87 protein-coding genes and 1 pseudogene are annotated in these 88547 nt (G+C 33.6%); 55 read left to right on the top strand and 33 right to left on the bottom strand.

Going from position 1 to position 88547, the window contains the following annotated elements; translation table 11 throughout:
- Positions 1–242: 242 nt before the first annotated feature.
- Entirely contained in the window at positions 243–1241 is a 999-nt protein-coding gene (locus tag FLACOL7796_RS14000) for a GntR family transcriptional regulator (RefSeq protein WP_173971384.1), read from the bottom strand.
- Between the two features lie 102 nt (positions 1242–1343).
- Between FLACOL7796_RS14000 and FLACOL7796_RS13995 the strand changes: the two genes are divergently transcribed.
- The 5 genes from FLACOL7796_RS13995 to FLACOL7796_RS13975 all read left to right on the top strand — a co-directional run bounded on the left by FLACOL7796_RS13995 (position 1344) and on the right by FLACOL7796_RS13975 (position 7486).
- Complete coding sequence (locus tag FLACOL7796_RS13995; RefSeq protein WP_173971383.1) at positions 1344–2399, top strand: aldose epimerase family protein; 1056 nt, start codon at positions 1344–1346, stop codon at positions 2397–2399.
- Between the two features lie 59 nt (positions 2400–2458).
- Positions 2459–3619, top strand: coding sequence for a galactokinase (galK, locus tag FLACOL7796_RS13990; protein WP_173971382.1), 1161 nt, complete (start codon positions 2459–2461; stop codon positions 3617–3619).
- 16 nt (positions 3620–3635) lie between these two features.
- The gene (locus tag FLACOL7796_RS13985) at positions 3636–4691 is read left to right on the top strand and encodes a UDP-glucose--hexose-1-phosphate uridylyltransferase (RefSeq protein ID WP_173971381.1); all 1056 of its coding nucleotides are present in this window, start codon (positions 3636–3638) and stop codon (positions 4689–4691) included.
- 222 nt (positions 4692–4913) lie between these two features.
- Entirely contained in the window at positions 4914–6599 is a 1686-nt protein-coding gene (locus FLACOL7796_RS13980) for a sodium/sugar symporter (protein ID WP_173971380.1), read from the top strand.
- A gap of 104 nt (positions 6600–6703) precedes the next feature.
- Positions 6704–7486 (top strand): SDR family oxidoreductase, encoded by a 783-nt coding sequence (locus FLACOL7796_RS13975; RefSeq protein WP_173971379.1) that lies wholly within the window; start codon positions 6704–6706, stop codon positions 7484–7486.
- Between the two features lie 132 nt (positions 7487–7618).
- On the opposite strand, the gene FLACOL7796_RS13970 is transcribed toward FLACOL7796_RS13975, so the two are convergent.
- On the bottom strand, positions 7619–8485 hold the full coding sequence (locus FLACOL7796_RS13970; protein WP_173971378.1) for an AraC family transcriptional regulator: 867 nt from the start codon (positions 8483–8485) through the stop codon (positions 7619–7621).
- Between the two features lie 109 nt (positions 8486–8594).
- On the opposite strand from FLACOL7796_RS13970, the gene fucP reads away from it, so the two are divergent.
- The 5 genes from fucP (at position 8595) to FLACOL7796_RS13945 (ending at position 14271) form a co-directional block, all read left to right on the top strand.
- Positions 8595–9878 (top strand): L-fucose:H+ symporter permease, encoded by a 1284-nt coding sequence (fucP, locus tag FLACOL7796_RS13965; RefSeq protein WP_173971377.1) that lies wholly within the window; start codon positions 8595–8597, stop codon positions 9876–9878.
- Between the two features lie 7 nt (positions 9879–9885).
- Positions 9886–11541: a UxaA family hydrolase gene (locus FLACOL7796_RS13960; protein WP_173971376.1), complete on the top strand. Its 1656-nt coding sequence runs from the start codon at positions 9886–9888 to the stop codon at positions 11539–11541.
- A 37-nt stretch (positions 11542–11578) separates the two neighbouring features.
- Positions 11579–12343, top strand: coding sequence for an SDR family NAD(P)-dependent oxidoreductase (locus FLACOL7796_RS13955; RefSeq protein ID WP_173971375.1), 765 nt, complete (start codon positions 11579–11581; stop codon positions 12341–12343).
- Between the two features lie 51 nt (positions 12344–12394).
- Complete coding sequence (locus FLACOL7796_RS13950; protein ID WP_173971374.1) at positions 12395–13243, top strand: fumarylacetoacetate hydrolase family protein; 849 nt, start codon at positions 12395–12397, stop codon at positions 13241–13243.
- 194 nt (positions 13244–13437) lie between these two features.
- On the top strand, positions 13438–14271 hold the full coding sequence (locus FLACOL7796_RS13945; protein ID WP_173971373.1) for an amidohydrolase family protein: 834 nt from the start codon (positions 13438–13440) through the stop codon (positions 14269–14271).
- Between the two features lie 456 nt (positions 14272–14727).
- Here the strand turns inward: FLACOL7796_RS13945 and FLACOL7796_RS13940 are convergent, their stop codons facing one another.
- A complete protein-coding gene (locus tag FLACOL7796_RS13940; RefSeq protein WP_173971372.1) occupies positions 14728–15978 on the bottom strand; it encodes an NAD(P)/FAD-dependent oxidoreductase in 1251 nt (416 codons plus the stop codon).
- A gap of 101 nt (positions 15979–16079) precedes the next feature.
- Here FLACOL7796_RS13940 and FLACOL7796_RS13935 point away from each other — a divergent pair, with 101 nt between their 5' ends.
- The 37 genes from FLACOL7796_RS13935 (at position 16080) to dusB (ending at position 51979) form a co-directional block, all read left to right on the top strand.
- Entirely contained in the window at positions 16080–17600 is a 1521-nt protein-coding gene (locus FLACOL7796_RS13935) for an HAL/PAL/TAL family ammonia-lyase (RefSeq protein ID WP_173971371.1), read from the top strand.
- A gap of 38 nt (positions 17601–17638) precedes the next feature.
- Positions 17639–18886: a WG repeat-containing protein gene (locus FLACOL7796_RS13930; protein WP_173971370.1), complete on the top strand. Its 1248-nt coding sequence runs from the start codon at positions 17639–17641 to the stop codon at positions 18884–18886.
- 89 nt (positions 18887–18975) lie between these two features.
- A complete protein-coding gene (fabG, locus tag FLACOL7796_RS13925; protein WP_173971369.1) occupies positions 18976–19707 on the top strand; it encodes a 3-oxoacyl-ACP reductase FabG in 732 nt (243 codons plus the stop codon).
- Positions 19708–19879: 172 nt separating this feature from the next.
- On the top strand, positions 19880–21115 hold the full coding sequence (locus tag FLACOL7796_RS13920; protein ID WP_173971368.1) for a beta-ketoacyl-[acyl-carrier-protein] synthase family protein: 1236 nt from the start codon (positions 19880–19882) through the stop codon (positions 21113–21115).
- Entirely contained in the window at positions 21108–21362 is a 255-nt protein-coding gene (locus FLACOL7796_RS13915; protein ID WP_173971367.1) for an acyl carrier protein, read from the top strand. The genes FLACOL7796_RS13920 and FLACOL7796_RS13915 overlap by 8 nt, the downstream gene beginning before the upstream one ends.
- On the top strand, positions 21362–22240 hold the full coding sequence (locus FLACOL7796_RS13910) for an LpxL/LpxP family acyltransferase (protein ID WP_173971366.1): 879 nt from the start codon (positions 21362–21364) through the stop codon (positions 22238–22240). Before FLACOL7796_RS13915 ends, FLACOL7796_RS13910 begins: the two co-directional genes overlap by 1 nt.
- A gap of 219 nt (positions 22241–22459) precedes the next feature.
- On the top strand, positions 22460–24100 hold the full coding sequence (locus FLACOL7796_RS13905; RefSeq protein ID WP_173971365.1) for a phytoene desaturase family protein: 1641 nt from the start codon (positions 22460–22462) through the stop codon (positions 24098–24100).
- A 44-nt stretch (positions 24101–24144) separates the two neighbouring features.
- Positions 24145–25047, top strand: a complete 903-nt coding sequence (locus FLACOL7796_RS13900; RefSeq protein WP_173971364.1) for an NADPH-dependent FMN reductase family protein — start codon at positions 24145–24147, stop codon at positions 25045–25047.
- 16 nt (positions 25048–25063) lie between these two features.
- Positions 25064–26197 carry a beta-ketoacyl-ACP synthase III gene (locus FLACOL7796_RS13895; RefSeq protein ID WP_173971363.1) on the top strand — a complete coding sequence of 378 codons (1134 nt, stop codon included), beginning with the start codon at positions 25064–25066 and terminating at the stop codon, positions 26195–26197.
- Positions 26197–26628 carry a hypothetical protein gene (locus FLACOL7796_RS13890; protein WP_173971362.1) on the top strand — a complete coding sequence of 144 codons (432 nt, stop codon included), beginning with the start codon at positions 26197–26199 and terminating at the stop codon, positions 26626–26628. Before FLACOL7796_RS13895 ends, FLACOL7796_RS13890 begins: the two co-directional genes overlap by 1 nt.
- Before the next feature lie 8 nt (positions 26629–26636).
- Complete coding sequence (locus FLACOL7796_RS13885; RefSeq protein ID WP_173971386.1) at positions 26637–27098, top strand: ABC transporter permease; 462 nt, start codon at positions 26637–26639, stop codon at positions 27096–27098.
- A 49-nt stretch (positions 27099–27147) separates the two neighbouring features.
- On the top strand, positions 27148–27426 hold the full coding sequence (locus tag FLACOL7796_RS13880; RefSeq protein ID WP_232067379.1) for a hypothetical protein: 279 nt from the start codon (positions 27148–27150) through the stop codon (positions 27424–27426).
- 12 nt (positions 27427–27438) lie between these two features.
- Positions 27439–27843, top strand: coding sequence for a hypothetical protein (locus FLACOL7796_RS13875; protein ID WP_173971360.1), 405 nt, complete (start codon positions 27439–27441; stop codon positions 27841–27843).
- On the top strand, positions 27843–28841 hold the full coding sequence (locus FLACOL7796_RS13870) for a BtrH N-terminal domain-containing protein (protein WP_173971359.1): 999 nt from the start codon (positions 27843–27845) through the stop codon (positions 28839–28841). The genes FLACOL7796_RS13875 and FLACOL7796_RS13870 overlap by 1 nt, the downstream gene beginning before the upstream one ends.
- A gap of 4 nt (positions 28842–28845) precedes the next feature.
- Positions 28846–29598, top strand: a complete 753-nt coding sequence (locus tag FLACOL7796_RS13865) for an ABC transporter ATP-binding protein (protein ID WP_173971358.1) — start codon at positions 28846–28848, stop codon at positions 29596–29598.
- Positions 29588–30877 carry an ABC transporter permease gene (locus FLACOL7796_RS13860; RefSeq protein WP_173971357.1) on the top strand — a complete coding sequence of 430 codons (1290 nt, stop codon included), beginning with the start codon at positions 29588–29590 and terminating at the stop codon, positions 30875–30877. Before FLACOL7796_RS13865 ends, FLACOL7796_RS13860 begins: the two co-directional genes overlap by 11 nt.
- Positions 30852–31301, top strand: coding sequence for an acyl-CoA thioesterase (locus tag FLACOL7796_RS13855; protein ID WP_173971356.1), 450 nt, complete (start codon positions 30852–30854; stop codon positions 31299–31301). Before FLACOL7796_RS13860 ends, FLACOL7796_RS13855 begins: the two co-directional genes overlap by 26 nt.
- Before the next feature lie 116 nt (positions 31302–31417).
- Entirely contained in the window at positions 31418–32557 is a 1140-nt protein-coding gene (locus FLACOL7796_RS13850) for a beta-ketoacyl-[acyl-carrier-protein] synthase family protein (protein WP_173971355.1), read from the top strand.
- Positions 32554–33090 carry a hypothetical protein gene (locus FLACOL7796_RS24685; protein ID WP_199885847.1) on the top strand — a complete coding sequence of 179 codons (537 nt, stop codon included), beginning with the start codon at positions 32554–32556 and terminating at the stop codon, positions 33088–33090. The genes FLACOL7796_RS13850 and FLACOL7796_RS24685 overlap by 4 nt, the downstream gene beginning before the upstream one ends.
- Positions 33081–33707, top strand: coding sequence for a hypothetical protein (locus FLACOL7796_RS13845; protein WP_173971354.1), 627 nt, complete (start codon positions 33081–33083; stop codon positions 33705–33707). Before FLACOL7796_RS24685 ends, FLACOL7796_RS13845 begins: the two co-directional genes overlap by 10 nt.
- 79 nt (positions 33708–33786) lie before the next feature.
- Positions 33787–34404 carry a 3-oxoacyl-ACP synthase gene (locus FLACOL7796_RS13840; protein WP_173971353.1) on the top strand — a complete coding sequence of 206 codons (618 nt, stop codon included), beginning with the start codon at positions 33787–33789 and terminating at the stop codon, positions 34402–34404.
- 2 nt (positions 34405–34406) lie between these two features.
- On the top strand, positions 34407–34664 hold the full coding sequence (locus FLACOL7796_RS13835) for a phosphopantetheine-binding protein (RefSeq protein ID WP_017496902.1): 258 nt from the start codon (positions 34407–34409) through the stop codon (positions 34662–34664).
- Positions 34665–34793: 129 nt separating this feature from the next.
- The gene (locus tag FLACOL7796_RS13830) at positions 34794–35990 is read left to right on the top strand and encodes a beta-ketoacyl-[acyl-carrier-protein] synthase family protein (RefSeq protein WP_173971352.1); all 1197 of its coding nucleotides are present in this window, start codon (positions 34794–34796) and stop codon (positions 35988–35990) included.
- Between the two features lies 1 nt (position 35991).
- On the top strand, positions 35992–37053 hold the full coding sequence (locus FLACOL7796_RS13825) for a beta-ketoacyl synthase N-terminal-like domain-containing protein (protein WP_173971351.1): 1062 nt from the start codon (positions 35992–35994) through the stop codon (positions 37051–37053).
- Positions 37050–37832 carry a polysaccharide deacetylase family protein gene (locus FLACOL7796_RS13820; protein ID WP_173971350.1) on the top strand — a complete coding sequence of 261 codons (783 nt, stop codon included), beginning with the start codon at positions 37050–37052 and terminating at the stop codon, positions 37830–37832. The genes FLACOL7796_RS13825 and FLACOL7796_RS13820 overlap by 4 nt, the downstream gene beginning before the upstream one ends.
- Positions 37833–37946: 114 nt before the next feature.
- Positions 37947–38573, top strand: coding sequence for an outer membrane lipoprotein carrier protein LolA (locus tag FLACOL7796_RS13815; protein ID WP_173971349.1), 627 nt, complete (start codon positions 37947–37949; stop codon positions 38571–38573).
- Complete coding sequence (locus FLACOL7796_RS13810; protein ID WP_173971348.1) at positions 38539–39174, top strand: hypothetical protein; 636 nt, start codon at positions 38539–38541, stop codon at positions 39172–39174. Before FLACOL7796_RS13815 ends, FLACOL7796_RS13810 begins: the two co-directional genes overlap by 35 nt.
- A 36-nt stretch (positions 39175–39210) precedes the next feature.
- Positions 39211–39816, top strand: coding sequence for a porin family protein (locus FLACOL7796_RS13805; RefSeq protein ID WP_173971347.1), 606 nt, complete (start codon positions 39211–39213; stop codon positions 39814–39816).
- On the top strand, positions 39816–40430 hold the full coding sequence (locus FLACOL7796_RS13800; RefSeq protein WP_173971346.1) for an outer membrane beta-barrel protein: 615 nt from the start codon (positions 39816–39818) through the stop codon (positions 40428–40430). The genes FLACOL7796_RS13805 and FLACOL7796_RS13800 overlap by 1 nt, the downstream gene beginning before the upstream one ends.
- A 12-nt stretch (positions 40431–40442) precedes the next feature.
- Positions 40443–40814 carry a 3-hydroxyacyl-ACP dehydratase gene (locus tag FLACOL7796_RS13795; RefSeq protein ID WP_173971345.1) on the top strand — a complete coding sequence of 124 codons (372 nt, stop codon included), beginning with the start codon at positions 40443–40445 and terminating at the stop codon, positions 40812–40814.
- A 2-nt stretch (positions 40815–40816) separates the two neighbouring features.
- Positions 40817–41302: a hypothetical protein gene (locus FLACOL7796_RS13790; protein ID WP_173971344.1), complete on the top strand. Its 486-nt coding sequence runs from the start codon at positions 40817–40819 to the stop codon at positions 41300–41302.
- A gap of 18 nt (positions 41303–41320) precedes the next feature.
- The gene (locus FLACOL7796_RS13785; protein ID WP_173971343.1) at positions 41321–42508 is read left to right on the top strand and encodes a DUF2062 domain-containing protein; all 1188 of its coding nucleotides are present in this window, start codon (positions 41321–41323) and stop codon (positions 42506–42508) included.
- Between the two features lie 163 nt (positions 42509–42671).
- Positions 42672–46352, top strand: a complete 3681-nt coding sequence (locus FLACOL7796_RS13780; RefSeq protein WP_173971342.1) for a 1-acyl-sn-glycerol-3-phosphate acyltransferase — start codon at positions 42672–42674, stop codon at positions 46350–46352.
- 1 nt (position 46353) lies between these two features.
- On the top strand, positions 46354–47871 hold the full coding sequence (locus tag FLACOL7796_RS13775) for a phytoene desaturase family protein (protein ID WP_173971341.1): 1518 nt from the start codon (positions 46354–46356) through the stop codon (positions 47869–47871).
- A 9-nt stretch (positions 47872–47880) separates the two neighbouring features.
- Positions 47881–49551, top strand: a complete 1671-nt coding sequence (locus FLACOL7796_RS13770; RefSeq protein WP_173971340.1) for a C45 family autoproteolytic acyltransferase/hydolase — start codon at positions 47881–47883, stop codon at positions 49549–49551.
- On the top strand, positions 49548–50834 hold the full coding sequence (locus tag FLACOL7796_RS13765; protein ID WP_173971339.1) for a phenylacetate--CoA ligase family protein: 1287 nt from the start codon (positions 49548–49550) through the stop codon (positions 50832–50834). The genes FLACOL7796_RS13770 and FLACOL7796_RS13765 overlap by 4 nt, the downstream gene beginning before the upstream one ends.
- Before the next feature lie 152 nt (positions 50835–50986).
- Positions 50987–51979 carry a tRNA dihydrouridine synthase DusB gene (gene dusB, locus FLACOL7796_RS13760; RefSeq protein ID WP_173971338.1) on the top strand — a complete coding sequence of 331 codons (993 nt, stop codon included), beginning with the start codon at positions 50987–50989 and terminating at the stop codon, positions 51977–51979.
- Between the two features lie 93 nt (positions 51980–52072).
- On the opposite strand, the gene FLACOL7796_RS13755 is transcribed toward dusB, so the two are convergent.
- From FLACOL7796_RS13755 to rbfA, 3 genes are all read right to left on the bottom strand, one after another.
- Positions 52073–53500, bottom strand: a complete 1428-nt coding sequence (locus FLACOL7796_RS13755) for an MATE family efflux transporter (RefSeq protein WP_173971337.1) — start codon at positions 53498–53500, stop codon at positions 52073–52075.
- A gap of 170 nt (positions 53501–53670) precedes the next feature.
- Positions 53671–54870: an ABC transporter permease gene (locus tag FLACOL7796_RS13750; protein WP_173971336.1), complete on the bottom strand. Its 1200-nt coding sequence runs from the start codon at positions 54868–54870 to the stop codon at positions 53671–53673.
- 1 nt (position 54871) lies between these two features.
- Positions 54872–55264 carry a 30S ribosome-binding factor RbfA gene (gene rbfA / locus FLACOL7796_RS13745; protein WP_173968114.1) on the bottom strand — a complete coding sequence of 131 codons (393 nt, stop codon included), beginning with the start codon at positions 55262–55264 and terminating at the stop codon, positions 54872–54874.
- A 239-nt stretch (positions 55265–55503) separates the two neighbouring features.
- On the opposite strand from rbfA, the gene FLACOL7796_RS13740 reads away from it, so the two are divergent.
- A complete protein-coding gene (locus tag FLACOL7796_RS13740) occupies positions 55504–55923 on the top strand; it encodes a CBS domain-containing protein (RefSeq protein ID WP_173971335.1) in 420 nt (139 codons plus the stop codon).
- A 49-nt stretch (positions 55924–55972) separates the two neighbouring features.
- Here FLACOL7796_RS13740 and FLACOL7796_RS13735 read toward each other — a convergent pair whose 3' ends face one another.
- The 19 genes from FLACOL7796_RS13735 to FLACOL7796_RS13645 form a co-directional block, all read right to left on the bottom strand.
- Positions 55973–57253 (bottom strand): murein hydrolase activator EnvC family protein, encoded by a 1281-nt coding sequence (locus tag FLACOL7796_RS13735; protein ID WP_173971334.1) that lies wholly within the window; start codon positions 57251–57253, stop codon positions 55973–55975.
- A gap of 23 nt (positions 57254–57276) precedes the next feature.
- Positions 57277–58059 (bottom strand): DUF4292 domain-containing protein, encoded by a 783-nt coding sequence (locus tag FLACOL7796_RS13730; RefSeq protein WP_173971333.1) that lies wholly within the window; start codon positions 58057–58059, stop codon positions 57277–57279.
- A gap of 14 nt (positions 58060–58073) precedes the next feature.
- Entirely contained in the window at positions 58074–59426 is a 1353-nt protein-coding gene (locus FLACOL7796_RS13725) for a tetratricopeptide repeat protein (RefSeq protein ID WP_173971332.1), read from the bottom strand.
- Between the two features lie 49 nt (positions 59427–59475).
- Positions 59476–60492 (bottom strand): sugar phosphate nucleotidyltransferase, encoded by a 1017-nt coding sequence (locus FLACOL7796_RS13720; protein ID WP_173971331.1) that lies wholly within the window; start codon positions 60490–60492, stop codon positions 59476–59478.
- A gap of 215 nt (positions 60493–60707) precedes the next feature.
- The gene (gene dut / locus FLACOL7796_RS13715; protein ID WP_173971330.1) at positions 60708–61142 is read right to left on the bottom strand and encodes a dUTP diphosphatase; all 435 of its coding nucleotides are present in this window, start codon (positions 61140–61142) and stop codon (positions 60708–60710) included.
- 43 nt (positions 61143–61185) lie between these two features.
- A complete protein-coding gene (locus FLACOL7796_RS13710; protein WP_173971329.1) occupies positions 61186–62646 on the bottom strand; it encodes a lipopolysaccharide biosynthesis protein in 1461 nt (486 codons plus the stop codon).
- A 93-nt stretch (positions 62647–62739) separates the two neighbouring features.
- On the bottom strand, positions 62740–63186 hold the full coding sequence (locus FLACOL7796_RS13705; RefSeq protein ID WP_173971328.1) for a GNAT family N-acetyltransferase: 447 nt from the start codon (positions 63184–63186) through the stop codon (positions 62740–62742).
- A gap of 674 nt (positions 63187–63860) precedes the next feature.
- Complete coding sequence (gene atpG, locus FLACOL7796_RS13700; RefSeq protein WP_078006589.1) at positions 63861–64721, bottom strand: ATP synthase F1 subunit gamma; 861 nt, start codon at positions 64719–64721, stop codon at positions 63861–63863.
- A 90-nt stretch (positions 64722–64811) separates the two neighbouring features.
- Entirely contained in the window at positions 64812–66389 is a 1578-nt protein-coding gene (gene atpA / locus FLACOL7796_RS13695; RefSeq protein WP_053472983.1) for a F0F1 ATP synthase subunit alpha, read from the bottom strand.
- 38 nt (positions 66390–66427) lie between these two features.
- A complete protein-coding gene (gene atpH / locus FLACOL7796_RS13690; RefSeq protein WP_173971327.1) occupies positions 66428–66961 on the bottom strand; it encodes an ATP synthase F1 subunit delta in 534 nt (177 codons plus the stop codon).
- A 4-nt stretch (positions 66962–66965) separates the two neighbouring features.
- Complete coding sequence (locus tag FLACOL7796_RS13685) at positions 66966–67466, bottom strand: F0F1 ATP synthase subunit B (protein WP_173971326.1); 501 nt, start codon at positions 67464–67466, stop codon at positions 66966–66968.
- An 89-nt stretch (positions 67467–67555) separates the two neighbouring features.
- Positions 67556–67753, bottom strand: a complete 198-nt coding sequence (atpE, locus tag FLACOL7796_RS13680; RefSeq protein ID WP_008465835.1) for an ATP synthase F0 subunit C — start codon at positions 67751–67753, stop codon at positions 67556–67558.
- Positions 67754–67785: 32 nt separating this feature from the next.
- Positions 67786–68961: a F0F1 ATP synthase subunit A gene (gene atpB, locus FLACOL7796_RS13675; protein WP_173971325.1), complete on the bottom strand. Its 1176-nt coding sequence runs from the start codon at positions 68959–68961 to the stop codon at positions 67786–67788.
- Positions 68962–69079: 118 nt separating this feature from the next.
- The gene (locus FLACOL7796_RS13670) at positions 69080–69493 is read right to left on the bottom strand and encodes a hypothetical protein (RefSeq protein WP_232067378.1); all 414 of its coding nucleotides are present in this window, start codon (positions 69491–69493) and stop codon (positions 69080–69082) included.
- 37 nt (positions 69494–69530) lie between these two features.
- On the bottom strand, positions 69531–69758 hold the full coding sequence (locus FLACOL7796_RS13665) for an AtpZ/AtpI family protein (RefSeq protein ID WP_173971323.1): 228 nt from the start codon (positions 69756–69758) through the stop codon (positions 69531–69533).
- Positions 69733–70137 (bottom strand): bactofilin family protein, encoded by a 405-nt coding sequence (locus tag FLACOL7796_RS13660; protein WP_173971322.1) that lies wholly within the window; start codon positions 70135–70137, stop codon positions 69733–69735. The genes FLACOL7796_RS13665 and FLACOL7796_RS13660 overlap by 26 nt, the downstream gene beginning before the upstream one ends.
- A 10-nt stretch (positions 70138–70147) precedes the next feature.
- Positions 70148–72757 carry a type IX secretion system periplasmic lipoprotein PorW/SprE gene (gene porW, locus FLACOL7796_RS13655; protein WP_173971321.1) on the bottom strand — a complete coding sequence of 870 codons (2610 nt, stop codon included), beginning with the start codon at positions 72755–72757 and terminating at the stop codon, positions 70148–70150.
- Between the two features lie 88 nt (positions 72758–72845).
- A complete protein-coding gene (locus FLACOL7796_RS13650; RefSeq protein WP_173971320.1) occupies positions 72846–73541 on the bottom strand; it encodes an ABC transporter ATP-binding protein in 696 nt (231 codons plus the stop codon).
- Positions 73542–73655: 114 nt separating this feature from the next.
- Positions 73656–75116 carry a DUF5687 family protein gene (locus tag FLACOL7796_RS13645; protein WP_173971319.1) on the bottom strand — a complete coding sequence of 487 codons (1461 nt, stop codon included), beginning with the start codon at positions 75114–75116 and terminating at the stop codon, positions 73656–73658.
- Positions 75117–75244: 128 nt separating this feature from the next.
- Here FLACOL7796_RS13645 and FLACOL7796_RS13640 point away from each other — a divergent pair, with 128 nt between their 5' ends.
- The 3 genes from FLACOL7796_RS13640 (at position 75245) to FLACOL7796_RS13630 (ending at position 77522) form a co-directional block, all read left to right on the top strand.
- A complete protein-coding gene (locus FLACOL7796_RS13640; RefSeq protein WP_173971318.1) occupies positions 75245–76297 on the top strand; it encodes a ferredoxin--NADP reductase in 1053 nt (350 codons plus the stop codon).
- A gap of 374 nt (positions 76298–76671) precedes the next feature.
- Entirely contained in the window at positions 76672–76980 is a 309-nt protein-coding gene (locus FLACOL7796_RS13635; RefSeq protein WP_173971317.1) for a hypothetical protein, read from the top strand.
- Positions 76981–77132: 152 nt separating this feature from the next.
- Positions 77133–77522, top strand: a complete 390-nt coding sequence (locus FLACOL7796_RS13630; protein ID WP_232067377.1) for a hypothetical protein — start codon at positions 77133–77135, stop codon at positions 77520–77522.
- Between the two features lie 89 nt (positions 77523–77611).
- Here the strand turns inward: FLACOL7796_RS13630 and FLACOL7796_RS13625 are convergent, their stop codons facing one another.
- Together FLACOL7796_RS13625 and FLACOL7796_RS13620 are read right to left on the bottom strand one after the other, a co-directional pair.
- Positions 77612–78619: a glycosyltransferase family 9 protein gene (locus FLACOL7796_RS13625; protein ID WP_173971315.1), complete on the bottom strand. Its 1008-nt coding sequence runs from the start codon at positions 78617–78619 to the stop codon at positions 77612–77614.
- Between the two features lie 235 nt (positions 78620–78854).
- Positions 78855–79460, bottom strand: coding sequence for a DUF4254 domain-containing protein (locus FLACOL7796_RS13620; protein WP_121327958.1), 606 nt, complete (start codon positions 79458–79460; stop codon positions 78855–78857).
- Positions 79461–79571: 111 nt separating this feature from the next.
- Here FLACOL7796_RS13620 and upp point away from each other — a divergent pair, with 111 nt between their 5' ends.
- Entirely contained in the window at positions 79572–80225 is a 654-nt protein-coding gene (upp, locus tag FLACOL7796_RS13615; protein ID WP_173971314.1) for a uracil phosphoribosyltransferase, read from the top strand.
- Here the strand turns inward: upp and FLACOL7796_RS13610 are convergent.
- On the bottom strand, positions 80220–81149 hold the full coding sequence (locus FLACOL7796_RS13610) for a DUF6427 family protein (RefSeq protein WP_173971313.1): 930 nt from the start codon (positions 81147–81149) through the stop codon (positions 80220–80222). The genes upp and FLACOL7796_RS13610 overlap by 6 nt on opposite strands.
- Before the next feature lie 141 nt (positions 81150–81290).
- Here FLACOL7796_RS13610 and FLACOL7796_RS13605 point away from each other — a divergent pair, with 141 nt between their 5' ends.
- Positions 81291–81521 carry a DUF6341 family protein gene (locus FLACOL7796_RS13605; protein WP_041519835.1) on the top strand — a complete coding sequence of 77 codons (231 nt, stop codon included), beginning with the start codon at positions 81291–81293 and terminating at the stop codon, positions 81519–81521.
- On the opposite strand, the gene purD is transcribed toward FLACOL7796_RS13605, so the two are convergent.
- A complete protein-coding gene (gene purD, locus FLACOL7796_RS13600) occupies positions 81513–82787 on the bottom strand; it encodes a phosphoribosylamine--glycine ligase (RefSeq protein ID WP_173971312.1) in 1275 nt (424 codons plus the stop codon). The genes FLACOL7796_RS13605 and purD overlap by 9 nt on opposite strands.
- Before the next feature lie 132 nt (positions 82788–82919).
- On the opposite strand from purD, the gene FLACOL7796_RS13595 reads away from it, so the two are divergent.
- Positions 82920–84230: a phenylacetate--CoA ligase family protein gene (locus FLACOL7796_RS13595; protein ID WP_173971385.1), complete on the top strand. Its 1311-nt coding sequence runs from the start codon at positions 82920–82922 to the stop codon at positions 84228–84230.
- 41 nt (positions 84231–84271) lie between these two features.
- Positions 84272–84799, top strand: coding sequence for an ORF6N domain-containing protein (locus tag FLACOL7796_RS13590; protein ID WP_173971311.1), 528 nt, complete (start codon positions 84272–84274; stop codon positions 84797–84799).
- Between the two features lie 335 nt (positions 84800–85134).
- On the opposite strand, the gene FLACOL7796_RS13585 is transcribed toward FLACOL7796_RS13590, so the two are convergent.
- From FLACOL7796_RS13585 to FLACOL7796_RS13570, 4 genes and pseudogenes are all read right to left on the bottom strand, one after another.
- Positions 85135–85902 (bottom strand): glycosyltransferase family 2 protein, encoded by a 768-nt coding sequence (locus FLACOL7796_RS13585; protein WP_173971310.1) that lies wholly within the window; start codon positions 85900–85902, stop codon positions 85135–85137.
- Positions 85903–85935: 33 nt separating this feature from the next.
- Positions 85936–86919 carry a UDP-glucuronic acid decarboxylase family protein gene (locus FLACOL7796_RS13580; protein ID WP_041519840.1) on the bottom strand — a complete coding sequence of 328 codons (984 nt, stop codon included), beginning with the start codon at positions 86917–86919 and terminating at the stop codon, positions 85936–85938.
- Between the two features lies 1 nt (position 86920).
- On the bottom strand, positions 86921–88045 hold the full coding sequence (locus tag FLACOL7796_RS13575; protein ID WP_173971309.1) for a glycosyltransferase: 1125 nt from the start codon (positions 88043–88045) through the stop codon (positions 86921–86923).
- Positions 88038–88547: pseudogene (locus FLACOL7796_RS13570) on the bottom strand (hypothetical protein); the annotation flags it as partial. The pseudogene FLACOL7796_RS13570 and the gene FLACOL7796_RS13575, both read right to left, overlap by 8 nt.

Raw genomic sequence — 88547 nt, 5'->3', positions numbered from 1 at the left:
CGTTTTAAACGCTGTGAGAAATAAAATAATCCATCGGGTTTTTGCAGTAATAAAAAACCAAATCCCTTATAAAAAAGATTTGGTTTTATCATAGAAATCAGGATGACAAACTGGATGTTAAATCGTTTTATGAAAACGAGTATCCTAGCCCCGATAGAAGTGGAAATCCTTTTTCTGGCTTCTTTAGCCAGGAAAAGATTGGAACGGATAGCGGGATTAGCTCCTAAAAAAACAAAAAGCTTTTATAAAGAATTACGCATTATAAGCGAGGATTTATTTTCTATTTGTTCTTTCTTTCCTTTTAATACTATGTCTGCCAAAATTTTTCCCATCGTTTCAAAATGGGTTGAGATTGTGGTGATTCCGTTGGCGACAATCTTTTTTAGAGGTGTTTCATTATAGGATATGATTCCGAGATCGATTCCTAATTTCAGGTTCTGATCTCTTGCTTTCTCGATTACGCGTACTAAATCACGATCATTAGGAATAATGTACAAATCGCCCAAAGTGATTTCGCGGTCGGTAAATTCTGTAATGATTTCGTACTCAAAATTATGTTCGGTACAAAAAGCTTCAAACCCAATTTTCATTCCAAGTGGTTCTCTGAAACCCGGGAAAATCAGAATTAGCTTTTCATATTTACTCAGCCTCGATTTTCCTTTAAGCAATCCTTCGAAGATATCTTTTTCGTGATTTTGATAAATAGCGGGATACAATTTTAGATCCGGATTGGTCTGATCCAGTATGATAACTTCGCCTACTGGTAGGGTTTTTATCAATTTAGCTACATCGTTTAAGTCGGTGGGCATAATGATGTATTTTGTATAATTTCCGTTGCTGTCATTTATAAGCTTCTGAAAAACGGGACCATTAAAATGATGAAAGAAAATATCGACCTGAGCATTTTTTCCGATATGCTGCAAAAACGAATTATAGATGTCTTCTTTAAAACTATTTAATTCATCAAATAATAAGAAAATCTTTTGTTTTATGGTCGTTTCAACGCTTTTAACGTAATATCCCTTGCCGGGAATAGCATAAATAATTCCTCTTTTTTTGAGTTCATCGTATCCTAATAAAACCGTATCACGCGATAACGAAAAAGCCAGACACACTTTATTTACAGAGGGTAATCGGTCGCCTTTTACCAGTTTTTCTTCTTCGATTGCTTTTTCTATTGACAGAATTATCTGCTTATATTTTGGCAAACCAATGTTATTTTGAATCGAAATAATATTCATAAAAAAGGAATTTTGGGTGCAATATACAAAAAACTGGTAGGTACTGGTATGCAAACGTAAATAATGTTTCTATTTTTGGATTTCACTTTTGGCAAAAATAATATGGAAATAAAACATATATCGCATTTTCAAAACGGATCTATATCTAAATCATTTGGTTTAATGCCCGATAAGGAAGAAATTCTTTCTTTTGAATTATCAAATAAAAACGGAATGAAAGTTCAGGTCATTAATTATGGCGCTACGGTAACTTCATTACAAATTCCGGTTTCGAATGGTAATCTTGTTGATGTTGTTTTGGGTTTTGACAATTTAGAATCGTATCTGGCTTCGTATAATTTACCGGGTGCTCCTTATTTTGGGACAACTGTTGGTCGTTATGCAGGAAGAATTAGTAAAGGTTCTTTTCAATTAAACGACAAAACGTACCAGTTAAACATTAACAATAACGGAAATACGCTGCATGGCGGAATTGTAGGTTTTGGACAAAAAGTATGGAATGTGACCAACATTACTTCAGGAGATAATCCGTCGATTACTTTGAGTCTTTTAAGTGAGAATTTAGACGAAAGTTTTCCGGGAGAATTACACGTTGACTTAACGTATACTTTGACCGAAGACAATGAACTGAAACTGGAATACAAAGCAACAACTACAGAAGATACTGTTATAAACTTAACGCACCATAGTTATTTTAATCTTGATGGTCATGACGGAGATGTTCTGGATCAGAGTATGTTTATTGATGCTGAAAAAATATTAGAGACAGATTCAGATAATATTCCGAGTGGAAATTTTACAGCTCTTTCTAATCATGATTTTGATTTTAGAACTGCCAAAAAATGTCCTGCAGTTATTGACAATTCGTTTGTTGTTGAAAAAACAAATAATGCTGTAGCAAAATTATACAGTGCCAAAAATAATTTGCAAATGAGCGTTTACACAGATCAGCCAAGTGTACATATTTATGTGGGCGGTAAATGTTCTGATACCTTAAAAGGAAAAGAAAATATAAGTTATCATCCGTCAAGCGGAATTTGTTTTGAAACGCAAAATTTTCCGGATGCACCCAATCAGGAACATTTTCCAAATTCGGTTTTAAGAAAAGGAGATACATACAACCAAAAAACGGTTTATAAATTCGAAAATATAAACTAATATTTATTTACAGAAAAGTTCAAAGAATTACCAGATAATACCATTTCAATTACATCATAATGAATGACATTTTAGTACAGAACACCACTGCTTTTTTTGAGAAATCTTTTGGATCAGCTCCTCAAAAAGTAGTACTTTCTCCAGGAAGAATCAACATCATTGGGGAACATATTGATTATAATGACGGTTATGTTTTGCCAGCCGCAATCGACAAAGTTATTTGTTTTGCTTTTGCGAAAAACAATACCAAAAAATCCCGAATAGTTGCCATCGACTTAAACGAAGATTTTGAAGCTGATCTGACTCAGGAAATCACATTAAGCGATGTGGTCTGGACCAATTATATCCGTGGCGTTATCAAACAATTGCAGGATAATGGTTTTGTTTTTGAAGGTTTTAACTGTGTTTTCAGCAGTAATATTCCGGTAGGTTCCGGTTTATCTTCTTCGGCAGCTTTAGAGTGCGGAATGATTTTCGGAATAAAGGAACTTTTCGATCTGAAAATTGAAAAAGTAGATATCTCTTTATTAGGACAAAAAGCAGAACACTGGGTAGGTATTAATTGTGGTATCATGGATCAGTTTTCGAGCGTTCATGGTCTTGAAAATAAAGTAATTAAATTAGATTGTAATACGCTTGACTTTGAATATCACAATGCTGATTTTAAAGATTATTCTTTAGTGTTATTTGATAGTAATGTAAAACATTCGCTTTTTACATCTGAATACAATACCCGAAGAATTGAGTGCGAACAAGGATTGGCTATTATTAAAGAAAATTTTCCTGAAGTAAAGAGTTTCAGAGATTGTACAGAAGAACAACTTTTGAGCATTCAGGACAAAATAAATCCAACTGTTTTTAAAAGAGTACATTTTGTGGTAAAAGAAATTAACCGCGTAATAAAGGCTTGCGAGGCTTTAGACAACGGAAATATAAAACTTTTAGGACAATTACTTTTTGAAACGCACGATGGTTTATCGCAAGAATATGAAGTAAGTTGTGCCGAATTGGATATGCTTGTAGCTACCGCAAAAGCTGACGATGCAATTATTGGATCGAGACTTATGGGCGGAGGATTTGGTGGATGTACCATCAATTTGATTAAAAAAGGACATGAAAATGAGGTAAAAAGTAAGTTTTCAAATCTTTATTTAGATACATTTGGGATTGAATTAAAATTCTACGATGTAAAAATCTCAAACGGAACAACACTACTTTAATACCACAAGAATTACAATGAAAAATTTTGACATTAACGAAGATCCTCACAGACGTTTTAATCCCTTAATTAATGAATGGGTTTTAGTATCACCTCATCGTGCAAAACGCCCGTGGCAAGGACAAAACGAAACAATTGCAACAGAAGCATTACCTAAATACGACCCAACTTGTTATTTGTGTCCGGGAAATGTTCGTGCAAACGGATTAAACAACCCAAATTACGAAAGCAGTTTTGTATTCGAAAATGATTTTGCTGCCATGAAGCAGGACGAAATTATTTTTGAAGAAGATATTAAACACACTTTCTTTAAAGCAAAACCAGAACAGGGAATTTCAAGAGTAGTTTGTTTTTCTCCAAGACATGATCTTACGTTACCGGAAATGGAAATTGACGGCATCGAAAATATCATCAGAACCTGGCAAAAAGAATACACTGATTTAGGAAACATAAAATACATCAACCACGTTCAGATTTTCGAAAATAAAGGAGGCGTTATGGGTTGTAGTAACCCACACCCACACGGGCAAATCTGGGCACAATCGTCATTGCCAACTCAGGTCGAAAAAACACAAAACAGCCTGAAATCATATTTCGATAAAAACAACAGAACACTTCTTGAAGATTATCTTCAAGCCGAATTAAAAACCGGAGAACGTATCGTAATCGAAAATGATCACTTTGTAGCATTGGTTCCGTTTTGGGCAATCTGGCCTTACGAAACAATGATCATCAGCAAAAGAGCACTTAATAAAATTACTGATTTTACTGCTGAAGAAGTGAATGCATTTGCAACGATTTTAAAGCAATTAACTATTAAGTATGACAATTTATTTAGTACTTCATTCCCATATTCATCAGGAATTCACCAGGCACCAACAGATGGCCTAGAGCATCCGGAATGGCATTTTCACATGCATTTTTATCCGCCATTATTGCGTTCGGCAACGGTTAAAAAATTCATGGTGGGTTATGAAATGTTAGGCGAATCGCAACGTGATATTACACCTGAAAAAAGTGCGGAGATTTTAAGACAACAAGCTGATGTGCATTATAAATCGACTAGTAAATAACCTGTAAAAGTCGTTTATAAGAAAGCCAATTTTAAATTTAACACAATAATTTATTTATAAATGTAAAAAACACATTTGTAAATGGTGTATTTATAATTATTTATTTTACTTTTGGCTTCATTCTTATTTTCATAAAAAAATAACAGAATAAAAACACATATCACATTTTAAACCAAATTAAACAAACAATCACCTATACTAATTTTTAAAATACTACTAACAATGAACCAGAACCTCGCTTTCGCAGATTATGCGGTTTTTATTATTTACTTTATCGTAGTTTCTGCCTACGGTTACACTGTTTACCGCAAACGTAAACAAGACGAACAAGATGCTAAGGCTTACTTTTTGGCCGAAGGAAACTTAACCTGGTGGGCTATTGGAGCATCTTTAATTGCCTCAAATATTTCAGCTGAACAATTCATCGGAATGAGTGGTGAAGGTTTCTTTTTAGGAATCGCTGTTGCTGCTTACGAATGGCTTGCTGCTATCGCACTTATTATTGTAGCAGTTTGGTTTATTCCTGTATATCTTAAAAATAAGATTTACACGATGCCTCAATTCTTAAAAACACGTTACAACGAATCTACGGCATTGATTATGGCGGTTTTCTGGTTGTTTTTATATGTATTTGTAAATTTAACTTCTATCCTTTATTTAGGAGCAGTTGCTATTAATGGTTTAGCCGGTGGAGAATATCTGCACGTGATCATGATAGGTTTAGCGGTATTTGCTTTATTCATCTCTTTAGGAGGTATGAAAGTGGTAGCTTATACAGATGTTATTCAGGTTGCTGTATTAATTATTGGTGGTTTAGTAACTTCGTATATCGCCCTGACAACTGTTGGACAATATTTTGGAGTAGGTGAAAATGCAATTGCCGGTTTTAAAGTTTTGATGAAAGAAGCTCCTGAGCATTTCAAAATGATTATTCCAAAACCAACTGCAAATTCTTCTCAAATTGAAATTGATAAATATTTAACTTTCCCAGGTTTGATGTCTTACCTTGCTGGTATCTGGATCATCAACTTAAACTACTGGGGATGTAACCAATACATTACTCAAAGAGCTCTTGGTGCTGATTTGCAAACTGCCCGTACAGGTATTTTATTTGCAGGTATGCTAAAATTATTAATGCCATTAATCGTAATGTTACCTGGTATTGCTGCCTACGTTTTATACACAAACGGACATTTACCTCAATTAGTTGGAGGAAAAGACGGAGCATATTCTGCTGTATTGACTTTCTTACCAACAGGATTAAAAGGACTTTCGGTAGCGGCTTTAACTGCTGCAATCGTAGCTTCGTTAGCCGGAAAAGTAAACAGTATCTCGACTATTTATACTTTAGATATTCATAAAAAATACATCCAGAAAGATGCTGGCGAAAAACAACAGGTAAACATTGGTAGAATTGCCGTTTTTGCTGCAATGCTTTTAGCTGTTTTATTTACATGGAATGATATCTTAGGAATTGGCGGAGTTGGTGGATTTACCTACATCCAAAAATACACAGGATTTATTAGCCCTGGAGTTTTTGCCATGTTCTTCTTAGGTATGTTCTGGAAAAGAACTACTGGAACTGCAGCAATTGTAGGTGTAATTTTAGGATTTGTTTTATCTGTATTATTCAACGAATATGCACCGGCTTTATTCGGAAACGAAACTTTACTGTACACAGCTTATAATAACGGAAAAGGCGCTTTTGAAATTCCTTTCCATATCTGTATGGGATTATCATTCTTCTTTACAATGTTAGTAATGATTGCCATCAGTTTTGCAGGACCAAAAGTAAATCCAAAAGCATTCGAAATCGATGCTGAAATGTTTAAAGTAAAACCACAAACTACAGTTTTAATCGTAATTACATTATTAGTAATTGTAGCTTTATACGTTAAGTTCTGGTAATTTAGAACGTTTTAATTCTCTCTATTTTTATAGCTGTTGTCATAAAGGCAACAGCTATAAAATTATAAACTAGTTTGTATTTTTCATCTTTAATAAAAAATAACATGCAACTATCACTTACCAACAAAATTATTATAGTAACAGGCGGTGCAAAAGGAATTGGACTTGGCATTTGTAATGTATTAGCTGCCGAAGGTGCCATCCCTTTTATTGTAGGCCGTAATGAAGAGGATAACAATAAAGCTGTAAACGATATCAAAGCTTCCGGAAAAGAAGCATTTCAGGTCGTTGCCGATTTAACAAAACCCGAAGACTGCAAAAAAGCGATTGAAGCTATCATTCAAAAATGTGGCAGAATCGACGGACTGGTAAACAATGCCGGAGTAAATGACGGGGTGGGTCTCGAAAAAGGAAATTATGAAGACTTTGTAGCTTCTTTGCATAAAAACTTAATTCATTATTATCTAATGGCGCAGCATGCGTTGCCTTATTTAATTCAATCAAAAGGAGCAATTGTAAATATTGGTTCAAAAACCGCCGAAACCGGACAAGGAGGAACTTCTGCTTATGCTGCATCAAACGGAGGAAGAAATGCCTTAACCAGAGAATGGGCTGTTGAATTATTAAAATACAGCATTCGCGTAAATGCGGTTGTAGTAGCAGAATGCTTTACGCCTCTTTATGAAACCTGGATCAATACTTTCGAAAATAAAGAAGAAAAACTGGCATCAATTACACAAAATATTCCTTTTGAAAACAGAATGACTACTGTAGATGAAATTGCCAATATGGTCGTTTTTCTTTTATCTGAAAGATCAAGTCATACGACAGGACAAATTATTTATGTTGATGGAGGTTATACCCATTTAGACCGTTCGATTTCTTAAAGAAAAAGGCATTATCATTAAAAAAATAAAACACGAATTTCACTAATTGACACTAATTAATTTAACGAACTAATCTGGTTTACTATTAGTGAAAATTGGTGAAATTCGTGTTTAAAATTAAGCGACAACTCATTAAACTGCAGCACTCTTTTTAAATTCACTAGGAGTCATTCCCATAAATTTTTTAAAAAGCTTATTAAAGTTCGAAGCTGTTTTATAACCGGATTCATAAGCAATCTCAGACATACTCAAATCAGTTTCTAATAAAAACTTGCAAGCTTTAGAAACCCGGATTTCGTTCAAATATTCTACAAAACTTTTCTTTGTTTTTAGTTTGAACATTCTGCAAAAAGAAGTTGGAGTCATATTGGCGATTGCGGCAATTTCAATCAATAAAATGTCTTTTTTGAAATTTTCATTTACATATTGAAAAACTTCCGAAAGCCTGTCTTTTTTAGAATCCTGATGTCCTGAAGAATAGGTTTCATTATTAATATAAACACGATCCTGACTTTCTGAAAGCAGAGATAAAATTTCAAACAAACCAATAATTACTTCAAAATCTTTTTTCAGCAACAGCTTTTCTAATTTTTTAGCGATTTGTTTATTGGTTTTTCCAATAATCGAAATTCCTTTTCCAGCCTGAAAAAACAACTCATTAATTTTTTGAGTTTCTTTTAATTCGTAAAAAGCAGGACCAAAAATATCTTTGCTAAAATAGACCACAATAGCATTTGCTTTTAAAGTCGAAATGCCCTGATAATACATTTCATCATTCAGCCACACGTGCGGCAAATCTGAACCCAAAAAAACCATATCGCCGGGTTCAAAAGGCATCACTGAATTACCAATTATTCGCTTTCCAAAACTCTCCTTCACATAAACCAATTCCAGTTCAGGATGAGAATGAAATGGCGATTGAAAAAACGATTCTTCACGATTTAAAACCGAAACCGTAGAGTTTGTGTAAGATGTTATTTTAGTTTGCTCTAATTTCATGTTCACAAAGATAATTAAAGATTAAACAAGGATAATATCGGATTATTAACTAAGCTGTAAAAATTATAATTTTAAATTTTATTAAACACAAAAATAATCCCAAAAAATTATGAAAGAAGCCGTTTTTCCCGAGTATGACTCTGGCGTAAAGGTCAAAACTTCAAAAAAATGGTTGTTGCCCTATATTTTAGTGACAAGTTTGTTTTTCTTTTGGGGATTTGTGCATAATCTGGACCCTATTTTAATTCCGCATTTGCGCAAAGCATTTAATCTAACCGACTTCGAATCTTCGCTTGTAGATTCGTCAGTTTTCATCGCTTATTTTGCCATGGCATTGCCCGCGGGATATATCATGAGAAAATACGGTTATAAATCAGGAATTCTTGTTGGCTTACTTTTTTTTGGAATAGGATCTGTTTTATTTGTTCCCGCAGCAAATTCACTCGAATACAGTTATTTTCTGGGTGCATTATTTATCATTGCGTGTGGACTTACTTTTTTAGAAACCGCAGCAAATCCGTATGTGACCATTTTAGGCCCGCCGGAAACCGCCACGCAACGACTTAATTTCGCACAATCCTTTAATGGACTTGCCGCTTATATTGCACCTGCCTATATTGGTCCGCTAATTTTATCCAACAAAACCTTATCTGCCGAAGAAGCCAATGCCATGTCAGAGGCTCAAATGCATGCTTATTTAGTAGCCGAAGCGGCAAGTGTAAAAATGCCTTATTTAACCTTGGGATTAATCATTTTAGTGATCACCGTAATTTTCTATTTTACCCCAATGCCGGATGTAAAAGAAAAAGTTGATACTCAGGTTAGCAGCTTTAAAGAAGCTTTTAAATCTGTAAAACTAAAATGGGGAATTTTGGCGCAATTTTTCTATGTAGGAGCTCAGGTTTGTGTGGGTAGTTTTTTTATAAAAATGGCCACAACATCGGCCGATTTATCTGAATCATCGGCAGCTAAATATTTAGGTCTTTTTGGATTATTTTTCATGATTGGCCGTTTTGCAGGAACTTATTTCATGAAATTCGTCGAACCCAAAAAACTATTATTACTGTATTCTTTCATCAATATTGTATTATGTCTCGTAGCCATTTTAGGCAACGGAATGTTAGTCGTTTATACCTTAATTGCCATCGCATTTTTTATGAGCATCATGTTCCCTACAATTTTCTCTATGGGTATAGACGGACTTGCTCATAACACCAAAATAGGATCATCATTAATTGTGATGTCTATTGTAGGCGGCGCCATTCTGCCTCCTATTTTAGGCGCAATCTCAGATCATACCGGAAGCATCCAAAACGGATATATCGTTCCTTTAATTTCATTTTTAATAATCGCCCTTTTCGCATACAAAGGGCAACAACAAACCAGACAATAAAATCATCATGTCCGAGAATAAAACAAAAAAGCAAGTTGTAAAACTGCATCCAGACGATAATGTTTTGGTTGCATTATCTGACTTGCAAAAAGGAGAAAGCATAACTTTTGAAGCCGAAACATTCATTCTAAAAGACCTCATCAAAGCAAAACATAAATTCTATACCCAGGATATGATCAAAGGGCAGGAAGTAATTATGTATGGGGTTCTGGTAGGAAAAGTACAAACCGACATCAGCAAAGGAAGTTTAATGACAACCGAAAATTTAAAACATGCTGCTGATCCTTATGCATACAGAAATGCTTCTTACGAATGGCAGGCTCCTGATATTTATAAATACAAGAACAAAACTTTTAAAGGTTATAAACGAAATGACGGTCGCGTTGGTACGGCCAATTACTGGCTTTTTGTACCAACTGTTTTTTGTGAAAACAGAAATTTAGATGTCATTAAAGAAGCGCTTCACAATCAGTTAGGTTATGCCGTAAGCGATAAATACAATCAGTTTACACACGAATTATTGCAAGGTTACCTTAACGGAGAAGATATCGAAAGCATCAATATTGAACTGAATCCAACGCCAAAAAACAATCGCATTTTTGAGAATGTCGACGGAATAAAATTTTTAAACCATCAGGGAGGTTGTGGCGGAACACGTCAGGATTCAGCGACTTTAAGCGCTTTACTGGCTTCGTATGCCAACCATCCCAATGTAGGCGGAATAACTTTATTGAGTTTAGGATGTCAGCATTTGCAAGTGCAGGATTTTGTCAATGATGTAAAAAAGCAAAATCCTGAATTCGATAAACCTTTATTAATTTTTGAACAGCAGCAAACCGAAAGCGAAGAAGCTTTAATTACAAACGCCATCAAAAAAACATTCGAAGGTTTAATCGAAATCAATCAATACGAAAGAACCGATGCGCCTTTAAGTGAATTATGCATTGGTGTAAAATGCGGAGGAAGCGATGGTTTCAGCGGCGTTTCGGCCAATCCGGCTGTTGGTTATACTTCTGATCTCGTTGTCGCTTTGGGCGGAAAAATTCTTTTAGCCGAATTTCCGGAATTATGTGGTGCCGAACAAAATTTGATTGATCGTTGCATTACCAAAGAAACTGCCGAAAAATTTATTGATTTAATGGAATCTTACGATGCACTGGCTCACAAAGTGGGTTCTGGCTTTCATATGAATCCTTCTCCCGGAAATATAAAAGATGGCTTAATTACAGATGCTATAAAAAGTGCCGGAGCAGCCAAAAAAGGAGGAACTTCTCCCGTTGTCGACGTTTTAGATTATACCGAATTGGTCACTAAACCAGGATTAAGTCTGGTATGCACACCCGGAAATGATGTAGAAGCTACAACCGGAAAAGCAGCTTCTGGCGCTACTTTAATTTTATTTACAACCGGATTAGGAACTCCAACCGGAAACCCAGTTTGTCCGGTAATAAAAGTAGCGACAAACTCTGTTTTAGCTACAAAAATGAAAGATATTATCGATATTGATTGTGGCCCTATAATTAGTGGCGAAAAATCGATCGAAGAAATGGGCGAAGAAATTCTGGACTATTGTATCAAAGCCGCAAGTGGAGAAATTATTCCGAAAGCGGTACAACTGAATCAGGATGATTTTATTCCGTGGAAACGTGGTGTATCTTTATAAAATCCAATCAAAAAAAATAATTTTTAATTCAAGTAAAATGTTTTCATTAAAAAATAAAAAAGCAATTATAACAGGAGGCGGAAGCGGAATTGGAAGGGCGATCTCTGTTTTATTTGCCAAACAAGGAGCCGAAGTTCATGTTTTAGAACTGACTCTTGAAAGTGCCCAAAATACTGTTGAAGAAATAGAATCAAACGGAGGAATTGTTTTTGCCCATGCCTGCGATGTTGCCAATCATCAGGAAGTAAAAACTACTTTTGAAAAAATAGGAGCCATTCATATTTTAGTCAACAATGCAGGAATTGCACATGTAGGCAAAGTAGACACAACCTCTGAAACTGATTTTGACCGCATCATGAATGTTAATGTAAAAGGCGTTTACAATTGTTTACACGCTTCAATTCCAGCATTAAAAAATGCTGGCGGAGGTGTTATTTTAAACCTTGCTTCTATTGCCTGCTGGGTCGGAATTCCGGACAGATTCGCATATTCTACAGCAAAAGGTGCGGTTATGGCCATGACTTTATCTGTTGCAAAAGATTACTTAAAAGAAAACATCAGATGTAATTCGATATCTCCGGCAAGAGTACATACGCCATTTGTTGATGGATTTATTTCGAAAAATTATCCGGGACAAGAAGCCGAAATATTCGAAAAATTATCCCAATCGCAACCTATTGGCCGCATGGGGAAACCAGAGGAAATAGCAACACTTGCTTTGTTTTTATGCAGCGATGAATCTTCATTTATTACCGGTTCTGATTACCCAATTGACGGAGGTTTTATCAAATTAAACAATTAAAAAAATAACTTTTAGAGTTAGAAAAATACAATACTATTAAAAAAAGAGAATATGAAACTAATACGATTTGGAGCAGCCGGTCAGGAAAAACCCGGAGTTTTAATAAATGATAAAAGAATAGATGTTTCGTCTATAGTAACCGATTATAACGAAGCTTTTTTTGAAAATGACGGACTTGCAAAATTAGAAGAAGCTTTAAAAAACAACACTTCTTTTCCGGAAGTAAGCAACGATATCCGATTGGGTTCGCCAGTGGCACGACCTTCAAAAATTATTTGTATTGGCTTAAATTATGTAGATCATTGCGAAGAAACTGGTGCTGCAATTCCAGAAGAACCCATTATTTTCTTTAAATCGACGACATCGCTATGCGGACCAAACGATAATTTAATCATTCCTAAAAACAGCGACAAAACCGATTGGGAAGTGGAGCTTGCTTTTGTAGTGGGCAAAAAAGCCAGTTATGTTGCCGAAGAAGATGCGCTAAACTATCTTGCTGGTTATTGCTTATTGAATGATTATAGCGAAAGAGCTTTTCAGATCGAGCGTGGCGGGCAATGGGCTAAAGGAAAAGGATGCGATACTTTCGCTCCTCTTGGACCAGTTTTAGCTACTGCCGATGAAATTAAAGACGTCAACAATTTATCAATGTGGCTTACTGTAAACGGCAAGAAATTCCAGAACAGTAATACTTCTAATTTGATTTTTAAAATTCCGTTTCTAATTCATTATTTAAGTCAGTTCATGACACTTTTGCCAGGCGATGTCGTAAGTACAGGAACACCTCCGGGAGTTGGACTTGGAATAAAACCAGATCCTGTTTACATCAAACCGGGAGATGTAATTGAGTTAGGAATTGAAGGATTAGGCACCAGTAAACAAGTTGCCGTAGCGTATTAAAAATTACTTGTTGGGTATAATTTAAAAAAAATAAACACATAGAAACATAGATTTTTTTAGCTAAAAGAATGCAAAAAAGAAATACATTTCTTTCACATAGCTATGCGAATTTTAAATAAGTGAACGCCTTTTTTGAGGGTTTAAAATCTTACACCCAACGGGTTTAGAATTGTATTTGCAATTAATATGTATAAATGAAAATCGACAGCCACCAACATTTTTGGAAATACGATCCCATTAAAGAGGCCTGGATTACTCCTGAAATGGCAGTAATTCAAAAGGATTTTCTGCCTCAGGATCTGAAGCCGCTTTTAAGTCAAAACAATTTCGATGGTTGTATTGCGGTTCAGGCAGATCAAAGTGAAAATGAAACTCATTTTTTGCTTGAACTGGCTCGTGAAAATGATTTTATAAAAGGTGTTGTAGGTTGGGTCGATTTTAAAGCTCCAAATATCGAGGAACGATTAGAATATTTTTCAGGTTTTAAAAAACTAAAAGGATTCAGGCATATTTTTCAGGCCGAAACAGATCCTGAATTTATGCTTCGAAATGACTTTTGTAACGGAATTGACAAATTAGCAAAGTATAATTTTACTTATGATATTTTAATTGGTGCTCAAAATTGGCCTTTTGTTACCCAGTTCCTACAAAAGTTTCCGGAGCAACGTTTTGTACTTGATCATTTGGCAAAGCCTGATTTTAAGAAAAGTGATTTTACTGAATTTGAAAAAACAATCCAAAACATTGCAAAAAAACCAAATGTATTTTGCAAGGTTTCAGGTTTGGTTACAGAGGCGCATTGGCACAACTGGAAACCGGAAGATTTTAAAACCGCTCTTGACATCGTTACTCAAAACTTCGGAAGCGATCGTTTAATGTTCGGAAGCGATTGGCCCGTTTGTTTATTGTCTGCCAATTACTCCGCAGTAATTGCCTTAGTAGAAAACTATTTTGCATCGTTTTCTACTGCAGATCAAAAGGCTCTCTGGGGAAATAACGCCGTGAGTTTTTATAATTTAGAAGTATAGTTTTTTACTTAATATTTATTTTTTGAAGAATGAAAGACTGTCTGTAAAGGATGGTCTTTTTTTATTTCTGGCAGAAATATTTCATTGGTAGAAAAAATATTTGCCATGTTAATCAAACGTTCCTACGGAACGTATAACCACAATTCTAATTTGATTCTACCAATGAAACATTCCTAACGGAATGAATTATTAAAAAAGCATTCAGATAAAAAATATTCCGTTAGGAATATCTCATCGGTAGAAAAAAAATAATATCGTTACGCGATGTGTCCTGTAGGGACACCTGATTTTATGAAAACAAAACATTTGCCACATTAATCAAACGTTCCTACGGAACGTATAACCAAATTTCATTTTTTTTCTACCAATGAAACATTTCTAACGGAATGAATTATTTTGAAAGCATTCAAATAAAAATATTCCTAACGGAATGTCTTTAATAAAAAAAAGCCCTGATTATTCAGGGCTTTGTTCTTTCTGCATATTCAATAAATACGCCATATTTGCTATAACATGATCATGTTTCTTCACAAACGGATTTTCTTCGTTCCAGACATACCCTGCCAGAACCGAGCATATTTTTTCTTTTACATCAGGATTTTCGGGTTGGTGAAAAAATAAAGTCTGAAGATTTCCAGTGTACCATTCTTTCACGTAAGTGGTAAAAACCGCAATACCTTTTTTCATATATTCTGTAAATTCAACTTCCCAGTCTACTTCGATTCCTTGCGATTCTTTTAGGTATAATTTTGCTGCCAGCATTCCTGATTCGGTTGCAAAAGCAACTCCGGACGAAAAAACAGGATCTAAAAATTCAGAACTATTTCCGGTTAAGGCAAAACCATCTCCGTACATTCTTTTCACCGCTCTTGAATAATTCTCCAGTTTTACCGGTTCAAACAAAAACTCTGTTCCTTTGAATCTTTTGATATAATAATCTGATTTCTGAATCGCATTGCGCAAGGCCTCCGCATTGTCTTTATTTTCAGATAATGAATTAATAAAGTCTGTTGGTCCCACAACTCCTAAACTTGTATTTCCGTTCGAGAAAGGAATTACCCATAACCAAACTTCGGTTTCCAGAATATCAAAAGAAATCTGAGTTCCCTCCTCGCCTTCTGTTCTGTTTATATCTTTTACGTGTGTAAAAATCGAAGAATGCGGATCTAATTGCGAAGGCGTATCAAGATCTAAAAGTCTTGGTAAAACACGTCCGTATCCGCTGGAATCGATGATAAATTTAGCGTGAATTTCTTTTAGATTTCCGTCTTTATCTTTTACAATTGTCTTAGAGTTTTTACCTTCAAAAGAAACTTCTAAAACTTCTGATTCAAATTCAAGATCAATACCTTTTCTAATTACTTCCTGCGCCATTGTATTGTCGAAATCAGCTCTTGGTACCTGCCAGGTCCAATCCCAGCCTTCTCCAAATTTTTTACTAAAATCAAAAACGCATATTTCTTCCCCTCTTATAAAACGGGCTCCTAATTTTTTCTCGAAATTCATTGCATCGAGGCATTCAAAAAGCTCAGCTTCAGCAAAATGATCCATTACTCTTGGTATCAGACTTTCGCCAACCACCAGTCTTGGAAACTTTGTTTTTTCAACTACTTTTATCTTAACATTGTTTTTATGAAGATAAGATGCTGACACACATCCAGAAGGTCCCGCACCAATCACTAAAACATCAACAAACTCCTTTATCATATTAAAAATATTATCAATTATTAACCTACATTTGCCATCATCAAAATAACTACATTTATTTTGATAAATAAAATTAAATTAGCACAATCAAAACCAGTTTAATGAATACAATTAATGAATATTTAAGTTTAGCAGAATTCGAATCCATCATTTTTGGAAATAACAAAGTTTCGATAAGTGATGCTGTTTTAAACCGAGTAAACGAAAGCTTCAATTTCCTGAAGGAATTTTCAGGAAACAAAGTAATATATGGTGTAAATACTGGTTTTGGGCCAATGGCGCAATACCGCATTAAAGAGTCTGACCAAATTCAGTTACAATACAATTTAATTAGAAGTCACTCATCAGGAACAGGAAAACCTTTGAGTCCGGTTTGTGCAAAAGCTGCAATTTTAGCTCGATTAAATACTTTATCATTAGGAAACTCAGGGGTTCATCCGTCAGTAATTCACTTAATGGCAGAATTAATCAACAGAGATATTACGCCTCTTATATTTGAACACGGTGGTGTAGGTGCTAGCGGAGATTTAGTACAATTATCACACTTAGCATTAGTTTTAATAGGCGAAGGCGAAGTTTTTTATAAAGGAGACAGAAGACCAACTCAGGAGGTTTTCGAAATTGAAGGCTTAAAACCGATTCAGGTAGAAATCAGAGAAGGACTGGCTTTAATAAACGGTACATCTGTAATGACCGGAATTGGAGTTGTAAATGTACACCACGCTAATAAATTATTAGACTGGTCGCTAAAAGCTTCTTGCGCCATAAACGAATTGGTTCAGGCATACGACGATCATTTCTCTGAAGAATTGAACCAAACCAAACGTCATAAAGGACAACAGGAAGTGGCGCAAAGAATGAGACAAAATCTTTCTGACAGTACTTTGATCCGTAAAAGAGAAGACCATTTATATTCTGGAGAAAACACTGAAGAAATCTTCAAAGAAAAAGTTCAGGAATATTATTCTTTAAGATGTGTACCTCAAATTTTAGGTCCGGTTTTAGAAACCATCAATAATGTTGCTTCTATTCTTGAAGACGAATTCAACTCGGCAAACGACAATCCTATTATAGATGTAAAAAACAAACACGTTTACCACGGAGGAAACTTCCACGGCGATTATATTTCGCTTGAAATGGATAAACTAAAAATTGTTATTACTAAATTAACCATGTTGGCAGAACGTCAGTTGAATTATCTATTGAACTCAAAAATCAACGAAATTCTTCCTCCATTCGTCAACTTAGGAACATTAGGATTCAATTTCGGAATGCAGGGTGTTCAGTTTACAGCAACCTCAACAACTGCCGAAAGCCAAATGTTATCCAACCCAATGTACGTGCACAGCATACCAAACAACAATGACAATCAGGACATTGTAAGTATGGGAACAAATGCTGCGGTTATTACCTCAAAAGTAATCGAAAATTCTTTTGAAGTTTTAGCAATCGAACTCATTACAATCGTTCAGGCAATTGATTATTTGGTACAAAAAGATCAAATTTCATCTGTTACTAAAAAATGGTACGACGATATTCGAAATATAATTCCTACATTTAAAGAAGATCAGGTGATGTATCCTTTTGTTCAAAAAGTAAAAGATTATCTGATCAACAGTTAAAACTTTATTTTACAGTATTAATATTGAACCTTAAAATCATGAAAAAACCACTTATTTTTTTATTCGTATTATTTATTCAATTTGTTAATAGTCAGGAATTGGCTTTAGTTAAAAAGAACGGTAAAATTGGATATATCACTAAAGATGGAAACTTTAAAATTGAGCCTCAATATAAATCAGCCAAAAGCTTTTCTGAAGGTTTAGCAGCGGTTGAAGATAATGGTAAATGGGGATTTATTGATGCTAAAGGAACATGGGTAATTCCGGCTACTTTTAAAGACACTAAAGAATTTAACAGCGGAATTGCGGTAGTACAAAAAGATAAGGACTGGGTTTATATTAATACAAAAGGAGAAGTACAGACTCCGCCGCCTACTGAAAAATTATTTGATTTTAATGATGGTGTTGCTTTTATAAGACAAGGCAAAAAAGTGGGGTTAATCAATTCGAAAATGGCCATTGTTTTAGAGCCAAAATACGATCAGATCAAATCGTTCGAAAATGGTTATGCAAGAGTTGAGAACAATAAAAAATGGGGAATTATTAATACTTCAGGTAAAGAATTAGTAGAACCTGTTTATGACGAAATAGGAAATTATTTTAAAAACACAACCTGGGCAAGAAAAGACAAAACTTTTGGACTTGTAAGTTCCGGAAACTTTATTGTAGTGGATGGCGCTGACAAAATCTGGGATTTTGAAACTCAGGATTTAACGTATGCCAGAAAAGGTGGTAAAATTGGTTTTATTGACATCAAAGGAAACTGGACTATTCTACCTATATATGATAAAGCAAAAGCATTCTCTAAAAATTTAGCTCCGGTTTGTATTGGGTCTAAATGGGGATACATCAATCCTAAAGCTGATTTTATTATTCCGCCAACCTATAGCGATGCAGAAGTTTTCAGTACAAACGGATTGGCTCCTGTAAAAGAAAAAAACTGGGGATTTATTAATGAATCAGGAAAATTGGTAATACCAACTCAATACGGCATTACTGCAAATAGCTTCGTAATTGCTTTGTTTGTACAACAAGACAAAGGTTTTATTGATGGCATTGCAAGAGTAAAAAACGAAGGTAAATGGGGATTTTTACGACCTGACGGAACGGTATTAAGCAACCAATGGTTTGAAAATGCTGAACTTTTTTCGAAATCAAAAGAAAGAAATATTGTAAGCGAAGTGGCTGCTGAAAAACCTAAAGCAGAAACAAAACCGGCAGCAAAGTCTGAAACAAAACCAGCTACAAAAACGGCTACAAAACCAGTAGCCAAAAAGAAAAAATAAAATCTACTAACCAATAAAATACAAATAGGGTATCGCTTTTTTACTAGTGATACCCTATTTTGACCCATAAAAAAATAAATTCTACAGATATGAAATGTGTATTAGTAACTGGCGGTTCACGAGGAATTGGAAGTGCTATTTGTAAAAAATTAGCCGTAGATGCAAATTATCATATCCTGATTAATTACCACTCGAATAAAACAGCAGCTGAAGAAACACTTCAGGAAATACAAAAATTAGGAGCCACCGGAGAAATCTTAGGTTTTGATGTTTCTAATTTCGAAGAAGTACAAAAAATATTAACGCAATGGCAGGACGCCAATCCTGAAGCGATTGTAGAAGCAATTGTAAACAACGCCGGAATTACAAAAGATGGTCTTTTTATGTGGATGACTCCCGAAGACTGGAACGGCGTTATGAACACAAGCGTAAACGGATTTTTTAATGTAACACAATTTTTGATTCAAAAAATGTTACGCAATAAATATGGCCGAATCGTCAATATCGTTTCGGTTTCAGGAGTAAAAGGAACAGCCGGACAAACCAATTATTCGGCAGCAAAAGGGGCAATTGTTGCAGCTACAAAAGCATTGGCTCAGGAAGTTGCCAAACGAAATATTACTGTAAATGCTGTAGCACCAGGTTTTATAAGAACCGACATGACAAGCCAACTCGACGAAAAAGAATTATTAAAACTAATTCCGGTAAATCGTTTTGGCGAAGCCGAAGAAGTGGCAGATTTGGTAAGCTTTTTGATTTCAAAAAAAGCAAGCTACATTACAGGCGAGATTATCAATATAAACGGAGGAATTTATTCTTAAAAATATTTCTTCCGCGTTTGCGAGATTTTTTTAAACGTCAAAAATTGCTCGCAAAGACGCGAAGCTGCAAAGTTTTATTAAAAACTTAAAAAAAGAATAAGCTTTGCGGCTCTGCTCCCGATAGCTATCGGGATTGCGAAATTAAAAAAATTACAAAACACTTTGAAAGACGATGAATAAGAGAGTAGTAATTACTGGAATGGGAATTTATTCTTGTATCGGAACTTCTTTAGAAGAAGTAAAAGATTCTTTATACAACGGAAAATCTGGTATTCAGTTTGATCCTGAAAGAAAAGAATTTGGTTTTCAGTCTGCCCTTACGGGAATGGTTCCGAAAGCAGATTTAAAAAATTTATTAACCCGCAGACAGCGTATGAGCATTGGTGAAGAAACCGAGTATGCTTATATGGCCACAATCGAGGCTTTGAAAAATGCGAATATAGACGACGCTTTTTTCGATACTCGCGAAGTGGGAATTATGTACGGAAACGATAGTGTCTCAAAAGCTATTATCGAAGCAACAGATATTGTTCGAGAGAAAAAAGATACCGCATTAATAGGTTCGGGAGCCATTTTTAAATCGATGAATTCTACCGTAACGATGAATTTATCTACGATTTTTAAGCTCCGCGGCATCAATCTTACCATAAGTGCTGCTTGTGCCAGTGGTTCGCATTCTATAGGTCTGGCTTATTTTTTAATAAAAAGCGGATTTCAGGATATTATTATTACCGGAGGCGCTCAGGAAATCAACAAATATGCGATGAGCAGTTTTGATGGTTTAGGCGTTTTTTCAAATAGAGAAAATGAACCTGAAAAAGCTTCCCGTCCATTTGATGCTGATCGTGACGGATTAATCCCTAGTGGTGGTGGTGCTACTTTAATTCTCGAAAGTTATGAATCTGCGATTGCAAGAGGCGCTACCATTATTGCCGAAGTTTCAGGTTACGGATTTTCATCAAACGGAGGACACATTTCGACGCCCAATGTCGAAGGTCCGTCTATAGCCATGCAACGAGCGCTGGATGATGCCCAATTAAAAGCAACTGATATTGATTATATAAATGCTCACGCGACCTCAACACCTGTAGGAGACGGCAATGAAGCCAAAGCTATCTTTGAAGTTTTTGGCGAGAAAAATCCGTATGTAAGTTCTACAAAATCAATGACAGGACATGAATGTTGGATGGCCGGAGCCAGCGAAGTAATCTACTCGATCTTAATGATGCAGCACGATTTCATTGCACCCAACATCAATTTAGACAATCCTGACGAAGATGCTGCCAAATTAAATTTGGTCAAAACTACTATAAACAAAAAATTTGACATATTTTTGTCCAATTCCTTCGGGTTCGGAGGAACCAACTCCGCGTTGGTGGTTAAAAAGTTTAAATTGAACGATGAATAAAGAAGAGATTATAGCAAGAATAAATGGTTTTTTAGTTGAGGAGTTTGAAGTAGATAATGATGATATTGAACCAGATGTTAATTTAAAAGATACACTTGGGTTAGATAGTTTGGACTATGTTGATTTAGTCGTTTCAATCGAAGCCAACTTTGGTGTAAAACTAGTTGAAGTTGATTTCGTTGGAATTGATTCTTTCCAAAGTTTTTATGATCTTATCGAAAACAAATTAAAAGCCAAAACTGCTTAATGAGCAAATGGGATGGCAAATCAAAAGGAACTGTTTTAGGATATAAAATATTCGTTTTTTTAATACAAAAAGCGGGTGTTAAAGCTGCTTACGTTTTACTTTATTTTGTTGCTTCTTACTATTTTTTATTTCTAAAGAAAAGTAACAAAGCCATTTCTTATTATTTTAAAGAAAGGCTTGGATATTCCTGGTTTAAATCTAAAAAAATGGTATTCAGGAGTTATTACACTTTTGGACAAACCATTATTGATAAAATTTCCATTTCGGCAGGAATGCGAAACAAATTTACCTATGAATTTGACGGAATCGAAACGCTGAAAAACCTTTTGGCAGAAAAAAAAGGAGGAGTTTTAATCAGCGCGCATATTGGGAATTTTGAGATCGCCGAACATTTTCTGGGCGATATCGACATCGATTTTCAAATTAATCTGGTTACCACAGATCTAGAACATTCTGCTATTAAAAATTATCTCGAAAGCGTTACCCAAAAACCTACCGTTAAGTTTATCATTATCAGAGAAGATCTTTCTCATATTTTCGAAATTAATGCGGCACTTTCTAAAAACGAATTGGTTTGTTTTACCGGCGATCGTTATTTTGAAGGTACCAAATCATTATCTGAAAAAATTCTTGGCGAAGAAGCCAACTTTCCAGCAGGTCCATTTTTAATTGCTTCAAGATTAAAAGTTCCTGTAGTTTTTGTTTATGTAATGAAAGAACCCAACTTGCATTACCATCTTTATGCACGCGAAGCCACAGTAAAACATCGCGACGAAAAAGGATTATTGAAAGCGTATATTGAAAGCGTAGAATCTATGGTGAAAAAATATCCTTTGCAATGGTTCAACTACTTTGATTTTTGGAATCAATTGAAATAAAAATAAACCATTAAAGATAAATTTAACCGCAATCCCGATAGCTATCGGGATTGCGGTTAAAATCGAAACCAATTTTAGATTTTTATTAAATTAATATCTGCTTATCAGCTGAAATCTTTTTAGATCTGCGTGAAAAAATAATTCGTGAATTCGTGGCAAAAATAAAAATCATTTAATTAAATGTCGTTCTTTTATACTTTACAATTCTAAAAGTAAGATATGCAGGAATTTGACACAATTATTATTGGTTCAGGAGTTGGCGGATTATCCACTGCAATATGTCTTGCAAGAGCCGGACAAAAAGTTTTGGTACTCGAACAACATTATGTTCCTGGTGGCTGGAGTCATAGTTTTACTTTACAAGGTCAGCGTTTTAGTCCCGGCGTGCATTATGTAGGCCAATTAGAACAAGGACAATCGACCAACGAATTGTATCGCGGTTTAGGAATTGCCAATGACATGGTATTTTTCAGGATGAACAAAAATGCCTACGAACATTGTTTAATAGGAGACGAAAGTTTCGATCTTCCCGCCGGAGTCGAAAATCTGAAGCAAAAACTTTCTGAACATTTTCCGCACGAAGAAAAAAACATTCACGAATATCTTTCACTTATCGAAAAAGTGAGTTACGAATTGCAATTAATTCCCAAACTAAAAGGAATCTGGCAGAATATCACCGTTCCGTTTCGAACCAAACATTTCGGAAAATTTGCCCTTTTTTCTTTAAAAAAAGTAATTGGCTGGCATGTAAAAGATCCCAAACTAAAAGCCGTTCTTAATATTCAATGTGGCGATCACGGACTTCCTCCGGCTCGCGCTTGTTTTCCGGTGCATTGTTCTGTGATGAGTCATTATTTTGATGGAGGTTTTTATCCCATGGGCGGTGGCGGCGGAATCGTAAAAGCCATGACAAAGGGTGTAAAAAGACACAACGGAGAAATACGCGTAAAACAAAACGTTCGTAAAATCATTATCGAAAATAAAAAAGCAGTTGGTATCAGGCTTGAAAATGGCGAAGAAATACGAGCTAAAAATATCGTTTCAAATGCTGATCCTTCCATCACCTATTTAAATTTAATTGATAAAGAACATCTGAGTAAATCACTTCTTAAGAAACTCGACAAGACAAAATATTCGGTTACTTCTTTGATTTTATTTCTCACACTTGATGTTGATGTTACCTTATATAATATTGATTCCGGAAATTTCTGGATGATGAAAGATGAAAACGACGATGCTAATTTTGAGGATCTAATGAGTAGTAATATTGATTCCGGAGATTCATTTCCATCAGTATTTATCAGTTGTACAACCCTCAAAGATCCGGCAAGTTTTAACGGACGTTATCATAACTTCGAAATTGTCACTTACGTGAATTATGATCATCTGAAAGATTTTAATGGTTTAGACGATTATCACAACGAAGAATACAAAATATTCAAAGAAAAAATCATCGATAAGCTGATGAACAATCTCGAGAAAATAATTCCGAATGCGAAACAACATATCATTCAGGCAGAATTAGGAACTCCAAAAACAAATGAATTTTATATTAATTCGACAAAAGGGAATGTGTACGGAACCGAAAAAACATTGAATCAGGTTGGCCCATTCGCTTATAAAAACAAAACCGAAATCGAAAATCTGTTTCTTTGTGGCGCTTGTACCTTGTCTCATGGCGTTGCAGGAGCAACATATTCTGGTGTAGAAGCTGCTGCTGCTATTTTGGGCTGTAAATCTGATGATTTATTATTAGAAGATGAAAATCAAAAAATCAGAATCTATGATGCCGAAGATTCTGCCACATGGCCTGATTGGGTTCATACCAAACGAACAGATAAAATAAGGAAATTCGTTTAAAAAAAATACTTATTTTTGCGCAACCACCAAAGAAACCAACCAAAATGAAAAATGTTCTTGTTATTTATTATTCGCAATCTGGACAATTAGAAGAAATAGCACGAAACATTGCAAAGCCTTTTCTAAATTCAGAAGAAATAAATGTAACGTTTCACGAAATACAATTAGAAAAACCTTTCCCTTTTCCTTGGGATAAAGATTCTTTCTTTGATGCTTTTCCAGAATCATTCCTTCAAATACCAACAGCATTAAAACCAGTTCCGGACGAAATTCTAAATACAAAATTCGATCTGGTTCTATTTCATTATCAGGTTTGGTACTTATCGCCATCAATACCAATCAATTCCTTTTTGAAAAGCGATGATGCAAAAAGAATATTAAATAATACACCTGTTGTTACCATAAGTGGTTCTCGTAATATGTGGATCATGGCGCAGGAAAAAATCAAAACTTTACTTAAAGGAGCCAATGCACAATTGGTAGGAAATGTAGCTTTGGTCGATCGCGTTGGAAATTTAATCAGTGTAATCACGATTGTAGAATGGATGTTCTCCGGAGTTAAGAAAAAACATTGGGGAATTTTGCCTCTACCGGGAGTTTCGGATAAAGACATTCAGGAATCGGATAAATTTGGAGAAGTAATTCTTTCTGCCCTAAATCAGAATAATTTTGAAGATTTACAACCAAAATTACTTTCTGCTGGTGCAGTAAAAATCAGCCCGTATCTCGTTACTGTAGACAAAACCGCGAATAAAATTTTCGATAAATGGTCGAATCTTATTTATAAACATCAAAAAAACAGAAAACAGCTGCTTAAAGTATTTAATGTTTATTTATTCCTCGCAATATGGTTAATCTCACCAATAGTATATATATTGCACCTTATTACCTACCCTTTTAAGTTAAAAACTATAAAAAAAGAAACTCGATATTATCAAGGAGTTTAGAAGACGAAATTAGATTATGTTTGAAGTATATATTACCAAAGCCGCAAAGTATTTGCCAAATGAAGCTATTTCGAATGATGAAATGGAAGATTATTTAGGACTCATTAATGATGCCGCTTCTAAAGCAAGACGCATTATTTTGCGCAATAATAAAATCACAAGTCGTTATTACGCCATAGATAAAACAGGAAAAAGTACCCATAATAATGCTGAGTTAACAAAAAATGCTGTTGTACAATTGTTTGATGAAAACTTTACGGCACAAGATCTTGAAGTATTATCCTGCGGAACCTCAACACCTGACGTTTTCTTACCTTCGCACGCCGCGATGGTTCACGGATTATTAAAAAATAAATCGGTAGAATTAAATTCATCAACTGGTGTTTGTTGCGCCGGAATGAATTCCTTAAAATTTGGTTTTCTTTCTATAAAATCAGGAAACTCTCAAAATGCGATTTGTACCGGATCAGAAAAAGTTTCAAGCTGGCTAAATGCTCAAATGTACAATCACGAAGCAGCCAATCTAAAAAGCCTTGAAGAGCAGCCAATTATTGCTTTCAAAAAAGATTTTTTACGTTGGATGTTATCTGACGGAGCCGGAGCTTTTTTATTAGAAAATAAACCAAGAGGCCCAATTTCTCTAAAAATCGAATGGATGGAAGCTTTTTCATATGCTTATGAATTAGAAACTTGCATGTATGCCGGTGGTGATAAATTAGAAAATGGCGAAATTAAGTCATGGAGTGATTATAAGCCGGAACAATGGTTAAACGAATCGGTTTTTGCCATTAAACAAGACGTAAAATTATTGGATGAATTTATACTTTCTAAAGGAGCTGAAAGTATGAGCGATGCCATGTCTAAAAATAATATTAGTTCAGATCAGGTCGATTATTTTATTCCTCACGTTTCTTCTAACTTTTTTGTTGAAGGATTAAAAAAAGGATTAGCTGAAAGAGGAATCGGAATGGAAGATGAAAAATGGTTTATGAACCTTTCGAGAGTAGGAAATGTAGGTTCTGCCTCTATTTACCTGGCGCTGGAAGAATTGATGAATTCAGGAAATTTAAAAAAAGGAGATCGTATTCTTTTATCAGTTCCTGAAAGTGGAAGATTCTCGTTTGCATATGCTTATTTAACAGTTTGCTAATGGAGACGACATTACTTTTAGAAAAAGAAGCTGTTGAAAATTTACTGCCGCAAAAGTTTCCTTTTGTTATGGTAGATAAAATGTATTCGTTTACAGAAACCTCATTAATAGCAGGATTAGAAATTAAAAACGACAACATTTTTTTTAACAATGATACTTTTCTGGAAGCAGGTTTAATCGAACATATGGCACAATCAGTGGCTTTGCATACTGGTTATCAATTCTTCTTAAAAAACGAAACAGCTCCAACAGGATATATTGGTTCTATTAAAGAAATTGAAATTAAAAAACTGCCAAAAATTAATGATACAATTCAATCTACCGTAACCATTTTGCAGGAATTTGCAGGAATAACTTTGGTAGATGTTGTGACTTATTTAAACAATGAAGAAATTGCTAACGGACAAATGAAAACTGTTTTAGCGAAATGATAGCAGGAATGAAAACCGGAGTCGACATACAAAACTATTTACCGCACCGGGCGCCAATGCTTATGGTGGATTTAATTTTGGATATAGATTCTAATTTTGTAGAAACAACTTTCCTGATCAAAAAAGATAATATTTTTATAGATAATAACATTTTTATCGAAGCAGGTTTAATCGAAAACACCGCGCAAACCTGTTCGTCTATAGTAGGTAAAAAGTATTTTTTTGAAGAAGACGGAACAGAAAATGAAAACGTAAATGTTCTTGGTTTTATCAGTGCGATAAAAAACCTTAAAATACATTTACTGCCAAAAGTGGGTGATACAATTATTACCAAAGCAACTTTGGTTTCAAAATTTGAAGGCGATGATTATACTTTATGCACGATGCACTGCGAAAGTTTATGGGGACATAAATTACTTCTAGAATGCGAAATTAATTTATTCATTCAAAAGATAAATTCAATCATGTAATAATTTAAACATGGATTTTAAAAAGATATCCTTTCATGTTTTAATACGAATGGCAATTTTAGTATTATTGCTAGGAAGTCTTTTTCTTATTTGGAGTTTTTCATACGATCCTCATAAACATTGTGAAGAAGATATGCACCGACACGTTGATGGTGGTTTAGGATTATTTATTGTAAGTTTCCTCATTATCCTAATGTATTGTATCGGTTTATTTACTGAAATGATTTATTTATTTATCAAAAAAAGAAAAAAAATAGCTTTTGCAAATTTGGGAATTTTAGCAGTTTTAGCTTTTATAATAGCTGCTTTTATGTTCGGAATATCATAGTTTAAAGACAATATGGAAAAAGAAAAAGTACCACAAGATAAAAGCAACTTAACAAAAAACAACGTTAAAGAACTTTTGTATGCTACCGATGCGGATGGCAATTATACAACAACTCTAAGTACCGGCTGGGAACCTAAAACCATCGCACTTTCAAATTCAATAGACGAAATAAACGAACGCATTGCCGAAGCAAAAATGCAAGTCGAAATTGGCGAAGTAAGTCCGATTTGTTATTATATGGAAGTCAACAAAATGGATCTTACTATCTTATCAAGTTATGTTGGAATGTGGAAATGGCGCGTAAAAAGACATTTTAAACCTACCGTTTTTGCCAAATTAAGCGATTCGATCCTAAAAAAATATGCCGATGCTTTTGAGATTTCAATAGCAGAATTAAAAAATATTAAAACAGAGTAATGCAAACTAATTTTACACATCATCAAGCTGCCCATTGCGAGAACGGAGTAGCCTCGAATTTGCTAAAAAATAGCGGACTCAACATCAGCGAACCTATGGTTTTTGGTATTGGCTCCGGGCTTTTCTTTGTATACTTACCTTTTTTAAAAGTCAATTATGCACCCGCAATTAGTTACAGAACTTTGCCGGGACAAATTTTTAATAAACTAGCCAAGCGTTTAAATCTTAAAATAAAAAGACAAAAATTTTCTTCGACAACCAATGCAAATAAAGCGTTAGACGAAAATTTAAAAAATAATATTCCAACCGGATTACAAGTTGGAGTTTATCATTTGAGTTATTTTCCGGATGAATATCGCTTTCATTTCAACGCGCACAATTTAGTCGTTTACGGAAAAACTGAAACGGATTATTTGGTGAGCGATCCAGTTATGGAAACTGTTACAACTTTAACGCACGACGAATTAGACAAAGTACGTTTTGCCAAAGGCGCTTTTGCTCCAAGAGGACAAATGTATTATCCAATTCAGATTCCGGCAGCTGTTGATTTAAAAAGTGCCATTATAAAAGGAATTAAAAATACGTGTCGAGATATGCTGGCGCCAATGCCTATTATTGGTGTACGCGGAATTAAATTCGTATCGAAACAAATCAGAAAATGGCCTGTAAAACACGGAACCAAAAAAGCCAATCATTATCTGGCGCAAATGGTACGTATGCAGGAAGAAATAGGAACCGGTGGCGGAGGATTTCGTTTTATATATGCTGCTTTTTTACAAGAAGCTTCGGTTATTTTAGGTAATGAAGAATTGAAAGTGCTTTCTAAAGAAATGACACAAATTGGAGATTCATGGCGTGATTTTGCTGTAGAAGCTTCAAGAATTTACAAAAACCGAAGTGCCAAAGAAGATGCTTACAACGCCATTGCTGATGAACTTTTGAGCATTGCCAATCGAGAAGAAATCTTTTTCAAAAAATTAAAAAAAGCCATTAGCTAATATATTGAAACCCATTATAAAAATAGAATCCCTTTCGAAAAAGTACAAAGATGCCGACCAGTATTCTTTGAACGATGTTTCGCTGGAAATAAATGAAGGTCAGATTTTTGGATTATTAGGCCCGAATGGCGCCGGAAAAACCACTTTGATCTCTATGCTTTGCGGATTGATAAAACCAACTTCAGGACATTTTACAATTGATGATCTGAACTACACGCATCATTCATCTAAAATAAAAAAAATTATAGGAGTTGTTCCTCAGGAATATGCTTTATATCCAACTTTGACAGCCAGAGAAAATTTGCATTATTTCGGGAGTATGTACGGCTTAAAAGGTTCTTACTTAAAAGATAAAGTAATCGAAACTTTAGATCTTTTGGGATTATTAAAATTCGCAGACAAACGTATCGAAACTTTTTCGGGCGGAATGAAACGAAGAGTCAATTTAATTGCCGGAATTCTGCACAATCCAAAAGTGTTATTTTTAGATGAACCAACTGTTGGTGTCGATGTACAATCTAAAAATGCGATTATCGATTATTTAAAAGTTTTAAACCAAAACGGAACTACGATTATTTATACCTCTCATCATTTGGCTGAAGCCGAAGATTTCTGTACCCATATTGCCATTCTCGACCGAGGCAGGATTTTTGCACAAGGAACACCATCAAGTTTAATTGCTTCTACAGAAAAAGCACAAAATCTTGAAGAAGTTTTTATTTCATTAACCGGTAAAGATTTTAGAGATGGTCAATAAAATTTGGATGTCGGTTGTAAAAGAATTTCTCCTCCTCAAACGAGATTTAGGCGGATTAATTATTTTATTTATCATGCCGCTGGTTTTAGTAATCACGGTAACTTTAATACAAGACAGTACTTTTAAAACGATTAGCGACAATAAAATTCCGATTTTATTGGTCGATAACGATCAAGGTTCTGTATCTAAAACGGTTTTTGATAATCTCGAAAAAAGCAATTTGTTTAGCGTTGATACTCAAATTGACAATAAACCTATTACTGAAGAAGTGGCGAAAGAAGCCGTTTACAAAGGAAAATTTCAGTTGGCGATTATAATTCCGAAAAACCTAAGCGTTGATTTGCAAACCAAAATCGATCAGAATGTTGAGAACATCATCAGCAAAATGGGCTTAGTAGAAACGGATACCACAGCGCAAGCAGAAAAACCTAAAGTAATCAAAGAAAAAGAAGTGAAATTGTATTTTGATCCAGCGGTTCAAATGAGTTTCAAAAATGCCGTGATGAGTTCGATTGATAAGATGATTTCTCAAATCGAAACCAAATCAATTTACACCACTTTTCAAAACCAATTAGGAGAAGGAACCGCTGAATTTGAGCAAAAAAGTTTTATTACTTTCAAAGAAATAATTCCGAAAATCAATAACAAAGAAGTTCGACCAAACTCGGTACAGCACAACGTTCCGGCCTGGACACTTTTTGCCATATTTTTTATCGTTATTCCGTTGTCTATTAATATTGTAAAAGAAAAATCGCAAGGAACATTCGTTCGATTATTGACCAATCCGGTTTCTAATCTGGTGGTAATTATAGGTAAAACCATTACCTATTCGGTCATTTGTATGATTCAGTTTTATATGATGGTTGCCGTTGCTGTGTTTTTATTTCCGCATATTGGTTTACCTTCTTTAAATATCGAAGGGCATTTATTTTTAATGAGCGTCGTTGCTTTATTCTCTGGTTTTGCTGCCATAGGTTTCGGAATTTTATTAGGAACCATAGCAAGCACACAAGAACAATCAGCACCGTTTGGCGCAACAAGTGTACTGATTCTGGCCGCTGTTGGCGGTGTTTGGGTGCCTGTTTTTGCAATGCCAACCATTATGCAATATATCGCAAAATCGTCACCAATGAATTGGGGATTAGAAGCTTTCTACGATGTATTATTGCGAAACGTATCTTTCCTTGAAATCATCCCAAAAATAAGTTTGTTATTTTTGTTCTTCATTATCACAACATCCATTGCCTTATTTTATGACAAAAAGAAAAGAACAGTATAACGAAGCCACTGCCCTAACCGTCTCTCACGAAATCAGAATTCGTTTTAACGAAACTGATCCGCTTGGAATCGTTTGGCATGGCAATTACATTACCTATTTTGAAGATGGACGTGAAGCCTTTGGCCGCCAACACGGACTTACGTATTTAGACATTGGAGAAACTGAATACACAACTCCAATTGTAAAATCGAAATGCGAACACAAATTGTCTTTGCGTTACGGCGATGTGGTAACCATAGAAACAACGGTTGTAGATACACCGGCCGCCAAAATGATTTACCGTTTTAAAATTATAGATGCAAAAGGCGAAGTTGCCTGCACGGGCGAAACTGTCCAGGTATTTTTAGATAAAGAAGGAAATCTAATGCTGACAAATCCTCCTTTCTACGAAGAATGGAAACGAAAAGTGGGATTGATAAAGTAAAAATTGAAATACGAATTACACCCATTTTCACGAATTACAAATTAATAAAAATCCGTGTAAATTTGTTTAATCCGTGAAATCTGTGGGCTATTTAGAAGCCAAGAAATAAAGATAAAATGATAAGAGAAGTATATATCACCGAAACCAATTGTATCACCCCTTTAGGATTTGATGTTCAATCGAATGTCGAAGCGATCTTGCATGGCGATTCTGGAATTCAATTGCATGAAGATGCTTCTTTAATGCCAATACCATTTTATGCTTCTATTATTAATGATGAAAAAATAAACAGTGCTTTTGCAAAAATAAGCGCTCAAACAAAATATACTCGTTTAGAGAAAATGATGATTTTGGCTTTAGAGCCAATTATCAAAAAATCAGGGATTGGATTCAACTCAAAAACTGCTTTTATACTTTCGACCACAAAAGGAAATGTTACGGCTTTAAAAGAGAATTCAGAAGAGAGTTTCAACAGTGCGCATTTAGATGTTTTAGCTCAAAATGTTGCCGATTTCTTTCAATTCAAAACACAACCAATTGTAGTTTCGAATGCTTGTGTTTCTGGAATTTTAGCTGTTTCGGTGGCGAAGAGAATGATTCAGTCTGAATTGTATGATAACGTTTTTGTTATTGCAGGAGATGAAGTTTCAGAATTTGTTTTATCTGGATTTAATTCTTTTCAAGCAATGAGCGATTCACCTTGTAAACCGTATTCTAAAAACAGAACCGGTGTAAGTTTAGGCGAAGCAACCGCTGCTGCTTTAATTTCGGCGGAAGCCAAAAACGCCAAAATAAAAGTAATTGGTGACAGTTCTATAAATGATGCCAATCATATTTCGGGTCCTTCAAGAACAGGCGAAGGTTTGTTTAGAAGTATACAAAATGCTTTGAAAGAAGCCCAAATAGAAGTGGACAAAATCGATTATATTTCAGCACACGGAACTGCAACTCCGTTCAACGACGAAATGGAAGCCATTGCACTAAATCGCTTAAGTTTACAAAATGTTCCCATCAATAGTTTAAAAGGATTTTATGGTCATACTTTAGGCGCTTCGGGATTGTTGGAAACGGTAATTGGGATTGAATCCGTAAATCAAAATATACTTTTTGAATCGAAAGGTTTTGATGAAATTGGAGTTAGTGAAGCTATTAGTATTATTGAGAAAAATAAAGAAGCGAATATTGATTATTTTTTAAAAACAGCTTCTGGTTTTGGCGGTTGTAATACGGCTGTGGTTTTTGAAAAGATGAAATGAGAAATTTAAAAAACTTAGATATCGAGAAAAGTATAGCCAAAAGCAAACTGGTCTATTCTGAAAGCTGGTTTGATATATTTGACACCATAATTCTTTTTGTGTTTTTTAGCTTTGGATTTATTTGTCCTTTTTTAGTTTATTACGATCCATACCGAGATCATTCAAAAACGGGAACCGAATATTATCTTCTGTTTTTGGGGAGTCTCTTTTTTGCTTATGCAATTTATCGAAAGGCGACTGAAAAACATCTTACAAAAATTGTAAGCAAATATAATGCTGAAAAAAATAGAACAATTATTACTGAATATTGTAAGAAATTAGGGTTTGAGAGAGCTGCAAATTCAAAAGAAATAATAATTTATAACAAATCAGACAATTACGGAATTAGTAGTTTATACAAGTCAAGCAGGATATTTATTCTAGACAAAAATAACATTTATATAACAATGATTAAAAAAGGTTATAAAACAAATTTTCCTGTTCTTTTTTCACAGTTACTTTTAAAAGCGGACATTAAAAAGTTATGTCAATAACATTTATGAAATTATCAAAATTCATATTTATAACACTAATTCTTCTTTCCTCTTTTGGATGTAAAAAGAAAGAAGTGTCTGAATCTGATTTTGAAAAAGAGGTAATGAATAGTGTCTTTCTGGAAATTGTAGATTCAATTTATATGGATCGAAGAACAATGCATCCGCCTCCAATGCCAAGATTAGATTTTAAAACAAATAAAGAAGATACGATCGGTTATCATGATAAATTAAAAAGATATCAAGTTGAACAAGACAGTATTAAAAATGATAAAAACAGAATTTTAATTGGTGTTTATGATTATGTAGTAAACAATAAAATTAGAAATGAAAAATTTGATTTGACTCCTTTTAAAAATAATAAAAAGTTTGATTTTCAATATACGTCTAAATTTCCTGAAGAAATATATTGGGACATAAACGACAAAAAAAGCAAAATGCCTGTTGGAACAATTCAAATTTCTAATATTCAGTTTAATAAAACCAAAACTTCCGGCACTATATCTGCCAGTGCTTCATGCGGTGGAGGAAAATGTGGAAGAGGATTTGAAATTACAATTGAAAATAAATCTGGAGAATGGCATATTAAAAATATTGTTCATACTTGGGTTTCTTAAAAAAATCACAGATTGAGTAGTGTAATTTAAACCCAAAATAATCTGTGCCAATTTGTGGAATTAGTGTTAAATTAAAATAATGACTCAAAGTAAAACTCACATACAATCCTACATCACCATTCAAAACAACGAAATTGTTTTGAACGGAACTTCTATATTCAAAACTGAACCAACCGATTTCGGGGATTTCTCGAAACAAGCGTATCGTAATTTTGACATTCAATACCCGAAGTTTTTCAAAATGGATGCTTTGAGCAAACTGGCTTTTTTAGGATCTGAATTGCTTTTGAGTCCGATAACTTCAACTGAACAAGAGAATAATATTGCTTTGGTTTTGGCCAATAAATCATCGAGTTTAGATACCGATGTAAAATATCAGGAATCGATTTCCGACAAAGAAAACTACTTTCCGAGTCCGGCGGTTTTTGTTTACACGTTGCCAAATATTTGTTTGGGCGAAATAAGTATTCGTCATCAACTGAAAAGTGAAAATTCTTTCTTTATATTTGAGGACTTTAACACTGAATTTATGTCGAATTACTCGGATATTCTTCTGAATACGAATAAAGCAGACATGGTTCTTTGCGGTTGGGTAGAATTTTTTAATGACAGTTATAAAGCGTTTCTTTGCACGATTAGCAAAGACGAAAACGCAACATATAAAAACGAAAATATCAATACATTATATAATAAATAATCATGGAAGCATTAAAAGAAGAATTAAAAAATAAAATCATTACCACTCTTAACCTTGAAGATATCGCAATCGAAGATATTGCTGATAATGATCCTTTGTTTGGAGATGGTTTAGGTTTAGACTCAATTGATGCACTTGAATTGATCGTTATTTTAGATAAAGATTACGGAATTAAATTAGTAGATCCGAAAGAAGGAAAAACAATTTTCCAGTCGATCGAAACTATGGCAGCTTATATTAGCGCTAACAGAACGAAGTAAGACTTCTTAGACTGGCTTAGATTTTTAGACTTTTTAGACTAAAAACTGTCTAAATCCAGAAATCAAAAATCTAAGCAAGTCTAAAATCTAAGAAATCTAAGCAAGTCTAAAAATCTAAGAAGTCTAAAAATGAAAGGTGTTGCAATAACGGGAATGGGAATTATCTCTTCGATTGGAAATTCAGTCGAAGAAAATTATATTTCGTTGATCGAAAATAAAATTGGTATTTCTCGTATCACAAATATTTCGACGGTTCATGCGGATGTTATTAAAGTAGGCGAAATCAAAAAAACCAACGAAGAATTGGTTGATGAATTGAATCTTACAGAAGATAATAACTTTTCGAGAACGGCAATGATCGCAACTTTGGCAGCAAAACAAGCTGTTGAAAATGCAGGAATTACATCGATAAACGAATTTAGAACCGGACTTATTTCGGCTACAAGTGTAGGCGGAATGGACATGACCGAAAGACATTATTACGATTATTTTAAACATCCTGAACTGGTAAAATATATTGCCTGTCATGACGGTGGCGATGTTGCAGAAAAAATTGCCGAAGAACTGGGTTTAAAAGGAATGGTTACCACAATTAGTACGGCTTGTTCGTCTGCAGCAAACTCGATAATGTTGGGAGCAAGATTGATTAAAACCGGAAAACTAGATCGCGTTATTGTTGGCGGAGCCGATGGTTTGGCAAAATTTACGATTAACGGATTTAAGACTTTGATGATTTTATCAGACGATTTCAACAAACCTTTTGACAATGAACGCAAAGGATTAAACCTGGGCGAAGCAGCGGCATATTTGGTTTTAGAATCGGATGAAATTGTAGAGAAACAAAATAAAAAAGTGTTGGCAAGAGTTTCCGGTTACGGAAATGCAAACGACGCTTTTCATCAAACCGCTTCTTCAGAAAATGGTGATGGCGCTTATTTGGCGATGAAAAAAGCTTTTGAAGTCTCGGGTTTAAAACCTTCCCAAATTGATTATATCAACGTACACGGAACGGCAACTCCAAACAACGATTTATCTGAAGGAAGAGCATTGTTGAGAATTTATCAGGACGAAAAAGTGCCTGATTTTAGTTCGACAAAACCTTTTACCGGACATACTTTGGCTGCAGCTGCTGCAATTGAAGCGGTTTACAGTGTTTTGGCGATTCAGAATAATGTGGTTTATCCAAATTTGAATTTCGAAAACCCGATGGAAGAATTTGATTTACAACCTCAAACTGCTGTAAAGAACAAAAATATCGAACACGTTTTATCCAACTCTTTTGGTTTTGGAGGAAATTGTTCAACCCTTATATTTTCAAAAAGCTAAAATGAAGAAAACATATATAAATGGAGTAGGTTGTATTTCGACTCAAAAAACATTTGATACTGTTTTTTTAGAAGAAGCCGTTGTCAATCATGATCAAAATGTTTTGGCGATTGTTCCTCCGGTTTACAAAGATTATATTTCTCCAGCCGCAAGCCGCAGAATGGCAAAAGGCGTAAAAAACGGAATCGTAGCTTCGGCTCTGGCAATGAAAGATGCCAATGTCGAAAAAGTAGATGCGATCATTACCGGAACAGGTTTAGGATGCATCGAAGATTCTGAAAAATTCCTTAAAAGTATTCTCGATAATAACGAAGAATTTTTAACGCCAACTTCTTTTATTCAATCTACACATAATACTGTTGGTGCGCAAATCGCTCTTTTACAACAATGTAAAGGGTATAATTTTACGTATGTAAATGGCGCTGTTTCTTTTGAGTCGGCTTTATTAGATGCTAAAATGCAAATCGAAGAAGACGAAGCACAATCGGTTTTAATAGGCGGAGTTGATGAAAATGGAGATTATACTACTGCCCTTTTTAAGCTTTCCGGTCGTATAAAAGAAGACAACAAAGCACCTTATGATGTTTTAACTTCTACAACAAGCGGTGCGGTTTATGGTGAAGGCGCCAGTTTTTTTGTATTAGAAAATGAACGAAAAGACCATACGTACGCAGAAGTTCTGGATATCGCAATTGTAAATACACTTGCAGAAAACGAGATTGAAGCTGAAATCAAATCTTTTTTGAAATCGAATAATTTAGAAATTTCAGACATTGATGCTTTGGTTTTAGGTTTTGACGGAAATGTAGCTTTCGAAAATTATTATAGAAATCTTGCTGAAAATGCTTTCTCAGAAACTCCTGTTTTATATTACAAACATTTAAGCGGCGAATACGATACTGCTTCGGCTTTTGCTTTATGGATGGCAGCTAAAATTTTAAAAACACAGGAAATTCCGGAAATCATAAAAGTAAATTCGGTTGAAAAGCCAGTTTATAAAACCATTTTATTATACAATCAATTAAACGGAAAAAACCATAGTTTTACGTTAATCACAAAATGATAACGCACAAAAACATATCACTATTTTTTGTTTTTTTATTGCTTTTATTATTTCTTCTGAATTTTTATGTAGCAATAAACATATGGTGGTTTGTTGTTGTAATTTTAATTTGGTTAGGAATTAATGCTTTTGGTTCTTCCCGAATTTCATCTAATTATCATGTAAAAGCTTTCTGTAATAATCCGTTAGAAACAGAAAAAAAAATTGCTCTTACGTTTGATGACGGACCAAGCACTTTTACTTTGGATGTTTTAGAACTGCTGAAAAAATATGATGTAAAAGCCACTTTCTTTTGCATCGGAAAAAACATCGAAGCACATCCTGAAATCTTAAAACAAATCATTGCCGCCGGTCATTTGGTTGGGAATCATTCGTACAGTCATTCTAAGTTTTTTGATTTTTATAATGCTGAAAAGATTCAGGAAGAAATTGAAAAAACAGATGAACTTCTGGAAAAATATACTTCAAAAAAAATAAACTTCTTTCGTCCGCCTTACGGAGTTACAACTCCTTCGATCAGAAGAGCTTTAAAAAAAACCAAACATAAAGTAATTGGCTGGAATATTCGATCGCTCGACGGCGGAACAAAAAATCAGGAATTAATTTTCAACCGAATTATAAAACGCGTTTCTCCCGGCGGAATTGTACTTTTGCACGACACGGCATCACACTCCGTTTTGGTATTGGAACAGTTTTTGCAATTTTTACAGCAAAACAATTATAAAGTGATTTCGATTGAGGAACTTTTGAATCTTAAAGCTTATGAAATAGAACGCTGATTAAACGGATTCGCTAAAGCGAAAACGCTGATTAGAGCGGATTTTATGAAATTAAAAATTCGTGGAAATTGGTGTAATTCGTGGCAGTATAATAAGCATAATTCTTAAAAAAATATGAAAACTAAAATAGCTCTACTAATTCTATTTATATCAGGCAGTTTGTTTGCTCAGGAACAAAAAATGACAGATGCTGAAGTTGCTACTTTCAAACAAGATGTAAATGTAGTATCGAAAAAAATCAAAACCTTAAGTACTGATTTTGTTCAGTATAAACATTTAGATTTTTTATCGAAAGACATTGAAACTTCGGGAAAAATGGTTTTTAAGGAACCTGCGCTACTTCAATGGCAATATAAAAAACCATACAATTATAGCATTGTTTTCAAAAACGGAAAAATCCTGATTAACGACGAAGGCAAAAAAAGTGCGGTTGATATTGGCAACAGCAAAATCTTTGGCCGAATCAACAAATTAATCGTTGGCAGCGTAAGCGGAAATATGTTTGACGATAAAGAATTTACGATATCTTATTTTAAATTGAAAGGTCAAAATCTGGCGAAATTTATTCCGAAAGATGCGACGTTGAAGAAATACATCAAACAAATCGAATTGACTTTCGATAAAGAAGAAGCAACTGTGGTTCAGGTAAAACTATTAGAATCATCTGAAGATTATACCAGAATTGTACTTAAAAATAAAGTGATCAATGCAAAAATCGACGATTCAGTTTTTAATAATTAATTGCTTTCTAGCGCTAGTATTTGTTTCTTGTGGCTCGGTCACAAAAAATTATACTCCAAAAAAATTAGACAAAACGTCTTATGAAGTTCCCTATTTTTCAGATTCAAAAACAGATTATGTTTATAAAACGAATATAACGGTTTACGGAAATGAAATCAGCGGAATTTTCATCGCCAAGAAAATAAACGATACAACACACCGAATTGTTTTTACAACAGAATTCGGAAATAAATTAATGGATTTTGAAATTTCGGATACCGATTTTAAAGTCAATTCGATTGTATCAGAATTAGATCGAAAAATCCTGATTAATACGCTAAAAGAAGATTTTCGATTGTTGCTAAAAAAAGACTATCAGATTCAGGAACAATTTGAAAATGATTCAGCTGACATTTATAAATCAAAGGATGGAAAACGAGACAATTATCTTTTCATCTCAAAAAAGGATCATCGATTAGAAAAGATCGTTCATTCGTCTCAAACAAAAGAAAAATTTACGCTGACATTTAGTTCAGAAAACAATATTTTTGCCGAAAAGATTCAGATTATTCATCAGAATATTAAATTGAAAATTGAATTGAACTATTTCAAATCTGAATAAAATTTAAACTAATCATAAACTTTAAATCAAACCTAAATGAAAAAATTAACCGTAATTGCTTTTGTTTTATTTATCGGACTTACATCATCAATAGCACAAGTGAGCGTTAGTCCAGGATTTCGCGGAGGTTTAAATTTATCTACATTAACTAATATTGATGATAATAGAACTAAAACCGATTTTTATATTGGTGGATTAGTGAACATTAAATTTAATAAATATTTTTCGTTACAGCCTGAGATAACTTATTCAAGACAAGGTGATAAAGGGAGAGAATATTTTGGAAACGGATACAATTACCGCTATGTAAATTATGAATTAAATTACCTAACACTTGGTGCGGTTGCAAAATTTAATATTGGCGGTCAGGGATTTCACCTTTTGGGAGGTCCGTCTTTCGATTTTAAAATTTCTGATAATTATATCAACAGCAGTCCTGAAAGTTTTGACCTTGCCATTGTTGGAGGCGTTGGATATACACTTCGAAATGGATTAACGTTTGAAGCAAGATTAAAACAAGGTTTAGTTGATATTTATGGCTACGACGGAGTTGAGTATGACGATAATGGTTATCGCTATAATGATCTTATCCTGAATCAGGTTTTTCAGATTGGTATTAGTTACACTTTTAAAGTAAAATAATGTATAAAAAGAAATTAGCGATTGCCGTATTCCTTTTTTTTGCAATCACAAACATACAAGCTCAAGTAACTTTTAAGCCTGGTTTAAGAGCAGGTTTAAGTCTTTCGACAGTTTCTGAAATGCATGCCAACTACAGACCTGACTTTTATATTGGTGGCTTTGGAGAAATAAACTTAACGAAACGATATGCTTTACAGCCCGAAATAAATTACATCAGACAAGGATCTAATAATGTTGCCCGTAATTTTATTGATCCCGATACGCAAACAGAAAGAACGGTTCATCAGGATTTACAAATGAGTTATTTATCTGTTGCACTGCTTAACAAATTAAAATTTGCTCAGTTTCAGGTTCAGTTTGGGCCGGCTTTAGATGTTCTTTTAAGCGACAATTTAGCTTTTAGAAAAACATACAATGATCTTTCGTTTGTTACAGGTGTTGCTTATAAAATGCCTTCTGGTCTTGGTTTTGAATTTAGATTTAAAAAAGGTTTATTAGATGTTTTAGACAGCGATTACTATCATAATAATTCTAATAATCATTACTTTTTTGGCGATTATAATACTAATATCAATTTTCAAATAGGTATTTCTTACTCTTTTGAAACGAAATAAAAAATTACAAATATGGTTTTAAAAGACTTTTATAAAGTGCTTTCAGAAGAAAAAACAGGAGATGCTAAATATAATATTCGTATATTAGTTAATGCCAATCATGAGGTTTTTGAAGGACATTTTCCCGGAAACCCAATTATGCCGGGCGTTTGCATGATTCAGATTATTAAAGAACTTACAGAATCAATCACAAAAAGTTCGTTGATGATACAAACACTGACCAATGTAAAATTCATGGCCTTAATTAATCCGGAAACAAATCCTGAATTGCGTTTAGAACTTGATATAACAACCACAGAAGATGATTTGGTAAAGGTGAAAAACACCACATATTTTAACGATACCGTTGCTTTAAAATTAAGCAATATGTATAAAAAATTATAACTATGAAATTACTATTGTCAATACTTCTATGGATAAACTTTGCCGGAAACCCCGACTTAGCCTCTATCCGAAAAATTTATCCTGATGTGGCAAAATCAGAAGCAAATGCTAAAGATTTTACCGAAAAACTTTCCGGGATTTCAAACAACGATGATAAAATTTTAGTGGCTTACAAAGCGGCTTCAATTTTAGTAGATTCTAAATTTCAAAATATTGTTGGAAGCAAAATTTCTCGTTTTAAAGAAGGTGCAAAACTTCTTGAAGCGACTTTAAAAAGTGACCCGAACAATATCGAAATCAGAATGATTCGATTGAGTATTCAGGAAGATGTTCCTGGAATTACGGGTTATAAAAAGAACATCAAAGAAGATAAAAAATTCATTACCGATCATTATGCCGAGCAAAGTGGTGTTTTAAAAGAATACCTAAAAGACTTTGTTTTGCAATCTAAAAGTTTCTCTGAAAAAGAGAAACAATTTGTGAAGTAGGTAAAGAAAAAAATCCCCATGCAACCAACTTTATCTCAGCAGCAATTACTTGATTCAATCAATTTTTGTGTTATTGTGCCGACGTACAATAATCACAAAACGTTGAAAAAAGTGCTGGATTCTATTTTAGATTTCACATCAAATATTATTATCGTCAATGACGGTTCAACAGATACTACGAACGAAATTTTAAAACAATATTCGGAGCTTACTCAAATTCATCATCCTCGAAATATAGGAAAAGGAAGAGCGCTCCGAAATGGTTTTAGAAAAGCAATCGAAATGCATTTTGAATACGCCATCACAATCGATTCTGACGGACAACATTTTGCATCTGATATTCCTAATTTTATTGAAGAAATTCAAAAAGAACCCAATTCTCTTTTGATTGGAAGCCGGAATATGACACAGGAAAATGTACCGAAGAAAAGTAGTTTTGGTAATAAATTTTCGAATTTCTGGTTTAAGTTCGAAACCGGAATTGTACTCGAAGACACACAATCCGGGTTTAGATTATATCCGTTAAAGTTAATTCCGAAACAATTTTATACCAATAAATTTGAGTTCGAAATTGAAGTTATTGTGCGATCGGCATGGAAAGGAATTGTGGTTAAAAACATCCCGATCCAGATTTTGTACGATCCCGCAGAACGTGTTTCGCATTTTCGACCATTTAAAGATTTTACCCGAATTAGTATTCTAAATACGGTTTTGGTTCTCAATGCTTTGTTGTACATTAAACCGCGAGATTTTTTTAAAAGAGCAAAAAAAAAAGGTTTTAAAAAATTCTTTCTTGAAGATATTTTAGAAAGTTCCGACTCTAATTTCAAAAAATCAGCCGCAATTGCTTTGGGTATTTTTATCGGGATTTCTCCGTTTTGGGGATTTCAAACCGTTTTGCTTTTTACTTTTGCCGCTTTGTTCAGGCTCAATAAAGTCATTGCTTATCTGGCTTCGAATGTGAGTTTTCCGCCTTTCATCCCTTTTGTTATTTACGGTTCTCTAAAAATGGGAAGTTACTTTGTATCGAATGATGCGCCGCTAATTTTAGATAGTTCGGTTACGCTCGATGATATTCAAAAAAATGCGACACAATATATCGTGGGAAGTCTTATTTTAGCATCCGTTTTGGCACTGACTTTTGGTCTTATAAGTTATTTACTTTTAACCGCTTTTAGTTCTAAGAACAAAACAAATATTACGTAAAAGTTTGCCACAGATTAAAGGATTAAAATGATTTTTACATCCAGTTTGTCAGGCTGAGCGAAGTCGAAGCCCACGTCCAATTGGAGCGCCCTTCGACTTCGCTCAGGGTGACAAACTAAAACTAATCTTTTTAATCTGTGGCAAAAGAAAATAATAAATAATTATGCATCACTATTTCTACGCCATTCATTTATTTGTAAACCGACAAAAAACTTTATCGGTTGCTTTGGCTATTTTGATGCTTTTTGGTTTTGGATTCTTTGCGTCTCAAATTAAGTTTGAAGAAGACATTACCAAACTTATTCCAACAAACGATAAAGCTGATGTTACGGCAAAAGTCCTGAAACAACTTAATTTCGCGGATAAAATCACTGTTATTTTCAAACTTGATAAAAACGGTTCTGAAGAAGATTTAAAAGAAATGGCAACTGTTTTTTCTGATAGCGTTTCTAAATCCTGCAAACCTTACATAACCGGAATTCAGGGTAAAATCGACGAAGAAAACATTCAGGAAACAATAGATTTTGTTTACAATAATTTGCCTCTTTTTTTAGAGAATAAAGATTATGCTGCGATTCAGAATAAACTTCAAAAAGACAGTATTGCCGCAACCGTTCAGGGAAATTATAAATCGATTATTTCTCCATCCGGATTTGTAACCAAAGATTTTATTCTGCAAGATCCGCTTGGAATTTCATTTATCGCTTTAAAAAAATTACAGCAATTAAATATTGGCGACGATTTTACGCTCAACAATGGTTTTGTAATGACCAAGGACAAAACAAAATTATTGCTTTTTATAACTTCAAATTTGCCTTCGAGCGAAACCGAAAAGAACACGATTTTTGTAAATAAACTAAAATCGATTCAGGAAAATCTAAATCAGAAATTCAAAGGCAAAACTTCGATTAGTTATTTTGGTTCGGCTTTGATTGCAGTTGCCAATGCAGATCAAATTAAAAGCGATATTATTTTAACGACCACAATCGCGATGATCACGCTAATGCTGATCTTGATTTTGTTTTATCGCAAAATATTGATTCCGTTAATTATTTTTCTTCCAACGGTTTTTGGCGCTTTGTTCGCCGTAGCTTTTTTATATTTTGTAAAAGAACAAATTTCAGCAATTTCTCTCGGAATTGGATCGATCCTGTTAGGAATCACAATCGATTATTCGATACATATTCTCACGCATTACAAACATAACAGCGATGTAAAAACTTTGTACAAAGACATTACAATGCCTGTAATTATGAGCAGTTCTACAACGGCTGTTGCTTTTTTATGTTTGCTTTTTGTAAAATCTGATGCTTTAAATGATCTCGGAATTTTCGCTGCCGTAATTGTTATGGCAACCGGAATCTTCTCGCTTTTGATTGTTCCGCATTTGTATAAACCGAAAGAAAATAATTTTGAACATAAGAAAAATGTCATTGATAAACTGGCACATTTCTCCTTTCATAATAATAAATACCTGATTGGTTTTTGCGTTTTAATTACAATCGTTTGTTCTTTTACATATAATAATGTGGGCTTCAATAATGATTTATCGCAATTGAATTTTGTTCCAAAAGAAATTAAAGCCGCCGAAAAAGATCTGGAAGAAAGCACGAGTTTAACATCAAAAACGATTTATCTGGCTTCGTACGGAAAAAGTATGGAAGAAGTTTTGCAAAACAATAGCCTACTTTTTACCGATTTATCAAAAGAAAAACAAACGAATAAAATATTGAATTTCAGTTCTGTTGGCGGAATTATGCTTTCGCAAAAAGAACAACAACAAAAAATAGACAAATGGAATTCGTTTTGGGATGCCAATAAAAAGCAAGTTCTACAATCTGAATTGATTGCCGAAGGTTCAAAACTAGGTTTTAAACCCTCAACATATTCGACTTTTTACGATCATTTAGACTATAATTTCAAACCTATTTCGGCACAAGAATATCTAAAAGTTCAGGATCTGCAACTAAAGGAATTTGTAACCGAGAAGAATGGTTTCTTCACGATTTCGACTTTAGTAAAAGTTACGCCTGAGCAACGAGATGCTTTTGTGAAATCGGCTTCCGCCAAAAATAATCTGATTGCGATTGATCGTCAGCAAATGAATGAAACATTCTTCAGCACTTTAAAAACCGATTTTAATTCGCTGGTTAATTATTCGTTTGTGGCTGTAATTCTGATTTTGTTTTTCTTTTTCCGCAGAGTCGAATTGGTCATCGTAAGTTGTATCCCGATTGCCTTAACCGGAATTGTAACGGCAGGAATTATGGGCATTTTTGGTATTCAAATGAACATTTTTAGTTTGATTGTTTGTACGCTGATTTTTGGTCACGGTGTCGATTTTAGTATTTTCATGACGAGTGCACTTCAAAAAGAATATACTAACGGAAAAAACGAAATTGCGATTTACAGAACGTCAATAATTCTGGCAGTTATCACAACCATTTTAGGAATTGGTGCCATGATTTTTGCCCATCATCCGGCGTTGCGTTCGATCTCATCTGTTTCCTTGATTGGGGTTTTTGCCGCGTTGATTATTACGTTTATTTTCTACCCGATTCTTTTTAAATTATTCATATCCAATCGTGCGAAAAAAGGAAATGCTCCTTTCGAGTTACGAAGCTTTATACACGGTATTATTTCGTTTACCTACTACGGACTTGGCGGTATTTTGATGTCACTTTTTAGCATCACCATAATGCCGATTCTCCCAATAAACGAAAAAAAGAAAATGAAAGGATTTCGATATTTCATTTCAAGATTCATGAATTCGGTTTTATATTCGAATCCGTTTTTGCATAAAAAAGTCCTCAATAAGTTTAATGAAAACTTCGAAAAACCAGCCATCATAATTGCCAATCATTCTTCGTTTATCGATATTCTGGCAATGGGAATGTTGAGTCCTAAAATTATATTTCTTGTAAACGACTGGGTTTACAACTCTCCTATTTTTGGCGGAACGGTTAGAAAAGCAGGGTTTTATCCGGTTTCTGAAGGAATCGAAGGCGGTGTTGAACATCTGCGTCAGAAAGTAAATGAAGGATATTCATTGATGATTTTTCCGGAAGGAACCCGTTCAGAAAGTAATCAGATCAAGCGTTTTCATAAAGGTGCTTTTTATCTTGCCGAAGAATTTAATCTGGATATTGTTCCGGTTTTAATTCATGGCGCATCAGAAGCAATTCCAAAAGGCGATTTTGTCATTCATCATAGTCATCTTACCTTATCTATTTTAGAAAGAATTACGCCTGATAATCTTTCTTACGGGAAAAATTATGCCGAAAGAACAAAACTGTTAAGCGCTTATTTTAAAGAAGAATTTCATAAAGTGCGTCAACAACTAGAAGGCCCTGATTATTTCAAAAAAATGCTAATTCATAGTTACGATTACAAAGAAATTGAAATTATAAATGCTGTCAAAAACGATTTAAAAGAGAATCTCGAAACATATTATCAGCTTAACAAGCATCTTTCGGCGAAAGCCAAAATATTGCACTTAGCCAATGATTACGGACAATTAGACGTTTTATTGACTTTGCAGGAACCACAACGAAAAGTAATTTCTTTTATTTCTGATGAAGAAAAAGTCGCGGTTGCCAAAACGAATTATTTCCTCGTAAAGAGAAAAATTTCTTATCCCGATCATCTCAAATTGGCTTTAGAAAATCAATACGATGTTGTTTTAATTTCTGATGAAAGTTATGCAAGCGATCTGGAGAAAATCATTGCTACTACATCTTGCGTTATTTTAATTAATAGTTCAGGTTTAAAAAACACATTAATTAACTTTGGTTTTCAATCTGTTTTAGACGAAAATTCTATAATCGTATTAAAGAAAAACTAGCATGAAAGAGCAATACGATGTAGTAATAACAGGCAGCGGTCTCGGCGGATTGGTCTCGGCAATAATTCTGGCAAAAGAAGGTTATAGCGTTTGTGTGCTCGAAAAAAACAATCAATACGGCGGAAATCTGCAAACTTTTGTGCGCGATAAAACCATTTTTGATACCGGAATTCACTACATAGGAGGTCTTGACGAAGGGCAAAATCTGTACAAATATTTTAAATATTTGGGCATTATGGATCATCTTAATCTTAAAAAATTAGATGAAAATGGTTTTGATATTATCTCTTTTGAAGACGATGAAAACGAATATCCTCATGCTCAGGGTTACGATAATTTTGCCAATCAGTTGGTCACTTTTTTCCCAAATGAAAAAGCAAACATCGAGGAATATTGTAAAAAAATAAAAGCGATTTGCGAATGTTTTCCGCTCTATAATTTAGAATGGGAAGGAAAATACGATAACGAAATTCTGTCTCTAAATGCCAAACAAACGATCGAAGAATGTACAGAAAATGAAAAACTAAAAGCGGTTCTTGCCGGTTCTAATTTCTTGTATGCGGGTATTGCAGATAAATCGCCATTTTACGTTCATGCCCTTTCTGTAAACTCTTATATTCAAAGTTCCTGGCGTTGTATCAATGGCGGAAGTCAAATCACGAAGCAGCTTTTGAAACAGCTTAAAAAATACGGCGGCGAATTTTACAAATACAAAGAAGTTACTAGATTTAATGTCGAAGATAAAAAAGTAACTTCGGTTGATATGAAAGACGGAACTCAGGTTTCCGGTTCTTATTTTATCTCAAACATAGAACCCAAAACTACGCTAAAACTGGCTGGCGAAGAGAACTTTAGAAAATCATTTTACAGCAGGGTCCAAAGTCTCGAAGGCGTTATTTCGGCCTTTAGTTTATACATTGTTTTTAAACCCGAAACTTTCAAATACATCAACCACAACCATTATCATTTCAAGAAAAGCAGCGAAGTCTGGACGGCACATGATTATGACGAAAACTCGTGGCCAAAAGCTTTTATGGCTTCTATGAATGCCTCAAAAAAGCAAGAAGAGTGGGCCGAAGGAATGACTTTCATAACTTATATGAAATACGAAGATGTCGCGCCCTGGATCGATACTTTTAATACAACCGTCGATGAAAATGATCGCGGAGAAAGCTACGAAGAGTTTAAATCCCGAAAAGCGGCTAAGTTTTTAACTGAAATTGAGGTGAAATTCCCCGGTATTAGAGATTGCATTCAATCTGTGCATACTTCTACTCCGCTTTCGTATCGCGATTATATTGGCGGAGACAATGGTAATATGTACGGTTATGTTAAAGATTCGAATAATCCGATGAAAACCCTGATTCCGTCAAAAACTAAGCTGGATAATTTATATCTTACAGGCCAAAGTATCAACATGCACGGAGTCTTAGGCGTGACGATTGGCGCGGTTGTAACTTGCTCAGAAATTCTGGGAAAAGAATATTTAGTCACCAAAATAAATCAAGCGTCTGAATAAAGTGTAGATATGAAAAGCCGAATTAATTTATTTTTTTTCGTTGGTTTTTTATTGGTGTTAGCCTCTTGCGGAACATCAAAATCTATGCATCATCTTCCTGAAGTTGCCAATTATAATGCAACAAAGCCCGTTGTCGTAAAACAATCTGACAGCGCTTTTGTTTCGGGAAAAAATTCACTTTTAAAAAATAAACAAGGACTTTGGGAATTATACGTCGAAGGCGATCCGCTTGAAATTGGTCTTAATACCGGCGCTTTGTCTGATTCTCTTTTAAAAAATCAGGAACATATATTCTTCTCGAAAATAAAGGATATTGTTCCGTCGAAATTTCAGCAAAGACTCCTTCGAAATTTTCTAAAATGGTACAACAGAAAATTATATCTTAATGTTCCTGAAGAATATCAAACCGAAATTTTTGGCGTTTCGCAATACACATCGCATGATTTTGATAATATCGCGCCACAATTTCAGCGTAGTTTGTATTTGCACGCCGCGCACGATATTGGTCACGCTTTGCAGGATTTGGCTTTGGTGGGTTGCTCCTCTTTTGCTGCCTGGGGAGAAAAATCTGAGGACGGAAATTTAATCCTCGGGCGTAATTTTGATTTTTATGTTAATGACGCTTTCGCGGAAAATAAAATCGTGGCGTTTATAAATCCGAAAGAAGGACATCAATTTATGATGATCACCTGGCCCGGAATGGTGGGCGCGGTTTCCGGAATGAATGAAGAAGGTTTAACGGTTACGATTAATGCTTCGAAATCTAAAATACCGTTGATTGCCAAAACTCCTATTTCGATTTTGACACGTGAAATTTTGCAACATACCAAGAATATTGAAGAAGCGATTGCGATTGCTAAAAAAAGGGAAGTTTTTGTTTCAGAATCTATTATGGTTGGAAGTGCACACGATAACAAAGCGATTTTAATTGAAGTTTCACCCAAAAAAATGGACGTTTATGAAGTACCAAATAGCGATCAATTGTTTTGTTCCAACCATTTTCAGGGAGAGGATTTAAAAAACGAAAAACGAAATCAATTGCAAATTGCCAACAGCCATTCTGAATATCGCTTTGAAAGAATGCAGGAACTTTTTGCAGAAAACCCGAAAATCAACCCAAAAATTGCCTCTGAAATTCTAAGAAATAAAGACGGTTTACAAAATATTGCGCTGGGTTATGGCAACGAAAAAGCCCTGAATCAATTAATGGCACATCATGGAGTAATTTTTAAACCAAAAGAAAAATTGGTTTGGGTTTCGGCAAATCCATATCAGTTAGGCGAATTTGTCTGCTATAATCTGGATTCTATTTTTAAAGAAAGAAAAATGAAAACAGTTGTTTCTTCTTTTCAACAGAAAAATTTAGACATTCCAAAAGATCCTTTTCTGGAAACCATTCAATACAAAAACTATCAAAAATTTAGAATTGAAGATCATAAAATAGATCTGTATCTTAAAAATAAAGAAACGATCAATCCTGAATTTATCCAGAATTATCAATCCTTAAACCCTGATTATTGGGTTGTGTATTACAAAGCAGGGTTGTACTTTTATCAAAAAAAAGAATACCAGCTTTCTCAGGCCAATTTTGAAAAAGCTTTAACCAAAGAAATTACGACAGTTCCTGATAAAACAGCAATTGAAGATTATTTAAAAAAAATCAAAAGAAAATTACGATGATTCCATTAATAGAAAAAGATTCTTTAGAAGAAATTAAAAATTTTCAAGAGCAAAAATTAGTCGAACTTTTAGAATATATCAGTCAAAATTCCCCTTTTTACAAACGCCTTTTTGCAGGACAAAATATTGATATTTCGAAAATTAAAACGCTCGAAGATTTGCAATATTTGCCTGTAACAACAAAAGAAGATTTACAAGAATACAACGATGATTTTTTGTGTGTTCCGCAACATAAAATTATCGATTATGCTTCGACTTCAGGGACTTTAGGAGATCCTGTAACTTTTGGTTTAACAGATTCTGACTTAGACCGATTGGCGTATAATGAAGCGATTTCGTTTGCCTGCGCCGGAATTGCCGAAGGTGATGTAGTGCAATTAATGACAACAATCGACAGAAAATTTATGGCTGGTCTTGCCTATTTTCTTGGTTTGCGAAAACTAAAAGTGGGCGTAATTCGTGTTGGTGCCGGAATTCCAGAATTGCAATGGGATTCGATTTTAAAATACAAACCTTCTTATTTAATTACCGTTCCTTCGTTTTTATTAAAGTTAATTGAATACGCCGAAGCACACGGAATTGATTATAATAATTCGAGTATAAAAGGTGCAATTTGCATTGGTGAATCTTTGCGTAATCAGGATTTTTCGATGAATATCTTATCGAATAAAATCACTGAAAAATGGAATATTAAGTTGTTTTCGACTTATGCTTCTACAGAAATGAGCACCGCTTTTACAGAATGCGAACACGGAAATGGTGGCCATCATCATCCGGAATTGATTATTGTTGAAGTGCTGGACGAAAATAATATTCCTGTAAAAGAGGGCGAAATTGGCGAACTAACTTTTACGACTTTAGGTATTGAAGCGATGCCTTTGTTACGTTTTAAAACCGGAGATATTGTTCAGTTACACCACAGTCCTTGCGCTTGCGGTCGAAATACGTTGCGCGTTGGACCAGTTGTGGGACGTAAAAAACAAATGATAAAATACAAAGGTACAACACTTTATCCGCCAGCGATGAATGATGTTTTGAGTGGTTTTGATAATATCGAAAATCATATTATCGAGATCTCGACCAACGATTTAGGAACGGATGAAATCCTGATAAAAATTGCGGTAAAAAATCAATCTTCTGAATTTTTACAAGAAATAAAAGATCACTTTAGAGCCAAATTAAGAGTTACACCAAAGATCGAGTTCGCCTCGAAAGAAACTTTAAATCCTTTAGTTTTTAACCCAATGAGCCGAAAACCAATTCGATTTTTTGATTATAGGTAACTTTATAGGTGCAAAGTTGCAAAGGTTCAGAGGGACAAAGGCTCTTAATCAACGTTATAAAAAAACCTTTGTCCCTTTGTTACTTTGAGCCTTTGTACCTCGAATTGTGCCAATTCGACTAAAAAGTTGTAATTTTGCACAAAATATTGAAGATGGTCAAGATTGGCAACATAGAATTACCCGAATTTCCTTTATTACTCGCACCGATGGAAGATGTTAGTGATCCGCCGTTTCGCAGATTATGCAAAACGCATGGCGCTGATATGATGTATTCTGAATTTATTTCGTCTGAAGGATTGATTCGTGATGCGATCAAAAGTAGAATGAAGTTGGATATTTTTGATTACGAACGTCCGGTTGGAATTCAGATTTTTGGTGGTGATGAAGAAGCAATGGCACTTTCGTCTAAAATTGTTTCTACAGTAAAACCTGATTTAGTGGATATTAATTTTGGATGTCCTGTAAAAAAAGTAGTTTGTAAAGGTGCCGGAGCCGGAGTTTTAAAAGATGTAGATTTGATGGTTCGTTTGACAAAAGCGGTTATCAGAAGTACAGATTTGCCTGTAACGGTAAAAACGCGTTTAGGCTGGGATGAAAATTCAATCAACATTGATGAAGTTGCTGAAAGACTTCAGGATATTGGTGTTCAAGCTTTAACGATTCATGCAAGAACCCGTGCTCAAATGTATAAAGGGCATTCTGATTGGTCGCATATTGCACGTGTAAAAAACAACCCGAGAATTACAATGCCTATTTTTGGAAATGGCGATATCGACAATCCTGAAAAAGCATTAAAATATAAAAACGAATATGGTATTGACGGAATCATGATTGGTCGTGCTGCTATTGGTTATCCGTGGATTTTTAACGAAATCAAGCATTATTTTAAGACGGGTGAACACTTAGCTGCTCCAACAGTTGCTGATCGTGTAGAAGCTGCCAGAAATCATCTTATGTGGTCGATGGAATGGAAAGGCGAACGTTTAGGAATTGTTGAAATGCGCCGTCATTATACCAATTATTTTAAAGGAATTCATTCCTTTAAAGAATACAAACAAAAACTGGTAACTACTGATGAACCTGAAGCTTTGTTTGCTATTATGAAAGAAATCGAGCAGGTTTATGCTGGATATGAGTTTGTTTAAACTATAATATAATCTTTGTCAAAGTTTTAAACTTTGACAAAGACCTGATATAAAAAAAGACCTTCAAAATTTGAAGGTCTTTTTTGTTATAAATTATACTTGAATACGTTTCCATTTTCCTCTTTTATAAAAGAAAATACTCGCCAATGTTATTGCAGTTTCCGCAACCGGAATTGCGATAAAAACTCCTGTTGGCCCCATATTAAAATGTTTTGCCAACACATAAGCAAGTGGAATCTGGAACAACCAAAAACCAAAGAAATTAATTCCGGTTGGTGTCCAGGTATCTCCTGCCCCATTGAATGTATTGATTAAAACCATTCCGATTCCGTAAAAGATAAATCCGATACTCATAATCTGTAAGGCTTCGACAGCTATTGTTTTTACCAATTCATCGTTGGTAAAAAACGAAATAATATACTTTCCAAAACACAATACAATTACCATAATGGTCGCCATAAAAATGACATTGTATTTGGCCGTAGTATAAACTGATTTTTCGGCACGATCGATTTGTTTTGCTCCTAAGTTTTGCCCTACCAGAGTTGCTGCGGCATTACTTAATCCCCAAGCCGGAAGAATAAAAAACATCATAATTCTAAGCGCAGTCTGATATCCTGCAGATCCATGATCTCCGCCTGTTGTTGCTACCAATTGCGCCAGAAAAATCCAGCTGCAAGATGCAATAACGAATTGTAGAACTCCCGGAGCAGCAATTTTTACCAATGCCTTTATTTGATGAAAATCCGGAATGAAATAAGAAAGTTTGATTTTTAAAGCTCCATTGCCAAAAAACAAATGAAATACCTGATACAATACTCCAATACTTCTTCCTAAAGTGGTAGCGATTGCTGCACCGGTTAATCCAAAAGCAGGAATTGGGCCGAAACCGTTAATTAATATCGGACATAAAACAATATTTAAAATGTTGGCTAACCAAAGACTTTTCATGGCAATTGCTGCGTTTCCTGCTCCGCGAAATATTCCGTTAATCAGGAACAAAAGCATAATGCATAAACTTCCGCCAATCATAATTTGGGTAAAAATATAACCGTGTTCTGCCGCTTCCTCAGAAGCGCCCATTAACATCAGGATTTCTTTGGCATAAATAACGCCAAAAATACTTATGATACAATTGATCACAAAAGCAATAATAATGGCCTGCATTCCGGCTTTTGCTGCTGCAACAGGATCTTTTTCGCCAATGCGTCGGGCAACAACTGCTGTTGCGGCCATACTCATACCAATAGCGACTGAATATATAATAGCAAGTACAGATTCTGTTAATCCTACGGTTTGAATCGCAAAACTGCTGTGCTCTAAATGTCCTACGAAATAAAGATCGACCAAAGCAAAAACAGATTCCATCATCATTTCTAAGACCATCGGAATGGCCAATAGAATAACTGCTTTTTTGATACTTCCTACGGTATAATCAAAAGATTCGTCTCCTTTGATGGCTTGTTTTAAAGTGGTGAAAATTTTAGAAAATAAACTTTTCTGTATAGTTGTTTCTGTCATGATGTATTAGGATAAATGATAAAATTGGTCCAGATTCAAAGATCTGAACAGAAGAAAAATAAACGTAAGTATCCTAATTATTCGAAAAAATAAAATAGGATTAGGCAGAAACAATCATAAACTGTAGTTTTTTAAGAGGATAAATATAAGTAATATTTTTTAGGAAAATATTAATCTAATAACTTTTTACTTACACGACTGCTGGCGATTAAGGAAGCCACAAAACCAAGTGATACAATTGTTCCCATAACTATAAGCACATTTTCAAGACTGAAAACTACCGGATATGCCAAAGTTGGGGTGATCATAATAAGTTCAAATCGCTGTTGTAACAGCACTAAAATAATACCGAGAATGAGACCAATTATCCCTCCAAAAACGCTTAGCAAAGTTCCTTGCAGCAGGAATATTTTTCGCAAACTACTGATTTCTGTTCCAAGGTTAAAAAGGGTTTTAAGATTTCCTTTCTTTTCTAAAATCATCATAATTAATGCTCCAACCAAATTAAAAAGGGCCACAATAATTACCAAAGTAAAAATCAGGTAAACCACGATATTCTCTGTATTTAGCATTTTATACAAAGACTCATTAAGTTGAGCTCTGTTTTTTATGGTGATTTTATTATTGAAAATGGTATTTAGCTTGTCACTAATAGCCCTTTCATTTGCTCCTTCTTTCAGATGAAATTCGATTCCTGAAATTTGATTCGGTTTATACATCAGCAACTCCTGAGCTAAACCTATATCAGCAAACACATATTTTGAATCTAAATCTTCGCTGATTGAATAAATTCCGACAGGTAAAACATCTGTTTTATTAAAGGCTTCTTCCGGATTTTCGATTGCTCCTTTTCCGGGTTTTGGTGCGAATATCTGCAGAGGGTTTTCGAAATCAAGGATTCCCATCGAAAAATCCTGTGCAATTCCGTAACCAATAACCACCTGATATGTATCCGGTTTTAGCCAGTCTCCGTTAAAGAGTTTTTTTTTGATGTCGTTTACTACAGGATAATTTCTGTCGACACCTTTTAGATAAGTAACTTGTTGTTTGTCTTTAAACAAAAACAAAACACGTTCTTCGATAATTTTGGTATATAAAACTACACCGTCAATTTTCTTAATTTGATTTTCCTGATCGGGCGTAATCAAAAACGATTTTCCGTAAGTACTTGTAATTTTTAGATCGGGATCTATCTCGTTTGTAAACGAAAGACTAAAGACTTTTAATCCGCTAAAAACAGATAAAACCACAAACAAAGCCATTGTGCCAACAATAATTCCCATGCTGGCAATGCGATTAATGATATTGATAGCATTGTTTTTACTTCTGCTAAAAATATAACGTTTGGCTATGTAAAGGGGGAAATTCAATTTATGATTTTCTTCTTTTTTCTAAAAGATCACGATTTTCGATTGGATTTTCTCTGTTTGATAATGCGTTATCAATTTTTTCGATATAATCTAAAGAGTCATCGATAAAGAATACCAGGTTGGGTACACGACGCAATTGCAAACGAACACGTTGTGATAAATCATGCTTGATTAAAGTACTGTTTGACTTTATACCTTCTAAAGTTTCTTTGGCTTTGTCCTGAGGAAAAATGCTTAAATAAACTGTTGCCACAGATAAGTCTGTAGTAACACTAACTTTGGATACCGAAATTACCAAATTAGTAATTCCGTTTTTTCTCACTTCACCTTGCAAAATATCAACCAAATCTTTCTGGATGACACCGCCTATTTTTTTCTGTCTATTTGTTTCCATAGTGCAAAAATACTATTTTAAATTTCAATCGATACAATTTCAAATGAACAATAGAATGATTTTTATCTTCAAATCTGTTTTATCCTTTATAAAGTTACAATTTCGATTGTCATTTTCAATAAAAAGATAAAAAATCAGGTCTTTAAAATTAAACCAAACTATCTCTCCGAACTGACAAAAATCATATTATTTATGAGAATTTTTGGACACATTTGATAGAACTTTAAAACGTATCAATTATGAAAAAAAGAGAACCAATCAGTCATATCATGACTAAAAGCGTCGTGACCGTAAACGAAAATGACGACTTAAGAAAAGTAGTTGAAAAATTAAAGAAACATAATATTCGTCATATCCCGGTTATCCGAAACAAAGAGGTAATTGGTATTATAAGCCGAACAGATATTAACCGATTGACTTTTGGGGCTTTATTTGAAGGTCAGGAAGGTGCTGACGAAGCAATTCTGGACATGCTGACGATTGCTCAGGTTATGACAGCAAAACCAAAAACAATATCGTCTACTACGATCATTAGAGATTCGGCAGAAATTTTTGTAAAAGAAGAGTTTCATGCGCTTCCGGTGGTAGATAATGGAGAGCTTAAAGGTATCGTTACTACAACTGATATTTTAAGATATTTTCTAGAACAATATGATTAACCAAAAAACCAACCCACGAAAAAGGGAGCTAATTTAGCTCCCTTTTTTATTATCTGTTTTGTAACCATCCTTCCGGATTGTTATTCGATACGTTTTGAAGAATCAAAAACTTAATGATTGTTTTTCCTGTATCTCCACTTGTTCTTACTTTCCCGATAACTTGTTTCACTTTTACTTTGTCACCTTGCTCGACAGATACTGAACTTAAGTTTTGATATACTGTAAAGTAATCTCCGTGCTGAATAAAAACAGCTCTGTTTACAGGAGATAAAGCGATAACTTTTGATACTACTCCTTCGAATACAGCGCGTGCGCTTGCTCCTTGTTCTGTAGTAATCTCTACTCCTGAATTATGAACTGTAAGTGTTGGATAAAGTGGATGCGGCTGATCTCCGTAACCAAGAGATATAAATCCTTTTTCTACCGGCCAAGGCAGTTTTCCTCTGTTGGCTTTAAAATCGGCAGCTAAGATTTTACCTTCCGGAGTTAATGTAATTCTGTCTGATGAATAACTTTTAGGTGCTGACGCTTCTGCTTTTTCTGCTTCGCTGGCTTTACCTTCTGCAATTCTTCTGCGTCTCTCTTCTTCGGCTCTTTGATTGGCTAATCTAATTTGTTCGCGGATCAGCTCTTTAATTTTAGCATCGATTTTTCTCGATTCCTGCTGCTTCGCTTTTGTATCGGCAATAATTTTATTTTTATCTTTTTTAATCGAGTTAACTAACTTTTGCTGTTCTTGTTTCTCAACTTCTAAGCTTTGTTTTTCTTTTTGATTTTCGGCAATAATTTTTTTCTTAACCTGTCTTTGTCCGTCCAATTTAGCATTGTAATCAACTAATTGTGCGGTTTTTGATTGAATTTCTAAACCTTGATTTTTTCTAAAATTGGTATATTGTTTTAAATATTGCGCTCTTTTGTATGCTTGCAAAAAGCTTTCTGAAGATAAAATAAACATGGCTCTACTTTGCTCAGATCTGCTTTTATATGATTTTAGAATCATTTTTGCATAATCGGCTTTTAATATTTCAAGTTCTTTTTTTAGTTTATTAACCTTAACCTGATTAATATACATATCATTACTTAAAAGCTTTTCTTGTTTTGCCGTAGTATTTATCAGTTTCTCTTTCAGTTTAATTTTATTCGCCTGAATTAAAAAAACATTTACTGCTGATTTTTCTTTTTTCTTTACAGATTGCAGCATTTTTTCGTTGTCTCTAATTTCCTGCTGAATCTGAGCTTTACGCTGCTCAAGTTTTTCTTGTTGCGAATCTTGTGCCCATACAAATGTAGTGGCACATATAAAAATTAGGCTTAGGAGAAATTTTGGCATGTTTATGTTTTCTTTTTGCAAATTTACTTAATTATAACTTTTTTATAACCACTTGGTACGCTATATGGAAAAGAAAGTTCTTCATTAAATGAAATATTGTTGTAATTCAAATTAATATTGGTTTTTCCTTTTGGCTGAATAGCATTAATCTCAATACTGGTTGGGATTGTTCCCTGATTAAAAACTTTACTATCACCATAGGAAATTTGCAGCATTCTGTTTTCTGAAGGCTGAGAAATCTCTTCTTTTTGCACTAAATATTTATCTGCATCTAAAAAGAATGCTTTCTTTATATTCGTTTCTTTTTCGTCTTCTAATTTAAAAAGATTGTCTACAATTGTTTGGGTATATTTTCCTTTTCTTAAATCGTCAAGTGCTTCTCCTACTAATAAATTCTGAACTTTGCTATAATCTAATTCAGTTCCTAGCCATTTGCTTAAACTAGTAAAATCGCCTTCGTAATAGGTACTGTTTATTTTTTCGTAGTAACTTACTGTTGTTGGCGTTATCAAAGCTTTTGCCATAGTAATTCCTAAAAAACGTACACTTATTAAGATCTGTTTGTCTTTTTCGATTCTAATGTCGGCAGTAACATTCTGACTTTGTTTTTCGTCAGCATATTTAGCGCTGGCTTTTATGTATAAAGTCGAAAAATCTAATTTATTTTCATAATGTTTCTCGACTGCTTTTTTATCTTCTTTTGTAATAACTTCTGTAGTGCCGTTATTATTTTGTACTGCAACTGCCTTTGATTTACAAGAAACCATAAAAGCTGTTGCTAATACTAGTGCTATATATTTTTTCATCTGAATTTACTCTTTTACTTTTTTTTCTTTAATAATTCATTTGCCTTCAAAAAGTATTCCTCTTTTTTCTTAGCATCTCCTAAACCATTGTATGCCTCTCCTAACTGAATATTAAAATTTGCTTCCAACGCTTTATCATCGACTACATAATCGAGTCCCATTTCTAAAACGGTTTTTGCATTTTTAAATTGTTGTAACTGATTGTTTCCTAAGCCGGCATAATAATAAAATTGTGGCTGACTAGGATAAATTTCAATCATATTCATCGCTCTTTTTGTCATCGGTTCAAATTGTTTTGCTTGTGTATATGCCTCAAGCAACAACAAATTGGTTTCACGATCTGTATCTGAATTTGATTTTAAATCTTTCTCATAATACTTAATAGCATTCTCAAACTGACCTTTGCTATGATAAAATTTTCCAACTTCTTTTGCAACATCAATTTCTTTATCATTATCGAAATAAGCAATGGCTTTCTCTAAATCAGGAGCATATTGTGGATTTTTATTCACAAAAATTAAAAACTCATTTAGAGTACGATGCTTAATTTTTGAATCAATTTTTGAACTTGATAAAATTACATTCATCGCTTTAATAGCTTTGTCTGCCTGGTTTGCGTCTATATAAACTTTAAACAAACTTACTTGCGCCCACTCTGATGTAGGAACTTCTTTTGCCAATTGTTTCGCAACTTCAAGAGCTTTGTCTGTTTCTTCTGCTTTTGAATATAAAAAAATCAGATTTATATAATTCGATTCTTCTTTTGGACTCTTTTTTATCTGATCGATAAGATTCGTGATTTCAGCATTCTGATATTTTCCCTGAGATAAAATCTGCATTTTATAACGGTCACGATCTTCTGATTTTCCGAATTTATCGTTCATTTCATTGATCGTTACAAGGGCTTTGTCAAACTGATTTGTAATCATATATAATGAAATCAGATCGTCTTTGTATTCTTCATCAAAAGCAATTATTTTTTGAATGGTTTCAATTGCCAAAGGATAGTTCTTGGTTTCGTAACTTACATCGTAAATTCCTAACCAGTACCATTTATTTTTTGGATCTAATTGTGTCGCTTTTTCAAAAGAATCCTGTGCATTTCGATAATCTTTTAATGACAGATAATTTTTTCCCAATTCGAAATAAGCTACAGCATCATTAGGTTTTAGCTTAACGCATTTATCCAGCGATGCTATTGCTTTATCATAATTTTCAATTCCTTTTTGTTTTAATGATTCATAAAAAGCATCCTGATATTCATCTGTTGCCATAGCAATATCTTCCGGTTCTGTTTGTGCCATAACCGAAATTGGATTGCCAAGCAAAACGAAAAATAAAATGACTATAACTCCTTTTTGTATCATCTTTAAAATTTAATCTTTAAACAAAAACGAATCTATTTAAGCTTATTATTTATTCTAAAACCGAATAATCACCAATGCTAATGCTGGTAAACTTGCCGTCATAAACAACGTGATTTCCTATCATAGCATTGTCTAAGTTAGCGTTTTTTATTTGAGAATAGGTTTGTACTAAACTATTCTTTATCGAACTGTCGATTACGTGACATCCTTTTCCTATTGAAACGTTTGGCCCAACTGTTGCGTTTTTCAACACTACATTTTCGCCAATATAGCAAGGAGGAATAATAGTTGAGTTTTCTAATTTTACATCATAATCTACTAAATGCTCTCCGTCGTTATGCAAGAATCCTAACATTCTTGAATTGGTTTCGACAGTAACATCTTTGTTTCCGCAATCCATCCATTCGTCAACGCTTCCGGTTTTAAAAACTTTACCGTTGGCCATCATTGCTTTAATTCCGTCGTTGATTTGATATTCTCCACCATTCTGGATATTATTATCCAAAACTCCCTGAAGTTCTTTTTTCAAATCTCCCACTTCTTTAAAATAGTAGATTCCGATAACGGCTAAATCACTTACGAATTCTTTTGGTTTTTCTACCAATTCTATAATTTCATTATTTCCGTTAAGTTTTACTACGCCAAATGCTTCCGGCTGTTCTACTTGTTTTACCCAAATCACGGCATCAGCAGCAGGATCTAATTCAAAATCTGCTCTGATTAATGTATCCGCGTAAGCGATAACTGCAGGACCCGATAAAGATTCTTTGGCACACATAATCGCATGACCTGTTCCTAATGGTAAATCCTGACGATAGATCGAAGCTTTTGCTCCTAAACTTCCGGCCAATTCTTCTAAACTTTCTACCAAATCATCTCCAAAAAAAGCAGGATCTCCTAAAATAAAAGCAACTTCTTCGATAGGTTCTTTTAATATTTTAGCAATGTCTTCGACTAAACGATGTACAATAGATTTTCCTGCAACAGGAATTAATGGTTTAGGAACGGTTAAAGTATGTGGCCTAAGTCTTGATCCGCGACCCGCCATTGGAACGATTATTTTCATTTATCTCTTTATTTTATTCGAAGATTTAAAAAAATCCTCTTAGTTTGGTTCTTAATTTTTAACCTTAAAGGTTACTTTGTTCTGCAACTTAAAGTTTTTAACCGCAAAGTTCGCGATCCCGATAGCTATCGGGATTCGCAAAGATCGCAAGGTCTTTCATTTTATTTTTAAGGTCGCAAATTACAGAAAATGATTACTGTAACTGCAACTGAAAACTATTTAACTCCAGTACTTCCAAATCCGCCTTCGCCTCTTGATGTTTCAGAAAGCTCTGTAACTTCAATCCATTCTGCTCTTTCGTGTTTGGCAATAATTAATTGTGCAATTCGTTCTCCGTTTTCGATTACGAATTCTTCATTTGATAAATTTACTAAAATTACCCCTATTTCGCCTCTATAATCGGCATCAACCGTTCCTGGAGAGTTTAAAACTGTAACTCCTTTTTTAGCTGCTAAACCACTTCTTGGTCGAACTTGTGCTTCGTAACCAATTGGCAATTCAATAAAAAGTCCCGTTTTTACGATGGTTCTTTCTAATGGTTTTAATGTGATAGACTCGGTTAAATTTGCACGTAAATCCATTCCTGCCGAAGCAATTGTTTCGTAGTTTGGTAAAGCGTGCTGTGATTTATTGATAATTTGTATTTTCATTTTTATTTTAAAAGATTAAGATTGAATTTATTACAACTCAATTTTATTTTCTATTCATAATTCCCTTGATCGTGTCTTTCTCGTTGTGATACACAAAATACATGAATCCTAATAATAACGGAATTCCAACAAAATAATTTTCTCTAAATCCATAAAAAGAAATGGCCGAAAAAACAATTGAAATTCCTAAGTAAGCTCCAATTTTGTTCATATCATATGGTATTGGATAATATTTGTTTCCTAGTACATAAGAAATCAACATCATACTTCCGTAAGCAGAAATAGTCGCAATTGCTGAACCGTAGTAGCTGTATTTTGGAATTAAAAAATAATTTAAAACCAATGTTACTATTGCTCCAACAATCGAAATATATGCTCCAATTTTTGTTTTATCTGTTAGTTTGTACCAAACAGATAAGTTGTTGTAAATTCCTAAAAAGAAGTTCGCCAGGATAATTAGTGGCACTACTTTCATTGCTTCCCAATACGATTTATTGTCTAGTAAAAGATATTTTAAAACATCGGCAAAAACAATGACTCCTAATAGAATTAAGGATCCCAGAATAACAAAATATTTTGTAATTACTGCATACGTTTGAGGCGCATTTGCGTTTTTAGCATGACTAAAAAAGAAAGGTTCGATTCCTAATCTAAAAGCTGTAGCAAACAAAACCATAAACAATCCTAATTTGTAACAAGCTGAATAAGCTCCAACTTCAGATTTTGCTAAATTTTCAGGCAATAAATATCCTAATAGAATTTTATCGAAATGCTCATTAACAGCAAAGGCAAGTCCGGCAACCAAAATTGGTAAACCGTATTTCATCATTTTTTTCCAAAGTATCGGATCGAATTTTCTTCCCAACGAAAGATAATTTGGCGAAAGCACAATAAATGTAGCTAAACTCGCCAGTAGATTTGCAATGAAAATATAAGCAATCTGGAAATTCTCTACATATAAATTATCCCAAACAGAGTTAGGATTTGAAGCAGCAAGCTTAGGCAAATACATTAAAAAGAAAATATTCAGCAATAAATTGATTACTACATTTCCTATTTTGATTGCTGCATAAACCATTGGTCTTTGATTGGCTCTAAGTTTAGAAAAAGGTATTAAAACCAAGGCATCTAAAACTAAAATCCAAACGGTATAGGTAATATATTGTACATCGACTTCGGCAAGACTTGCCAATGTATTTCTAAAAATTAAAGCCGCAAATAAGAAAATAATCGATGACCAAAATATTGATATTGTCGACGTTGCAATTACATTTTTCTTATCGTCCTCGGCACTATAGAATCTAAAAAATGCTGTTTCCATTCCGTACGAAAGAACCACATTAAAGAAAACCATCCATGACAAAACGATCGAAACCTCGCCATATTCTGCAGTTGGTAAAATACCAGTGTACAATCTTACCAATAAAAAACTTAGCATTCTTGGTAATACAGTCGCTAGTCCGTAAATAGCAGTTTGTTTGAACAGATTTTTATATAATCCCAAAATAATTTATAATAAAGTTTGTAAAACAAAAATAACCAATTCTTTGGTTTATTATTGATTTTGTAGGTTCAATAAAAAAATTGGTGTGTAATTTTATTGTGTTAGTTTTTTTTCGTCGAGAATTTTAACAAAATGAAAACCTTTCGGGCCATAGCCTTGGTTATAATAAAAGCGATGGGCTGCAAAATTTCCCGTAAAAGCATCTAAAACTATAGAACTGCAATCCAGATCTAAGGCTTTTTTTTCGATATAATCTGTCAATAATTTCCCTATTCCTTTAGAACGATGATCAGGGTTTACCACAAAATTATCTATTTCGAGATATTTACCTGTCCATAATTTTGTCGCCGACCAACAACCCGTAATTCCGACACAACTATCCTCCTCAAAAACTGCAATCTGAATATAATTGTGAGGCACCATCTCAGAAAGATAAGCCTGGTATTTTTCAATCGATAAATCAGGATATAAAAATCGTATGGTATCTATCTGATCAACCATTGCTTCTATAGTAGTGAGCTCTTTTATTTGTAGTTTCATTGTAATAAAAAAATAGACATCAAAAATACTCATTTTTCTATTGCCTGTTATAAGACTTTATAACCGTATGTGTGAAATTTATAATAAAGTTAAAAAATTGTATAAATAATTCGAAGTACTTCTATCCTAACTTTGTATCAAAGGGAATGAGCAAAGCTAAAATACAACCCTTAAAAAAAAGCAAAGCACCGGGACTAATAAAGCTTGTTTGTTCCCATAAAAGACAAAGCAAAGGGATTGATTCTGCTGAAATGTAACCCTCAAAAAAACAGAGCATTGGGACTAATAAAGCTAGTTTGTTCCCATAAAAGACAAAGCACAAAGGGATTGATTCTGCTGAAATGTAACCCTCAAAAAAACAGAGCATTGGGACTTATAAAGCTAGTTTGTTCCCATAAAAGACAAAGCACAAGGGAGTGATTCTGCTGATATGTAACCCTCAAAAAAAACAGAGCATTGGGACTGATAAAGCTAGTTTGTTCCCATAAAAGACAAAGCACTACAGAGGTGATAAATCTGTCAATAATTTTATAAAATGGTAACTGATTCTCGGTTTTTGATTGAATTGAGAATCACCATTTTATAAGTTTAAAATTAGAAAAAACTAAAACTACTATATAAAGAAAAAGACCCGATAATTACTTATCGGGTCTTTTTTGTATGTCTTGAATAAATTATCCGTTCAAAGCTTCTGCTCCACCAACGATCTCAAGGATCTCGTTAGTAATAGAGGCCTGACGTGCTTTATTATAAGTCAATTTCAATTGGTTTCTTAATTCAGTTGCGTTGTCAGTTGCTTTGTGCATTGCTGTCATACGTGCTCCGTGTTCTGAAGCAAATGAATCACGAATACCTTTGTATAATTGTGTTTTTAATGATTTAGGAATCAAAGTTAACACAATCTCTTCTTTTGAAGGCTCGAAAATATAATCTCCAGTAGAAACCGGTACATCAGATTTAATTGGCGCTAACGGTAAAAATTGTTCTGTCTGAACGATTTGTGTCGCAGCATTTTTAAACTGATTGTAGATCAATTCGATTCTGTCGTATTCTCCAGATAAAAATTTCTGAGTCAGGTTATCAGCAATTCCGGCAACATTTTCAAAAGTTAAATGATCGAAAATTGCATTATGGTGACCGTGAACTTTATGAGATTTACTTAATACATCATTTCCTTTTTTACCAATAGGAAAAACATCAACTTGTTTTCCGGCATAAAAAGCAGAACGATTTTTAACCTCTTTAATAATATTTGAATTGAATGCACCACATAAACCTCTGTTTGAAGTTATAGCAACAAGCAATACTTTTTTTACTTCACGTTGTGTTGTGTAATCTCCTCCAACTTCACCATCAAGTGTAGCTGAAAGGTTTTGCAACAACTCCGTTAATTTCTCGGCATAAGGGCGCATCGCAGTGATTGCATCTTGTGCTTTCTTAAGCTTTGCAGCAGAAACCATTTTCATTGCCGATGTAATTTGCATCGTCGATGAAACGGAAGTAATTCTATTACGGATTTCCTTTAAATTTGCCATCTATTAATTAGAAAATGTGACAATTTGAAAATTAGATAATTAGAATGATGTTAAGACATTTTCTAATTATCTAATTAACGAATTATCTTATTAGTTATATTTTGCTGAAATTTCTTTTGCTGCTTTTTCGATAACGTCAGTAATGTTGTCATCTAATTTACCAGCTTTCAAAGCGTTAAGCGTATCTTTATGTTTACTGTTTAGGTAAGCTAAGAAATCTGCTTCAAACTCTTTTACTTTATTTACAGGAACGTTTCTTAATAAGTTTTTAGACCCAGCGTAAATAATAGCTACTTGATTTTCTACAGTATAAGGATCATTTAAACCTTGTTTCAAGATCTCAACGTTTCTTTTACCTTTTTCAATTACGTTTAAAGTAACTGAATCTAAGTCAGAACCAAATTTAGCAAAAGCTTCTAATTCACGGAATTGAGCCTGGTCTAATTTTAAAGTTCCTGAAACTTTTTTCATTGATTTAATCTGAGCATTACCTCCAACACGAGATACAGAGATACCTACGTTAATAGCAGGACGAACTCCAGAGTTAAACAAATCTCCATCAAGGAAAATCTGACCATCTGTAATCGAGATTACGTTTGTTGGGATATATGCAGAAACGTCACCAGCCTGAGTTTCGATAATTGGTAAAGCAGTTAATGAACCACCACCTTTTACGATAGACTTGATAGAATCTGGTAAATCGTTCATGTTTTTAGCAATTCCGTCATCAGCAATTACTTTACAAGCACGCTCTAATAAACGAGAGTGTAAGTAGAAAACGTCTCCAGGATATGCCTCACGTCCCGGTGGTCTTCTTAATAAAAGAGAAACCTCACGGTAAGCAACAGCTTGTTTAGATAAATCATCATACACAATAAGTGCAGGACGACCTGAATCTCTAAAGTACTCTCCAATTGCAGCACCTGCGAAAGGAGCATAAACTTGCATTGGAGCTGGATCAGAAGCATTAGCAGCAACGATAACTGTATAAGCCATTGCACCTTTTTCTTCTAACATTTTAGCGATTCCTGCTACAGTTGAAGCTTTTTGTCCAATTGCAACATATATACAGAATACAGGTTTTCCTGCATCATAAAATTCTTTTTGGTTTAAGATTGTATCGATACAAACAGTTGATTTACCTGTTTGACGGTCACCAATTACAAGCTCACGTTGTCCACGACCAACCGGGATCATAGCATCTACTGCTTTTACTCCTGTTTGTAATGGCTCAGTTACTGGCTGACGGAAGATAACACCAGGTGCTTTTCTTTCTAAAGGCATTTCGTATAAGTCTCCACCAATTGGTCCTTTTCCATCAATTGGAAAACCAAGAGTGTTTACTACACGTCCTACCATTTGCTCACCTACTTTAAGAGAAGCAATACGTTGTGTTCTTTTTGCTGTTGATCCTTCTTTGATTCCAGTTGATGGTCCTAAAAGTACCACACCAACATTGTCTTCTTCAAGGTTCAATACAATAGCTTCAAGTCCGTTATCAAATTCAACTAACTCACCATATTGTACATTCGATAGCCCGTAAATACGAGCAATACCGTCTCCAACTTGAAGTACTGTTCCTACTTCTTCTAGCGTAGCACCAGATTCAAAACCTTCTACTTGCTTTCTTAATATTGCTGAAATTTCAGCAGGTTTGATTTCCGCCATCTTAATTTATAATTTAGACACTTTTATGTGTAATAAAACTAATTACTTAACTCTCTTTTTAATACCTGCAATCTGTTTGCAACAGATGCATTGTATTGTTGATCACCTATTCTTAAAATAAATCCTCCAATGATTGATGGATCTACGATATTTTCTATTGTTACTTTTTTATCTGATAATGTTGCTACTTTTGCTAAAACTTTAGCTTCTAAAGCTGCATCCATAGGAATTGCTGTTGTAACTTTTGCTACTTCAACGCCATTTCCTTCATCAAATAATTTTTTATATTCTAAAGCAATTGCTTCAAGAATTTCAAATCTTTTGTTTTCAAATAATAAATGAAATAAACCTTTGGTTACTTCATTTGCATCTGCAAAAACTTCTAAAAGAGCACTTTCTTTAACTTCAACTTTTGTAGTTGGGTTTTGAATAAATGTACTCAATTCTACATTTGTATCAATTGCTGTAGCAATCGACTTCATATCGTTATTAACAGCTCCGGCAACACCTTTAGAGTTTGCTAAGTCTAGAATTGCTTTTGCATAACGAATTGCTGCTCTTGTACTTGCCATAATATTAGTTTAGCTTTACGTCACCTAACATTTTCTCTACTAATTTAGTTTGAGATTCTTTGTTAGATAATTCTTCTTTCAACAATTTTTCAGCAATGCTTAATGATAAAGTAGAAACTTGTAATTTCAATTCAGCCATAGCAGCATTTTTTTCACTTTCGATAGCCGCTTTTGCCTGCTCGATCATTTTTTGACCTTGCTCTTGAGCTTCGTGTTTAGAATCAGCAATCATTTTCTCTTTCATTTCACGAGCTTCTTTTAGCATCGCGTCACGTTCTGCACGAGCTTCATTCAAAATTCTTTGATTGTCAGCTTGTAAGTTTTCCATTTCTCTCTTTGCATTTTCAGCAGAAAGTAATGCATTTTTAATACCTTCTTCTCTTGCGATAATAGATTCCATAATTGGTTTCCAGGCAAATTTTACTAAAAGTAAAATTAAAACCAACAAGATTAAAGCTTGCCAAAAGAATAAACCGAATGAAAAATCGTTAATTAACTTATCCATTTTATAACTATATTAAATATTTAATTTCTTTTTTTAAAAGTAACAACACCTTTAACCAACCGTTAAAGATGTTGTTAGTTCTTTCTTTATTATTTTCCTAAGATTAAAGCAGCAAATGCTAAACCTTCTAATAAAGCCGCGATAATAATCATCGCAGTTTGAATTTTACCAGCAGCTTCTGGCTGACGAGCAATAGCGTCCATAGCAGATCCACCGATTTTACCTAAACCTAAACCTGCTCCGATTACTACTAATCCAGCACCTACTAAAGTTGGAATTGTTCCCATAACTATTTATATATATAAAATTAAACTTCTAATTAAATGATTGCAGTTTCATCTTCGTGATGATGTGCGTGATCATGATCCTGAACAGCCATACCAATAAACAATGATGATAACATTGTGAAAATGAAGGCTTGTAAAAATGCAACTAAAACTTCGATAACCGAAATAAATAATGTTAATCCTAAAGAGATTGGCAAATCTGCAGCTAAATTTTTACCTACAAAGATCATTGCGATCAAACTCATGATTACTACGTGACCTGCAGTAATATTTGCATACAAACGAATTAATAATGCGAATGGTTTTGTTAATGTTCCTAAGATTTCAATTGGAGCTAAAATAATTTTCATTGGTACAGGAACTCCCGGCATCCAGAAAATGTGTCCCCAATAATCTTTGTTTGCACTAAATTGTGTAATAATGAAAGTAAATGCAGCTAAACAAACTGTAATTGCAATATTTCCTGTTACGTTGATTCCTAGCGGAGTCATACCTAATAAGTTTAACACCCACACAAAGAAAAATACAGTTAATAAGTAACCCATATATTTTCTGTATTTTTTCTCACCAATATTAGGAATAGCAATTTCATCTCTGATGAAAATGATAAGCGGTTCTAATACTCTTCCAAATCCAGTTGGGATTGGTCCTTTTTTATATGATTTTGCTAAACCAGTAAACATTATGAATAATAATACTGCAACAAAAAGCATTGACACTACATTTTTTGTAATAGAAAAATCTAATGGCTTTTCGTTTTCAGGATGTCCGTGCTCATTAAAAGTAATGGTACCGGCAGCATCTGTTTTGTAAATTTTACCGTGAACTAGTTTGTAGAAGTTTCCATCAACTTCTGCAACTTCTTCACCGTGGTGTAATTTTGAAGAAGAGAAAATTTTCAATCCTCCGTCGATAAGAATAACGGGTAATGGGAAACCATAATGTTTATTTTCTTTTTCATCTGAGAAGAAAACAAAATCATGAGAATCTTGTAAGTGATGATCAATAAAAGCGTCTACTTTAGCTTTTGGATCCAGAGCTTCATGCTCACCTTCTACGGGAACGTTATGCGAAATTACTTTCTCTTCATGAGCAGTTTCAGTCTGTACATGCGTTGAGTCATTCTCTGAATTTGCAAAACTCATTACAGGAGAACAAGCTACTAAAGCTGCAAGAATAAATTTGAGCGGTTTGTTGGAAATCACCATATCTGTTAAAAATCTTATTTTTTACGTTTCTAAAATTTGGTGCAAAGGTACATTTTTTATTAATATTCAAAAGGATATGAAAAATTATTTTTGAACCCTTTTTTACAGAATCCCTATTTTAACGCTTTTCATTTAATAATCGGACAGTTAAAAGCGTCTCAAATAACAAAAACAAAATAAATGTTATAAAAAAATTGATTTTTTCAACCATTACCTCTGCACTATGGTTTTCTAAAATCGGTCTTAAAATTACATATCCTATTAACATTTGAGTAAAAGTTCCGAACAGGAAAGCCATTCCGACAATCTCAAAATTTTTCTTTTTTACTATTAATAGTATAAGGTACATTAATGCGGATAATCCGAAAAAAATCAAATACAAAAATTCTATACTATAATAGAAGGTTTGCGTATTTAAATCTAAAACTAAAAAAGCCGCTTTATGCAAAACATATGCTGCCAAAGCAAAAAAGAATAATTGTAAAAAGGATTTGTAATTTTTTAAATGCATTTGAAAAATAATTTTATGCAAAGATGCACTTTTTATCAAATGCTTTCAATGACAAAAATCACTTTGTCTTATTAATGTCATTTACCTGGCGTATAACATTATATAATGCCAGGCCAACGCCCAGCATTACAAAGATTGTATTGTAGTATACTTTTGGACTTGGATGATTTTCATCTAACCATGTACCGAAATAAGAGAATAAAAAAATAATAATTCCCATTTGCACGGGAATATTAATAAGCGGCATCCATTTATTCCTTCTATTTTTGTTCGGCTCCTTTTCCATCTTTTAGCGTTACTTCTTTTGGATTATTTGTTAACATCGTACAAGTCGCCGTAAACTCTGCTCCAGGTTCAATAGACAGCTTTCCTACCGCAACTTCACCATGAATTTGCGCAGATGCCTTTATATTAAGTATCTCTAAAACTTTTATTTTTCCTTGAAATTCTCCTTCGATATCAGCATTATTGCAAACTATTTCTCCTCTTACAACGCCTGAGGCTCCTATAACTAATTTTCCTTGCGAAGTAAAATTTCCTATCAATTCGCCGTCTAATCTAAAATCAGCTTTAGAAACAATATCACCTATTATAGAGGTTCCTTCAACAATTCTATTTGTTTTTCCTAAAAGTTCTGTTCCGTTTTTTTTAACTTTATCAAACATGGTATGGGGATTATGGGGTTTTTGGGGCTAAGTAGGCTTCGAGATTTTTCTTTATTTGAATCAACTTATAATTATCACTTGATATGATAATAGGCTGATTTGATATTTGATATTTTTTATCATCTCTAAAAACTCCAGAAACATCTTTGGCATAAGCCTCTGATTTTAAACCATGAACAACGATAAAACTTTCTGTTTTATTGTATCTGTCAAAAGAAGTGGTTAGTCTTTCATAATTTTCAACCAACAAAAAGACTTTAATTGCTTCTTCAATTTTTTTACGGGTTTTAGAATCATTATTAGGAACCAGGTATAAAATTTTCCAGTTTTTAGTGTCAACAGATGTAAAATCAAGTTTTTCTAAACCTGGAATTTGTTTTTCTAAAATTTCTCTGGCGTTTTTACCTTCGTCGCTATTTGGATAATTATCAGCAACTGTCTCTAAACCATTTTTATAAGCCGCAAGACCGTTTACTTTTCCTAAAGTATTTGCTTTTAGCAATTCATATTTAGAAACAATTTCGTCTCCAGAATACTGATTGATTAAATTATCTATATTATCTAAAACGGTATCAAATTGTTCCTCCTGAAATAGCTTATACCATTTTTGATACTCTTTATCTGCAGATGCTAAATCTTCTGAATTGGTGTTATTTAAAATTTGTGCGTATCTCGAATTTGGATATTTAGAACTAATATCCATTTTGATAGCTTCAGCTTTTGCCGGATTTGTAATTTGGTATATTTTGTACAAATTATACATCGATGGCAAAATCAATTTTTCTTCAGGATTATTTTTCAATAACTGTTCTAATTTATCACTTGCCAAATTATACTCCTTGAATTTCTCTTTATAAATAAGTCCTAACTGGTAGTAGGCAAAATTACGCTCTACCCCAATACTATCCATCGCAGCTTGTGTTTTTGGAAGTTGTTTTTCGTAAAAAGCAGTTGTATACTTTTCGATTACAATAGAATCTTTTAATTTATTCGCCGCATCCAAATCGTTATTGATTGTATCGTTCATTGCCGCATTATTGGCAGATTTTACTGCAGCCAATCTCCAATTTCCGCCCAAAGTCCTGTTACCCCACAATTTTTTGAATTGCAATTTTCCGTAAGCAACTGTTGTTGGGTTGTAAAAATAAAAGGTACTTCCTGAATTATTTCCTGGCGGCATAATACCTTCAGGATCTGAAGGTGGTTTGCCAATAGAATTAGGATTTATAGCTGTTGGCTCGCTTCCTAAATTTGTATTACGATCTATATTGGCTAATCTTTCCTTTTCTTTTTCTTCTAAAATACGTTTTGCTTCATCTTTCTTTTTAAGTTCGGCAATGTAATTTTCAAAATATAATTTTCTGTCGGGTGCAGGTAAACCGTATACCTTAATAATACTATCGTTGCGTTTTGCAATTCCTTCGTACTTAATTACGTTATCTAAATTTTTTCTGTTTTTTTGAATAAATGCATATTCCCTTGTTTTAGGATCTAATTTTACTAATGTACTGTCATAATATTTGGCAGCCATTGTATAATTGGTATTCTTAAAATACATGTTCCCAATATTTCTATAAGTCGAAGCTACCAGATACGGATCTTTAGATTTTCTGAACAGCGATTTGTTATAGAAAATCAGCGCACTATCCTGTAATTTATAATTATCATAAAAAACACCCATTTGATAAAAAAGAATATCATAGTAAGGTCGGTTTTCACGGTCTGTAACTAGCTTGTTAAAAGACTTCAGAAACATTTGCTTGTTATCATTTTTATAATCAAACATTTCGGCCTTTTTAGCATAGGCGTGCATCATATATTTACGATCGGCTTTTCGATTCATATCGATTACACCATCATAAAAATAACTTGCACTGTCTTTTTTGCCGGCTTCCTGATACATCTGCCCTAAAATAAAGCGGTAACGTGCTCTGTCTTCGTTTACTTTTGTAAATTCTTCGGCAACTCTAAGTCTGGAAACCGCGCTGTCTTTTTGTTCTAAATTTAAAAAAGCTTCTGCCAGTAAAGCATTTGCATCAGAAAAAGTCTGTTTGTTTAAATCTGTATTTTTTAATAATAGTTTAATATTTTTTAAAACAATAGCATCATTCCCTAGCCGCATATTTGTTTTCTCACGCCAAATTTTTGCCGTGTAGATATTACTGCTGTTTGGGTATTTATATAAAATATAATTGAATGCTTCAAGTGCCGGAATAAAGCGCTGATCATAGTATCTGGCTTTTCCAAGCATTAAATAAGCTTCGTCGATTTGTGAATTTCGCTCTCTTCCTCCAATATTCATGGAGTGTTTCTGGATGGCTTTTGTTGCCTTGGTTTCTGCCTTTTCGAAATCCGGATTTTTAGCTTTTTCTTCTTCAGAAAAATTTTCATCAACCTGCATTTTTTCTATAGGCAGAGTCTTCCAGAAGTTATCCTGATTGTTGGCCTGAATTGCATGTAAACCTTTTTCAAGACCAATTCCCCCGTTGTACAAAATGTTGTATTTTGTACTTAAGGCGTGTGAATTTCTAGCTAAAAAAGTGTTTTTCTTGGTAGAACAGGCTATCAAAAGAAACAAAAAGACAAGAAAAAAACTATATTTAAGAGTATTCTTTTTCAATAGAAAAGATTTTAAATCAATTAACTGCTAAAAAGGATTTTTAGTATATTGACTTGTAAAAATACGCTTCTTTTTGAAATATAGAAATTTAAACCGCAAAAAACAATTCCAGTTCTTGTAAGGTTTCTTTTGAAGTTTGAATATCTTTTACCACTTCGCCTTTATTAAGAGCTACAATTCTATCGCAAACCTCTACTGTATGCTGCAAATCATGACTAGAAACCAATACGGTAACATTAGGATTATCGGCCAGATCTTTTATTATTTTTTTTAATCGGCTTACGGTTGTAGGATCTAAATTTGCGAAAGGTTCGTCTAAGATAACTACTTCAGGATTACCTATAAGTGTGGCAATAATCCCCACTTTTTTCTGGTTTCCTTTTGATAAATCTCTTAAATATTTTTTGTTATTCAGGATTTCTCCATTAAAAAATTCTTCATGTTGTTTCAATAAAGCATCAATATCGGCTTTATTTTGATGACGTAAATCTCCAATAAAATAAAAGTATTCCTCTGGAGTTAAATATCCTATCAAAAAACTTTCGTCAAGAAAAGATCCTGTAAAAGATTTCCAGTTTTCGCTGGTATTTACCTGAATACTATTGTTTGTAATATTTCCTGTAGAAGGCTGAATAAGATCTAATAACAAACTAAAGAAAGTAGTTTTTCCTGCTCCGTTATTACCTACTAAACCAAAGCTTTGTCCTTTTGGAATTTCAAGATTGTTAATGTTTAAAACTGTTGTTCCGTTATATTGTTTTGAAAGTTGATTTACTTGTATCATGGTGATTTTAGATTTTAGATGATTGATTTTAGATTAAAAAATCTCTTGCTTGTTGTTTAAGTTTGGTTGCAATTGGATAAAATTTTCACATTATCAAATTGGCACATTCTCTAATTAGTTTTTTTGTTTGTAAGCACTTATCGTGCTGTATTTCTCGATTTTATACCTTTTTTCGATTAAAGAAAAAACTTTGTCTTTTAAGATAAAACCTAAAACTCCGGCACCTGCCACTAATGCTAAACCGATGGTTTTGTTTCCTAAATGAAGGCCAATAGCATAAAGTCCTAAAGGCAATAATAATTTTGGCAAAGTCAATAACATTGCACTGGCATTAAAAGCTTTTTTATCTCCAAAAGCACCGCCGGCTGAGCTTAAATCGATTGGTGTTTTTGTAAATGCTCCGCCCAAAAGTACTAAATGCGAGTTTACACCAATGTTATAAATGGCTCCAACTACAATAGTTAAGTAAATTTCCCATCCGAAGAAAAGATAAAAAGAAGCGATGATTGTCGAAATAATAGTACCAATAACTATCAGCCACCATTTTGAAGTAATATAACCGCGATACGGAATATTCTGTGTCATCATTAATTGATAATACGAACTATCCCAGCTTGGTACAAACTGACCAAAGACAAATAAAAATCCTCCTGAAACAAAGATTCCTGCAAAAATATGCATCACTTCCGGCTGATGTGTGTTTCCGAAAAAGATGAAACCGTAGAACAAAAAGAAAACACTCATAAATATGGTTGTTTTTGACCTTTTGTTTCTCTTAATCAATTTAATATCATTTTTTAGAAAGGTTCCCAAAGTCCCAAACTGATTCAGCCAGGAAAGATTTTCTGTAGTCGCAATGTCTTCTTTTTTAGAAAGTCCTGCATCTAAAAACAGGTTGTTCTTAAAATATTTAAATGTAAATAAATACAATCCGGCTAATACCAAAACTGGAATTATAAACAATCCTTTTGTTTCATAAAATCCCTGAAAAACAGGCGTTGTAAAGGTCGTAATATCAAATATTTTATAATATTGAGAGGCGCCCAAAGCCATAATTATTCCAATAAAAACAACAAATAATTTATCAATATTACTTAAAATAATATTCAGGAAATTGTTGATATATACTAACGAAAATGCGGCTAACAGCCAAAAAATAATCCCCGTAATGTCGTAACCTTCCATGGCTAGCACAATCGAAAAGGGAATGAAGAAAAGGGCATGAACCCAGTTAAAAAAAGACAAAGCTGTTTTGCCTAATGAGAAATGAACAATGGTTGGTTTCTTGAAAGGTAAAACCAATAATGGTTTGATATTCAATACCGGGATTGCCTGCATTAACAAGCGAACAGCGAGATCAAACAGAAAATAATAAATTAGAAATTGGTTGATGGTTGATAAGGGTTCGAGATTCATTTTTCTTAATACATAAAATGCTCCAACGCCCATTCCGATAAAAAGTACCGAAAAATAAACCATCAAAAAACCAATTAAAATTTTCATTGCCACGTTTGCACCAAAGGATGCTGATCTCGTAAAGGCTTTCCATTCTAGATAAATAAACTTTTTAATCATGGTTATTTGGTTTTCAGTTTTGTAGTAAGAGATCAAATGTAACCAAACGTTACAAAAAAAGTTAAAAATAATTATTTCGTGCCTGACATTTAATCTCCGTTTGCTACTTTTGCATAAAATATACAATCATGCCTTCATTCTTAAAACTTATAATTAAAGAGGTAAAACGCGAAACAAAAGACGCGGTTTCTGTACTTTTTAATGTTCCTGAAGAACTAAAACCAGACTATAAATTTATAGCCGGACAATACATAAATTTAAAATTAACTCTTGATAACCAAGAAATTCGTCGTGCTTATTCTATTTGTTCAGCACCAGAAAGCGGTGAATTAAGAATTGCAGTAAAAGCAGTAAAAAACGGTTTGTTTTCTCAATTTGCGAATACCAGACTTAAAGCGGGCGATGTTCTTGAAGTAGGTCATCCTGAAGGGATATTTACTTTTGAGCCAGACGCAGAAAGACAAAAAAACTACGCAGCTTTTGTTGCCGGAAGCGGAATTACTCCTGTACTTTCGATCATAAAATCAGTTTTAAAGAGTGAACCAAAAAGTTCATTTATATTGGTTTACGGAAATAAAACTCCAGAAGACACTATTTTTTATCAGGAGTTACATGATTTGCAATTGCAATATGTAGGTCGCTTTTTCGTGCATTATGTCTTTAGCCAGGCTAAAGCCGAAAATGCATTGTTTGGAAGAATCGAGAAATCTTCGGTAAATTTTGTTTTGAATAACAAACACAAAGAATTACAATTTGATAAGTTTTTCTTGTGCGGACCAGAAGAAATGATCAATACGGTTTCTGCTATTTTAAAGGAGAAAAACGTAAAAGAATCAGCTATTAAGTTTGAACTTTTTACTTCATCATCTCAGGAAAATGAAATAAAAGCTTCACTAGAAGGACATACAAAAATTACTGTTTTAGTAGATGATGACGAAGTTTCGTTCGAAATGTCTCAAAAACAAACCATATTAGATGCGGCTTTAAAACAAGGAATCGATGCTCCATATTCTTGCCAGGGCGGAATTTGCAGCAGCTGTCTTGCTCGTGTAACTTCTGGAAGTGCCGAAATGACTAAAAATTCCATTTTAACAGATAAAGAAATCGCTTCAGGTTTAATTTTAACTTGTCAGGCGCATCCAACATCAGAGTCTATTTATGTAGATTATGATGACGTGTAGAAAGTTTTCAGTCTCAGTTTACCGTCACAGTTATAAAAAAGGGTTTGCAATGCAAACTCTTTTTTATGTCTACTAATTACTGAACACTGCCAATGCTACTAAATCTTGTTTTTTTGTTTTATTATTTTTTTAATCTTTGTCAAAGCTTAAAAATATTTCACACAAAATAACCACTATTATTGTCATCCCGAGGAACGAGGGAACTCCACAAGTAGCTCTACAAAGATTGGCGATTTTGATTGCGAAGTTTTTTACTGAGATCCGTCGTTCCACGGAATGACAAAAAATAGTAGACAATCTTTGTCAAAGTTTAACACTTTGACAAAGAGGAGAAATTGGAATTTGGCATTTAACAAAATGAAAATTTAATTAACATGAGATCCGTACGAGAAATTTTTAAAAGTAAAGAATATCTTTTAGACGAACCTGAAGTAGAGAAACTTGTAGAATACTGCGAAGAATTGCAAGATGAAATTGTTGATCTTAAATTTCAGAAAACCAATAATAAAGAACTTGCCATGCTGGATATGCTCAAAGAAGTAATAAAAGGCTGTAATGCTATCGAAAAAGAGCAAATGGAACACGAACGATTTGGTTATGAAGCGCCAAATTATGAAGCTACAATTTCGAATCTTAAAAATTATATTTACAGCAGATGTAGAGACGAGAAAATTTGGCTTTAATTGGCATTGAAATAAAACCAAAATATTGCTAAAATATTGCCGATTTTTTATTATATTAGAGGTGAAATTACAGTAATCGCAATCTCCCCTTTTGTGAAATTGTAGAGCTAAATAAGATTTGTCAACACGTTTAAATATTAAATATCATGGCAATGCATCATTACCTCCGTCTATCTTTTATCGTACTTTTTGTAATAACCTCTTGTTTTTGTATTTATTTTATAATTAAAAAAAGAAGAAACAGAAAAGCGCCTAAATTACTTTCGGCAGAAAAATATAATTCATCAATGAGCGAAGGAATGAAAGAAATATCATCAAAAGATAGTTTTTTTAATATTTGGCCCTATGTGAGCGAATTAAAAGCTGCTAAAATTTTATCGAAAAAAATTAAAGAATCTGAACTGGTACATAAGGTTTACCGAAATTCAACTGAAGATTTTGAGCACATTTTGCTCGCTACAGAAAAAGAAAATCATTTTGTAGAAGTTGTAGTCGATAGAAACAAAAAGAAAGCAATGGGATATCTTTTTCTTGATTTATAAACAATTAAATTCCAATAAAAAAAATCCAAATTCCAACTTTTACAATTGGGATTTGGATTTTTTTTATTGAGATTTTAGCCTCCTATAATTTACAAAAGACTCTGAATTTTATTTACAATTTCATCCGGAAGTATGGTTCTCATTGCATCCTGATAACCTTCGACAATTTTGTTTCCGTAAACTGATGTTGGCAATTGCGGATATTGATTTCGGTCTGAAATTAAAGCATTTTCCATCGTTTGATTGAAAGGCAAAAATCCTGCATACGGATGTGTTGCGCCCCAAAGTGTGATAACTTTTACGCCCAGCATTGCTGCAATATGTGCGTTTCCGGAATCCATAGAAAGCATTACCTCGAGCTTACTAATAAGCTGTAATTCTTGCTGAAATTTAATTTTTCCGGCCATATTGATTACATTTTCAAATGGTTTTGCAAATGATTCCAGTATTTCGATTTCTTTCTTTCCTCCTCCAAAAAGTACTATTTTATACTCTTTATTAGCTGCCAATTTTGCAATCACTTCCTGCATTAAATCTTGCGGATAAACCTTAGAATCGTATTGTGCAAAAGGTGCAATGCCTATTAATTTTTGGTTTTTGTCGCCAATAATTTCGAGAATTTCTGAACTTAAACTTGCCTTCTCAGGGAAAGTTGGGTTGGATAAATTTAAAGGAAAACCAAGTTCCTGAAACACTTTTGCATGTCTTTCGAACATAGTTGGCAATTGCCTGAATACTTTATTTTCGGCGCGTGTTAGCTCTTTTTTACCTTCACGACCTTTGTCAACAGTGGCTCTTTTTTTTCCGCTTAAAGCGAAAAGTAAACTCACAATTTTTGATCTTAAAACATTATGAAGATCTGCAAAAGCATCAATTTTAAGCTTTTTCACGTCTTGAAACAGTTTCAAAAGTCCCGCAAAACCTTTGTGACATTCTTTTTCATCAAAAGCAAAAAAGTCAAGATTCGGGATTCCGTCAAAAAATGGCTTGAAAAACGGACGTGAAATTACGGTGATTTTTACCTCTGGATACTGTTTTACAAAAGCGCGTAAAACAGGAACCGTCATGGCGACGTCTCCCATTGCGGAAAGTCTCATGACGGCTATATGCTTAATTTTACTAGACAATTTCTTGATGTTTTTAAATTCACGTCTTTTTCCGGTTCTGTATTTTTAGCCCAGATTGAAATGAAAATCCCGGAGCAAAAAAAATAAAGTTTCTTGTTTAAAAAAAGCGACCAACGGAAGCTCTTTTTTTAACAATAGAAACTCTATTTTTTTGTGTCCCGATAGCTATCGGGATGAAATGGAAAGCTGGAAATAGCTCCAGAAATTATTTCTTATTTTGGTATAAAACAGGATTTAATTCATCGTCGTTGTACATTTTCATTTGTTTGTACACTTTCATGAATTTATCTCCGTTTTCGATATCTGTAAGCAAATCATCAATCGCTGTTGATAAATCGCTTCTTTGTTCTAAAAGGATGTTTAGTTTTTCCTGACATTTATCTCTGTGCTCTTGTGAAGCCTCTGCACGAGTAGCTTCTTCATGCATATGATAAATTTTTAATGCCAGGATCGACAATCTGTCAAAAGCCCAAGCCGGACTTTCTGAGTTGATTTTTGCACCATCTTTTACTTTTACATCGCTGTATTTTTGTAAAAAATAGCTGTCGATATATTCTACCATATCAGTACGTTCCTGATTTGAAGCATCGATTCTTCTTTTTAAGGTAAGAGCTGCTACAGGATCTATTTGCGGATCACGAATGATGTCCTCAAAATGCCATTGAACAGTGTCAATCCAGTTTTTTAGATATAACAAATGCTCGAATTTATCCTTAGGGTAAGGATTGTTTATAGGTTGATCTACATTATCAAATTGATGATAATCCTTGATGCTTTGTTCGAAAACAGAATATGCTAATTTTGAAAACATGTCTTTATTTGTTAGAGTTACAAAGATACTTTTTATACTTTTATCGTGCGAATAAAACGATGAAATTTTCGTTATCGTACTGTAACCCATTGATAATTCTAAATTTTTATTATGAAAATCCATTATATTTCTGAAAATAATAGCGTATTAAATCACTTTTTAGGTCAAATCAGAAACGTAAGCGTTCAAAACGATAGTATGCGTTTTAGACGAAATATTGAGCGAATTGGCGAAATTATGGCTTATGAACTTAGTAAGGATTTGTCGTATAAAGAAGTTGAAATTGAGACTCCGCTTGGTATTAAAAAGACAACCGAAATTGAAAGTGATTTGGTTTTATGTTCAATTTTAAGAGCCGGATTGCCGCTTCATAACGGTTTTTTGAATTATTTTGATCATGCCGAAAACAGCTTTGTATCGGCTTGCAGATATCATCCTAATAATGATCACGAATTTGAAATTCGGGTTGAATATCAGGCTGTTTCAAACATCAATGATAAAACGGTTTTATTGCTTGATCCGATGTTGGCAACGGGGCAATCTATTGTAGCGGTTCATGAAAAACTGATTCAAAATGCTACTCCAAAGGAGATTCATATTGTAGTGGTTATTGCTGCACCAGAAGGAATTGCTTTTCTTGAAGAAAGCCTTCCGGACAATTGCCATTTATGGGTGGCTTCTCTCGACGAGAAATTAAATAAGAAAAACTACATTATTCCTGGTCTGGGAGATGCTGGTGATCTTGCTTACGGAAGTAAATTATAATTGAGAGAAATAGGTAAATAAACTACACAAAATCAATACATAAAAAACAATCTCGTTGTTGAGTTTTTGCTGCATATACTCGACGTGGCTTGCTGCCATAATGGTTAACGGGGCAATACTAAACAACAATAAATCATTGCTTTTGTCTGGCGACACAATGTAAACAAGGGCTGCTATAAAAAAACAGGCTATGATCTTTTTGTATGATGAATGTACGATTTGAGGCCTGTTTGACAATGTAGTTAACATTGATGTTACAAAAAACAAAGCGACTGCAACGTATATTGAAAGTGCTCCGTTTTCGTAATTATTCTTGAAATAAGTAATGTTAAAATCGATTACGGCACGTTTCTGAAAAAATTCAATGATATCGATATGGAATATCAGCGCTATCAATAAAAAGATTATTGATACGGCTAAAAGCGCTATAAAAGGTAAAATCCAGTTTCTATAATCTCTTGAAACGTGAAAAATGATGGATATAAATACCAATATCAGGAAAAGAATACACCAAAATTGAAATAAAGCGGCTATTAAAATCCAAAAAGAGGCATCGAATATTTTTTCTTTTGAAGCTTTTAGGGATTGCAGCGAAATTAATCTTCGAAGCGCCAGCAAAATAAAAAAGTTGGCATAAACGACATTCGAATTATTAAAAATCGTAGGAAAGAATAATATAAACAATAAGTAGAAAAAGATCGCGTAACCGTTGTCTTTACTGAGTCCGTTCTTTTTTACGATAAAATTAACCAGGAAAAAAGAAGCTAAAATAAAGAGCAGCACACTTACTTTTTGGAACGCCAAAAAATAAGAACTCACCCATGATGGATCTTTAATTTGAAAAATAAAAAAGAAAACCAGTATTAAAATTACGACCAATGAATAATTTAATGGCGTAGATTTTTTAAAAACACTTGTTATCATAAGGATATTTTATACTTTTGTGATTGTAAATATAATACTTGTTTAAAAAGGAAAACCCAACAAGTTGAAAAAAGATTCTGTTATCTGAATTTTAACTTCAATGCGTTACACAACAATAAATAACATATAATTTTATAAATTATGACAGCTTTTTTCGAAGGAATTCAATACTTATTCGTTAACATTTTATTTGCTCCACTTGACTTTTTACGTCATTTAGAACTTATTACTTGGTTTGGTGCTAATACTATTAACTGGATTTTTATGATCATCTGCGCATGCGCAATCGTTTATTGGATTAAACAATTACGCATTTTTGATGACGCCGGAACAGAAAATCAAGATACTACAGCTCACTCTTTTTTAAAGTAAGTCGAAGCCAATATCTTTTCTAAAATACATCTTATCAAAATTTAGTTTATCTATATTTTGGTAAGATTTTTTTATGGCCTGTTGAAAATCGTCTCCGTAAGATGTTACAGTCAATACACGTCCTCCATTACTAACGACATTATTGCCATCTAATTTTGTACCCGCGTGAAAAACTATAGAATCTGTAATATTTTCTAATCCTGTAATAACTTTTCCTTTTTCAAAATCTTCAGGATATCCACCAGAAACTACCATAATTGTAGTCGCACTTCTTGGATCAACTTCTAATTCGAAAGTATCTAACTTTTGATCTGCAACTGACTGGAACAATGCAACCAAATCAGATTTTAATCTTGGCACTACAACCTCAGTTTCAGGATCTCCCATTCTCACGTTGTATTCGATAACGATTGGTTCGTTTTTTACATTGATTAAACCAATGAATACAAATCCTTTATATTCTATTCCGTCTTTCTGGAAACCTTCGATTGTTGGTTTTACGATACGAGTTTCGATTTTTTCCATCAAAACAGCATCAACGTAAGGAACTGGAGAAACTGCTCCCATTCCGCCTGTATTTAACCCTGTATCACCTTCTCCAATTCGTTTGTAATCTTTTGCTGTTGGAAGAATTTTATAGCTTTTTCCATCAGTTAAAACAAAACAGCTTAATTCGATTCCGTCAAGAAACTCTTCGATTACTACTTTAGAACTTGCTGCTCCAAATTTTTCGTGAACCAACATGTTTCTTAATTCGGTTTTAGCTTCTTCAAGATCCTGAATAATCAAAACTCCTTTTCCTGCTGCTAATCCGTCTGCTTTTAAAACGTATGGAGGTTGTAAAGTTTCTAAGAAATCACATCCTTTTTCAACTGTTTCGGCAGTAAAACTGTCGTAAGCAGCAGTTGGGATGTTATGTTTCATCAGGAATTCTTTGGCAAACTCTTTACTTCCTTCTAATTGAGCCCCTAATTTTGATGGCCCAATAACCGGAATATGTTGTAAACTTTCGTCGTTTTTAAAATAATCGTAAATTCCTTTTACCAAAGGATCTTCTGGCCCTACGACCACCATTTTTACATTTTCCTGAATTACAAATGCTTTAATCGCATCAAAATCTGTTGGAGACATTGCAACGTTTGTAGCAATTGCAGCCGTTCCCGCATTTCCTGGTGCAACAAAAAGTTTTTCGCAAAGCGGACTCTGAATCATTTTCCACGCAAAAGCATGTTCTCTTCCGCCTGATCCCAATAGTAAAATTGTCATGTGTAGTTGTATTTAGTTGTGGTGCAAAAATAATTGCTTTTGTACGTAAAAAATAATTAAATCTTAAAAACTTGTTCATTCTTCTGTGTTAGTAATTGGATAATATTATTTTTGATGAAAATTTATCCTCAAATGATTTCTCTTTTTGATATTTCGCTTCGATTAAATGGTTTTCCTGTAAAGAAAGCCAAAGCAGAATTGGATGAAATTGTGAATTTATCTGAAGAGGAATATGTTCTTTTTCTTCAAAACAAAAAAAAAGAAATTGTCGATTTTCATTTGAAAAATAATCCTTTCTACAAAAATTTAGTTAGAAATAAAACAGTTGAAAAATGGGAATATTTACCAATTTTAAACAAACAGAATCTACAAAAACCTCTTGAAGAACGGCTTTCAAAAGGATATTCCAGAAAAGATGTTTACGTTAATAAAACTTCCGGGTCTAGCGGAACTCCTTTTGTTTTTGCTAAAGATAAATATTCTCATGCTTTAACGTGGGCTTCGAACATTATGCGTTTTGGATGGTTTGGTATTGATTTTAATCATTCGTACCAAGCTCGTTTTTATGGTATTCCTATGGATTTTATTGGCTATCAAAAAGAACGTCTTAAGGATTTTTTGACGCATCGTTTTCGTTTTCCGGTTTTTGATTTATCAGATGAAGTTTTGGAAAAATTTCTAAAAAAATTCAAAACGAAAAAATTCGATTATATCAATGGTTATACGAGTTCTATCGTTTTGTTTGCTAAATATTTGGAACGAAAAAATATTGTTTTAAATGAGGTTTGCCCAACGTTAAAAGCTTGTTTTGTTACTTCAGAAATGCTTTTTGAGTCAGATAAAAAACTTTTAGAAAAACAATTCGGAATTCCGATTATCAATGAATACGGAGCTTCAGAACTTGATTTAATTGCTTTTGAAAATCCAAATGGAGAATGGCAAATAAATGCAGAAACCCTTTTTGTCGAAATTCTTGACGAAAACAATAAAATTCTCCCTTACGGGGAAGAAGGACGAATCGTGATCACTTCTTTATTTAATAAAGCTCATCCTTTTATACGATATGAAATTGGCGATATTGGGATTTTAGACGAAAAAAGCACGCCACAAAAACCAATTCTAAAAAAACTAATTGGCAGAACTAATGACATTGCTATCTTGCCAAGCGGAAAAAAATCTCCTGGATTGACCTTTTATTATGTAACCAAAAGCATCATTGAAGATGATGGAAATGTCAAAGAATTTATCATCAAACAAACCAAATTAGATTCTTTTGAAATTGAATATGTTAGTGATTTTGAATTGAATAAAACTCAAATTCAAAAGATAGAAAAGGCAATCTCCTTGTATTTAGAGCCTAATTTAAACTTTAGTTTTAACAGAAAAACAGTTCTGGGAAGAAGCAAAAGCGGAAAACTAAAACAATTCAAATCGTATTTATAAATATAAATAAAATCTTACATTTGTTTTTTTAATTAAAACCTATGGAGGATCAATCTTTACTTTCTGAAGAAACAATTTCTAACAAAATATATTTTATTCGCGGTCAAAAAGTAATGCTTGATCGTGATTTGGCTTTACTTTATGGTGTTGAAACACGAATTTTAAAACAAGCTGTCAAAAGAAACATTTCTAGATTTCCTGAAGACTTTATGTTTGAACTTAATAAATCAGAATTTGAAAATTGGAAATCACAAATTGTGATCTCCAATTCTGAAAAAATGGGTTTACGCCATATACCAGCGGCATTCACTGAACACGGTGTTCTTATGTTATCAAGCATTCTAAAAAGCGATAAAGCAATTCAAACTAATATTCAAATCATGCGTATTTTCACAAAGGTGAGACAAATGCTTTTGGATACGACAGAAATTAAGGTTAATATTCTTCAGATTCAAAAGAAGTTAGAGAATCACGATAAGAATATTGAATTGGTTTTTTCTTATTTAGATGAATTGACTGAAAAGAAAGAAGATGAAAATGAAAGAGTAAAAATTGGTTATAAAAAATAATACATTCTCTAAGGTCACAAGTTGTGACCTTGAAAACTTGATCTCACAATTTTGTGACCTCAAGTTTTTAGGTTTGACCTTACCAAAATAGGATTTGAAGATTGGAGGACGCAAATTGCGACCTCCAATTTTGGCAACCATTCTTTAAGATAACATTTTGTGATCTTAAAGAATGGTTGTTTAAACTTCTCTGAACAGAATTTAATAATTGGAAGTCACAAATTGTGACCTCCAATTTTGATGAATATTCTAATCTTGAAGTCGCAAATTGCGACTTCAAGATTTAAAATGGAAACCGATTTCTTCAAGGTCACAAATTGCGACCTTGAAGAATACTATCCTTTCTTTATATATTTTGGCTTAATAATCAATTGAGTGAATAAAAATCGGATCATTAATAAAACAGAAAACACAAAATTAAATCCGTGAAAATTTTTGTAAACACCAAAATTGTGTTTTATCAATTTAAATTTTGAAGACGAAATGGAATCTTTTCTTATTCTGTAAAACGCCAAAGATTCCGGAACTGGTTTTGTTTCTTCGATTTGTTTTACAATACTAAGCCACAATCTCCAATCTTGTCGCTTTTGCGTGGCTTCAATTATAATTTTCCCTAAGTAATCAGAATCATAGATCGCGGTTAAATTGCCAACATAATTGCAAAAAAACAATTGATTGTAACTTAGGTTTAACGGTGCTTCAACTCGTCTGTTTAAATTGTTTCCTTCTTCATCAATACAATCATAAAAACTAAATGTAAATGGTAAATTATTCTCTTTTAAAAACTGAATCTGTTTTTCTAATTTAGACGGAAACCACAAATCATCAGCATCTAAATAAGCAATATATTTTCCGATTGCTTTTTCTAAAGCAATATTTCGTGCAACTCCATTTCCAGAGTTTTTAGCTAGTTGAAAGAGTTTTATCCGATTATCTTTTTCAGCAAAATCTTTTATAATTTCTACTGTTTTATCTATAGATGCGTCATCAACTAAGATTGCTTCCCAGTTTTGATAACTTTGATTTTGAACTGATTGCAAAGTCAATCCAATGAACTTTTCAGTATTATATGTTGGGATTATAATAGATACTAATTCGCTCATTAGATTGTAATGTCTTCTGGACTTATGCTTTTATTACTTTATATAACTCGAAAAATCTTTGTGTTCTTCTTTCGATAATTCTTCTTTAGAAAGTGATCTGAAATAATCGTAGGTAATTTTCATTCCTTCAGAACGGCTTACTTTTGCTTCCCAACCCAGTAACTCTTTTGCTTTTGTAGTATCTGGCTGGCGTTGTAAAGGATCATTTATTGGTAAGGGATGATAGACTACCTTTTGATTGGTTCCGGTTAATTTAATGATCTCTTCTGCAAAATCTTTAATTGTGATTTCGTCTGGATTTCCAATATTTACCGGATATACATAATCTGAATGCAATAATCTGAATATACCTTCAACCTGATCATCAACATAACAAAAAGAACGTGTTTGCATCCCGTCTCCAAAAATAGTTAGATCTTCTCCGCGCAAAGCCTGACCAATAAAAGCAGGAATTACACGTCCGTCATTTAAGCGCATTCTTGGTCCGTAAGTATTAAAAATACGTACGATTCTGGTTTCTACACCATGAAAAGTATGATACGCCATTGTTATTGATTCCTGAAAGCGTTTTGCTTCATCATAAACGCCACGCGGTCCAATTGTATTTACGTTTCCGTAATATTCCTCGGTTTGTGGGTGAACTAACGGATCTCCATAAACTTCAGATGTTGAAGCAATCAGGATTCTTGCCTTTTTAACTCTTGCTAATCCTAATAAATTATGTGTTCCTAATGATCCTACTTTTAAAGTCTGAATTGGAATTTTTAAATAATCAATAGGACTTGCCGGCGAAGCAAAATGCAAAATATAATCTAAATCACCAGGAATATGAACAAACTTGGTAATATCATGATGGTAAAATTCAAAATGTTCTAATTTGAATAAATGTTCTATGTTTTTAAGATCTCCCGTAATCAGATTATCCATCCCGATAACATAATATCCTTCTTTAATGAATCGGTCGCACAAATGCGATCCTAAAAATCCTGCTGCTCCGGTAATAAGTATTCTTTTCATATTATTTTAATTCTTCTCTATAAATAGATTCAAGATTGTTGATTTTTTCTTTAATGTTATGATGTTTTAAAAATGTTTCTTTTGCATTTTTTGAAAACTCATAATGCAAATTCTCTTCCTTTAATAACTGAATAATTCTTTGACTAAATTCTTGTGTATCGTCATTTTTTACACAAAATCCATTGTAATCATTTTTAATTAAATCGCGATTACCATCACAATCTGAAACTACATTTGGAATCGATAATGCCAAACTTTCTATGACAGCATATGGCAAACCTTCATATCTTGATGCTGAAATATATAATTTTGCTTTGCTAATGATATGCAATACGTCTTCTCTCGAAGTCCAGTTAAGAATTGTAACCTTTTCTTTTAAATTTAATTTTAAAACTAAATTTTGAACAATCTCCAATTGATCTGCATGATGTCCAACACCTATTAATACCAAATGTATATCTTCGGTTTTATTAAGTTCATGCATAACGCGTACTAATTCTTCAGTATTTTTTTGATAACATGGTCTTCCTACTGTACAAAGATACTTGTCGGGCCATGTTTTTGGTATAGAAAGTTCATAAATTTTTTCGATTGGAGTTATCGCGTTATTAAAAAGTGCTGTTTTAGATCTAGAATAGCCTACCTCGTCAATCGCTCTTTTTAATTCTGATTCAGATGAAGCTAACAAAACAGATTTCCCTTTTGAGAGTATTTTTTCGATGAATAAATATGTTATTCTTTTTATTTTTTTATCAGTACTTAAATATGAAAAAGCTTGTGGTGTATGAAGTACTTTAACATCTGTAATAAAACCTATAATTCTGGCAATAACACCACCTTTTGTACTATGCGAATGTATTAAATCTGGTTGTTCTTTACGAATGATTTTTAAAGCTTTTACAATTGCCTGATAATCATTTTTAATAGAAATTTTGCGATGAATTGGTAATTGATATTCTTTTATTGATTTTGAATTTTTATCCTCAAATAAAACCTGAGTATCAGAATCGCCATGAAGTACAATATTTTCAAAGTTTAATGTGTCAATGTTTTGAAGTATTTGTCGCAATGAAACATCTACACCTCCAACGGAATGCAAAATATGGGCAATTTTAATTTTACTCATTTATTTTGGTCTTTATATGCGATAAAATTAAAATAAATATACCAACAAGATAACATCCAAATTGTCGATAAAAGATATTCTCAACGCAAAAAAACAATAAAAAAGAGACTATAATTGCCGTTTGGAAAAAATTCTTCCTCACTTCTATAAATAATTTAATAAAAAATGCCACAAATAATCCTAAACCTATTAAACCTCCTATCAAATATAAATCTATAAATTGATTATGAGAATTGAATTTTTCTGTTAAAAAATATTCTTTTTTAGAAATATTTTCGATCGTATTGGCATAACATTCTAAAAAGTTATTAGATATTTCTTTATAACCTTTAAATCCAATTAAAGAATTATAATCCGACTTTTTTGTCATTGAGTAAGCACAATTCCAGATTACAATTCTAGGCTCATAATCTGATGCTACTTTTAACGATTCTTCGAGATTACTCTTTACAAAAAAACGTTCTGAAATGTTTTTATTGGTTAAAACAATCAATACAAAGAA

Origin of the sequence: Flavobacterium bizetiae (genome assembly GCF_902804475.1) — a bacterium.
Lineage (GTDB): Bacteria > Bacteroidota > Bacteroidia > Flavobacteriales > Flavobacteriaceae > Flavobacterium > Flavobacterium bizetiae.
Note: the sequence above shows the minus strand (reverse complement) of the source record. Positions and strands in the feature narration are given on the sequence as shown.

Excerpts from the sequence above, each read along its gene's own strand:
- FLACOL7796_RS14000 (WP_173971384.1), bottom strand. The coding sequence starts at position 1,241 with ATGAATATTATTTCGATTCAAAATAACATTGGTTTGCCAAAATATAAG.
- FLACOL7796_RS13995 (WP_173971383.1), top strand. The coding sequence starts at position 1,344 with ATGGAAATAAAACATATATCGCATTTTCAAAACGGATCTATATCTAAA.
- galK (WP_173971382.1), top strand. The coding sequence starts at position 2,459 with ATGAATGACATTTTAGTACAGAACACCACTGCTTTTTTTGAGAAATCT.
- FLACOL7796_RS13985 (WP_173971381.1), top strand. The coding sequence starts at position 3,636 with ATGAAAAATTTTGACATTAACGAAGATCCTCACAGACGTTTTAATCCC.
- FLACOL7796_RS13980 (WP_173971380.1), top strand. The coding sequence starts at position 4,914 with ATGAACCAGAACCTCGCTTTCGCAGATTATGCGGTTTTTATTATTTAC.
- FLACOL7796_RS13975 (WP_173971379.1), top strand. The coding sequence starts at position 6,704 with ATGCAACTATCACTTACCAACAAAATTATTATAGTAACAGGCGGTGCA.
- FLACOL7796_RS13970 (WP_173971378.1), bottom strand. The coding sequence starts at position 8,485 with ATGAAATTAGAGCAAACTAAAATAACATCTTACACAAACTCTACGGTT.
- fucP (WP_173971377.1), top strand. The coding sequence starts at position 8,595 with ATGAAAGAAGCCGTTTTTCCCGAGTATGACTCTGGCGTAAAGGTCAAA.
- FLACOL7796_RS13960 (WP_173971376.1), top strand. The coding sequence starts at position 9,886 with ATGTCCGAGAATAAAACAAAAAAGCAAGTTGTAAAACTGCATCCAGAC.
- FLACOL7796_RS13955 (WP_173971375.1), top strand. The coding sequence starts at position 11,579 with ATGTTTTCATTAAAAAATAAAAAAGCAATTATAACAGGAGGCGGAAGC.
- FLACOL7796_RS13950 (WP_173971374.1), top strand. The coding sequence starts at position 12,395 with ATGAAACTAATACGATTTGGAGCAGCCGGTCAGGAAAAACCCGGAGTT.
- FLACOL7796_RS13945 (WP_173971373.1), top strand. The coding sequence starts at position 13,438 with ATGAAAATCGACAGCCACCAACATTTTTGGAAATACGATCCCATTAAA.
- FLACOL7796_RS13940 (WP_173971372.1), bottom strand. The coding sequence starts at position 15,978 with ATGATAAAGGAGTTTGTTGATGTTTTAGTGATTGGTGCGGGACCTTCT.
- FLACOL7796_RS13935 (WP_173971371.1), top strand. The coding sequence starts at position 16,080 with ATGAATACAATTAATGAATATTTAAGTTTAGCAGAATTCGAATCCATC.
- FLACOL7796_RS13930 (WP_173971370.1), top strand. The coding sequence starts at position 17,639 with ATGAAAAAACCACTTATTTTTTTATTCGTATTATTTATTCAATTTGTT.
- fabG (WP_173971369.1), top strand. The coding sequence starts at position 18,976 with ATGAAATGTGTATTAGTAACTGGCGGTTCACGAGGAATTGGAAGTGCT.
- FLACOL7796_RS13920 (WP_173971368.1), top strand. The coding sequence starts at position 19,880 with ATGAATAAGAGAGTAGTAATTACTGGAATGGGAATTTATTCTTGTATC.
- FLACOL7796_RS13915 (WP_173971367.1), top strand. The coding sequence starts at position 21,108 with ATGAATAAAGAAGAGATTATAGCAAGAATAAATGGTTTTTTAGTTGAG.
- FLACOL7796_RS13910 (WP_173971366.1), top strand. The coding sequence starts at position 21,362 with ATGAGCAAATGGGATGGCAAATCAAAAGGAACTGTTTTAGGATATAAA.
- FLACOL7796_RS13905 (WP_173971365.1), top strand. The coding sequence starts at position 22,460 with ATGCAGGAATTTGACACAATTATTATTGGTTCAGGAGTTGGCGGATTA.
- FLACOL7796_RS13900 (WP_173971364.1), top strand. The coding sequence starts at position 24,145 with ATGAAAAATGTTCTTGTTATTTATTATTCGCAATCTGGACAATTAGAA.
- FLACOL7796_RS13895 (WP_173971363.1), top strand. The coding sequence starts at position 25,064 with ATGTTTGAAGTATATATTACCAAAGCCGCAAAGTATTTGCCAAATGAA.
- FLACOL7796_RS13890 (WP_173971362.1), top strand. The coding sequence starts at position 26,197 with ATGGAGACGACATTACTTTTAGAAAAAGAAGCTGTTGAAAATTTACTG.
- FLACOL7796_RS13885 (WP_173971386.1), top strand. The coding sequence starts at position 26,637 with ATGAAAACCGGAGTCGACATACAAAACTATTTACCGCACCGGGCGCCA.
- FLACOL7796_RS13880 (WP_232067379.1), top strand. The coding sequence starts at position 27,148 with ATGGCAATTTTAGTATTATTGCTAGGAAGTCTTTTTCTTATTTGGAGT.
- FLACOL7796_RS13875 (WP_173971360.1), top strand. The coding sequence starts at position 27,439 with ATGGAAAAAGAAAAAGTACCACAAGATAAAAGCAACTTAACAAAAAAC.
- FLACOL7796_RS13870 (WP_173971359.1), top strand. The coding sequence starts at position 27,843 with ATGCAAACTAATTTTACACATCATCAAGCTGCCCATTGCGAGAACGGA.
- FLACOL7796_RS13860 (WP_173971357.1), top strand. The coding sequence starts at position 29,588 with ATGGTCAATAAAATTTGGATGTCGGTTGTAAAAGAATTTCTCCTCCTC.
- FLACOL7796_RS13855 (WP_173971356.1), top strand. The coding sequence starts at position 30,852 with ATGACAAAAAGAAAAGAACAGTATAACGAAGCCACTGCCCTAACCGTC.
- FLACOL7796_RS13850 (WP_173971355.1), top strand. The coding sequence starts at position 31,418 with ATGATAAGAGAAGTATATATCACCGAAACCAATTGTATCACCCCTTTA.
- FLACOL7796_RS24685 (WP_199885847.1), top strand. The coding sequence starts at position 32,554 with ATGAGAAATTTAAAAAACTTAGATATCGAGAAAAGTATAGCCAAAAGC.
- FLACOL7796_RS13845 (WP_173971354.1), top strand. The coding sequence starts at position 33,081 with ATGTCAATAACATTTATGAAATTATCAAAATTCATATTTATAACACTA.
- FLACOL7796_RS13840 (WP_173971353.1), top strand. The coding sequence starts at position 33,787 with ATGACTCAAAGTAAAACTCACATACAATCCTACATCACCATTCAAAAC.
- FLACOL7796_RS13835 (WP_017496902.1), top strand. The coding sequence starts at position 34,407 with ATGGAAGCATTAAAAGAAGAATTAAAAAATAAAATCATTACCACTCTT.
- FLACOL7796_RS13830 (WP_173971352.1), top strand. The coding sequence starts at position 34,794 with ATGAAAGGTGTTGCAATAACGGGAATGGGAATTATCTCTTCGATTGGA.
- FLACOL7796_RS13825 (WP_173971351.1), top strand. The coding sequence starts at position 35,992 with ATGAAGAAAACATATATAAATGGAGTAGGTTGTATTTCGACTCAAAAA.
- FLACOL7796_RS13820 (WP_173971350.1), top strand. The coding sequence starts at position 37,050 with ATGATAACGCACAAAAACATATCACTATTTTTTGTTTTTTTATTGCTT.
- FLACOL7796_RS13815 (WP_173971349.1), top strand. The coding sequence starts at position 37,947 with ATGAAAACTAAAATAGCTCTACTAATTCTATTTATATCAGGCAGTTTG.
- FLACOL7796_RS13810 (WP_173971348.1), top strand. The coding sequence starts at position 38,539 with ATGCAAAAATCGACGATTCAGTTTTTAATAATTAATTGCTTTCTAGCG.
- FLACOL7796_RS13805 (WP_173971347.1), top strand. The coding sequence starts at position 39,211 with ATGAAAAAATTAACCGTAATTGCTTTTGTTTTATTTATCGGACTTACA.
- FLACOL7796_RS13800 (WP_173971346.1), top strand. The coding sequence starts at position 39,816 with ATGTATAAAAAGAAATTAGCGATTGCCGTATTCCTTTTTTTTGCAATC.
- FLACOL7796_RS13795 (WP_173971345.1), top strand. The coding sequence starts at position 40,443 with ATGGTTTTAAAAGACTTTTATAAAGTGCTTTCAGAAGAAAAAACAGGA.
- FLACOL7796_RS13790 (WP_173971344.1), top strand. The coding sequence starts at position 40,817 with ATGAAATTACTATTGTCAATACTTCTATGGATAAACTTTGCCGGAAAC.
- FLACOL7796_RS13785 (WP_173971343.1), top strand. The coding sequence starts at position 41,321 with ATGCAACCAACTTTATCTCAGCAGCAATTACTTGATTCAATCAATTTT.
- FLACOL7796_RS13780 (WP_173971342.1), top strand. The coding sequence starts at position 42,672 with ATGCATCACTATTTCTACGCCATTCATTTATTTGTAAACCGACAAAAA.
- FLACOL7796_RS13775 (WP_173971341.1), top strand. The coding sequence starts at position 46,354 with ATGAAAGAGCAATACGATGTAGTAATAACAGGCAGCGGTCTCGGCGGA.
- FLACOL7796_RS13770 (WP_173971340.1), top strand. The coding sequence starts at position 47,881 with ATGAAAAGCCGAATTAATTTATTTTTTTTCGTTGGTTTTTTATTGGTG.
- FLACOL7796_RS13765 (WP_173971339.1), top strand. The coding sequence starts at position 49,548 with ATGATTCCATTAATAGAAAAAGATTCTTTAGAAGAAATTAAAAATTTT.
- dusB (WP_173971338.1), top strand. The coding sequence starts at position 50,987 with ATGGTCAAGATTGGCAACATAGAATTACCCGAATTTCCTTTATTACTC.
- FLACOL7796_RS13755 (WP_173971337.1), bottom strand. The coding sequence starts at position 53,500 with ATGACAGAAACAACTATACAGAAAAGTTTATTTTCTAAAATTTTCACC.
- rbfA (WP_173968114.1), bottom strand. The coding sequence starts at position 55,264 with ATGGAAACAAATAGACAGAAAAAAATAGGCGGTGTCATCCAGAAAGAT.
- FLACOL7796_RS13740 (WP_173971335.1), top strand. The coding sequence starts at position 55,504 with ATGAAAAAAAGAGAACCAATCAGTCATATCATGACTAAAAGCGTCGTG.
- FLACOL7796_RS13735 (WP_173971334.1), bottom strand. The coding sequence starts at position 57,253 with ATGCCAAAATTTCTCCTAAGCCTAATTTTTATATGTGCCACTACATTT.
- FLACOL7796_RS13730 (WP_173971333.1), bottom strand. The coding sequence starts at position 58,059 with ATGAAAAAATATATAGCACTAGTATTAGCAACAGCTTTTATGGTTTCT.
- FLACOL7796_RS13725 (WP_173971332.1), bottom strand. The coding sequence starts at position 59,426 with ATGATACAAAAAGGAGTTATAGTCATTTTATTTTTCGTTTTGCTTGGC.
- FLACOL7796_RS13720 (WP_173971331.1), bottom strand. The coding sequence starts at position 60,492 with ATGAAAATAATCGTTCCAATGGCGGGTCGCGGATCAAGACTTAGGCCA.
- dut (WP_173971330.1), bottom strand. The coding sequence starts at position 61,142 with ATGAAAATACAAATTATCAATAAATCACAGCACGCTTTACCAAACTAC.
- FLACOL7796_RS13705 (WP_173971328.1), bottom strand. The coding sequence starts at position 63,186 with ATGAAACTACAAATAAAAGAGCTCACTACTATAGAAGCAATGGTTGAT.
- atpG (WP_078006589.1), bottom strand. The coding sequence starts at position 64,721 with ATGGCAAATTTAAAGGAAATCCGTAATAGAATTACTTCCGTTTCATCG.
- atpA (WP_053472983.1), bottom strand. The coding sequence starts at position 66,389 with ATGGCGGAAATCAAACCTGCTGAAATTTCAGCAATATTAAGAAAGCAA.
- atpH (WP_173971327.1), bottom strand. The coding sequence starts at position 66,961 with ATGGCAAGTACAAGAGCAGCAATTCGTTATGCAAAAGCAATTCTAGAC.
- FLACOL7796_RS13685 (WP_173971326.1), bottom strand. The coding sequence starts at position 67,466 with ATGGATAAGTTAATTAACGATTTTTCATTCGGTTTATTCTTTTGGCAA.
- atpE (WP_008465835.1), bottom strand. The coding sequence starts at position 67,753 with ATGGGAACAATTCCAACTTTAGTAGGTGCTGGATTAGTAGTAATCGGA.
- atpB (WP_173971325.1), bottom strand. The coding sequence starts at position 68,961 with ATGGTGATTTCCAACAAACCGCTCAAATTTATTCTTGCAGCTTTAGTA.
- FLACOL7796_RS13665 (WP_173971323.1), bottom strand. The coding sequence starts at position 69,758 with ATGGAAAAGGAGCCGAACAAAAATAGAAGGAATAAATGGATGCCGCTT.
- FLACOL7796_RS13660 (WP_173971322.1), bottom strand. The coding sequence starts at position 70,137 with ATGTTTGATAAAGTTAAAAAAAACGGAACAGAACTTTTAGGAAAAACA.
- FLACOL7796_RS13650 (WP_173971320.1), bottom strand. The coding sequence starts at position 73,541 with ATGATACAAGTAAATCAACTTTCAAAACAATATAACGGAACAACAGTT.
- FLACOL7796_RS13645 (WP_173971319.1), bottom strand. The coding sequence starts at position 75,116 with ATGATTAAAAAGTTTATTTATCTAGAATGGAAAGCCTTTACGAGATCA.
- FLACOL7796_RS13640 (WP_173971318.1), top strand. The coding sequence starts at position 75,245 with ATGCCTTCATTCTTAAAACTTATAATTAAAGAGGTAAAACGCGAAACA.
- FLACOL7796_RS13635 (WP_173971317.1), top strand. The coding sequence starts at position 76,672 with ATGAGATCCGTACGAGAAATTTTTAAAAGTAAAGAATATCTTTTAGAC.
- FLACOL7796_RS13630 (WP_232067377.1), top strand. The coding sequence starts at position 77,133 with ATGCATCATTACCTCCGTCTATCTTTTATCGTACTTTTTGTAATAACC.
- FLACOL7796_RS13625 (WP_173971315.1), bottom strand. The coding sequence starts at position 78,619 with ATGAGACTTTCCGCAATGGGAGACGTCGCCATGACGGTTCCTGTTTTA.
- FLACOL7796_RS13620 (WP_121327958.1), bottom strand. The coding sequence starts at position 79,460 with ATGTTTTCAAAATTAGCATATTCTGTTTTCGAACAAAGCATCAAGGAT.
- upp (WP_173971314.1), top strand. The coding sequence starts at position 79,572 with ATGAAAATCCATTATATTTCTGAAAATAATAGCGTATTAAATCACTTT.
- FLACOL7796_RS13610 (WP_173971313.1), bottom strand. The coding sequence starts at position 81,149 with ATGATAACAAGTGTTTTTAAAAAATCTACGCCATTAAATTATTCATTG.
- FLACOL7796_RS13605 (WP_041519835.1), top strand. The coding sequence starts at position 81,291 with ATGACAGCTTTTTTCGAAGGAATTCAATACTTATTCGTTAACATTTTA.
- purD (WP_173971312.1), bottom strand. The coding sequence starts at position 82,787 with ATGACAATTTTACTATTGGGATCAGGCGGAAGAGAACATGCTTTTGCG.
- FLACOL7796_RS13595 (WP_173971385.1), top strand. The coding sequence starts at position 82,920 with ATGATTTCTCTTTTTGATATTTCGCTTCGATTAAATGGTTTTCCTGTA.
- FLACOL7796_RS13590 (WP_173971311.1), top strand. The coding sequence starts at position 84,272 with ATGGAGGATCAATCTTTACTTTCTGAAGAAACAATTTCTAACAAAATA.
- FLACOL7796_RS13585 (WP_173971310.1), bottom strand. The coding sequence starts at position 85,902 with ATGAGCGAATTAGTATCTATTATAATCCCAACATATAATACTGAAAAG.
- FLACOL7796_RS13580 (WP_041519840.1), bottom strand. The coding sequence starts at position 86,919 with ATGAAAAGAATACTTATTACCGGAGCAGCAGGATTTTTAGGATCGCAT.
- FLACOL7796_RS13575 (WP_173971309.1), bottom strand. The coding sequence starts at position 88,045 with ATGAGTAAAATTAAAATTGCCCATATTTTGCATTCCGTTGGAGGTGTA.